Origin of the sequence: Dactylosporangium sp. NPDC051484 (assembly GCF_040689395.1) — a bacterium.
In the GTDB taxonomy this organism is placed as follows: Bacteria; Actinomycetota; Actinomycetes; order Mycobacteriales; family Micromonosporaceae; genus Dactylosporangium.
On the sequence record NZ_JBFAZX010000001.1, the window covers coordinates 649980 to 765322 of the forward strand.

Below are 115343 nucleotides of genomic sequence, written 5' to 3' on the forward strand. Positions count from 1 at the left end.
TCGTGGCGCTGCCCGGGTGACGTTGCGGCGCCGGCCGACCATGATGGGGACGGCCGGGCCGGCGAACCGCAGCTCGGTCGGCCCGGTGACGAGCCCGTTCCCGGCGACTACCCCCGGGCGCCGGACGCGCCGGGCCCGCGATCTGGCGCCCGTCCACCGGCCGGTGGGCGATCCGTGCGATCCGCGAGTGGGAGCCGGTCCCTGGTTCGGCTCGGCGCGCCGACGTGGCCGTCCACCACGATGGGTGGTTCGAGATCCGCGGCGTGGGCAGATGCGGTGGGCGAGATGAACCGAACACGTGAGTTGATTCAGGCTGAATCCTGGGTGGAACTCACGTCGCTAGTCGCGTCGTGGACATCGATCACCGGGGGATCGGGCGTAGGCTTGCCGAGACCGTCGCATCGAGCACAGAAGGAGTCGCCAAGTGACCCCCGGCCGTCCGCCACGCGTGCTTGTTGACGCCACGAGTGTCCCAGCCGACCGAGGCGGTGTGGGGCGCTATGTCGACGGTCTGCTGGGAGCACTGGGCGTGCTCGACGCCGATCTCGCCGTCGTCTGTCAACGCACGGATGCCGAGCGTTATGGCCGGCTCCTGCCGAACGCGCGCATCATGTCCGCCCCGGCCGCGGCGGCGCACCGTCCGGCCCGCCTCGCCTGGGAGCAGACCGGCCTGCCGATGCTCGCCCAGCAGGTCGGCGCGCAGGTGCTGCACTCGCCCTTCTACACCTGCCCGTTGCGCGCCGGCTGCCCGGTGACCGTGACCGTCCACGACGCGACGTTCTTCACCGAGCCGGAGCACTACGACAAGTCCCGCCGCACCTTCTTCCGCTCCGCGATCAAGACGTCGCTGCGCCGCGCGAGCCGGGTCATCGTGCCCAGCAAGGCGACCCGCGACGAGCTGATCCGCCTGCTCGACGCCGATCCGACGCGCATCGACGTGGCATACCACGGGGTGGAGCCGGAGGCGTTCCACGCGCCCAGCGAGGACGAGAAGGCCCGGGTGCGGGCGCGGCTCGGCCTCGGCTCGACGGAATACGTCGCCTTCCTCGGCGCCAAGGAGCCCCGCAAGAACGTGCCCAGCCTGATCCGCGGCTGGATCTCCGCCGTGCGCGACCGGGAGGATCCGCCCGCGCTGGTGGTGGCCGGTGGGCAGGGGCACGACGACGAGATCGACGGTGCGATCGCCGAGGTGCCGAGCAACCTCCGCCTGCTGCGGCCGGGTTACCTGCGCTACGCCGACCTCCCCGGCTTCCTGGGCGGCGCGGTCGTGGCGGCCTATCCGTCCTTCGGCGAGGGCTTCGGCCTGCCGATCCTGGAGGCCATGGCCTGTGGCGCGCCCGTGCTCACCACGCCCCGGCTGTCCCTGCCCGAGGTCGGCGGTGACGCGGTGGCCTACACCGGACCGAGCCCCGACGAGATCGCCCGCGACCTTGCGGCGCTGCTCGACGACACGGAGCGACGTAACGCTTTGGCAAAGGCCGGTGCCGCGCGCGCCAAGGAGTTCACCTGGGAGTCCAGCGCCGAGGTTCACCTCGCCGCGTGGGCCAGAGCCGCCGGGCCGCGCGGGTATTAGCCCGGGTGACCCCGAACGTCACCTTCCAAGACCGGTATAGGCGATTCTGGTAATGGTTGCGACACCTCCGAGTTGTGGAAGGGCGCCCTCTGCTGGGCATGATGTGGCCGTGTTCTACGCGGTGATTCCTGCAGGTGGCAGCGGCACGCGGCTCTGGCCGCTGTCGCGAGCCGGCCATCCGAAGTTTCTCCATGCCCTCACCGGCACCCCGCTGTCGCTGCTCCAGGCGACATACGGGCGGCTGGAGGGCCTGGCGACGCCCGGCTCCACGTTCGTGGTCACCGGAGTGGCGCACGCGGCCGCCGTCGCCCGGCAGCTGCCGGGTCTGCCGGAGGGCAACATCCTCGTCGAACCGACCCCGCGCGACTCGTGCGCGGCGATCGGGCTTGCCGCCGCGGTGATCGCCCGGCGCGACCCGGGCGCCATCATGGGCGCGTTCGCCGCCGACCAGCTGGTCCGCGACGTCCCGGCGTTCACGGACACGCTCCACCGGGCGATCCAGGGCGCCGAGGACGGCCTCCTGATGACCATCGGCATCACGCCGACCCACCCCGAGACTGGATACGGCTACCTCCACGTCGGCGAGCCCACGAACACCAGCGACGTGTGCAAGGTCGCCGAGTTCGCCGAGAAGCCGGCGCTGGAGGTGGCGCGGCGTTACGTCGACTCCGGCGAGTACCTGTGGAACGCCGGCATGTTCGTCTGGCGCGTCGAGGTCTTCCTGGACGAGCTCGCCCGCCAGCAGCCGACCCTCCACGACGGCCTGCGCCGCATCGCAGACGCCTGGGAGACGCGCGACCGCGAGGAGGTCCTGGCCGAGCTGTGGCCGGGCCTCACCAAGATCTCCGTAGACTTCGGCGTCATGGAGGGCGCGGGCCGCGCCGGCCTGGTCGGCACCGTCCCCGGCGATTTCGGCTGGAACGACGTCGGAGACTTCCACACGCTGGGCGAACTGCTGGAGACCGACACCGCCGGCAACGTGGTCGTCGACCTCGGTGCCGACGCCGAGCCCGACCCGGCCCGAGCGGGGAAGCCCACGGTCCTCATGCAGGACGCGGAGCGCGTGGTCGTGGTGCCGCATTCGGGCCGCCTGGTCGCCGCGGTTGGCGTCAGCGACCTCATCATCGTCGACACGCCGGACGCACTGCTGATCTGCCCGCGTGCCCGTGCTCAGGACGTCAAGAAGCTGGTCGACTCCCTGAAGGAGCGCGGCTCCATCGAGCTGCTGTAGTCGTCGTCCCGCCTCGCACGGCGCCCCGGTCAGGCGCGTGGTCAGACGCGCTTGGCTGGGTGCGCTCGGTCAGGCGCGCTTGGCCCAGGCCAGTGCCGGTGCCACCAGCACGTCCGTCGCGTCGGCCAGCGGGTCGGGCAGCGCGTCCGGGGCGAACCACCCCAGCGCGCTCGACTCCGCGCTGACCATCTCGACGGCGCCCGGCGGGGCGAGCGCCGCATACCGGACGTCGTAGTGCAGCGACGGCCCGCCCGAGCAGAACACGTGGTGCACGTCCAGGCCGATCGGGGCCTCGCTGATGCGCAGGCCAAGAATGCCGGACTCCTCGGTCGCCTCGCGCAGGGCCGCACCCGCGATCGTCGCGTCGGCCGGCTCGCAATGGCCGCCCATCTGGACCCAGCGCTTGATCCGGCCATGCAGGCAGAGCAGCACGCGCTCGGCGGAAGCGTCCACGACCAAGGCGCTCGCCGTCACGTGGCCCCCGGCGTGCTCGCGCCAGACGGTGGACGGATCCGGCCTTACGAAATCCAGGAACCGCTGGCGGGTCGCCTCGGCCTCCGCCGATGGGGCCGCCCATGCCGACAGTACCGCGAGTGCGTCCTCATGCAGCGTCATAGTGACGGTAGGCTACCGCGCCCGATCGCGAGCACGCCGAGGGGCACTCCGCCTTCCGGGACCTCCCCGGCGAGGCGGCCCGGATCGGCGATCTCCAGCCAGCCGGTCGCAAGCCCGTCGGCTGCGAGAATGCTTCGCATTCGCTCGACGCGGCGGCCGGCATCGATGGCGGCGCGCATGTCGCCGGCGGGCGCCCACACCAACACGGCCGCCACGGTGTTCTCCGGAACGGTCACGCTCCGTGTTGTCGGGAACGGCAGATCGGGGAGTTGGACGGCGTCGTCGGAGGGTGCGAAGCGGTCGGCGTCGCGCAGCTCACCGGCGGCGCGCAGGCCCCGGGCGACCGCCTCGGCGGTGCCGAGCGAGAACAGGTCGGCGTCGGCGCCCCGGACCAGCTCGGCGGCGCCGCGGCCGTGCCCGGCGCCGGGGGAGTGCGCCAGCCCGCGCACCACGGCGACCGGCACCTGGGCGACCTTGCCCTTCACCAGGTCCGCAGCCGCGGCGAGCTCGTCGACCACGGCCATCTGGGTCAGCTGCAGCTCATTGCCGTACGCGTCGCGCAGGCCCCGGTAGTCGGCCAGCGCGCCGACACCGGCGGCGCCGATCGCCACGTCGGTGAGGCCCAGCCGCCACGGCCGGCCCATGGTGTCGGTGATGACCACCGCGACGTCGAGGTCGAAGCGCTCCCGCAGCTCGTCGCGCAGCCAGCGGGCCGAGGCGTCCGGATCCTTGGGCAGGAGTACGAGGTGGGTGGGGTCGACGTTGGAGGCGTCGATGCCGGCCGCGGCGAGCACGAAGCCGTGGTGGGTCTGCACGATCCGGGTCGCGCCGCGCCGGGCGACCACACGGGCCGTCTCGGCGCGCAGCACGGCCTCGCGGGCGGCCTCCCGGGCCGGCTCGTCGAGCGGGATCTCGACCAGTTGCCCCTCGGACTTGCTCACGATCTTGCTGGTGACGACGAGCACGTCGCCGTCGGCGAGCCAGGGAGCAGCGGTCGTGATGAGCGCCGCCAGGTCGTCGCCGGGCCGCACGTCGCCGATGCCGGTGACCGGCAGGATCTCCAGCCGACCGGGCACGTGCGCGGGATCGGTCGTCATGCGACGCCGACCGTGGCGAGCGCGTCGCGGACCATCGTGGCGGTCGCGGCCTCGTCGGTCATCCACAGCGGTACGGCGCGCACGGTCAGCCCCGGCACCTCCACGCCGGCGTCGGTCTCGTCGACGAGCCACGCGTCGAGCACGCCTCCGGCGGCCCGCGCGCCGAGCAGCCCGCCGACGCCGGCCGGGCTGCACTCCACGCCCATCACCGCGAGGCACTTGTCGGCCATGCCGCGCACGGGCGCGCTGCCGATGATCGGGGACACGCCGACGACGGGAGCGCGGCCGGTCGTCACCGCGTCGCGCAATGCCGCGACGGCGAGGATCGGGGCGATGGACACGACCGGGTTGCTCGGCGCCACGAGTACGACATCGGCTGAGGAGATGGCTTCCAGCACCCCCGCGGCCGGCTTCGCCGTGTCCGCCCCCACGAAGACGAAGCGCTGGGTCGGCACCTCGGCGCGGTAGCGGATCCACCACTCCTGGAAGTGGATAGCCCGGGTCGCGCCGTCGAGCTCGACCACCGCGTGCGTCTCGACGCGGTCGTCACTGGCCGGCAGCATGTGGATGCCGGGCTTCCAGCGGTCGCAGAGCGCCTCGGTCACCGCGGAGAGCGGATACCCGGCCTCCAGCATCCGGGTGCGCACCAGGTGCGTGGCGATGTCCTTGTCGCCCAGCCCGAACCAGGTCGGCTCCGCGCCGTACGCGGCCAGCTCCTCCTTGACCACCCAGCTCTCGCCGACCCGGCCCCAGCCACGCTCCGGATCGGCCCCGCCGCCGAGCGTGTACATGACGCTGTCGAGGTCGGGGCAGATGCGCAATCCGTGCAGGGTCACGTCGTCGCCGACGTTGACCACCGCCGTGACGTCAGCGCCCAACTCCCGGCCCACCGCACGCACCCCGAGGAGGAAGCGCGCGCCGCCGATTCCACCAGCCAGCACCACGATCCGCATGCGTCCAATCCTGCCCCACCGCCGTCACGGCCGGCTGCGGGGTCGCTCGCACACGCGGGAAAGCCCTCCCGGGGGGCTACGGCCTGTTTCATGAGTCGGTTCGGGCTCGGTTGGAGCGTGGTGGTTGGCGCCGTTTGGTTGCCGTGGCGTCTGTGGTGTGGGTGGCTCGGCGGCCGCGAGGTGGTGATTGTGGCCATATAGCTGTATGGTCGGTGGCTGTGACGGGGGTGTCGGGTCCGCGGCGGCGGGGCCGGAACAAGACGGCGTTGTGGCGGTGGGATGGTCCGGTGTCGGTGTTCCGGCTGGCGTTGGATGTCCATGATCCGCGGGTGCGCCGGCATGTGGAGCGGGTGTTCGCGGCGGCGTTCGTGGTGCGCCGGGCGGTGCAGCTTGATGCCCGGGCCCGGGTGGATGCCTACTGGGCCGCCCACCGTGAACGCGACACTGTCGGGGCGGCCGCGGTCCGTGACCGGCTGGGGCTGTCCCGCACCGGGCTGGAACACGCCGCGTACCGGCATCTGGACGCCGCCCCGCACCTGCGGCGGTATGTGACCAAGGCCCTGGCCATGCATGTCGCGGATGGGGTGTGGACGGCGGTGGACCGGCACCTGTTCCCCGACGCGGCCGGCCGCCGGCACGGCCGGCCGAAGGCCGGCGACTGGTGGGGGTTCGGCCGGATCGCGGGCCGGGCCCGCTCCCACACCACCGCGCGGAAGTGGGAGACGTTCCGCCTGGTCGGCACCCTGGCCGGCCACGACACGACCTTCGGCCGTGGCGGGCGGTTGCGGCAGCCCCGGCGGATGCCCGCCGTGACCCCGGCGGCGGGTGGGCGGACGGTCCGGTCGTGGTGGGAGCACGACGGGGCGTTCGCGGTCGTGCTGACCGGCACCGGCCGGGGGATCTGGTGCTGCCGGTGCGGCTGCCGCAGGGCCCGGGCCGCCGTCCGGTGGTGGAGCACTACCTGACCGATCCGGGACGGTGGCACAAGGTCGATCTGGTCCGCCACCGCGATCCAGGCACGCCCGGGGGCTGGCGGTACGAGGCGCACCTGATGATCCTCGGCCCCGGCCACACCTCCCCACCGGTGGCGGCCCGCCGGGAGGCCGCCGCAACCCTGCACCGGCGCGGCGGGGTGGACGTCAACGTGTCCAACCTCGCCGTGGTGTCCGTCCCCGTCCCTGACCCAGGCCGGGTGGACGGTCTGCGGGCGACCCGGGTCGCCCGCACCGGCACGGATGATGCCCGGCTGGCCGCCGAACGACTGCGGCAGCGGCGGCGCAACCGCGCCCTGCAACGCTCCCGCCGCGCCACCAACCCCACCCAATACCGGCTCTCACCACGCCAGGCCCGCCGCGCCGAACGCCGGGCCGCGGCCGGGCTGGCGCCGGTGCAGGTCGTGGTGCCCGGCGGGCCGCGACAGGCCAATACCGCCGGCATCCCGGTTCAGGCGTACCGGCGCGACATGCTGTCCGGCACCTATCGCCGACTGCGCGGCCGGGCCGCGGCCGACGGCGCCGCCCGCACCCAGGCCGGCCGCACCCGCGCCCGCACCATCGCCGCGACGCTGGTCGCCACGCACGGCGCGAACCTGGTCGTGGAGGACTGTGACCTGCGATCGTGGGCACGGCGGTGGGGCCGCGGCATCCACGCGTTCACCCCCGGCATGCTCATCACCGCCCTGCAACACGAAACGCGCCAGGTCGCCGCGTTAGGGCACGGCAGCGGGCTGGTGCGGGCCGGGACCCGGTACACCGCCTGGACCCAGCACTGCCTGTGCGGCACCCGTGTCCCCAAACACCTACGCCAGCGCCGCCACCACTGCCCCGACTGCGGCCTGACCGGCGACCGTGACCTCGTCGCCGCCCTCCTCGGCGCGCACACCGTCTTGGCCGACCCCAATGTGCCGGGCACGGCCCGGATCGACTGGCCCGCCGCGCAAACCACCCTCGACACCGTAGGTGTCGAGGCCATCAACCAAGGGCTGCAAGGAGCCCTGTCCGAGTCAACCGGAAACCCCCGCCCCACCCGGCACCCGCACGGTGCCCGGCCGCGGCGGCCGCAGCGCAGCACCAGCCACCCCAGGCCCCACGGCCGGGGTGGCTGGTGCCGGCGTGCTCGGCGAACTACCGGTACGAGCCGACACCAAGCCACCCACGGCAACCGTCGGCCGGTGCCCCCGACAACCCCGGATGAGCCACGCACCACACCACCGTGCGCGACCACACCGGAACGACGAGGCGCACACCCCGGACTGCGACATGACCCGGGCACCACACCCGAGTCATGACGCAGGCCTTAGGCTGCTGGCGACCCGTTGCACGGACCTTCGACTCGGACAGCAAACTCGGACCGTTTCACCTCGGGAGAGCCAGTGAGCACCCAGCCACCCGATCCGACCCCTACCGGGGGCTTCGCGAGCCCGGCCGCGGCCCACTATCAGACCCCCGCCGCCGGCCCGGCGACCCAGGCAGTCCCCGGCGTGGGCCCCGCGCAGCAACACCAGGCGATGCCGGTCGCGCCGGTCGCGCCGCTGGACGCCAAGAAGGCCCGCGGGCTGCTGGAGCCCTACCGCGAGCTCGTCGCCTTCGCGCTGGTCGGCGCCGTCGCGATCTTCCTGCTGGCCGGCCTGATCGAGATGCTCACCGGCATGTTCAACGGGTTCCTCGCCACCGCGACAGGGTCATTCGGCAACATCGTGGGCTTCGAGACCATCCTGCTGCCGATCCTCGCCGTCGTGCTGGTGACGCAGGTCGCGCCGGTCACCGCCCGGGCGAGGCTCATCGTCATCGGCGCGCTGGTGGAATACGCGGTCGCCGCCGTCCTCGGCGTCGTGCTGCTGCTCGCCGGCCTCATCGGCGACGTCAAGAGGGAGACCGTCGCGGTCGGCTACGCGTTTTCGAGCTTCCTGGAGCACCTGGCCGGCCTCGGCCTCATCGGGCTCGGGCTGTTCCTCACCGCGCGGATCTTCCTGGGCGGCTACACCGTGCCGAAGCCGGTCGCGCTGCCGTACGGGCAGCCCGGCTACCCGTACCCGGCCGGCTACGGCTACCCGCAGCAGCAGTACGCCCAGCAGACCGGCTATGTCACCGGCGCGCAGCCCGCGGCGCAGGGATACGCGGCCTATGGACAGCAGCAGCCGGCCACGACCGGCTGGGCGCAGCCGACCGGCGCCACCCCCGCGGTCACGCCCGGCGTCATCGCCGGCGCGGCGGCCGGCTACCCGGCGCAGGCCGCCGCGACCGGTGCGTTCGCGGCCCCCGGCTACGCCACCCCGGCCTCCGGTGCCCCGGCTGGTGCCCCGGCTTCTGGCGTCCCGACGAGCGCCCCGGCTTCTGGCGCCCCGACCTCGGGCGGCTACGCCACTCCCGGCTATGCCACTCCTGGCACTGCGGCCCCTGGTTATAACGCTCCAGGTTATGCGGCCCAAGGCTATACGGCCCCGGCCGCCGCGGCGCCCAGCTTCGGTGCCCCGGCCATCCCGCCGGCCGACGCGCGGCCCGTCTCCGCGGCGCCCGCATCGGCGCAGCCGCTGAGCTCGCCGTTCGCCGCGTACACGGCGCCCGCCCCGACCCCGGTCTCGGACGAGCCGGTCTCCGCGTCTCCCGCGGACTCCGGGCCGTCGACGCCGCCCGGCGGTTTCGCCGCGGCCGGCTGGCCGGGCGGCAGCTCCACCCACCCGCCCGCCGAGATCACGCAGGACGCGACCGTCGGCCTGCCCCCGGCCCAGCCGCAAGCCACGGCCGGCCTCTCGCCGGCGCAGCCGGACGAGGAGGGCACGGCGGTGCTGGCCCAGGCCCAGCCGGTGGGCACGGCCGGCCTTGCGGCGGCGCAGCCGGACGAGGAGGGCACGGCGGTGCTGTCCCCGGCCGACCCGGACGCCACGACGGTGCTGCGGCCCGGTGCCAAGGCCGACGACGCCGACCAAACGCAGCGCACTCAGGCGATTCCGCCGAGCAACTGAGCCGGTGACCGCCTGCCCGTGGCCGTGGCTCGCCCACGGCCACGGGCAGGGTCACGGGCCCGGGCGACATGTCACACGCCGTGGGCACGTGGATCCGCCCGGCCGCGGCCTACGCTGCAATGCGTGACGTCTGAAGGCACTGAAGGCAGAGGTACCGAAGGCAACGCCATGCGCAGGGCGCTACGCCGGGCGGCCGACGGCCGGTCGCTCGACGCGACCGAGGCGGCCGTGCTCCTGACCGCCCGGGGATCGGCCCTCGACGACCTGCTGGCGACCGCGGGCGCGGTCCGCGACGCGGGGCTCGTCGACGCCGGTCGCCCGGGCGTCATCACCTTCTCGAAGAAGGTCTTCATCCCGCTGACCCGGCTGTGCCGGGATCGCTGCCACTACTGCACGTTTGCGACCGTCCCGCACCGCCTGCCCAGCGAGTACCTCGAGATCGACGAGGTGCTCGAGATCGCCCGCGAGGGGGCTCGGCAGGGGTGCAAGGAGGCGCTGTTCACCCTCGGTGACCGACCCGAGGAGCGCTGGCCCCAGGCGAAGCGCTGGCTGGACGAGCGCGGCTACGACTCGACCCTGTCCTACCTGCGCGCCTGCGCCATCGCCGTGCTCGAGGAGACCGGCCTCCTGCCGCACCTCAACCCGGGCGTGCTGTCCTGGGCCGAGCTGCAGCGGCTCAAGCCCGTCGCGCCCAGCATGGGCATGATGCTCGAGACCACCGCGACCCGCCTGTGGTCCGAGCCCGGCGGTCCGCACTACGGCTCGCCGGACAAGGAGCCGGCCGTGCGGCTGCGGGTGCTCGACGATGCCGGCCGGGTCGGCGTGCCGTTCACCACCGGCATCCTCATCGGCATCGGCGAGACGATCGAGGAGCGGGCCGAGTCGCTGTTCGCGATCCGCAAGACGATGCGGGAGTTCGGCCACATCCAGGAGATCATCGTCCAGAACTTCCGCGCCAAGCCGGACACGGCGATGCGCGGGATGCCCGACGCCGAACTGCACGACCTCGCGGCCACCATCGCCGTGGCCCGGCTGGTGCTCGGCCCGAAGGCCCGCATCCAGGCCCCGCCCAACCTCATCGACTCCGAATACGCGCTGCTCATCCGGGCCGGCATCGACGACTGGGGCGGCGTGTCGCCGGTGACGCCGGACCACGTGAACCCCGAACGGCCCTGGCCGGCCCTCGACGAGCTCGCGGAAAGGACAAGGGCCGCCGGTTTCGTACTGCGGGAGCGCCTGACCATCTACCCCGAGTACGCCCGCCGCGGCGTGCCCTGGCTCGACGCCCGGCTGATCGCGCACGTCGAGGCCCTGATGGACCGCGACACCGGCCTCGCCGACGAGGGTGCCCTCCCGGCGGGTCTGCCCTGGCAGGAGCCGGACGGCGGGCACGAGGACAGCGGCCGCACCGACCTGTTCGCCGCGATCGACTCGGAGGGTCGAAGCGCTGACCGGCGGGGCGACTTCGACACGGTGTACGGCGACTGGAACGAGGTGGCCACGCGCATCCCGCGGGCCGCGCCGCAGCGCCTGGACGGCGACGTCCACACCGGACTGTCGCTGGCCGCGAGCGACCCGGCGCGGCTGCTGCTGCCCGAGCACGAGGACGCCGCGCTCGCGCTGTTCAATGTGGACGGTCCCGGCCTGGAGGAGCTGGTCCGCATCGCCGACGACCTGCGCCGCGAGGCGGTCGGCGACGACATCACCTACGTGATCAACCGGAACATCAACTTCTCCAACGTCTGCTACGTCGGCTGCCGCTTCTGCGCGTTCGCCCAGCGCGAGCGCGACGCCGACGCGTATCGGCTCTCCTACGAGCAGGTCGCCGACCGCGCCGAGGAGGCGTGGCAGGCGGGCGCGACCGAGGTCTGCATGCAGGGCGGCATCGACCCCAAGCTGCCCGTGGGTGCGTACGCCGAGCTGGTCCGCGCGGTCAAGAATCGGGTGCCCGGCATGCACGTGCACGCCTTCAGCCCGATGGAGGTGGTGACCGCCGCCTCGAAGGCCGGCGTGTCGATCCGCGACTGGCTGACCCAGCTCAAGGAGGCGGGCCTGGACACGATCCCCGGCACCGCCGCCGAGATCCTCGACGACGAGGTGCGCTGGGTGCTCACCAAGGGCAAGCTGCCGACGTCGGCGTGGGTCGAGGTGATCACCACCGCGCACGAGCTCGGCATCCGGTCCAGCTCCACCATGATGTACGGCCACGTCGACCACCCCGGCCACTGGCTCGGCCACTTCCGCGTCCTTGCCGGCATCCAGGACCGCACCGGTGGCTTCACCGAGTTCGTGGCGCTGCCGTTCGTGCACCACAGCGCGCCCATCTACCTCGCCGGCATCGCCCGACCGGGCCCGACCTGGCGTGACAACCGTGCGGTCCACGCGATGGCGCGGGTCCTGCTGCACGGGCGGATCGACAACATCCAGTGCTCGTGGGTCAAGCTGGGCGACGAGGGCACGGTGGCGATGCTCCGCGGTGGCGCCAACGACCTCGGCGGCACGCTCATGGAGGAGACCATCTCCCGCATGGCCGGCTCCGAGCACGGTTCCGCGCGCACGAGGGAGGAGCTGGAGGCCATCGGCAAGGCGGCCGGCCGTCCGGTGCGTCGCCGGACCACCGTCTACGGCCGCGTGCCCGCGGACGTGTGAGGTGATCGGGCCGCGCCGATGGGCGGACGTCACGATCTCGTAACCGCCACCGTTCGCGTGCGGGGATCGACGAAGATGAGGTCGCCCGCGTGCATCGAGGGCGCCGCCGACGGTGAAGATGATCACGGACGCGGCGCCCTCGAGCATATGGCTGATCATGAGCGGATCGCGGCGTCGGATCTCAGTTCTTTGCCGCACATCGGCGAACTTCGGCCACGTCCCGGGCCGGTTGAGCAAACTTGCTGGGACTCTTCCGGCGTGTCCGGCGTGTCGCCCGTTACCTCCACCGGGGCTGCGTCGGTATGGGTACGGCACGGCTGTAGGCGATCGCCCGAGTGGGCCTATTTATCAGGTTCGGCTTGACGACGCACGCATTACACGCGTGTAATTTCACCGGGGATGTTCGCAAGGTTGGAAGCAAGTGGCCACCTTGCGGGCATAAGGAACACCGCGCCGAGGTACAGCACCTTGTAGGACATGCGCCTTCCGCGTGGGGGGGTTGCGTCGGCATTGACGCCGGTGCGCAAGAAGGAGGCACGCTGATGGATGGTCGACCAGTCGTGGCCGACCTGCTGGGTAACGCTCCGGAGTGGCAAGAGCGCGCTCTGTGTTCACAGACCGACCCGGAGGCATTCTTTCCGGAGAAGGGCGGGTCGACGCGCGAGGCCAAGCGCATCTGCTCGCGCTGTGAGGTGCGGGCGGACTGCCTGGAGTACGCGCTGGGGCACGATGAGCGCTTCGGGATTTGGGGGGGACTCTCGGAGCGCGAGCGCCGCAAGCTCAAACGACGGGCGGCTTAGCAGATCGGATTTTGAAATCGGGCGCCGACTTCCGAAATGGAGTCGGCGCCCTTTTCGTGGTAAATGCACCGGCGGTATTTATATTTATGCGTCGGGGGGAATAACTCGCAGATGGCCGCGGCGCCCGAGTGGATGCTGCTGGTCGGGCTCCTCGCGCCGCGGTGCGGGCCGAGCCGCCTCGCGCACGGCCTCGGCGAGCGCGACCAGATCGTCATTCGTCGGCGGGGGCGGGCCGTACTCGCCCTCATGCCGTACCAGGTCCCAACCCCGCGGCGCGGTGAGCCCACGGGCGTGCGATTCGCACAGGTCGTAGGAGTGCGGCTCGGCGAATGCCGCCAGCGGACCGACAACTGCGGTCGATTCGGCATAAACGTACGTCAACGTCGCAACGGGCGGGCGGGGGCAACCGTTGCGCGAGCATCGACGTGGGGTCCTCACGGCCGAACGGTATCTCCCCGAGGCCCGCGCGCCGTCCCGAAAGCGCCGCGACACGCCGGGGTGACCACGGCGACACGCTCACTCGGGCGATAGGGTGTGCTGGCGCTAGGCTGACATCGTGGCGAGCCCAGACCGACGACGCAGTGGACCGGGACGGCGCGGTCGTGATCGGCATGGCCGGGGTCTACGCGGCCGGCTGGTGCCCGCGTCGCTGCCGATGTCCCGCACCCGTGCCGAGATGTTCGACGATCTCGTCCTCGACTCCGTCGAGCAGCTCGAGCAGCGGTTCTCGAAGGAGCTCGCCGGCGTGGAGTTCGCGGTCGAGGACGTCCCGCCCGACCTCAACGTCTACGACTCCGACGTCCTCGAGGACGGCGAGGTGCCGCTGGCCCGCCTGCTGCCGGGGCGCCCGGGCCGCCACGGCGTGCCGCCGCGGATCGTGCTGTATCGCCGCCCCCTCGAGTTCCGCGCCGCCGACCACGAGGACCTGGCCGACCTCGTCCACGACGTGATCATCGAGCAGGTGGCCAACCTGCTGGGCGTGTCCCCGGACGACCTCGAGTCCTGAGACGTCCAGGCCGTCACAACGCCGGCTGATCCGCTCGCGTCACGCGGCCGCGCCGGCTGCGCTCTACAGACGCGCCCATGCCTCGGTCAGCACCGAACGCAGGATCTGCTCCATCTCGGCGAAGTGGCTCTCGTCGCAGATCAGCGGCGGGGCCAGCTGGATCACCGGGTCGCCGCGGTCGTCGGCGCGGCAGTAGAGCCCGGCGTCGAAGAGCGCCTTGGACAGGAAGCCGCGCAGCAGCGCCTCGGACTCGGCCTCGTTGAACGTCGCCTTCGTCGCCTTGTCCTTGACCAGCTCGATGCCGAAGAAGTATCCGTCGCCGCGCACGTCGCCGACGATCGGCAGGTCGTAGAGGCGTTCGAGGTACGACCGGAACAGCGGCGAGTTGTCGCGCACGTGCGCGTTGAGCCCCTCGCGCTCGAAGATGTCGAGGTTGGCCAGCGCCACCGCGGAGCCGACCGGGTGCCCGCCGTAGGTGACGCCGTGCGCGAACCAGCTCTTGCCGTCCAGGAACGGCTCGGCCAGCCGATCGGAGGCGAGCATCGCGCCCAGCGGCACGTAGCCGCTCGTGAGGCCCTTGGCGCAGGTGATGATGTCGGGCTGGTAGCCGTAGCGCTTGGCCCCGAAGTACTCGCCGAGCCGGCCGAACGCGCAGATCACCTCGTCGGACACCAGCAGCACGTCATAGCGGTCGCAGATCTCGCGGACGCGCTCGAAGTAACCGGGCGGGGGCGGGAAGCAGCCGCCGGCGTTCTGCACCGGCTCGAGGTACACCGCGGCCACCGTGGCCGGACCCTCGAACTCGATGGCCTCCGCGATGCGGTTCGCGGCCCAGACGCCGAACTGCTCGGGCGTCATCGACTCGTCCGGCCGGCGGTAGTAGTTGGTGTTGGGCACCCGGAACGCGCCCGGCACGAGCGGCTCGAAGTCCTGCTTGAGCAGGGGGATGCCGGTGATCGACAGGGCGCCCATCGACGTGCCGTGGTAGGCGATCGAGCGGGACAGCACCTTGGTCTTCATCGGCTTGCCGGTGCGCTTGAAGTAGGAGCGGGCGAGCTTCCATGCGCTCTCGACGGCCTCCGAGCCGCCGGTGGTGAAGAAGACCCGGTTGAGGTCGCCGGGGGAGATCTCGGCCAGCCGGTCGGCCAGCTCGATCGCCTTCGGGTGGGCGTAGGACCACAGCGGGAAGTAGGCGAGCTCGGCGGCCTGCTTGGCGGCCGCGTCGGCGAGCTCCTGCCGGCCGTGCCCGCTCTGCACGACGAACAGCCCGGACAGGCCGTCGAGGTAGCGCCGGCCGTTGCTGTCGTAGATATACGCTCCGTCGCCGCGCACGATCACGGGCACCGGCGCCTCGGCGTACGCCGACAGGCGCGTGAAGTGCATCCAGAGGTGCTCGCGCGCCGCCGAGTCCAGGGCGGCGGCGTCGGGTTGCTGGTCGGTGGTCATCGGGTCCCCCATGCATAGGTCTGCTTGGCGAGCTTGAGGTAGACGAAGGTCTCCGTCGCGGTCACGCCGGGGATGCTCCGTACCGTGTCGTTGATGAGATCGAGGAGGTGCTCGTCGTCGGTGCACACCAGCTCGACGAGCAGGTCGTATCCGCCGGCGCAGATGACCACGTAGTCGATCTCCGGCACCCCGGCGAGGGCCTTCGCGATCGGCCGGATGTCCCCCTCCACCTTGACCCCGATCATCACCTGCCGGGCGAAGCCCAGGGTGAGGGGATCGGTAACGGCCACGATCTGCATGACACCGGTGTCCAGCAGTCGCTGCACCCGCTGGCGGACGGCGGCCTCGGAGAGGCCGACGACCTTGGCGAGAGCGGCGTAGGACATGCGGCCATCGCGCTGCAGCTGTTCGATGATGCGCTTGTTGACGTCGTCGAGGACGGGCTCGGTCACGTGTGGATTCTTACTCAGGAACCGGCAGTTGGCAACTAATTCCACGGCTTCTGGGCGATGCATCTGCGGATTCGTGAGGGATGCCGTCCGTCGCGGGAACCATGACAGACTGACTCTCCCTGTTTCCGGGAGGTGGAGGCCATGACCTTGGCTTGATCGAATAACGCTTTTCGTTGTGCCGCTTGATCATAACAACGGAATCCCTTGTGAGTGATGGCACAGCGTGTCACGATCAGTCGTCGGTCACCATCCCCCTGGAAGTGTCGACAAGCACCAGATGTGTAGGAGCCCCAGTGCGAAACCCCCCTCGCCCGCCGCTCTCCCCAGAAGCGCGGGCGGTCATCAACGCCACCGGCCTGTCGCGCCGGACCGTCATGCGCGGCCTGCTGGCCGGTGGCGCCATCGTCGCGACCGGCGGCGCGCTGGCGGCCTGTGGCACGAAGCCCGCGAAGAAGCCGGCCTGTATCGGCACCGACGTCTCGGCTACCGAGAAGAAGATCAACTTCTCCAACTGGCCCCTGTACATCGACGTCGATGAGAAGGACGACAAGAAGCGCCCGTCGCTCGACGGGTTCACCACGAAGACCCAGATCGCGGTCACCTACACCGAGGACATCAACGACAACAACGAGTTCTTCGGCAAGGTCCGCAACCAGTTGCAGGGCTGCCAGTCCATCGACCGCGACCTCATGGTCTTGACCGACTGGATGGCCTCGCGCGTCGTCGCCCTGGGCTGGGCGCAGCCCTTTGACACCGCCAAGACTCCCAACTACACCAAGAACGTCCTGTCCACGCTGCGTAACCGGCCGTGGGACAAGGACATGAACCACGCCGTGCCGTGGCAGTCCGGCCTCACCGGCATCGCGTACAACGGCAAGGTCGCCAAGGAGATCCGCACGATCGACGAGCTGCTGACCCGCCCCGACCTCAAGGGCAAGGTCGCCGTCCTCGCGGAGATGCGCGACACCGTCGGCCTCGTGCTGCTGTCGATGGGCAAGGACCCGGCCGCGGTGAGCGACGCCGACTACGACGCGGCGCTGGAGAAGCTCAAGAAGGCCGTCGCCTCCGGGCAGATTCGCAAGTTCACCGGCAACGACTACAAGGAGGATCTGGCCAAGGGCGACCTGGCGGCCTGCATGGCGTGGTCCGGCGACATCATCCAGCTCGCCGCCGAAGAGGGCTCGCAGGTCAAGTTCGTCACGCCCGAAGAGGGCCTGATCATCTGGTCCGACAACATGCTGATCCCGGCGCCGGCGACGCACAAGGCCAACGCCGAGCAGCTCATCGACTACTACTACGACCCGGCCGTTGCCGCGCAGGTGGCCGCCTCGGTCAACTACATCTGCCCGGTCCAGGGCGCGCAGGACGCGATGCAGAAGATCGACCCGGACCTGGCCACCAATCCGCTGATCTTCCCGGATGCCGCGACGCTGGCGAAGGCGCACGACTTCAGGGCGCTGACCGAGGAAGAGGACAGGAAGTACGCCGCCAAGTTCGAGTCGGTTCGTGGAGCCTGATTGATGATTGAGCAGCAACACGGTGCCAGCGGCGCCGACCTCAGGTTGGACGGCGTGACGAAGCGGTTCGGGGCGTTCACGGCGGTCGACGACCTCACCCTCACGGTGCCCCGGGGGTCGTTCTTCGCCCTGCTCGGTGCGTCCGGGTGCGGCAAGACGACCACCCTGCGGATGATCGCCGGCCTCGAGGAGCCGACGGCTGGCCGGGTGTTGCTGGGCGACCGGGACGTGACGCCGCTGCGCCCTTACAAGCGCCCGGTGAACACGGTGTTCCAGAGCTACGCGCTCTTCCCGCACCTCACCGTCGCCGACAACGTCGCGTTCGGCCTGCGCCGGCGTGGCGTCAAGAAGTACGCCGACCAGGTGGAGCAGATGCTCCATCTGGTCGAGATGGACGGCTTCGGCAAGCGCAAGCCGTCGCAGCTGTCCGGCGGCCAGCAGCAGCGCGTCGCGCTCGCCCGGGCCCTGATCAACCAGCCGCAGGTGCTGCTGCTCGACGAGCCGCTCGGCGCCCTCGACCTCAAGCTACGCCGGCAGATGCAGGTCGAGCTCAAGCGGATCCAGACCGAGGTCGGCATCACGTTCGTCCACGTCACCCACGACCAGGAGGAGGCCATGACGATGGCCGACACGGTCGCGGTGATGAACGCGGGGCGCATCGAACAGCTGGGCGCGCCGGTCGAGATGTACGACTTTCCCGGCACCGCCTTCGTGGCCAACTTCCTCGGCCAGTCCAACCTGTTCGCCGGCGACGTGCGCGGCCGCTCCGGCGCCGACCTGCTCGTCGAGGCGTACGGCGGCCGCTACACCGTGCCCGCGGCGCGCGCCCGCGCCACCGGCGGCACGGTCTGGCTCGGCGTGCGGCCGGAGAAGATGCACCTCACGACCCAGGCCGTGCCCGATGGCCACCAGAGCGTGACCGGCATCATCACCGATTCCTCGTACACGGGCGTGAGCACGCAGTATCTGGTGCGCGCGCCGTGGGGCGACGAGCTGACCGTGTTCGTGCCCAACTCCGGCGTGGCGGCGCCGCTCGCCGTGGCCAGCGAGGTCACCGCCTACTGGCGCCCCGAGCACGCGTTCCTGCTGCCCCGTCCGGCCGGCGAGACGCACGCCCCGGTGGCGGCCCGGGAGGAGGTGACGGCATGAGTGCCCTGGGACATGTGGCGGCGGGCGGGGGGTCCGCGGCCCAGGTCAAGCTGGAGAAACCCCGGAAGAAATGGCTGCCGTACCTCCTGTTGCTCCCCGGCGGCCTGTGGTTGATCATCTTCTTCGCGGTGCCGTCCGTCCAACTGTTCGCGACCAGCCTCTACGACCCGAACGGGTCGCTCGAGGAGGGCTACGCGATGACCTGGCAGTTCGGCAACTACCCGGACGCCGTCTCCGCCTACCTGCCCCAGTTCGGCCGCTCGATCGGCTACGCCGCGCTGACCACGCTCTTCTCGCTGCTGCTGGGCTATCCGCTGGCCTACGCGATCGCGCTGAAGTCCGGCCGGTGGAAGAACATCCTGCTCATCTGCGTGATCGCGCCGTTCTTCACGACCTTCCTGATCCGCACCCTGGCCTGGAAGGTCATCCTGTCCGACAACGGCACGGTCGTGTCGGTGCTCAATGCGCTGCACGTGCCGCTGCCCGACGGCCGGCTGCTGGCCACCACCCCGGCGGTGATCGCCGGCCTGGTGTACAACTTCCTGCCCTTCATGGTCCTGCCGCTCTACGCCAGCCTGGAGAAGCTCGACCCGCGGCTGATCGAGGCCGCCGGGGACCTCTACGCCCGGCCGGTCGCGCGGTTCACCCGCGTCGTGCTGCCGTTGTCCATGCCCGGCGTGGTCGCTGGCACGCTGCTCACCTTCATCCCGGCCGCCGGCGACTACATCAACGCCGAACTGCTGGGCACGAGCCGGCAGTACATGATCGGCAACGTCATCCAGTCGAAGTTCCTGAAGGTCGGCGACTACCCCGCCGCGGCCGCGCTGTCGTTCACGCTGATGGCGGCGATCCTCGTGCTGGTCTTCGTCTACGTCAGGCGCGCCGGAACGGACGAGGTGCTCTGATGGTCCACCGCCTGCGCCGGTTCGCCGCGGACCACTGGGTCCTGGCGATCGCGCTGATCGTGCTGCTGTACCTCTTCGTGCCGATCGGCGTGGTGGCCGCCATGTCGTTCCGCGAAGCCCGGAACAACGCGCCCTACACGCTGGACAACTTCAAGTTCACGCTGGACAACTGGAAGCACCCGTTCGGCGTGCCCGGCATCCAGGAAGCCTTCCTGCTGAGCGTCACCATCGCGCTGGTCGCGACGGTGGGCGCGACGATCCTCGGCACGCTGATGTCCTTCGCGCTGGCCCGGCACTCCTTCCGCGGTCGCGGCGCCACCAACACGCTGATCTTCCTGCCGATGGCGACGCCGGAGATCGTGATGGGCTCGTCGCTGCTGGCGCTGTTCGTCGCGTCCGGGGTGCCGCTGGGCTTCTGGACGGTCGTCATCGCGCACATCATGTTCTGCCTGTCGTTCGTGGTGGTCACGGTCAAGGCCCGCCTGGCCGGCCTCGACCCGCGGCTGCGGGAGGCGGCGATGGACCTCTACGCCGACGAGCGGCAGACGTTCATGCGCGTCACGCTCCCGCTGGTGATGCCGGGGATCGTGGCCGCGGCGCTGCTGTCGTTCTCGCTGTCCTTCGACGACTTCATCGTCACCAACTTCAACTCCGGGACCTCGGTCACGTTCCCGATGTTCGTGTGGGGTGCCTCCCAGCGCGGCATCCCCGCCCAGATCAACGTGATCGGAACCGCGATGTTCCTCGTCTCGTTCTTGATCGTCCTCATCGGACAGCTGCCGCGCCTGCGCCGGAGGGCCAGGTAACGAAAGGCTGGGTCCAGCCATGCGACTTCTCATCGTCGGTGCCGGTGGCGTGGGCACCGCCGCCGTGCGCATCGCCGCCCGCCGCCGGTTCTTCGATCACTGCGTCGTCGCCGACTACGACTCGGCCCGCGCGCAGGCCGCTGTGTCCTCTGTGGACGACCCCCGTTTCACGGCGGCGTCCCTCGATGCCTCCGACGCGGCCGCGGTCGCCGGGATCTGCCGGAGCCTGCGGATCACGCACGTGCTCAACGCCGTCGACCCGCGCTTCGTCATGCCCGTCTTCGACGGCGCGTTCGCGGCCGGCGCGCACTACCTGGACATGGCGATGTCCCTGTCCCGTCCGGACCCCGAGCGGCCGTACGAGCGGACCGGCGTGAAGCTCGGCGACGAACAGTTCGCGGTCGACGACCGGTGGGCGGCGGCCGGCCGGCTGGCCCTCGTCGGCATGGGCGTAGAGCCCGGCCTGTCCGACGTGTTCGCCCGCTATGCGGCCGACAGCCTCTTCGCCGAGGTGCACGACGTGGGCATCCGCGACGGCTCCGACCTGGTGGTGGAGGGCTACGAGTTCGCGCCCTCCTTCTCGATCTGGACGACGATCGAGGAGTGCCTCAACCCGCCGGTCATCTATGAGAACAACCGGGGCTGGTACGTCACCAAGCCGTTCTCGGAGCCGGAGATCTTCGACTTCCCGGCCGGCATCGGCCCCGTCGAGTGCGTCAACGTGGAGCACGAGGAGGTGCTGCTCATCCCGCGCTGGATCGACGTGCGGCGGGTCACCTTCAAGTACGGCCTGGGCAACGAGTTCATCGAGGTCCTCAAGACCCTGCACAAGCTGGGCCTGGACTCGACGAGGAAGGTGCGCGCCGGGGGCATGGACGTCTCACCGCGCGACGTCGTGGCCGCCTGCCTGCCCGATCCGGCCACGCTCGGCGATCGCATGCACGGGCGTACGTGCGCCGGCACCTACGTCACGGGCCTCGGCCGCGACGGGCTCCCGCGGGCCACATACCTCTACCACGTCGTGGACAACGCGTGGACGATGCGCGAGTACGGCTCCCAGGCCGTCGTCTGGCAGACTGCGGTCAACCCGGTCGTGGCCCTCGAACTGCTGGCCGCCGGCACGTGGTCGGGCGCCGGCGTGCTCGGCCCGGAGGCGCTGCCGCCGCGGCCGTTCCTCGATCTGCTCACCGAGTACGGCTCGCCGTGGGGTGTGCAGGAGAAATGACGCGCTCAACGGTGATCTTGCACTTGTGGTGCCCGAACACGCCGCTGTTGTCCGTTTTATCGCCACCACAAGTGCAAGATCACTGGCGGCCCAAGGCGGCCTTCACCGACTCGATCACGCTTGAGGGAAACTGGTAGACGTCGGTTGCCGTGAAGTAGCGCATGGTCCAGCCGGACTGGGCCAGCCGGTTCATCCGCCGACGGTCCGCGGCCAGGCGAGAGCGATTCGTGTGTGACGCACCGTCGTATTCGATGCCGACCTTGCGCTCCTCGTAAGCGAGGTCCAGGCGGTAGCTGTATTCACCCGATGGGCCACTTGCCCATACCTGGGTCGCGGGCGCTGGTAGGCGGCCATCAATGATCAGCAGCCGAAGGTGGCTCTCCTGCCGGCATTCCGCGCCGGCGTCAGCCAGCGGCACGAGATCGCGGGTGTGCCGCACGCCGCGCAGCCCATGGTGCAGCAGTGCCTCGTCGGTCAGTTCGTCGGCAGTGCATAGTCGGGTCCGCAATGCGGCGTCCAGCGTCGCCAGGGCATCGGGTCGTCGGTAGGACCGCGCCAGATCGACGGCAACCCGTGCTGGCGGCGCGCACCTGACGCCGAATGGGTGCTGGACGGCGGTGACTGGTAACGCGGACTCGTGCGCGATCACGCCTCGGATCCGGGGTTTGGCCATGCCTGCGGGAAACGTGACGTGCACGCTCTCGGCGCTGACGACGGCGAAACCGTACAGCGTGGCGGCCGACTGGTGGCTGAGGACAACGTCGTCGGGCAGGCGGAGCAGGACCGCCTGAAGGTGATCTATGTGATCATTGACGGCAGGTCCGTAGACGCCGCGGCTGACGATCGCGACCCGGCCGGCTGTGACGCGATCCCGCAGCCGCTGTCGCGGCACGCCAAGCTCGAGCAGTTCCCGATACCCCCGCATCCGTTCCACCCGACCACCCTGCCCACCGTCGCCCGCAGGGAACAACACTTCGTCGTCCCCTGTGGACAACCCCGTTGATCTTGCAGTTGTGGTGGTGATAAGGCGGACAACAGCGGCGTGTCCAGGCACCACAACTGCAAGATCAACACGCTAGAGTGCGGACGCGAGCATTGTCAGCGCACGGTCCAGCGTCGCGTCGTCCATCACGAGCGGCGGCAGGAAGCGGATCACGTTGCCGTACGTGCCGCAGGTGAGCAGCAGCAGCCCCGCCTCGTGGGCGCGGCGCTGGATCTCCGCCGTCTTCACCGGATCCGGGGTAGCGCCCAGCGGGGCGCCCCGGGCGAAGCCGCGCTCGGCGGTCAGCGAGCCGGGCGCCGCGGAGTCCGGCACGACGATCTCCAGCGCCAGCATCGCGCCGCGGCCCCGGACGTCGCCGATGAACCGCTGCCTCTCCCGCAGGGCCCGCAGGCGGGGGAGCATCACCGACTCGATCCGGCGGGCCGCGGCGCACAGGTCGAGCTCCCGCATGGTCTCGATCGACGCGAGCGCCGCGGCGCAGGCCACCGGGTTGCCGCCGTACGTGCCGCCGAGGCCGCCGGCGTGCACGGCGTCCATGACGTCCGCGCGGCCGGTCACCGCGGCGAGCGGCAGGCCGCCGGCGATGCCCTTCGCCGTGGCGACGAGGTCGGGCTCAACGCCCTCGTGGGTCGAGGCGAACCAGTCGCCGGTACGGCAGAAGCCGGTCTGGATCTCGTCCGCCACGAACAGCGCCCCGCTGGCCTTCGCCCAGGCCGCCAGCGACGGCAGGAAGCCCGGCGCGGGCACCACGAAGCCGCCCTCGCCCTGGATGGGCTCGATGAGGACCGCCGCGACCTGGTCCGCGCCCACCTGCTTCTCGATCGTGTTGATCGCCAGCGCGGCGGCGTCGGGCCCGGCGAGGCCGTCGCGGAACGGGTACGACATCGGCACCCGGTAGATCTCGCCGGCGAACGGGCCGAAGCCGTGCTTGTACGGCATGTCCTTGGCCGTGAGCGCCATGGTGAGGTTGGTCCGGCCGTGGTAGGCGTGGTCGAACACGACGACCGCCCGCCGGCCGGTGGCGTGCCGGGCGATCTTCACCGCGTTCTCGACCGCCTCGGCGCCCGAGTTGAACAGGGCCGATCGCTTCTCGAACGAGCCCGGCGTGAGCGCGTTGAGCTGCTCGCAGACCGCGACGTAGCCCTCATATGGCGCGATCATGAAGCAGGTGTGGGTGAAGCGCTCCACCTGCCGCCGCACCGCCGCCACGACCCTCGGGTTCGAGTTGCCCACATTGGTGACGGCGATGCCGGCGGCCATGTCGATCCACTCGCGGCCGTCCACATCGAACAGCGTGCCGCCGGAGGCGTGGTCGACGTACGACGAGATCATGCTGCTGACACCCCGCGCGACGGCGGCCGCGCGGCGCTTGTGGATGTCGCTGGAGAGCGCCCCTGACGGTGACATCACAGCTCGATGTTGTGCATGACGTGCTTGATCCGCGTGTAGTCCTCCAGGCCGTACATGGACAGGTCCTTGCCGTAGCCGGACTGCTTAAACCCGCCGTGCGGCATCTCGGCGACGATCGGGATGTGCGCGTTGACCCAGACACAGCCGAAGTCCAGCCGGCGGGTCATGCGCATGGCGCGGCCGTGGTCGCGGGTCCAGACCGACGACGACAGGCCGTACTCCACGCCGTTGGCCCAGCGCACCGCCTCGTCCTCGGTGGAGAAGCGCTGCACGGTGATGACCGGGCCGAAGACCTCGTTCTGGATGATCTCGTCGTCCTGGCGCAGGCCCGACACGACGGTCGGGGCGTAGAAGAAGCCCTTGTCGCCGACCCGCGCGCCGCCGGTGTTGAGCTCGGCGTGCTCGGGCAGCCGGTCGATGAACCCGCCGACCCGGACCAGCTGGTCGGCGTTGTTCAGCGCTCCGTAGAGGATGTCCTCGTCGTCGGGGGCGCCGGTCTTCGTGGCGGCCGCCTGCTCGGCGAGGGCGGCCACGAAGTCGTCGTGGATGCCGGGGCCGGCCAGCACCCGGGTGGCCGCGGTGCAGTCCTGGCCGGCGTTGAAGTAGCCGGCGATGGCGATCGCCTCGGCCGCGGCGGCCAGGTCGGCGTCGTCGAACACCACGACCGGCGCCTTGCCGCCGAGTTCCAGGTGGGTGCGCTTGAGCGACGGCGCGGCCGCCCCGGCCACCTCGCGGCCGGCCCGCACCGAGCCGGTGATCGACACGAGCCGCGGCGTCGGGTGGGCGACCAGCGCGCGGCCGGTCTCCCGGTCGCCGGTGACCACGTTGAGCACGCCGGGCGGCAGGAACTCGGCGGCCAGCTCGGCGAGCAGCAGCGTGGAGGCGGGCGTGGTGTCGGACGGTTTGAGCACGACCGTGTTGCCCGCGGCGAGCGCCGGCGCGATCTTCCACACCGCCATCATCAGCGGGTAGTTCCACGGCGTGACCTGCGCGCAGACGCCGATCGGCTCGCGCCGCACGTAGCTGGTGTGGCCCTTCATGTACTCGCCGGCCGACTTGCCCTCGAGCACTCGGGCGGCGCCGGCGAAGAACCGGATCTGGTCCACCGACGGGGGCAGCTCTTCGCTCGCGGTCAGCGCCCGCGGCTTGCCCGTGTCGCGGACCTCCGCGTCGATGATCTCGGCGGCCCGGTCCTCCATCGCGTCGGCGAGCTTGAGCAGTGCCTTCTGCCGTTCCGCCGGTGTGGCGTCGCGCCAGGTCTCGAACGCCGTCGCCGCCGCCTTCATGGCACGGTCGACGTCCTGCGCGCTCGACACCGGCGCGGAGGCGTAGACCTCGCCGGTCGAGGGGTCGATGATGTCGCAGTAGCGGCCGTCGGCGGGATTCGTGTGAGCGCCGTCGATGAAGTTCTGCAGTTGCTTGGTCATGTCCACTCCTTTGAGTGCCAGCAGCCAAATCCTTCCATCGAATCCGCAGTACACAACCCATTGGGCAACTGTTTCCGCGTCGCGAGCGGGCATAAGATTGCCCTGTGACCCCCTTCTACATCGCCGGCCGTCCGGCGAGCAGCGACGATGTCGTCGAGATCCGGCATCCCTATGACGGGCGCCTGGTCGGCAGCACCTCGAACGCCACCCCGGCGCAGGTGGAGGAGGCCGTCGCCGCGGCCGCGGCCGTCGCCGCCGAGGCCGCCGCCCTGCCCGCGAGCGTCCGGGCGGCCGCGCTCGACCACGTCAGCGCCCGGCTGAGGGAGCGCGCCGAAGAGGTCGCCCAGCTGATCACCGCGGAGAACGGCAAGCCGCTGAAGTGGGCCCGCGGCGAGGTCGCCCGCGCCGTGTCGACGTTCCGCTGGGCGGCCGAGGAGGCCCGGCGGTTCTCCGGCGCCCTGCAGCGGCTCGACACCGACCCGGCCAGCACCGGCCGGGTCGCGCTGGTCAAGCGGGTGCCCAAGGGGCCGGTGCTGGGCATCGCGCCGTTCAACTTCCCGCTCAACCTGGTCGCGCACAAGGTCGCCCCGGCGCTGGCCGTCGGCGCGCCGATCGTGCTCAAGCCCGCCCCCGCGACCCCGCTCAGCGCGCTGTTGCTGGGCGAGATCCTGGCGGAGCTCTCAGGCGGGAGCGGGCTGCCGGCCGGCATGTGGTCGATCGTGCCGATCCCGAACGACCGCGCGCCCGCCCTGGTCGCCGACCCGCGCCTGCCGGTCGTCTCGTTCACTGGCTCCGGGCCGGTCGGCTGGCAGATCCGCGACGCCGTGCCGCGCAAGCACGTGACCCTCGAACTGGGCGGCAACGCCGCCGTGGTGGTCTGCGAGGACTGGGACGACCTGGACTGGGCTGCCGGCCGCATCGCCACCTTCGCCAACTATCAGGCCGGGCAGAGCTGCATCGCGGTGCAGCGGGTGTATGTCCACGACCGGCACTACGACGCCCTGGCCGACAAGCTCACGGCGGCCGTCGAGGCGCAGCGGACCGGCGACCCGAACGACGAGGCCACCGACGTCGGGCCGCTGATCAACGAGGACGCCGCGAAACGGGTCGAGGCGTGGGTCGGCGAGGCCGTCGCGGCCGGGGCCAAGCTGCTCGCCGGCGGCACCCGGGACGGCGCCTCCTACGCGCCGACCGTGCTCGCCGACGTGCCTGCGGACGCGAAGGTCGTCAGCGAGGAGATCTTCGGCCCGGTGCTGGTGCTGGCCCGCGTCGACTCCGACGCCGACGGCTTCGCGGCCGTCAACGCCTCGCAGTACGGGCTGCAGTCCGGCGTCTTCACCCGGCGGCTCGACCGCGCGTTCGAGGCGCACCGCGTGCTCGACGTGGGCGGCGTGATCGTTGGCGACGTGCCGAGCTACCGGGCCGACCAGATGCCGTACGGCGGGGCGAAGGCCAGCGGGATCGGCCGCGAGGGGCTCGCCAGCGCGATGGCCGACTACACCGAGGAACGGGTGATGGTCCTGACCGGCCTGCAGCTGTAGGGCGTCACCTTCCTCCGCGCTGCCTCATGAGCAACTCCCGACTGACACGTGCACGGAACGCGACCGCACTAGGCTCCCCGGTAGGAACAGCGACCACGACTAGGGGTGCGAGACTGTGATCGACCTGAGCCGGATCGTCAAGGCGTACGACGTGCGGGGAACGGTGCCGGACCAGTTCAACGAGCCGGTGGCGGAGGCGCTCGGGCGGGCGTTCGTGCAGACGCTGCGCTCACGCGGGGAGTTCGCCGAGAAGATCGTCACCGCGCACGACATGCGGGCCTCGGGCCCGGCGCTGGCCGCCGCCTTCGCAGCCGGGGCGCGCGCGGAGGGCGCCGACATCCTGGAGGCCGGGCTCGGCTCCACCGACCTGCTCTACTACGCCTCGGGCGCGCTCGACCTGCCTGGCGCGATGTTCACGGCGAGTCACAACCCCGCGCAGTACAACGGGATCAAGCTCTGCAAGCAGGGCGCCAAGCCCGTCGGGCAGGACACCGGCCTCGCCGAGATCCGTCAGCGCGCGCAGGAGATCCTCGACAGCGGGGCGCCGCGGGTCGCCGAGGCCGAGCTCAAGGGCGGCATCGAGCAGCACAGCCTGCTCGAGCGCTACGCGACCCACCTGCTCACCCTCGTCGACCTCTCCGACATCCGGCCGCTGACCGTGGTCGTCGACGCAGGCAACGGCATGGGCGGCTACACCGTGCCGGCCGTGCTCGGCTCGGGGCTGCCGCTGACGATCATCCCGCTGTACTTCGAGCTCGACGGCACGTTCCCCAACCACGAGGCCAACCCGCTCGAGCCGGCCAACCTGGTCGACCTGCAGGCCAAGGTCCGCGAGACCGGCGCCGACCTCGGGCTCGCCTTCGACGGCGACGCCGACCGCTGCTTCGTCGTCGACGAGCGCGGCGAGGCCGTGTCACCGTCGGTGATCACGGCAATGGTCGCGGTCCGGGAACTGGCCAAGGAGCCGGGCGCCACGGTCATCCACAATCTCATCACCTCGCACGTCGTGCCCGAGATCGTCCGGGAACATGGCGGTGTGCCCGTGCGCACGCGAGTCGGTCACTCGTTCATCAAGGCCGAGATGGCCCGCACCGGCGCGGTGTTCGGCGGCGAGCACTCCGCGCACTACTACTTCCGCGACTTCTGGGGCGCCGACACCGGCATGCTGGCCGCCTTGCACACCCTGGCGCTGCTCGGGGGGCAGGCCGCGCCGCTGTCGGCCCTGGCGAAGGACTACGAGCGGTACGCGGCCTCCGGCGAGATCAACTCGACCGTCACCGACCAGCCCGCGAAGATGGCGGAGATCGAGCAGGCCTTCGGCGTGCCGGTCGACCGCCTCGACGGCATCACCCTCAGCTTTCCCGACGGCAGTTGGGCGAACGTCCGCCCGTCCAACACCGAGCCGCTGCTGCGGCTTAACGTTGAGGCGCCGACCGCGGAGCGGATGGCCGCCCTGCGCGATGAGATGCTGACCGTCATACGCCGCTGACGATCAGCCGCACAAAAGGAGTTGGAACGCGTGTCCGTGGACCCAGCCCTGCTGTCGATCCTGCGCTGCCCCGACGAGCACCACGCCGAGCTCACCCTCGACGCGGAGGAGCAGACGCTGACCTGCACCGAATGCGGGCGGATCTTCGAGATCCGCGACGGTATCCCGGTGCTCCTGCTCGACGAGGCGCGCCCGCCGGCGCCGGGTCCCGCCTCGGCGGCTCCCGCGCCGGACGCCGACGCCGTGGGTGGCGAGGGCGGTGCCGAGTGAATCCGCTGGAGGGCACCGCGGGGGTCCGCGGGCATCGAGAGATCGACCTGGCGCTGCTGGACAACGCCGAGGCGCTGGAGCGCAACGACCCGGGCGGCATGCTGCGCGCGACCGCGTCGGCGGGCGCCCAGGTGCGGGAGGCGGCCGCCCTGGCCGCGGAGACCGACCTGAGCGCGCTGGCCGACGAGGGCCGCCCGCGCGCGATCGTCATCGCCGGGGTCGGCACCGCCGCGCGCACCGGTGACATCCTCGAGACCGTCGCCGGGCCGCGCTGCCCGGTGCCGGTCCTCGCGCACCGCAGCGCCGGCATCCCCGGCTGGGTCGGCGCCGCCGACGTCGTCATCGCCGTCTCGGCGTCCGGGCGCTCCCCGGAGGCGCTCGCCGCCGCCGAGGCCGCCGGTCGCCGCGGCGCCCGGCTCGTCGCGATCGGCGCGCCCGACACGCAGCTGCACGCCCTGGCCGACCGCTTCCGCGCGCCGTTCATCCCGGTGCCGCGGCGCGCGCCGGCCCGGGCCAGCCTCTGGGGCCTGGCCGTGCCGGTCCTGCTGGCCGGCCGCCAGCTCGGCCTGGTCAAGGTCAACGAGGCCGACTTCGCCGAGACGGCCTCCCGCCTCGACGCCGACGCCGAGCGCTGCCGCACGGCGCTCGAGTCGTTCGTCAACCCTGGCAAGAGCCTCGCGCTCGACCTCGCCCACTCGGTGCCGATCATCTGGGGCTCCTCGCCCCTGGCCACCGTCGCCGCCCGCCGTGTCGGCGACACGCTGGCCGCCAACGCCCGCTACCCCGCGGTCGTCGGCGCGCTCGGCGAGGCCGGCCGCGGCCGGGTCGGCCTCCTTGACGGGGTGTACGGCGGGCTGGCCGAAGCCGACCGCGACATCTTCGCCGACCCCGGGGAGGAGACGAGCGCGGTCACCCGGCTGCGCCTGGTGCTGCTGCGCGACGGCGGCCTGACCGGCGACGACGAGGAGGGCGACGAGCCGGTCGCGGTCGAGGAACGCCGCGCGGAGGCCGTGCAGGAGCTGGCCGAGCGCCGCGGAGTGCGGGTGAGCCTGATCACCGCGGAGGGTGGATCTCCTCTGGAACGATTGGCCTCGCTCGTGGCCGTGCCGGACTTCGCCTCGATCTACCTGGGGCTCGCGCACGGCTTCGACCCCATGGCCGTCCCGGCCGTCTCGGAGATGAAGGAGCTGGTCAGTCCGTGAGAGGTCAGGAGCGAAGCGGAGGCGCCTCGCAGAGCGAGGCAGAGCCTTGCTTACGTCGCCGTAGCGAAGCGGAGACGATGTGAGCACTGAAGGTGGGACAAAGGCGATCTTGGCGGCGCTGTCCGCCAACCTCGGTATCGCCGCCACCAAGTTCGTCGCGTTCGCGCTGACGGGCTCGTCGTCGATGCTGGCCGAGGCGATCCACTCGGTCGCGGACTCCGGCAACCAGGGGTTGCTGCTGCTCGGCGGCAAGCAGGCCGAGAGGCGGGCGACCGCCCGCCACCCGTTCGGCTACGGGCGGGAGCGCTACATCTACGCGTTCATCGTCGCCGTCGTGCTGTTCTTCGTCGGCGGCGTCTTCGCCATCTACGAGGCCTGGCACAAGATCGCCGAGCCCGAGCCGATCACATCCTGGCAGTGGGTACCGGTCGCCGTGCTCGTCGCGGCGATCGTCATGGAGGGGCTCTCCTTCCGTACCGCCATCGCCGAGACCCGCAAGATCAAGGGCAAGGCCGGCTGGGTGCAGTTCATCCGCCGGGCCAAGCAGCCGGAGCTCCCGGTCATCCTGCTGGAGGACTTCGCCGCCCTGATCGGCCTCGTGCTGGCCCTCTTCGGTGTCGGCCTGACCCTGATCACCGGCAACGGCATCTGGGACGGCATCGGCACCGCCGCGATCGGCGTGCTGCTGATCGCCGTGGCCATCGTCCTCGCGGTGGAGATGAAGAGCCTGCTCGTCGGCGAGTCGGCCACGCCGGAGCAGGTCGACGCCATCGAGAAGGCGATCGTGGACGGTCCCGAGGTCGAGCGCGTGATCCACATGCGTACCGTGCACCTCGGCCCCGAGGAGCTGCTGGTCGCGGCGAAGATCGCGGTGCGGCACAACGAGACGGCCGACGAGATCGCCAGCGGCATCGACGCCGCCGAGGCCCGCATCCGGGCCGCGGTGCCGATCGCCCGCGTGATCTACCTGGAGCCGGACATCTACCAGGCGAGCAAGGCCGGCAGCTCCGAAGCTGCGGCCGCCCCGACCAACGCGGAGGCACACTGACCGTGGAACTGCTAGAGAGCCCGATCCGCAAGTACGCCTGGGGGTCGCACAACGCGATCGCCACGCTGCAGGGCCGGTCGGCGCCGACCGCGGACCCGGAGGCGGAGCTGTGGATGGGCGCCCACCCGGCGAGCCCGTCCCGGCTCGCCGTGAGCGGCACCCCGCTCACGGACGCCATCGCCGCCGACCCGGTGACGCTGCTCGGCGCGGCGAACGTCGAGCGGTTCGGCCCTCGGCTGCCGTTCCTGCTCAAGGTGCTCGCCGCCGCCAAGCCGCTGTCCCTGCAGGCCCACCCGACGCTGGAGCAGGCCCGCGCCGCACACGCGGCCGGGCACCCCTCCTACGTCGACGCCTGGCACAAGCCGGAGATGCTGGTCGCGCTCACCGACTTCGACGCCCTGTGCGGCTTCCGCGACCCGGCCGCGGCCTCGCGCGACCTGGCCGCACTGGGCGTGGCCCGGCTCAAGCCGATTGTGGACACGCTGTCCCAGTCCGACCCCGCCGTCGCCCTGCACGACACGGTCCAGGGGCTGCTCGCCAACCCCGACGCCGAGCTCGTGGCCGACGTCGTGGCGGCCTGCCGCCCCCGCACGGCCGAGCGGCCGGCCTACGACCTCGTGGTGTCGCTCGCCGCGCAATACCCTGGCGACTCCGGCGTCATCGTCGCAACGCTGCTCAACCGCATCCGCCTGCGCCCCACCGAGGCGGTCTGGATGCCGGCCGGCAATCTGCACGCCTACCTGCGCGGCGTCGGCATCGAGATCATGGCCGCCTCGGACAACGTCCTGCGCGGCGGCCTGACCCCGAAGCACGTCGACGTCGAGGAGCTGCTGCGCGTGCTGCGGTTCGAGGTCCTCGACGAGCCCGTGACCAGGCCGAATGTTCTCGGCCCGGGCCTATTCGCCTATCCCGTCCCGATCGCCGACTTCACCCTGCACCGCGCGGTCGTCGATCCGGCCGTGCCGGCGGTACGCCTTCCCGGCGGCGGCCCGCGCATCGTCCTGTGCACGCGGGGCTCGATCCGCGTCGACGATGGCGCCGTCCCGGTGACCCTGAAGCAGGGGCAGGCGGCGTTCGCGCGGGCCGGGCGCCCGGAGCTGTCGCTGAGCGGCTCGGGCGAGGCCTTCCAGGCCGCCACGCCGTAGCAGCGCCGCGCGGCCAACGCCTCGGGCCGGGACGCGGGCAGACCCCGCGACCGGCCCGCGTCGTTCGTCGCGGCCGCCCCGGCACATCGCCGGGGCGATTGGAGTGGCGCGTGCCCGCCGGGTACCGTGAAGGGTTGCCGTTCGCCTATGCAGACCAGGAGACCGCATTGACCAGTACGCTGCCGCCGCGGACCGTCGCCGACGGTGACTTCAAGGTGGCCGATCTATCCCTCGCCGCGTTCGGGCGCAAGGAGATCCAGCTCGCTGAGCACGAGATGCCAGGCCTGATGGCCATCCGGCGGGAGTTCGCCGCCACGCAGCCGCTCAAGGGCGCGCGGGTCACCGGCTCCCTGCACATGACGATCCAGACCGCGGTGCTGATCGAGACGCTCGTCGCGCTCGGCGCGCAGGTCCGCTGGGCCAGCTGCAACATCTTCTCGACCCAGGACCACGCCGCCGCCGCGATCGCGGTGGGCCCCGAGGGCACCCCGGAGAAGCCGGCCGGTGTCCCGGTGTACGCCTGGAAGGGCGAGACCCTCGACGAGTACTGGTGGTGCACCGAGCAGGTGCTGCTCTGGCCCGACGGCCAGGGCCCGAACATGATCCTCGACGACGGCGGTGACGCCACCCTGCTGGTGCACAAGGGCGCCGAGTTCGAGGGCGCCGGCGCGGTCCCGTCGCCGGATACCGCCGACTCCGAGGAGTACGCGGTCATCCTCGGGGTTCTGCAGCGCTCGCTGCAGGAGGACAACGGCCGCTGGACCCGCATCGCGGCGGGTATCAAGGGCGTGACCGAGGAGACCACCACCGGCGTTCACCGGCTGTACGAGATGCAGCAGGCCGGCACGCTGCTCTTCCCGGCGATCAACGTCAACGACTCGGTCACCAAGTCGAAGTTCGACAACAAGTACGGCTGCCGTCACTCGCTCATCGACGGCATCAACCGCGCCACCGACGTGCTCATCGGCGGTAAGGTCGCGGTCGTCTTCGGCTACGGCGACGTGGGCAAGGGCTGTGCCGAGTCGCTGCGCGGCCAGGGTGCCCGGGTCATCGTGACCGAGGTCGACCCGATCTGCGCGCTGCAGGCGGCGATGGACGGCTACCAGGTGGCCACGGTCGAGGACGTCGTCGAGACCGCCGACATCTTCATCACCGCGACCGGCTGCCTCGACGTCATCACCGCCGAGCACATGGGCCGGATGAAGCACCAGGCGATCGTCGGCAACATCGGCCACTTCGACAACGAGATCGACATGGCCGGCCTGGCCCGCCGTTCGGACGTCACGCGGATCAACATCAAGCCGCAGGTCGACGAGTGGAAGTTCGACGACGGCCACTCGATCATCGTGCTGTCCGAGGGTCGCCTGCTGAACCTGGGCAACGCCACCGGTCACCCGTCGTTCGTGATGTCCAACAGCTTCGCCAACCAGTCGATCGCCCAGATCGAGCTGTTCACCAAGACCGATCAGTACCCGGTCGGTGTCTACACGCTGCCCAAGCACCTCGATGAGAAGGTTGCCAGGCTGCACCTGGACGCCCTGGGCGTCAAGCTCACCGAGCTGACCAAGAAGCAGGCCGAGTACCTCGGCGTGCCGGTCGAGGGTCCCTACAAGGCGGACCACTACCGCTACTGAGCGCGAAGAAGGGCCTCGCCGGGCGTGTACCGGCGGGGCCCTTTCGCGTTCACGGGCATGACCAGGCTCACTTGGCCCCCCGGCGCTTGAGGCCGTGGTCAATGAGGTCTAAGGTAAAGCTGACCTAAGTAAGGTGCAGCTAACTGCGGAGCCTGGTATGACCGCCATCTATCTGATCGGACTGCGCGAGGGACTCGAGATCACCCTGGTGGTGTCCATCCTCGTCGCGTTCCTGGTCAAGAGCAATCGCAGGCACCTGCTCAAGTTCGTCTGGACCGGCGTCGCCGCCGCTTCCGTGCTCGCGATCGGGTTCGCCGCGGTGCTGCAGGCCGGCACCGCGTATCTCTCCGGCCCGCACCAGGAGCTTTTCGACGCGATCACCTCGCTCGTCGCCGTCGCGTTCGTGACCTGGATGATCTTCTGGATGCGCCGGATGGCCCGCCAGATGGGCAAGGAGCTGCGCGGCAAGCTGGAGGACGCGATCCAGGTCGGCCCGTTCGCGGTCGCCGGCATGGCCTTCCTCGCGGTCATCCGGGAGGGCCTGGAGACCGCGATCCTGTTCTTCGCCGCGGCGCAGGGCTCCGAAACGCTCCAGCCGCTGATCGGCATCACGCTCGGCCTCGCCACCTCGATCGTGCTGGGCTACCTGATCTACGCCAGTGCCGTCCGGATCAACCTGACCAAGTTCTTCACCTGGACCGGCGCCCTGCTCGTGCTGGTGGCCGCCGGCATCTTCAAGTACGGCGTGCACGACCTGCAGGAGGCCAACGTCTTGCCCGGCCTCAACAACCATGCCTACGACCTCACCGGCGTCCTGCCGCCGACCGCGTGGTACTCCGAGCTGCTGCGCGGCATGTTCAACTTCACGCCCCAGCCGTCCGTACTGGAGACCGTCGCCTGGGTCGTCTACGGCGTGCCCGTCCTCGTCCTGTTCCTGCTGCCGCTGCTGCGCAGGCCGGCCGCGCCCAAGCCGGTGGCACCACAGCCGGCGAGCACCAGCGCCTGAATTCGCGACAAGCTCCCTCTCTTAGGAGAACCATGCCTAAAACACGCCTGCTCGCACTCGGCGCCGTCCCGGCCCTCGCCCTCGCCCTCGCCATGGCCGGCTGCGGCGACGGCAAGACCGGCGACAAGGCCGGCGCGAGCGGTAGCGGCAAGATCGCCGTGACCGCCACCGACACCGAGTGCAAGCTCGAGCGGACCGAGGTGGCCTCGGGCGCGATCACCTTCGCCGTCAGCAACAAGGGCACCAAGGTCACCGAGTTCTACGTGTTCGCGACCGGCGACCGGATCGTCGGCGAGGTGGAGAACGTCGCACCCGGCCTGACCCGCGACCTGATCGTCGAGCTGCCGGCCGGCACCTACGAGACTGCCTGCAAGCCAGGCATGATCGGCAACGGCATCCGCGGCGCGTTCAAGGCCACCGGCGAGAGCCGGCCGCTCACCGACAACGCCAAGCTCGACCAGGCCACCAAGGACTACCAGCGGTACGTGCAGAGCCAGGCCGCCGCGCTGATCGACAAGACGACCGAGTTCGTCAACGCGGTCAAGGCCGGCGACGTGGAGAAGGCCAAGGCGCTGTACCCGATCGCCCGCACCTACTGGGAGCGTATCGAACCGGTCGCGGAGAGCTTCGGCGACCTCGACCCGGCCATCGACGCCCGCGAGGCGGACCTGGAGGCGGGCCAGGAATGGACCGGCTTCCACAAGATCGAGAAGGACCTTTGGGTCACCAAGGACATCAGCAAGTCCGGCCCGATCGCCGACAAGCTGCTCGCCGACGTCAAGACCATCGTCGAGAAGGCCGCCACCGTCCAGCTGTCCCCGCTGGAGCTCGCCAACGGCGCCAAGGAACTGCTCGACGAGGTCGCCACCGGCAAGATCACCGGTGAGGAGGAGGCCTTCTCGCACACCGACCTGTGGGACTTCGCGGCCAACCTCGATGGCTCGCGGGCCGCGATCGCCGCGCTGCACCCGGTGATCGAGGAGAAGGACGCCGCGCTGGCCAAGACGCTCGACGAGAAGTTCGCCGCGGCGCAGGCCGAGCTCGACAAATACCGCAGCGGCGACGGCTGGAAGCTGCACAACGAGCTGACCGAGCCGCAGCTGAAGGCCCTGGGTGACGTGATCAACGCGCTCGCCGAGCCGATCAGCAAGGTCGCACCGCTCGTCGCCACGAAGTAGGTCCGCGGGCGCGTCCGGTTCGCCGGGCGCGCCTCCCGCCGTACCGGATCCGATTGAAGGGTTTTGATCATGGATCGCCGGAAGATGATCGGGCTTGCCGGTGCGGGCGCCTTCGGGGCCGCGGCGGCGGGCGTCGTCGGCTCGCAGGTCTTCGATCGCGCCGAGCCTGCCCGGGCGGCCGACGCCGGCGCGGCGGTGCCCTTCTACGGCCAGCACCAGGCCGGCATCGTCACGCCCGCGCAGGACCGGCTGCACTTCGTCGCCTTCGACGTCATCACCGACAAGAAGGCCGAGGTCGTCGAGCTGCTGCAGAAGTGGACCGCGGCGGCGGCGCGGATGACCGCGGGCAAGGACGCGGGCACGATCGGTGCGGTCAACGGCGCCCCGGAAGCCGCCCCCGACGACACCGGCGAGGCGCTCGGCCTGCCCCCGTCCGGGCTCACTCTCACGATCGGCTTCGGCCCGACGCTGTTTCGTGACGGGCAGGGCAAGGACCGCTTCGGCATCGCGGACCGGCGCCCGGCGGCGCTGGCCGACCTGCCGCGCTTCGCCAAGGACACGCTCCAGGCCGAGATCTCCGGTGGCGACCTGTGCGTGCAGGCCTGTGCGCACGACCCGCAGGTGGCCGTGCACGCGGTGCGCAACCTCGCCCGCATCGGCTTCGGCGTGGTCAGCGTGCGGTGGTCGCAGCTGGGCTTCGGGCGCACCTCCTCGACCTCGCGCAACCAGCAGACCGCGCGCAACCTGTTCGGTTTCAAGGACGGCACCGCCAACCTCAAGGCCGAGGACGCCAAGCTGCTCGACGAGCAGTTGTGGGTGCAGTCCGGCGACGGCGAGGCGTGGATGACCGGCGGCTCCTACATGGTCACCCGCAAGATCCGGATGCTGATCGAGACGTGGGACCGCACCTCGCTGGGCGAGCAGGAGGCGATCGTCGGGCGCGACAAGGGGGAGGGTGCCCCGCTCAGTGGCGCCAAGGAGTTCGACGAGCCGGTCTTCTCCGCCAACGGTACCGACGGGCGGCCGGCCATCGCCGCGAACTCGCACGTGCGCCTGGCCCACCCCGAGTTCAACGACGGCGCGCGGCTCTTGCGCCGCGGGTACAACTTCGTGGACGGCTCCGACGGCCTGGGCCGTCTCAACGCCGGACTGTTCTTCATCGCCTACCAGCGCGACCCGCGCAAGCAGTTCGTGCCGATCCAGACGCGGCTGTCGCGCCAGGACTCGCTCAACGAGTACATCCGGCACATGTCGAGCGGTTTGTTCGCGTGCCCGCCGGGCATTGCGTCAGATGGCGATTACTGGGGTCGTGCCCTGTTCGCCTAGGGTCGCCCCCTATGGTTGCCGGGTGGCTTTTGTAACTGGAAGGCAGATGCGGGCTTCTATCGCCGTCGCGGCGGCCGGGCTGCTGCTTGGCGCATGCACCGGCGGCAACGGGGCCAAGCCGTCGCCCACGGCCACGATCGGATTCGCCGACTGCGCGAAGAATCCGACAACCTGCAACGGCGGTGACATCAAGCTCGGCGGCTCGTACACGTACGGCCTGGACCAGCGGGTGACCAGCTGGAACGTCAACACGACGGCGGGAAGCACGCCCGCGACCAAGCAGGCGATCTCCGGACTGCTGCCGCAGGTGTTCAAGGTCGACCCGCAGGGCCGCCTGCAGCTCAACGCCGACCTGGTCAGCTCCGCCGACATCACCAACCAGAACCCCGAGACGATCGTCTACAAGATCCGTCCGGACGCGGTCTGGAACGACGGCATCCCGATCACCGCTGACGACTTCATCCTGACCTGGAAGCAGAACTCCGGTAACCCGGCGCACTGCTCGGCCTGCACCCCCGCCAGCACCGCGGGGTACGACGTGATCAAGAGCATCGTCGGCTCCGACGGCGGCAAGACCGTGACGCTGACCTTCACCGACGGCAAGACCTTCGGCGATTGGAAGGGCATCTTCTCCAACGACGGCCTCTACCCGTCGCACCTGGCCACCAAGCAGGGCTTCGACCTGGCCAAGCCGGAGGGCGTGGCCGGCGCCGCCGACTGGTTCAGCCGAACCGTGCCGACGTGGTCGGGCGGCCCGTACCAGATCGAGTCGTTCACCAAGGACCAGGCGCTGGTGCTGAAGAAGAACGACAAGTGGTACGGCAAGATCAAGCCGTCCCTGGACCGGATCACGTTCAAGTTCGTGCTCGACCCGGCCGCCATCGTCCCGGCGCTGCGCGCCAAGGAGCTCACCGGCATGTCGCCGCGGCCCAGCCAGGCGCTGGTCGCCGGAGTGGCCGGCACTCCCGGGGTGATCTACGAGGTCGGCGAGAGCTACGTGTGGGAGCACCTGACGCTCAACCTGAAGAACAAGTACCTCGCCGACCCGGTCCTGCGCCGGGCGATCTTCACCGCGGTGAACGTCAAGACCATCGTGGATAAGACGTACGGCACGTTCGACAAGAACCTCAAGCCGCTGGGCAGCCACAACTTCGTGCCGGGCGACACGGGGTACAAGGACGTCATCAGCGGCACCGGGCAGGGCTCCGGCAACGTGGACAAGGCGAAGAAGCTGCTCACCGACGCCGGTTACAAGATCGAGAACGGCCACCTCGTGACGAAGACCGGGGAGGCGGTGCCCGCCCTGCGCCTGCGCTACGACAACGACACGCGGGCCGTGGTCGCCGAGCACATCGCCGCCGCGCTGAAGGCGATCGGCGTCGAGGCCCGGGCCGAGACGACCGAGGGGCTCGCGCAGACACTCACCACCGGCGACTTCGACCTGGTCCTCGCCGAATGGGTGAACGGGCCGCTCTACCAGGGCGCGCCCGAGCGGCGCTGGTCGACGGGCGCGCCGGGCAACTACGGCGGGTACTCCAACCCGGAACTCGACCGGCTGGTGCACGCCGCGGCGGTGGACATCGATCCGAGGCGCGCCGTCGACCTGCTCAACCAGGCCGACGACCTGCTGACCAAGGATGCCTACGTGCTGCCGCTGATGCAGCGGCCGACGCTGACGTTCACCTACCAGGAGTACGCGAACATCCGCGACAACCCTTCGGTCTGGGGCCCGACGTACAACATCCAGGAATGGGGCCAGCGGGCCGCGTGAGCCCGGCTATCGCAGCGGGGGCGACGGCCGGACGGCCGGCAGCGTAGCGGCCGGCCGTGGCTGGGCGGCCGGCAGCGTCCACGGGACGGTCGGCGCCGGCGGACCGGCGGCGATCATCGGGACGGGCTGGCGCGGCGCCAGCACCGCGGCCAGGCCCGGCCAGACGCTGGCGGAGGCGGCGCGGGCCCGGGCCAGCCGGTGGCTCGCCCGGCGGTGCCGCTCGGCCAGGACGGCGGCGAGGTAGGCCCAGCCCGGGACGCCCGGCGGGGGCGGCGGCGTGGTGCAGCTCGCGACCTCGCGGGCCAGCGCCTGACCCAGCGCGGTGCGGGCCGGCTCGCCGATCTCGCGGTTGCGCGCCAGGAAGTGCCGCACCGCCAGTGCCAGGCTGTCGTCCAGCCCGGTCAGGTCCAGCAGGGCCGCCCACTGCCTCAGCGGCGGCGGCATCGCCGGCACCCAGCCCCAGCTCGCCGGGGTGCGCTCGTGGATCACGATCGTGCCGGCGACCAGGTCGCCGATGCGCTTGCCGCTCGGGTTGAGCATGAGCACGCCGAGGCCGGCCAGCCAGGACGCGACCGGGAACAGCAGGCCGGGCCACTCGATCGCGAGGCCCACCAGCGACCGAGCCAGCGCGTGGCGGAACCGGATCGGGCCGCCGTCGTCGCGCACGACGCGCAGGCCCATCGCGAGCTTGCCGGGGGTGCGCCCGCGCAGCAGGGTCTCCCAGAACACCGGGTAACCGACCACGACGACGGTCAGGTCGATCACCATCAGCGCCTGGAAGAGGCCACCGTCGAACACGCCGCCTTCGGCCGTCAGGTAGATCAGCAGGGCGGTCGCCATGAGCAGCGCGGCGAGCAGCACCAGCTGCAGGAGGATGTCGAGCATCAGCGCGAGGACCCGCGACCCGGCCCGGGCCACGCGCACCTCGAGCTCGACGGCCTCGCCGCTGACCAGCCGCGCGCCGGGTGCCGCCGGGGCCGAGGTGTCGTACATGCATGACAGTGTCCTACAGCGGGGCACCCTTCGCGTGCCTTGCCCGTTTACGCTGCCGGGGTGGATCTGGACGCGTACGTCGCCGAGCACGGCGCCGAGTGGCGGCGGCTGGACGAGCTCTCCCGGCGCCGGCGGCTCAATGCGGCCGAGACCGACGAGCTCGTGGCGCTCTACCAGCGCGCGGCCACCCATCTGTCGCTCATTCGCAGCCGCTCGCCCGACCCGATCCTGATCGCGCGGCTGTCCCGCCTGGTCCTGGCCGCCCGCAACGCGCTCACCGGCGCGCCCTCGTTCTCCCTCGCCGGGGTCGGCCGGTTCTTCACCCGAACCTTCCCGCTGGCCGTGTATCGCGCCTGGCCGTGGTGGTGCGGGGTGGCGACGGCGTTCTCGGCGCTCGCGTTCGGGCTGATGGCGTATGTCGCCGGCAACCCCGAGGTGGCCGGGTACTTCCTCAGCGACGCCGACATCAACGACCTCGTCAACAGCAGGTTCGAGGGGTATTACAGCGACTACCTGCCGCAGAACTCGTTCCTGCGCGTCTGGACCCACAACGCCCTGCTCACCGGCATGGCCCTGGCCTCCGGCGTGGCCTTCCTCCCGGTGGTGTACCTATTGTTCCAAAATGCCCTGAACGTCGGCCTGATCGGCGGCATCATGATCGCCTACGGCCGCGCCGACACGTTCTTTGGCCTGATCGTGCCGCACGGCCTGCTCGAGCTCACCGCCGTCTTCATCGGCGCCGGGGTGGGGCTGCGCATCGGCTGGGCCTGGGTCGCACCCGGGCCGCTGCGCACGCGCGGGCGTGCGCTGGCCGAGACCGCGATCGAGGGCATCCTGGTGGCGCTGGGGCTGGTCGCGGTGCTGCTCGTCAGCGGCCTGCTGGAGGGCTTCGTGACGCCGGCGCCGCTGCCGAACATCGTCAAGGACTTCATCGGGTTCGTGGTGTGGGTGGCGTTCCTGGCATACGTCTTCGTCCTGGGCCGTCAGGCCGACCGCGAGGGCGGGTCGACGGCGATCGAGGGCGAGGTGCCGGAGGCCGCGCTGCCGGCCGCCTGACCGCCGGTTGACCATCGGTTGACCACGGGCCCGGCGCTGCTCGTGCTCAGAGTCGCCCCGCGCTGCTCGTGCTCAGAGTCGCCCGGCGCCGTCCGCGCTCAGAGCCGCCCGGCGTGCTTCAGCGCGAGGTAGTGGTCGGTCAGGCGGGATGCGAAGTCGTCCGCCGGCGCGTCGACGACCTCCACGCCGTGGTGGCGCAGCGCGGCGGCGACCCGGTCGCGCTCGGTGAGCGCGCGCTGGGCGGCCGCGGCGGCGTACACCTCGGTGGGGGTCGCGTCGGGCCGCACGCGCGCCATCCGCGCCAGTTCCGGGTCGTGCACCGCGGCGACGACCACCTTGTGCCGGGCCGCGAGCTGCGGCAGAACGGGCAGCAGCCCCTCGCCGAGCGCGCCGGGCTCCAGGGCGGTGAAGAGCACGACGAGCGCTCGCTTGCGCTCCCGGCGCAGGACCTCGCCCGCGACCAGCCCGAAGTCGGTCTCGACCAGGGCCGGCTCCAGCGGCGCCATCGCGGTGACCAGCCGGAAGAGCAGGGTGTGCTTCTCGACGTTGGTGACCGAGGCGCGCACGGCGGTGTCGACGGCGAGCAGGTCGACCCGGTCGTCGGCGCGCGCCGCCACCGAGGCGAGCAGCAGCGCGGCGTCCATGGCCGCGTCGAGGCGGGGCTCGTCGCCGATGCGGGCGGCCGAGGTACGCCCCGTGTCCAGAACGCAGACGAGCCGCCGGTCGCGTTCGGGACGCCAGGTGCGCACCACGACGTCGGAGCGTCGGGCGCTGCCGCGCCAGTCGATCGACCGCACGTCGTCGCCGAGGACGTACTCGCGTAGCGTGTCGAACTCGGTGCCCTGGCCGCGGCCGCGGGTCACGACCGAGCCGTCGAGCACGCGCAGGCGGGAGAGCTTCTCGGGCAGAAGGCGGCGGGAGTTGAACCGCGGGTACACCCGCAGCCGCCACGCCGGGGTGAGCCGGTCGGCGGTGACCCGGCTCGTCTGCCGGTACGTCAGCCGGAACGGTCCGTAGCTGCGCACCAGCACCCGCACGGCCGGCCGGTCGCCGCGCCGCGTCGGGGTGAGCGTGGTGGTGACGGCGACCGCGCGACCGGGCTCGATCCGCACGTCATGCATCGTCGGGTCGGCGCCCGCGGACGGTACCCAGGCATCGCGGACGCGCCCGGTCAGCACCCGGTTGGACCGGTTCTGCAGCAGCAGCGTGACCTGCCCGGTCTCGCCGAGCCACAGCGACTGGTCGCCGCTGCGGCTCATGCGCAGCAGCTTCGGCGACGCGGCGCCGAGCAGGTCCACGACGCAAGCGGCGGCCACCACGAACACGATCGCCCCGGCCGCGATCCACAGCGCCGCGGCCGGGATGGCCGAGCCGGCGATGGAGCCGACGAGCGCCAGGAGCACGGTCCCGGCCCCCAGCAGCGCCGCCGCCCGCCATGTGATCATGTGTCGTCCCTCGCGGCCGGGCTCATCGGGGGGTCGGGACGGCGGCCAGCACCGAGTCGAGCACAGCGTCGGTGGTCACGCCCTCCAGCTCCGCCTCGGCCCGCAGCCGCACCCGGTGGCGCAGCGTCGGGCGGGCCAGCGCCTTGACGTCGTCGGGGGTGACGTATTCGCGGCCGGTGAGCCACGCCCACGCCTTCGAGGCGGCCAGCAGCGCGGTGGCGCCGCGCGGCGACGCGCCCAGCTCAAGCGACGGCGACACGCGGGTCGCGCGGCACAGATCGACGATGTACGCCAGCACGCCCTCGGCGACCGCGACCCGCTGCACCGCGGCACGCCCGGCGGCCAGGTCGGCGGCGGTCGCGACCGGCTGCACCCCGGCCTCGCGCAGTCGGCGCGGGTCGAAGCCCTGGTGGTGCGCGCGCAGCACGCCCAGCTCCTCGTCCCGGGTCGGCAGCGGCATGGTGAGCTTGAGCAGGAACCGGTCCAGCTGCGCCTCGGGCAGCGGATACGTGCCCTCGTACTCGATCGGGTTCTGCGTCGCGGCGACCAGGAACGGGTCGGGCAGCGGCCGCGCCTTGCCCTCGACCGACACCTGCCGCTCCTCCATGACCTCCAGCAGTGAGGCCTGGGTCTTCGGCGGCGTGCGGTTGATCTCGTCCGCGATCAGCAGGTTGGTGAAGACCGGCCCCTCCCGGAACTGGAACTCGGCGCTGCGGGCGTCGAAGATCAGCGACCCGGTGACGTCGCCCGGCATCAGGTCCGGGGTGAACTGGACGCGCTTTGCATCAAGATCGAGAGCCGCCGCGATGGTGCGGATGAGTAGCGTCTTGGCCACGCCGGGCACCCCCTCCAGCAGCACGTGGCCGCGCGCCAGCAGGGCGATGACCATGCCGGTCACGACGGCGTCCTGCCCGACGACGACCTTGGCCACCTCGGCGCGCAGGCGGCCGAGCGCGGCCCGGGCCACCTGCGTGGCGGCCTCCGGCGAGCCTTCGATCAGCGGGTCGGCGATGTCGGTCACCGTGGCTCTCCTTCGGATGCTGCTTCGGATGCGGCTTTGGATGTGCCGCCCGGCGTGGGGGGCCGCGTCGTGGCGGCGCCGGCGTCGGGCGCGGCGCCCGGCGCGGATGGTTGCGTCGTGGCGGCGTCGACCAGCTGCTCCAGGTGGGCGGCCGCGGCGACCAGCTCGGCATCGTTTGCGGGCGCCGGCCCGAACAGGACGTGCCCGACCGTCGCGGGCGGCCAGCCGCTGCTCGCCGCGACCGCCTCGATCAGGGCCGGGGGCTCCACGCCGGGGTCGAGTCGCAGCCGGCGGACCAGCCGGGCCAGCGCGGCGTCGCGCAGCACCTGCAGCGCCTCCGGGCGAGCGCGGGCGCGCTGGTACAGCCGTCCGCGACCCGACGCGGTCTCGCTCGAGCGCACGACGACGGGCAGCGGCTCGACCACGGGACCGCCGAGCCGCCGGGCCCTCGCCGCCGCGAGCAAGGCGACGCCGAGCACGAGCAGCGCGGTGGTGGGATACACCCACTTCGGGAACGCGACCAACAGCGGGTTGGGCGGGTCCTCCGAGAGCGGCGCATCCCCCGGGTCGCCACCGGCGGAGTCGGGTCGCTGCGGCCTCGGCCGGGTCTTGCCCTCCACTGGGAAGTCCACGTCGCCCGGCTCGCCGGACTGGACGGGGCGCAGCGAGGGCGGCGCGGCCGGCGCGCCCTTGAGGCCGGGGTCGTCGGTGACCAGCGGCGGAGGCTCGCGCCGGTGCAGGTCGAGCCAGATCAGCCGGGGCGCGCCGGTGAGCAGCGCGGTGGCGAGCTCGGCGTTGCCATGCTCGCCGATCCGATCGTTACGGAACGGGTCCGCGGAGCCGACGACGGTGACGGTCGCGGCCTCCCGCCGGTATGCCACCAGCGAGCCGTCGTAGCAGCGCGCGACCTCCTCGCCGAGGCTGGGCCGGATCGGCCCGTAGCGCGTGCGCACCACGGCTGCCCGCCCGGCCCGGGCGGCGGGCGCGTGGTCGCAGCCGGCCGCGGCGACCTTCGCGGAGTAGTCGCGCTGGGCGCCGAGGAACGGCAGTTGCCCGTCGACGATCGTCGAGGCGTCGGGCTCGACGATGACCACGCGCGTGGAGGCGGGCAGGAGCTTGAGCATGCGCAGGTAGTACTTGTGCATCAGCTGCGGGGTGGTGATCAGCAGCGTGGCGTCGCCACTGTACGCCGCGACCAGCGCGTCGGAGCTGCTGTGCTCCGGAATGATCGCGACGCCCGCCGCGCGCACCCGGCCCGCGAGGTCGGCGGCGCCGATCGCCGCGTGGCTGCCCGGGGACAGGTAGTCGGCGTCGGTGCGGCCGGGCTGCTCGAGCCGGTAAAGCATGGTGCCGAGCAGCAGAACGAGCAGCGCGGCGGCCGGCGGGACGACGAGCCGCAGCCATCGGCGGCCACGCGGTCGGCGCGGGGCCTTCGGGCGGAACACGCCCGGAACGTCCGGGCTGTCCGAGGTGCTCGGGGTGTCCGGCGCCCCGCCGGTGGCGCTCGTCGGCGTCGCGGTCGTCATCGGGCCACTTCCCCGCACTCCCCGGAGAGCTGGCGCATGCGATGGTCGTGCTCGGCGGTGGCGGGGCGTTCGGCATACCAGATTTCGGAGAAGATGCCCGTCGCGGCGCGCATCGGGGCCTCGACGGCCGGCTCCGCGGCGCCAGCCGCCCGCGCCAGCTCGGTGACCGTCATGCCCGGCTGGTGCTCCAGGACGCGGCGCTCGACGAGGCCGCGCACCATCGACCGCAGCCGCTCGCGCACGGCCTCGGCGTAGCGGCCCTCGGCGGCCAGGCGGTCGGCCAGCGACGCGAACACATGCGCCGGCAGCTCCGGCACCTGCTCGTCGTCGGACGGCACCTCGGGCGCCGGCTCCTCGTCCGGCCCGAGGTCGACGTCGAGCTGCTTGTTCTGCACCTTCTTCGGGCCGCGCTGTCGCCCGAACCGCAGCCTGGGCAGGTGCCTGGGCACCCAGCGCGGGTAGAAGTAGTGCAGCATGCCGAAGACCACCGCGGCCGCGATCAGGATGACGCCGGCCAGCGGCACGCCGACGAGATCGTCGACGGCCTGCAGGAACTCCGCCCATGCCCTGGTCATCGCACCGCCGCCCCGAGGATGACGGAGCTGGCCAGGTCGATCGGGCGGCCGAGGCGGCGCAGGCGGCCGATCGCCACGTCGAGGCCCTCGACGCGCATCCGGGTCTCCAGGTAGAGGACCGCGTCGATGCAGGCGAGCGTGGCGTAGGCGACGGCGTCGACCAGCGCCCAGATCGCGATCATGGCGAACGTGAAGGCCGTCTCGCCGTTGCGCACCCAGATCTGCAGCACCGCCGCGCCGCCGAGGCCGAGCGCGGTGCGGATGGCCACCCAGCTGACGTATCCACCCAGCCGGATGGCGGCGCCGCGCAGCCCCCGCCCCGCGAGCTTGAACGAGCGGCCCACCGCCCGCCACGGCCCGACCCGGTCCACGACGAGCGCGGGCGCGGCGAATCCGAGCAGGCCGAACATCAGCAGCCAGGGGAGCATCACGACCAGCGAGGTGATGAGCAGCAGGGCGGCGGTGACCGCGGCGACGACGAGCAGCGCCGGGCCGCGGCGCAGCACCTGGCCGAGCAGGCCCCGGGCGCGGGCCGGCCGGCCGAGCAGCCCGGGCCCGGCCGCGGCGCCCGCGAGGCCGCCCAGCAGCGCGAGGATCGTGCCCTCGATGGTCACCCCGATGCAGAAGACCAGCCAGGACTCGCCGATGTGTGACCGGCTGAGCCAGAAATACGGCAGCTGCATGTGGCTCCAGGAGCGCAGCGGGAAGAGCAGGGCCTGCTCGCAGGCGGCCAGGATCAGCGCCGCGCCGAGCAGCAGCGGCGCCTGGGCGCGCAGCAGCGACACCGCGGCATCCAGCAGCTCACCGAAGGTGAGCGGGCGCATCGGTATCACGGCCCGGGTCTCTTCCACGCCGACACCGTAGTAGGCCGCGGCGAGTCCCGGAGTCCTGGTCACGCAGAGTGGCAAGATCGATACGCTCGGACGCGGAATTTTCAAGATCGGCGGTCGGGTTCCCACGTGTTGGCGTCGAGGTGAAATATTGGACCGCATGAGAGCCCGTGTCCTGGTGGTCGACGACGACCCCGCCCTCGCTGAGATGCTCGGCATCGTCCTGCGCAGCGAGGGGTTTCTGCCGTCCTTCGTCGCGGACGGTGAGCGCGCTCTCGCCGCTTTCCGGGACACCCGCCCCGACATCGTCCTGCTCGACCTGATGCTGCCCGGCATGAGCGGGATCGACGTGTGCCGGTCCATCCGGGCCGAGTCGGGCGTGCCGATCGTGATGCTCACCGCCAAGAGCGACACGGTCGACGTGGTGCTGGGTCTGGAGTCGGGTGCCGACGACTATGTGATGAAGCCGTTCAAGCCCAAGGAGCTGGTCGCCCGGATGCGGGCCCGGCTGCGCCGCGGCGAGGACGTGGCACCAGAGCTGCTGACCATAGGGCCACCGGGCAATCAGATCACCATCGACGTGCCGGCGCACACTGTCATGCGCGACGGCGACGAGGTGAAGCTAACCCCACTGGAGTTCGACCTGCTGGTCGCCCTGGCCCGCAAGCCGCGCCAGGTGTTCACCCGCGAGGTGCTGCTCGAGCAGGTCTGGGGCTATCGCCATGCGGCCGACACCCGGCTGGTCAACGTCCACGTGCAGCGGTTGCGCGCCAAGATCGAGCCCGACCCCGAGAAGCCCGAGATCATCCTCACGGTCCGCGGCGTCGGCTACAAAGCCGGGACCGGATAAGCCTTGATGTCGCGCATTGACCCGATCATCCTGCGGGCCCGCCGGCTGCGGGCCCGCAGGCTCGTTCCGCAGGCCGTGAGCCGGCGGGTGCGCTGGCTCACGGCGGTCGTCCGCCGGCAGTGGCGCCGCTCGTTGCAGTTCCGGGTCGTCGGCATCACGCTGTTGCTGTCCGCCACCCTCGTGCTGGCCTTCAGCTACACGGTGGCATCGCTGATCAGCAACAGCGTCCTGCAGAACAAGATCGATCAGTCCAAGATCATGGTCGACAACGGCGCCGAATACGCCACGCGCGAGCTGACGGGCTTCACGCAGGCCGACGACCCCAGCCTGCCGCCCGCGCTGCGCAATGTGGTCACCCAGCTGTATGGGTCGACGAACAACCAGCAGGCCCAGGTCATCATGCTGCGGCGCAGCGGCGGCCTGAGCGCCGTCTGGCCGCCGCAGAAGAGCGCACAGGTGATGAACGATCCCCAGGTGAGCGGCATCCGCCCCCTGGTGGTTGGGGCCAGGGCCGGGACCTACCAGCAGATCGCGGCGCTGGACATCGGTGATGGACTGCAGAAGTACCTCGTGATGGGCACCCCGGTCTTGGTCGGCACCGAGCCGATCGAGCTGTATTACGTCATCCCCCTCAAGACCGAGGACGAGCTCGTCCGCTTCACCGGCGCGGTCGTCACCGGCACCGGCATCGCACTCGTCGCGCTGCTTGCCCTGATCGCGGCCATGATGACCCGGCTGGTGGTGACGCCGGTGCGGGTGGCGGCCCGCACGGCGCAGCGGCTCTCGGCCGGCCTGCTCGACCAGCGCATGGTGGTCCGCGGCGAGGACGACCTGGCGCGGCTCGCCGCCGCGTTCAACCAGATGGCCGCCAACCTGCAGCGCCAGATCGTGCGGCTGGAGGAGATGTCGCGCCTGCAACGGCGCTTCACCTCCGACGTCTCGCACGAGTTGCGCACCCCGCTGACGACGGTGCGGATGGCCGCCGACCTGCTGTTCGCCTCCCGCGACGACTTCGACCCCGCCGCCGCGCGCAGCGCGGAGCTGCTGCAGGCCGAGCTCGACCGGTTCGAGAGCCTGCTGACCGACCTGCTGGAGATCAGCCGGTTCGACGCCGGGTTCGCCGCGCTCGACGCCGAGCCCACCGATCTGATCGCGGTGGTGCGCCGGGTGACCGACCAGCTCGCCGCGCTCGCCGAGCGCTGCAAGGTCGAGCTGAGGGCCGTCGTGCCGGACACCGAGATCATCGCCGAGGTCGATCCCCGCCGGGTGGAGCGGGTCCTGCGCAACCTCGTCGGCAACGCCGTCGAGCACGGCGAGGGCCGGCCGGTGATCGTCATGCTGGCCGCCGACGCCTCAGCGGTCGCCGTCACGGTCCGCGACCACGGCGTCGGTCTCAAGCCGGGAGAGGAGAAGCTGGTGTTCAACCGGTTCTGGCGTGCCGACCCGTCCCGCGCCCGGCAGACCGGCGGCACCGGCCTCGGCCTGTCGATCAGCCTGGAGGACGCCCGCCTGCACGGCGGCTGGCTGGAGGCGTGGGGCGCGCCAGGCAAGGGCGCGCAGTTCCGCCTGACGCTGCCGACCCGCGGCGGCGATCGGCTCGTCTCCTCGCCCCTTCGGCTGGTGCCCGACGACGCCCGCGCCGACGAGACCGCCCTGATCGGAGAGGCCCCGTGATGCACCCGGATCGCCCATCCCCGGCCCGACCGTCGGCCGGAAGGGCCCGGCTGCGGGGCTCGACGCCGTCCGGCGGGCAAGGCCTGCGGGCCACGGCGGCAGGCCTGCCCCGCCGGGTGGCGGGCCGGACGGCACTCGCCGCGGTGCTGGGCCTGGCGCTCGGGCTCACCGGATGTGGGCTGCCCTCGCGCACCGCTCCGAAGTATGCCGGGCCGCCGAAGAGCGCCGCCACGGCCCACGACGAGGCCAAGGCACCGCCGAGGCCCACCGATACCACCACCGCGTCCGGGCTGCTCTCGCAGTTCTTGCAGTCGTCGGTCGGCGGCAACATGGGCGGCGACGGTGAGCAGAAGACCGCGAACAACGACACGCGGGACTGGCTTCGGCAGTTCATGACGGACGACCTGGCCGCCAGGTGGAACCCTCAGCCAGGGCTCACGATCGTGAAGGATCCGACGGAATTCGTGGAGACGGAGCTCGGAAACGGGCAATTCACCGTCAAGGTCACGTTGCAGCCGATCGGCAAGCTCACCGACAGCGGCGAGTTTCAGATCAACACGCAGACGGCCGACCCGATCACGCTCACGTCCACGGCGAGGACCGTCGTCGGCGGCCAACTGCGGCTCAGCGGCAATGTGCCCGACCAGCTTTATCTCACCGTGACCGGCCTGAAGGCCTGGTATGACTGGCAGCCGATCTACTTCTGGGAGCTTGGGGCGGGCCAAGGGAAACTGGTGCCAGACCTGCGGTACATGCCGCGGACGCTGTTGCAGACCAAGCGGGCGGGCCAGGTGCTGGACTGGCTCAGGCACGGTCCCAGCCAATGGCTGCAGGGCGTCGCGGCGCCCCTGTCGGAGGCGGTCGAGTTCAAGGGCACGCCCGTGATCGAGAACGGCGTCGTGAAGGTCAACCTCAGCGGCAAAGCGACCAAGATCCCTACCGAGGGGCCTGAGTTCACCCGGTTGGTACGGCAGATCCGTTGGTCGCTCTCGACGGGACCGGACCACCCGGCGGTGCGGCTGACGATCGAGAACCAGAGCAACGACGCCTCCTCGGACGGCTGGCTGGAGGACAACGTCGCCGCCGGGCTGCCCACCTCCACCCCCGACAAGTACTACGTCTCGGGCGGCACCGTCCGGGCCGTCGGCTCGGACACCGGGGCGGGGCTGTTCGCCCCCGGCGGCAGCAACACCCAGGTCGTCTCCGCGGCGATCAACCGCGAGGGTTCGAAGGCCGCCCTCGTGCGCCAGGTCAGCAAGAACCAGCAGCAGCTGTTCGTCAGCTCGGACGAGCAGGGCCCGCCGAAGTACGAGCCCGTCGACGTGTCCGTCGACGTGTCCGTCGGCCGGCTGAGCCGGCCCGCCTGGATGAACTATCCGGAGCGGCGCCTGCTGATCTCCGACGGCAAGCTGCTGTGGGTCAGCACCGATGCCAGCGCACGCAAGTTCCTCCCGGTCGAGCTGAGCAACGCGCTGCAGATCGGGTCGATCACCGCCTTCGCGGTCGCGCCCGAGGGGCACCGCATCGCGCTCATCGCGGATGCGAAGCTCATCGTGGCGGCGCTGCAGCTCGTGAACGGCAAGCTGACAATCGGCTCGCCCCAGCAGATCTACACCTCGCTTCGCAACAACCAGGGCGTCGGCTGGCTCACCGAGACGACGCTGGTGGTCGGCGGCGCACCGAGCCCAACGCCCCCCAACGGCGTGCTGGCCTACTCGCTGGTCGCGATCACGGTCGACGGCGCGGAGGAGGACGTGCTGCCGGCCGGCGCGACCAGGCCGGCCTCGCAGACGGATGTGAGCAAGGTCGTCGTGCGGACCAACAACCCGCGGGACTCGCTGTCGTTCGCGTGGCCGCGGATGCCGGTGACGGCCATGGTCGAGTCCAACGGGGTGGCTCGCGAGGTCTACCGGGACTCCTTCGGGCCGCTGAGTCTGGGCGAGTCGACGCCGACCACGACGCCATCGGGCGAGCAGCCGGCCAACCCGACCGCCCCGTTCTATCCGGACTACTGACGCCTCAACCTCCCGTTGGAGCCGCCGTGTCGTTCGCCGAACTCGTCGACGGCCTGATCGACCTCGTGCTGCCCGCGACGTGCGCGGGCTGCGACGAGCCGTCCGCGCGGGCGCTCTGCGTGCCGTGCCGGGCCGCGCTCGAGGCGGCGATCCCGCAGCGGACCCGGCCCGACCCGGAGCCGGCCGGGCTGCCGCCGACGTTCGCGCTGGCGGCGTATGCGGGGTCGGTGCGGCGGGCGGTCGTGCAGTACAAGGAGGAGAACCGGCACGAGCTGACTTCGGCGCTCGGCGGCCTGCTGGCCCGGGTGGTGCTCCGCTCACTGCCCGCCTCGGGTGGCGGCGCGATGCTCGGCCTGGCGCGCGGCCCGATGCCCGACTCGGGGCGTGGTCCGATGCTCGGCTCCGGGCGTCGCCCGATGCTCGGCCCGGGACTCGGGCCGATGGCCGGCCCGAACGCCGGCCCGGCGCGTGGTCCGATGCTCGGTCGGACTGCCAGAACGGCGCACGGCCCGGTGGTCAGCCCGGCGCGTGGCTGGACGGTTGGCCCGGATGTCCGCCCGGTGGCCGGCCCGGTCGTCGACCTGGCGGTGCGCCCGGTCGTGCTGGTGCCCGTGCCGGCGACCGCGGCGGCGGCCAGGCGGCGGCACGGCGATCACATGTTGCGGCTGGCGAAAGCGGCGGTCCGGTCCCTGCCCGGCGCGTCGATCGCCCGTCCCCTGCGCGCGCTGCCGAAGGCGGAAGACTCCGCGGAGCTCTCGGCCGCACAACGGGCTCTGGCGGCGCGGCGCGCCTTCGCGATCCGCCGCGCGCACGCCGCTGACCTTCGGACCCGGCTCGCCCGCACCGGCGCCACGGTCGTGCTGGTCGACGACATCGTCACCACTGGCGTCACCCTCGCGGCCGCAGCCGGGCGGCTCGCGGAGGCGGGCATCCGGGTCGACCGGACGGCCGTGCTGGCCGCCACGCAGCGCCGTGACGTATCCACCTCGCCGCGCCGCCCGGGGACCGCCCCGCAGCGGCGTGGCAAAACCATGTAGCAGCGCCTGACCGCCTGGTGGGACTTGGGGGCGGCGCCGTGGCGGGGACGTTGTGCGAGGCAGGCGTGAGGCCGTCAACCGCCCGCGACTCGGCCTCCCGCGTCTACGACGGCCTTTCCGGGGCGGGGGTTTCGGTGCCGGGAGGCCGGGAAGACCCCAACGCGGTGGCTTTCCGGCGAGGAATCGCCACGGCGGGTGAGGACGCTACGCAACGTCAGCGGTAGAACACACGATATACCCTATTTGTACTCAATGTAACTTCAAGCGCACTCTGGGATAATCTCCCGGAAGGGTTTCGGCGTGGGATTCGATCATTCTGGTGAACCAGGGGTGACTAGCGGCTGTCGGCGGTTTAACGTCGAGAGACGACCAATGCTCGTCACGGCGCCGATCCCGGGCCTGCCGCGGCGAGACGGCCGCGAAGGGAGGATCTGACACCCGCTGTTCGGTCGCGTGCCGCGTGGGCTCAGCCTCAGGGGAGGCGCGCTCCGGCCGAGTCTCAAAACCGAAACCCGAACCCGATTTGTATGGAAGAACCCGTGGGGGAGGTCAGGAGTGGACATCGTCGTCAAGGGCCGCAACGTCGAGGTGCCCGACCACTACCGGCAGCATGTAGCCGAGAAGCTGCAGAAGGTCGAGCGATACGACCACAAGCTCATCCGCGTCGACGTCGAGCTGTTTCACGAGCGCAATCCGCGCCAATCCGATCACTGTCAGCGTGTCGAGATCACGTGCTACTCGCGTGGTCCGGTGATCCGGGCGGAAGCCTGCGCCGCCGACTTCTACAGCGCCTTGGACAACGCGATCGGCAAGCTCGACAGCCGGCTCAGCCGCGCCGCCGATCGCAGACGGGTCCATCGAGGCCGGCGCTCGCCGGTCTCTGTCGCCGCGGCGACCGCGTCACTCGCATTCACGCCACCCGAGCGGAATACCGCCCCAGCACTCGCGTCGAGGTCCGACACCACTGAGGCCGAGCCCGCCGGGCACGCCGGCGTCGAGCGTTTCGACCTGATCGAGGAGGGCGACGAGCAGCCCTGGCACATCGTGCGGGAGAAGGAGCACCCCGGCGAGCCGATGACCGTGGACGACGCGCTGTTCCACATGGAGCTGCTCGGCCACGACTTCTACCTGTTCAACGACAAGGAGTCCGGGCGACCGAGCGTGGTCTACCGCCGCAGGGCGTATGACTACGGCGTCATGAGCCTGGGCATGTAGCAGCCGACGCGACGGGGTGGGCCCGGTGCCAGGGCCCACCCCGCGCGAGAATCCGGATGCGACCGCGCCGCCTGCACGAAGGTGTCGCGCAGGCGGCGCGCGGGTTCAGCGGCTCTGGGACCGCAGGAACAGATCCCGGGCCAGCACCGCTGTGTCCGCGTAGTCGGCGAAGAGGCCATCCAGGCCGGCGGCGAGGAAGGTCCGGACCTCCTCGATGATGTTGCCCCACGCGTTGGGATCGTTGCCCGTGCGCAGGTTGAGCGGCAGGAACTGGTTCTCGTTGCGGAACGTCCACGAGTGGACCTTCAGGCCGCGGGCATGGGCGTCGCGGATCAGCGTCGTCGGCTGCAGCAGGTTGCCGGCCGTGTCGCGCCCGATGACCAGGTTCTTCGTGGCGCCGACGCCGTCGGTGAAGGCCTTGAGGTAGTCCAGGCCCGCCGGGGTGGCGAGGTCGGCATAGGTGCGCGGGTCGCCGCTGGTCTTGAAGTCGACCGGCTGGCCCGCGGCGTCCAGCAGGACCACCGACGGCGTGTCGACCAGGCCGCGCAGCTTCCTGATGCTGGTCGGCTCGAACGACTGCAGGAACACCGCCGCGTTGCGCCCGGCCAGGCCGTTGCGCTTGAGCACCCGCGCGACCAGCGGCTCCAGCTCCAGGCCGATCGAGCGGAAGTACGTGGGGTGCTTGGTCTCGGGGTACACGCCGATCGTGCGGCCGACCCGCCGGCTCTGCTCGCGGGCGAGATCGATGACCTCCTGGAGGGTCGGGATCTCGAACAGGCCGTTGTAGATCGTGTTGTGCGGCCGCACGGCGGGCAGCCGCTCGACGGCGCGCAGCGTCTTGAGCTCGGCGAGCGTGAAGTCCTCGGTGAACCAGCCGGTGACCGTGAACCCGTCGATGGTCTTGGTGGTCTTGCGGGAGGCGAACTGCGGCTTCGTCGAGACGTCGGTGGTGCCGCCGATCTCGTTCTCGTGCCGGGCGACGAGCTGGCCGTCCTTGGTCGGCACCAGGTCGGGCTCGATGAAGTCGGCGCCGAGCTCGATCGCGAGGGTGTACGAGGCGAGCGTGTGCTCGGGGCGGTGACCGCTGGCGCCACGGTGGCCGATCACCAGCGGGCGGGCCGGGCGGTGACGGTCATGGTCACGGTCGCTGTCGTTGGCATAGGCGGCGGGGCTGACGAGGGCTGCGGGCAGGACGGCCGCACTCGCGGCCACGCCCATGCCGGAAATCACTGCACGACGACGCATGGGCCATACGTAAGATGGCCCATCGCAACGTCACGTGACGCTCAGGTGACCGCCGGGCGCAGTTTGGCGAACGCAACGTTGTCGATGCGCGTGCCGTTCGGACCGGGCAGCCGCTCCAGCTGGACGGACTCCCGCGAGTAGCCGACCGCCTCCAGCACGCGCTGGGAGGCGACGTTGTCGACGGCGGTGCCGGCGATCATCCGGTTCATGCCGATCTCGAAGCCCCAGTCGGTCACCAGCCGGGCGGCCCGGGCGGCGTAGCCGTGCCCGCGCGCTTCCGGGACCAGGCTGTAGCCGATCATGGCCTCCCGCAGCGCGGGCTCGGCGTAGTAGAGCGCGATCTCGCCGAGGTAGGCGTCGTCGCCGGCCCGCCGGATCGTCATCTCCGCCCGCTGCCCGGCCAGCCACTTCGCGCCGGACTCGGCACATTGGCGCGTGACGGCCGCCGGGTCCATGGGCGTGCCCACGACGGAGCGGCCGCTGACCTCCGGGAGGATCCGCATGTCGTACGTCACGAGGCCGTCATCCTCGGTCAACGGCCGGAGGACCACGACGCCGTCGGTGAGCCGGCCGCCCGGCAGGTCGGGCAGCAGCCGGGGGCTCGGGCCGGGCGGGTCGTCCACCAGCCGTGCCCACACCACCGTGTCGAACCGGCTCCCGTCCCGGTTTCGCGAGGCGCCGCGCGCGATGCCCTCGCGGACGAACCCGGCCGCGATCGCCACCCGCTGGCTGGCGATGTTGGACAGCGCCGTCTGGAGGTGCAACCGCCGGAAATCGCTTTCGAACAGCTGCGCGCTGAGCAGCTCCACCGCGGTCGTGGCCACCCGCCGGCCACGGGCCGCCGGCATGACCCAATAGCCGATCTCGGCGCCGCCGTCGCGACCCGGCGTGTAGCCGATCGCGGCGAGCACCTCGTCGGTGTCCGTGTCGACGACCGCGCGTGCGGTTTCGCCGTTGCCGATGTAGGCGAGCGCGTCCGAGCGGGTGTAGGGGTCCGGGAGCAGCGGGAGGTGCCGCCGCGTCAACGGGTCGTTGCATGCCTCGACGACGGCGTCGGCGTCGGCCTCGCGCCACGGGCGCAGGGTCACGTTCACCGCAGGCCACCCGGCAGCAGCGTGTCTCCCGGCAGCAGCGTGGCGACCCAGCCGTCGAGCCGCTGACCGCGCTGCACGCAGCTGTCGCGCTGCACGCCCTCCACCACGAAACCCACCTTCTCCGCCACCCGGCGGGACGCCTCATTGCCGACGTGGGCGCGCCACACGATACGGCCCAGCGCGAGGCGCTCGAAGCCGTAGGCGCATGCCGCGCGGACCGCCTCCGTGGTGTAGCCCTTCCCACGCGCCCAGGGCGCCGCGGAGTACCCGACCTCCGCGGTGGCCGGGTCGGTCGGGCTGATGCGCAGGTCGACGGTGCCGGAGAACCGGTCGTCGCCGTCGGCGAACGCGAAGCCGGCGCCGGCACCGCGCAGCCACATGGCCGGAAACGCGGAGCGGATGAAGTCCAGGCCCTGCGCCGGCCGGTAGGCCAGCGGGATCGAGGTCCATTCCACCGTGCCGGGGTCGCGGAAGGTGGTCACGAGGTCGTCGAGGTCGCTCACGCGCAGGGCGCGCAGTGTGCACGGACCGGCCGGAAGACGCTCTGGCGGACGGCCGAACGCCTGAGCGCGCAGCGCGCCCGGGGCGCCGGGCGCGACCCAGGCCGGCGGCGTGTCGCTGACCTCGCCGGGCAGCAGGACGCCGTGCCAGCTGTCGACGAAACCGCCGGACCTCGCGGGCAGGCCGGCACGGATCACGCCGTCGAACGTGAAGCCGATGCGCTCGGCGCTCAGCCGGGACGAGTGGTTGCCGACCTCGGCCCGCCAGATCAGCCGGCGCAGTCCGAGCACCTCGAAGGCCCAGTGCGCCACCGCCCGCCCGGCCCGCTCGGCGACCCGCCGGCCCCGGGCCCAGGGCGCCACCCAGGTGCCGAGCTCCGCGTTACGGTTGGGCAGATCGAGAGTGACCAGCCCGGCCGAGGCGAGCAGCTCACCCGTGCGGGCGTCGAAGACCCCGAGCGGCGCGGCCGTCCGGGCGGCCCACGCCGCGCGGGTGATCAGGCCCGTGTAATCCTCGGCGTGTTCGCGCAGGTAGGGGACTGGGACCATGGTCCAGCGCTGGATCAGCGGGTCCTGGCAGGCGCGGAACACGTCCTCGGCGTCGTCCGGCTGCCATGCACGCAGAACAAGACCATCACCGGTGGCGAGTTCGATCGGCTCCATGAACGCCGATCCTGCCGCAAAGGTCCGCGTCAGGAGGCGTCAGCAGACGGATATTTCCGCGGTACGTCGGGAGATATGTCCGATTTTTGCCCTTGCTGTCCGTAGAGTAGGCGGGCGGGGGCGGCGAGTTTGTCGGACAGCCGCCTACGATGGGTCGCAGACGTTTGAGGGAGCGCTGACCCGTGTCGATTTTCGAGAAGATCCTCCGCGCCGGCGAGGGCCGGATGGTGCGCAAGTTGAAGGCCGTCGCCGACGCCGTCAACTCGCTGGAGGCCGAGTATGCCGACCTGACCGACGAAGAGCTCGCCGGCATGACCGAGCAGTTCAAGGAGCGGATCGCCGACGGTCAGACCCTGGACGACATCTTGCCAGAGGCCTTCGCGGTGGCCCGGGAGGCTGCCTCGCGGGTGCTCGGGCAACGGCACTACGACGTGCAGATCATGGGCGGCGCGGCCCTGCACTACGGCAACATCGCCGAGATGAAGACCGGTGAGGGCAAGACCCTCACCTGCGTGCTCCCGGCATACCTCAACGCGCTGTCCGGCAAGGGCGTGCACGTTGTCACCACCAACGACTACCTCGCACAGCGCGACGCGGAGTGGATGGGGCGCGTCCACCGCTTCCTCGGCCTCACCGTCGGGACGGTGCTGCCCAACCAGCCCTCCAGCGCGCACAAGGCGGCGTATGACTGCGACATCACCTACGGCACGAACAACGAGTTCGGCTTCGACTACCTGCGCGACAACATGGCCTGGTCGCGCGACGAGCTCGTGCAGCGCGGCCACAACTTCGCGATCGTGGACGAGGTCGACTCGATCCTCATCGACGAGGCGCGGACCCCGCTGATCATCGCGGGCCCGGCCGAGCAGTCCGCCCGGTGGTATCAGGAGTTCGCCCGCGTGGTCAGCCGCCTCAAGCGCGGCAAGGAGGGCGAGGCCGACTACGACGTCGACGAGTCCAAGCGCACCATCTCGGTCACCGAGCGCGGCGTCGCGAAGGTCGAGGACCAGCTCGGCATCGAAAACCTGTACGAGTCGGTGAACACCCCGCTGGTCGGATACCTGAACAACGCGATCAAGGCCAAGGAGCTCTACAAGCGCGACAAGGACTACGTCGTCAACGAGGGCGAGGTCCTCATCGTCGACGAGTTCACCGGCCGCATCCTGCACGGCCGGCGGTACAACGAGGGTATGCACCAGGCCATCGAGGCCAAAGAGGGCGTGGAGATCAAGCAGGAGAACCAGACCCTCGCCTCGATCACGCTGCAGAACTTCTTCCGGCTGTACGGCAAGCTCTCCGGCATGACCGGCACGGCGCAGACCGAGGCGGCGGAGTTCAACAAGGTCTACAACGTCGGCGTGGTCTCGATCCCGACCCACCGCTCGATGATCCGCCTCGACCACCCCGACGTGATCTACAAGACCGAGAAGGCGAAGTACAACGCCGTCGTCGACGACATCGTCGAGCGGCACGCCCTCGGCCAGCCGATCCTCGTCGGCACCGTCTCCGTCGAGAAGTCGGAGCTGCTCTCCCAGCTGCTGCGCCGCCGCGGCGTCGCGCACGCCGTGCTCAACGCGAAGTTCCACGCCAGAGAGGCCGAGATCGTCGCGCAGGCCGGGCGCAGGGGAGCCGTGACGGTCGCCACCAACATGGCCGGCCGTGGCACCGACATCCTGCTCGGTGGCAACGCCGAATACCTGGCCAACGCCGAGCTGCGCCAGCGCGGGATCACCGAGGAGGAGAACCCGGAGGAATACGAGAAGGCTTTCGCGGAGCTCCTGCCCGAGTTCGAGAAGCTGTCCTCCGAGGAGTCGGAGGAGGTCACCGAGGCCGGCGGCCTCTACGTCCTGGGCACCGAGCGGCACGAGTCGCGCCGCATCGACAACCAGCTGCGCGGACGCTCCGGCCGGCAGGGCGACCCGGGCGAGTCCCGCTTCTACCTGTCGCTGCAGGACGAGCTCATGCGCCGCTTCCGGGCCAGTGCGGTCGAGGCCGTGATGGACCGGTTCAACATCCCCGAGGACGTGCCGATCGAGTCGAAGATGGTCACGCGCCAGATCAAGAGCGCGCAGACCCAGATCGAGGCGCAGAACGCGGAGATCCGCAAGAACGTTCTGAAGTACGACGAGGTCCTCAACAAGCAGCGCAAGGTCATCTACGCCGAGCGCAAGCGGGTGCTCGACGGCGAGGACCTCGGCGACCAGGTCCGCAACATGGTCGACAGCGTCGTCGGCGCCTACGTCGTCGGTGCCACCTCCCTCGGCGAGACGTCCGAGGACTGGGAGCTCGAGAAGCTGTGGACCAACCTCAAGCAGCTCTACCCCGTCGGCGTCACGATCGAGGACCTCGAGGAGGAGGGCGGCGGCCAGCTCGACCCCGAGTTCCTGCGTGTCCAGCTCATCGAGGACGCCCACGCCGCCTACGACCGCCGCGAGGAAGAACTCGGCGCCGAGGCTGTCCGCGAGCTCGAGCGGCAGGTCCTGCTCAACGTCATCGACCGCAAGTGGCGCGAGCACCTCTACGAGATGGACTACCTGCAGGAGGGCATCACCCTGCGGGCCTACGCGCAGCGCGACCCGGTGGTCGAGTATCAGCGCGAGGGCTTCGACATGTTCCAGCAGATGCAGGAGGGCATCAAGGAGGAGGCCGTCGGCTTCCTGTTCAACCTTGAGGTCCACGTCGAGGAGGCCGCCGCCGCCGAGGTCGAGGCCGACGACGAGGTGGACGGCGACGCAGCTCCGGCTGTCCCGCTGCCGGAGCCACACGTGGAGATCCGCGCCAAGGGCCTCGGCGGCAACCGGGCGCCTCGCGCACTGCAGTATTCTGCCCCCGCCATCGACGGCGCCGCAGGCGAGGCCGGCGTGGTGATCGAGCAGGAACAGGCGCCGGCTCTGGGCATCGGCGGCAGCGGCCCAAACGGCTCGAAGCCGTCCCCCGGCACCGCGCGCCGCTCGGGCCCCCCGGCCCCGGACACGGGCGCCCGCAAGCCGTCCCCGGGCCAGGCAGTGGCAAGCAACGGCCCGTCCCGTAACGCCCCGTGCCCGTGCGGCTCGGGCAAGAAGTACAAGCGCTGCCACGGCGCCCCGGGCGGTCCCGCCTGACGCCAGGCATAATGCGAAAGGGCGGGCAGCGCCGAAGGCGGCCCGCCCTTTCGCTTGCGCTGGGTCTGAAGGTTTGCGGCGATACGCACGTCTTTCCGCCCTGAGGAACGTCGACTGCGGCGCTCGTGGTCACCGCGCGTGACCGCCGCGCCGGCTGGGCGCCGGCTGGGCGCCGGACGTGCGCAGGATGCGCGGCGGATAGGCGCCGGAGGCGCGGCGGGCCGATGGGCGGTCCGGACGACTGCATCCGGACGCGGTGTTTGGGCGGCTGCCGCAATCCCCGTGCTCATAGCCGTGGCATCGGGCGATCTGGGGCCGGGGCGTGTCCGGCCGCGGGGTGCTGGAGAGACGAGGTGGGGGAGGGGCGGCCGTCGCGGTCCGGGCCCAAGCAGACCGCGACGGCCGCGCTGTGGCGGTGGGGTGGTGCCCAGTGCGCCCGCTGGCTTCGTCGCGACCGAGCGCACCGGGGGCAACGTGCGGTGGGTGGCGGCCATCGCGCCCCGGCACGTGAGGGCGCGATGGCCGCCGCGGAGGTGGTTCCCGGCCCACCGAATCCGGGACGCCGAACCTCCGGGGGACCGCCGCTCGCGCCGTCCCTCCCCGAGCGCGAGCGGCGGAAGCAGCCGCAGTGGTGAAGCCGTCCGCCCCGGGCTCTACGTCCGGGACCGGGCCGGTCGAGCGTCCTGCCCGCGTCCGGAACCGTCCCGTCCCGTGACTAAGGCGGAGCCTGCGCCGTGGCCAGGACCGGGCGGGTGGGCCGTCCCGCCCCGTGACCGGGACGGCCGCCGCCTTGCCGCGCGGGCTACAGGACCTGGACCACGGTGCACATCCAGCCGAGCACGCCGACGCCCGGGCGCGTGGTGCGTTCGAGGCGGATCGCCATTGCCCACGTGGCGTCGCCGTGCTCCAGGACGACCGCGGCCTCGGCGACGCCGGCGAGTGGCTCGGACAGGAGCAGGCGGCGGGCGCGGACCAAGTGGCCGTGGCGGGCGGCCTGGCCGGGGGTCATGCGGACGCGGACCGTGCGGCGCAGGATCTGGTCGCTGATGTCGGCGAAGCGCTGCGGGTGGCTCATCGGGCGGAGCTGGCTCGCCGGGCGGTAGCCGTTGAGGATCTCGACGCACAGGCCGACGAACCGCTGGGCCGCGGCGTAGGCGCTCGTGCGCGGGCCCGGCGGCGTGGGCGCCTGACGGGGACGGCGCGGCTGGGGTGCGCGGGACAGGGGTGGAGCGCCCGGCCACTCGAGCGGCAACTGGTCCATGTCGAGGGCCGGCTCGGCGGCCGGCTCGCCGGCCTGCTCCGGGGGCGGGTCCAGGGGCGGGGGCATGCGCAGCACGACCGCTGGGCCGGACGGGGCCCGGCGGGCGCGGGCCCGGGCGCCACGGCGTGGACGCTGCTCGACGGTCACCGTCATGGAATTGTCCCCCGATCCTTGCGTTTGCTTTCGATTGCCTCCTAATCCGTTGTATCGAGGGCGTGCGATGGCGTCAAGAACTCGCGTTTGCTTACGTTGGCCTATGTCCGGTTAGGACCATAGGTCGTTTCGTGCGGGTGGCACTCCGCAGTCGGCCCACACCGGAGAGGAGTCAGAGAACCGGAAAAATCAGGAGAAGTCCGTATCGTCCCGCTCGACCAGCGGGTTGCTGCGCACCCACTCCGCCGTCTCGGCGTACTTGCGCTCGATGTACTCCTCGAGCTTGCTCCGCTCGATACGCCACTGGCCGCGGCCGCCCACCTTGATCGCGGGCAGCTCCCCGCTGCGCACCATGTGGTACACCTGCGAGGTCGACACGTTCAACTGCTCGGCGACGTCCGCCATGAGCAGGAATCGCGGCTCCATCCCCTCAGTTTGCCATCGTTCGCTTCCTACCGGTTACGACGGCACCCGGGCGCGTCCAATGTCCTCGACACGCCCGGGCATGCGTGTCGAAAGCCGGGCAAGGGTGTAGTACAGGGAGCGTGACGACCGACCTCACCCGTGTGTACCTGCCCGCGACCCTGTCCCAGCTCGCCGTACTGCGGGAGAGCGGCGAGCTGCCGCCACCGGCCGAGGCGCACGCGGTCACGCCGGCACTACGCGAGTGGTACGCGGAGGGCGACGAGGAGGAGCTGGAGTACGTCGCCTTCACCCGGGCCGCGCAGAGCGCCCTGCGGCTGCTGCGCCACGACGCCAAGGCGCCCCGCCGCCGGGTGGTGCTCTCGGCCGATCTGCCGGAGACGGCCGTGAAGATGAACGGCCTGGAGCTCGGCGCGAGCCTGGTCGAGATCTCCGGCCGGATCGCGCTGCGGGTCGTCGCGGCGATCCACGTCGACGGACAGGAGGCCGAGGCGGACGTCACGGCGGCTGCGGACGTGGTCGAGGAGGCGGAGGCCGGCGACTCCGACGCCCAGTTCACGGTGGACGGGGCGGAGGACCACGAGCTGGAGTGGTATGACCCGTCCGAGCTCGATCAGCTCGTCAGCTAGCGCGCTTCAGCGTCCGGCCGACCAGGACCATCGCCAGAAACGCGCCCGCGAAGACCAAGATCAGTCCGTGGTTGACCTGCTCCGGCAACCGGCTGGCGATGATCGCGGCGTCGAACTCGCTCTCCTTCGCGACCGCGTGCGACAGCGGCAGCCCGCCGATCCACCCGACCAGCGCCGCGCCGAGCGTGAGCAGCCCAGGCAGCGCGCCGGCCAGCGGATACGCGGGCCACGGCAGCGCGAGGCCGGTGCGGCGCAGGTAGAGGAAGGCCGTGATGCCGGCGGCCACGCCGCTGACGATCGACGTGGTCATCTGGAGCCGGTAGGAGGCGTCGGCCATGCTGCCGACCGTTTCCTGGTTGCCGAACAGGTTGACGACGTCGTTCTGGAAGTACGCCACGAGCAGCCCGATGCCGGAGGCCGTCACGCCGGCCGCCGCGCCCGCCGCGACCGCGCTGATCGGGCGCACCGCGGCGACCAGGCCACCGAGCACGCCGGCGACCGCCACCGTGGCAGCGACGTAGGCGACCGACGGCCCCTTGTGGTAGGCCGCGATCATTCCGCCCATCGCGAGCAGCCCGACCGGCAGCCCGCCGAGGCCGCCGTGCAGCAGCCGCCCGCGCACCCCCGCCTCGGCGGCGAACCGGCCGACGGCCAGCACGCCGACCGCGCTCCCGGCGATCAGGGTCGGGGCCACCACGCCCGGCAGGACCAGCGCGGCGACCGCGGCGCCGGGCACGTGTCCCAGCGCCGAGAAGAGGGTCAGGAACAGCAGCACGAGCGCGAACCCGGCCACGAACACGGCGCGCCCCGGACGCCAGGTATTCACGGTCGGCTCAACCACCTCAGCACGCTTCGCACCCACGATGAGCAGCGTACGCGAGCCGCCGGGCCCGCCCGCCGCCCGTGCGAGTATGGAGAAGACCTCGCCAACGCTGCCGAGATGACATGGGAGACCCTCATGGATGCCTTGTTCGACGTGCCGGTGCCCAACAACGAGCCCGTGCACGGATACGCCCCCGGGACCCCCCAACGGGCAAGCCTGCAGCGCCGCCTCGCCGAGCTGGCGGCCGAGCGGCACGACCTGACCATGACGATCGACGGCGAGCGGCGCATGGCCGCCGGCGCGCCGATCGAGGTGGTCCAACCGCACCGCCACCGCCATGTGCTGGGCGTCACGCACAACGCCACCACCGACGACGCCGCCCTGGCGGTCGACGCGGCCAAGCAGGCCGCGCCCGCCTGGCGCGACCTGCCCTACACGGAGCGCGCCGCGGTGTTCCTGCGCGCCGCCGACCTGCTCAGCGGCCCCTGGCGGGACACCCTCAACGCCGCGACCATGCTGGGCCAGTCGAAGACCGCCATCCAGGCGGAGATCGATTCGGCCTGCGAGCTCATCGACTTCCTGCGTTTCAACGTGTACTTCGGGCAGAAGATCCTCGAGGATCAGCCGTTCTCGTCGCCAGGGGTGTGGAACCGCTTCGACCACCGCCCGCTAGAGGGCTTCGTCTACGCGATCACCCCGTTCAACTTCACCGCGATCGCCGGCAACCTGCCCGCGGCCCCGGCCCTGATGGGCAACACGGTGCTGTGGAAGCCCTCGCCGACGCAGCAGCTGGCGGCGCACTACACGATGCGGCTGTTCGAGGCCGCCGGGCTGCCACCCGGCGTGATCAACCTGGTCACCGGCGACGGGCTGGCCGTCTCCGAGGTCGCACTCGCCGACCCCGACCTGGCAGGCATCCACTTCACCGGCTCGACCGCGGTGTTCCGCACGCTCAACCGGGCCGTCGCCGAGAACGTGTATCGCTCCTACCCGCGGGTCGTGGGCGAGACCGGCGGCAAGGACTTCGTGATCGCGCACCCGTCGGCCGATCCAGCGGCGCTGAGCACGGCCCTGATCCGGGGCGCGTTCGAGTACCAGGGCCAGAAGTGCTCAGCCGCCTCACGGGCCTACGTGCCGGCGAGCCTCTGGGCGCGGATCAGGGACGAGCTCGCAGCCACCGCCGATTCGCTCGCGTACGGCGACGTCACCGACTTCACGAACTTCGGCGGCGCGGTCATCGACCGCCGCTCGTTCGACCGCAACGCCGCGGCGCTCGACCGGATCAAGAACTCGCCGGCCTGCACGGTCGTCGCCGGGGGCACCACCGACGACTCCGAAGGATTCTTCGTGCGCCCCACGATCGTGGAGTGCACCGACCCCGGCCACGAGGTGTTCACGACGGAGTACTTCGGGCCGATCCTCGCGGTCCACGTCTTCGCCGACGGCGACTTCGACGCGGTCGTCGAGCAGGCCGAGTCGGTCGCGCCCTATGCGCTGACCGGCTCGATCTTCGCCACCGACCGCGCGGCCATCGAGCGCGCCGCGCACGCGCTGCGCTTCGCGGCCGGCAACTTCTACATCAACGACAAACCGACCGGAGCCGTGGTCGGCCAGCAGCCCTTCGGTGGCGCCCGCGCGTCGGGCACCAACGACAAGGCCGGCTCCTGGCACAACCTGCTGCGCTGGACATCGCCGCGGACGATCAAGGAGACGTTCGTACCGCCGACCGACCACCGCTACCCGCACATGGGCTGAGCCTATTCCCGCGGCCGGGCGACCGCGACGATCTTGTCGAGCGTGAAGGCGCGATCGTCGCGGCGCAGCCGGCACCAGGCCTCGATCACCGACCCGGCGAGCTCGGCGTCCTCGATCACCCGCTCGGAGGCGCGCCCGTTCGCGTCGACGTATCGGATCCAGATCGGCGTACCGTGCTCGACCGCGTCGGCGAGCAACTGTGCCTGTTCGGGGCGCAGCTGGGGCGCCCGATGCCGGATCTGCTCCAGCGGTGAGGCATTTCGCTGCATCGGTACGGCGAGTCGCCGCGCCAGCTCGCCGGGGTCCACGGTCGGCTTGGGCCGGGCACGCTGGTCGGCCGGCCGCGCGCTGACCGGCGCGGGCGCGCGCCGCAGCGTCACCCGCGGCCCGTCGCTGACCGGCCGGTAGCCCGCCGCCCGCAGCGCGGCGAGCGCGTCCGCGGCCGACTCCCGGGAGCCGGCGACCGTCGGCGCGAAGCGCTCCAGCCCGAGCGCGGCAGCCACCTCGTCAAGCAGTTCCGGGTCGTCGCTGGTCACGACGCTGCCGACCGGGCGTACCCGGAGGGGGTCCGGGGGTGGCGGCTCCGGCAGCAGCGTCCTGGCGACCTCGGCGACCGGCCGCCCGTCGGCCAGCGCGCGTCCGAGCGGGCCGACGGCGAACGTGTCCGCGGCGCTCAGCGCGCACACGCCGAGCAGCGCCGCCTCGGCCAGCACCCCCTCGACCGCCGCCGGCAGGTCCGCGACCTCCCGCGCGGTCAGTGGGGCGGTCCAGCGCACCAGCGGCGCGAGCGAATCCGCGCCGGCCACGGCGGTGTCCGGCGGCAGGTCGTGCAGGACGCGTATGACCACGCGGCGCAGCGCCTTCGCCTGGTCCGGCTCGATGAGGTCTCGCGCTGATCGACCCGGCCCAGGCGACCCGCCCCACCAGCCCGACAGCAGGCGGGCGAGGCGCGCGGCGGGCGGGGCGTCGAGCCAGTCCGGGTACGCCGTCGTCGGCTGCAGGTGAGCGCCGTCCGGGCCGAGGAGTCCCGCATGCAGTACGACATCGGCAAAATGCGCGACGAGGGCCTCGTCCAGGCCGAGCGGGCCGGCCAGCCGGGCGTGCTCGCGGGCCGCGACCCCGCCGTCGCGTTGCCGCGCCAGCGGGCGCTCGGCCGCCTCCGCCAGCAGCCCGGCCGTGTACTCCAGCAGGGCGGCGGCGGATTCGGCCGTGGCGGCGCGGATCGCGGCCCGGTCGGCGGGGACGAGCGCGGGCGCCGGCGGCACGGGCTCGAACGGCTCCTCGGGCGGGTTGCGCGCGGCGGCGTCGAGCAGCAGGTACGACGAGGTCCACAGCTCGTCGCCGGCCGGCCAGACCAGCGCACGCTGGCTCAGCACCCGCAGCGTGGCGTCGAACTCGGGGTCGTCCGGCTCGCGCCCCAGCGTCTCGGCCAGCCGGGCGCGTGGGAAGGGCGGCTCGCCCAGCCGCGCCAGCGCCTCGATCACCTGCAGTGCGGGCAGCGGCAGCGTCGCCACCACCTCGGCCACCGCGGCGCGGGCGGACAGGCGCGCGGCGAGCTGGCTGAGATCACCGGGCGCGGGCGCGGTCAGCGCGTCGGGACGGCGGCGCAGCACCTCGCCGAGCTCGTGGGCCTCGAGACCCTGCAGCCAGCGAACCAGCGCGCCTCTCGTCACGACAGTTGACCTTATAGCTCGACTCCCGTCTTTGTGCCAACGGGCCGTACGGGGGTGGGCCGCCGTGACGGCGCTCGCCTACCGTCACGGGGGAGGGGGCAACGGGGATGGCGAGGGACGGGCGATGAAGACGGTCACCGGCGCGAAGACGGTTCTCGGCAAGCGCTACCGGCTCGAGTCGGAGGTGGCCCGCGGCGCCATCGGGGCGGTCTGGCGGGCGTACGACACACAGGCGAACGAGTGGGTCGCGGTCAAGGTGCTACGCCCGGAAGCGGCCGAGGTGCCCGAGCTCAAGGACGGTTTCCTCGGCGAGGCCGAGCTCCTGGCCGCACTCGAACACCCGTCCGTGATCCGGGTCAAGAACCTGGTCACCGACAAGAACGTGCTGGCGATCGCCATGGAGCTGATCGCCGGCCCCGACCTGCGCCGACGGCTGCGTGCCGACGGCCCGCTGCCGCCCGCGGTCGCCGCCGAGGTGGTCGCGCAGATCGCCGACGCGCTCGCGTACGTGCACGCCAACGGGATCGTCCACGGCGACGTCAAGCCGGGCAACCTGCTCGTGCCGACCGACGGCGGGCCTGTGCGGCTGGCCGACTTCGGCGTGGCGCGGCGCCTCGACCGGCCCGCCGGGCCGACGCACGCCACCCCGGAGTACGTCGCGCCGGAGGTCGTCTGCGGTGGCCCGCCGAGCCCGGCCGCCGACGTCTACGCCCTCGGCGTGGTGCTCTTCGAGCTCATCTGCGGCCGCAGCCCGTACCGCGGCGGCTCACCCAACGACGTCCTGCGCCGCCACGCCGACTGCGTGCCGGTGCCGCCGCCCGGTATGCCGGCCGCGCTGTGGCCGATGATCGAGGCGTGCATGGAGATCGACCCGCGGATGCGGCCGCCGGCGGCGTCGATCGTTGGCCGGCTCCGCGTCGCCGAGGGGGCGCTCGACGGCTTCGAGCCGCTGCCCCGGCTGCCGGCTGAGGCGGTCACGTTCTGGCAGCGCTCGGCCGAGCAGACCGCACCGGTGCAGGCGCCCGTCCGGCGGGTGGACTGGGTGCCACTGCCGACCGCGCCCACCTCGCCGGCCGCCGCGTCGGCGGCGCTGATGATGGCGGTGCCGATCGGAGAGCTACCCACGGAGCCGCACGGGGTCGCCGAGCAGCCCACGCAGGTGGTTCCCAATCCTTTCGATGATCCTGGCATCGCGGATGTTTCGGACTTGCCGCTCGCTTCGGAAACGCCCGTTGTTCCGGAACCATCCGTTGTTCCGGAATCGGCGGTTGCCTCGGAGCCTCCCGCCGTGCCGGAGACGGCTGCCGTCGCGGATCCGGCGGCCGAGGCGGTGGCGGCGGGCGAGCCGCTCTGGGCCGATCCGGCGCCCGGCGAGGAGCCCGCTGGCGGCATGATCATCCCACCGCAGTGGCAGGGCTCTGCGGACGAGCCGCCGACCGTGCTGGGCCTCGACACCCCGGCGCCGGTCGCCGACGAGCCGGTCACCCAGGTGCTGGCGGCCGCGGCGCCGCCGGAGCCCTCGGCCGCGCCGGTGGCCCCGATCGAGCCGATCCGGCCGGCCGCCGAGTTTCTGGGCGAGCTGTTCGCCGAGGACTACGACGCGCCGGCCGGGGGCCCGCCCTCCGACACGGCGCGCAGGCAGCGGCGCCTGCTGGTCGCGGCCGGTGGCGGCCTGCTGCTCATCCTGGTGCTCGCGGTGGGCGGCCTGCTGCTGCCCGGCGGCGGGAAGGCCGGCGGTGACCAGAAGGTCAACGCCACCACGCCTGCGGTCCCGGCCGCCTCGGTGTCCGCCGAGGCCGTCCCGGAGGCGAGCGTCACACCTGGGGCGAGCGCCACGCCGGGGGAGTCCGCCTCGGAGCCGGGGGAGCCCGCCACGCAGGGAGCGGGTGAGAAGCCGCCGACGAGGAAGCCGACCACGGTACCGACGCCGTCCAAGACCGGCCTGCCCGGCATCGGCGACGCGAGGCCGTCGTTCCCGTCGTTTCCGGCCTTCCCCACGTTTCCGGCGTTCCCGTGATACGGCCGGTGGTCCGGCCGTCCTAACTCGACAGTCGCAGCGCGACAGTTCACAGTGGATTTCGTGAAATCCTGGACTGCGTCGTCGAAAGATGACAGCGTAGGGTCATGGCGGATTCTGGAGTCAACGCGACGGCGGCGGCCCTGCTGGGGCTGCTGCACGAGGGGCCGATGACAGGCGGCCAGTTGATGGCGGCCGCGCAGCGGCGGCTCGGGCCGTATTGGTCGATGACGCGCAGCCAGGTCTACCGTGAGCTCCCCGCGCTGGCCGACACCGGTTACGTCAAGCTCGGCAAGCCCGGCGCGCGCTCCAGCCAGCCATATGCGATCACTCCGGCGGGCAAGCGCGCGTTCGCCAGGTGGCTTGCCGAGCCCGCCGGCCGCGAGTCGCTGCGCAATCCGGTGGCCCTGCGCGTCGCGTTCGGCGCACAGCAGTCGGCGGCCCAACTGCAAGAGGTCTATGCCCAGGCGGCCGAATACCACAGCGCGGCGCTCACCGAGGCGCGTGAGATGGCCAAAGAGGCCAAGAAGTCGGGCGACGACTTCTTCTCCGCATCGCTGGAGTTCGCGGTCGGATATCACAAGGCCGCGCTGACGTGGCTCAAGAGCGCGCCGGGCAAATAGCCGTCCGCGACCCGGCGTAGTCTTGAGGCGTGACTGCTCTGGACCACGCCGAAGCTCTCAAGGACCTCGACGGCACCCTGCGCAACATAGAGGCGGTGCTCGACCTCGATCGCCTGCGCAAGGAGAAGGCCGATCTTGAGGCGGAGGCATCGGTTCCCAATCTGTGGGACGATCAGGTCGCCGCGCAGACGGTGACCTCGCGCCTGTCCTACGTCCAGGGCGAGATCGCGAAGCTCGAGCGGCTGCGGCAGCGCCTCGACGACGCCCAGGTGCTGCTCGAGCTCGCCGAGGCGGAGAGTGACTCCGGCTCGCTGAGCGAGGTCGGCGAGGAGATCGCCGGCCTGAGCAAGGCGATCGAGGAGCTCGAGGTCCGCACGCTGCTGTCCGGGGAGTATGACGCCCGGGAGGCCCTGGTGACGATCCGCGCCGGCGCCGGCGGCGTCGACGCGGCCGACTTCGCCGACATGCTCCTGCGGATGTATCTGCGGTGGGCGGAGCGCCACGGCTACGCCACCGACGTCTACGACACCTCCTACGCCGAGGAAGCGGGCATCAAGTCCGCCACGTTCGCGGTGAAGGCGCCGTATGCCTACGGGACGCTGTCGGTCGAGTCCGGCACCCACCGGCTGGTGCGCATCAGCCCGTTCGACAACCAGGGCCGGCGCCAGACGTCGTTCGCCGCGCTGGAGGTCGTGCCCGTCGTCGAGCAGACCGACGACGTGGAGATCCCCGACGATGAGCTGCGGGTCGACGTCTACCGCTCCAGCGGCCCCGGCGGCCAGGGCGTCAACACGACCGACTCGGCGGTGCGGCTGACCCACATCCCGACCGGCATCGTGGTGTCCTGCCAGAACGAGCGCTCCCAGATCCAGAACAAGGCGACCGCCATGGGCGTGCTGAAGGCCAAGCTGCTGGCGGTGAAGCGGGCCGAGGAGGCGGCGAAGATGGACGCGCTGCGCGGCGACGTGGCGGGGTCCTGGGGCGACCAGATGCGCTCGTATGTGCTGCACCCCTACCAGATGGTCAAGGACCTGCGGACCGAGCACGAGACGGGCAATCCGGTCGCGGTCTTCGACGGCGACCTCGACGCGTTCATCGACGCCGGGATCCGGTGGCGCAAGCAGCGGGAGCTCGGCACCGCCGCGTGATGATCGCTTTGGAGTGCATCAATTACTTAACGTGACGGCGGTTTCGCGGCTCAAAAAATGAGATGTACGTCACATTGGGCCGCGAATTCAAGCGCTGCCCTGCGGTTCGCGTTCCCTTCTTCGGGTCCGCGTCGCCGGCAAATCGCGTGTGACGCACCGCGTGCACTTGGCCCACTTGTGACACCGCGTAGACTCACGTCCCGTGATTCGGCTTGACCACGTGACGAAGACGTATCCGAAGGCGTCTCGCCCCTCCCTTGACGATGTCTCCGTCAACATCGAGAAGGGCGAGTTCGTCTTCTTCATCGGTCCCTCCGGCTCAGGCAAGTCCACGATCATCAAGTTGCTGCTGCACGAGGTGACCCCTAACCGGGGCAAGGTCGTCGTGAACGAGCGCGATGTGACCTCGATGCGCTCGTGGCGCATTCCCGCGTTCCGCCGCCAGATCGGCTGCGTGTTCCAGGACTTCCGCCTGCTGCCGAACCGCACGGCCTACGAGAACGTCGCGTTCGCCCTCGAGGTGATCGGCAAGTCAAAGGGCGTCGCCCGCCGCGTCGTCCCCGAGGTGCTCGAGCTCGTCGGTCTCGGCGGCAAGGAGCACCGCTACCCCCACGAGCTCTCCGGCGGTGAGCAGCAGCGCGTCGCGGTGGCCCGGGCCTTCGTCAACCGTCCGCTGATCCTGCTGGCCGACGAGCCGACCGGAAACCTCGACCCGGACACGTCGATCGAGATCATGCGGCTGCTGGACCGGATCAACCGCACCGGCACCACCGTCGTCATGGTGACGCACGACTCCAACATCGTGAACCAGATGCGACGCCGGGTCGTCGAGATCGAAAGTGGCCGAATCGTGCGGGACCAGCCCCGCGGTGTTTACGGCTGACCTCCGGCCGTAGTCCGCACCGCCCCCTGTCCTCCTGCTGGGTCCGCTGGGAAGGAACCCCCACCCGATGCGCGTGAGATACGTCCTGTCCGAGGTCCTGACCGGACTTTGGCGCAACGTCACGATGACCATCGCGATGATCATCACGATGACGGTGTCGCTGACCATGCTGGGCGCGAGCCTGCTGCTCTTCCTCCAGGTCGGCAAGATGGAAGACTACTTCTACCAGCGCATTGAGGTGTCCGTCTTCCTCAAGGCCGACGTCACGGACGAGCAGCGCAACAACATCGACAGCGCTCTGAAGGCCGACGCCCTGGTCGACTCGTACAAGCACGAGACCAAGGATGAGGCCTGGGACCGCTTCAAGGTGCAGTTCAAGGACGCTCCCGACCTCGTCAGCGCGACCAAGCCGGAGTCGCTGCCCGAGTCGTTCCGGATCAAGCTCAAGGATCCGAACAAGGTCCTGGCTTTCAGCGACCAGTTCCGCACCCAGGATGGCGTCAGCGACATCGTCGACCAGAAGCAGCTGCTCAAACGCGTCTTCGACCTGTTGGGGGCGCTGCAGACGCTGGCTCTGACGGTCGCGGTGGTCCAGGGCGCGGCGGCGCTGCTCCTGGTGGCCAACACGATCCAGGTCGCCGCATACAGCAAACGGCGCGAGGTCTCCGTCATGAAGCTTGTCGGCGCCTCGAACTGGTTCATCCAGATGCCGTTCGTGCTGGAGGCGGTCTTCGCCGGCCTGATCGGCGCGATCCTGGCCTTCGGTGCCCTCGTGGCCGCGAAGATAGTCTTCATCGACGGCTCGTTGAAGGCTCTGACATTAGCCCTGCTGCCGGTCGACTGGAGCAACATCTGGCTGATGCTGCCCGTTCTGTGTGGCGCGGGCGGCCTGGTCAGCGCCGTCACGGCCTGGGTCACGCTGCGCTTCTACGTGCGCGTCTGACGTAGCGCCGTTCCCGGCCGCGAGGGCGGATCCCCGGACACGGGGGTCCGCCCTCCGCCGTTTCGGGCGCCCGCCGCGATGTCCGGCGGTGCCATAAATGCTCTTGCCCGGCGCGATAGTCTTCAGACCGGTCGAGAAAACTCTGGAGGGGTCGATGCCGCGCGAAAAGGGGCGCAAGCTGGTCGCGTCCAACCGGAAGGCGCGCCACGACTACGAGATTCTCGACACGTTCGAGGCCGGCATCGCGCTGACCGGAACAGAGGTCAAGTCGCTGCGGGCCGGACGGTGCTCGCTCGTGGACGCGTTCGGGCAGATCTCCGACGGCGAGGTCTTCCTCCATGCGATGCACATCCCTGAGTACACGATGGGCACCTGGACCAACCACCCGCCCCGGCGGATCCGGAAACTGCTGCTGAAGCGCCAGGAGATCGAACGCATCGGGGTGAAGGTGCGGGAGAGTGGCCTGACGCTGGTGCCGCTGTCGGTGTACTTCGCGGACGGGTGGGCGAAGGTCGAGCTCGCGCTGGCGCGGGGCAAGAAGGCGTACGACAAGCGTCAGACCCTGGCGAAGCGCGACGCCGACCGAGAGATCGCCCGCGTCATGGGCCGCCGTGGCAAGGGCAACGCTGAGTAGATGCGCATTCGCGCGTGAGTAGCGCGCGGCCATTCTGCAAGCAATGCGTTGAGGCCATATAGTCCCTCCGTGACCGAGTTTCGGGTCGATGTCGACCTCGAGCATCCACCGTCGCTGGTGTGGCGCGCATTCACCGAGGCCCGCCTGGTCACCGATTGGCTACCGACGACGCGGTTCACGGTGCGCGACGACGGCACCTTCACCTTCCGGGCCAGCGACCTGGCGGGGCTGGAGGACCCGATCGAGGGACAGCTCGTCACCGTCGAGGCCCCGCACCGGCTGGTGATGCGCTGGCAGTCCACCGACCTGCACACGGTCGTCGCGGTGACCCTCGCCGAGCGCGGCGAGGGCAGCCGCTTCACGCTCACGCAGAGCGGCTTCCTGGGTCGGCAGGGGACCATGCGGCGGGAGGCACTGCTCACGACGTACACCTCCCTGTTTGAAGGCCCGCTGGCGACCACCCTGGCGAAGATCGCCGCGCGAGCGGCCGAGCGGCCGCAGGACGTGACGCCGCCGCCCGAGCCGCCGGCCACGCCGTGGCGCAACCACGGCGGGCCGTTCAACCGGCTGCCCCGCCAGCCCAACGCGACGAGCCGCTCGGCCGCCGGCCCGCCCCTGGCCACACCGGTGCCCGGTTTCACCGCGGCCGACGTCACATCCACCGACGCCGAGCCGGCCGGCGTCCCCGCGCAGCGCGCCGCGTCCCACCCGGCCGCGGTACGCACCGCCAGGATGGGAACTCTCGCGGACCGGGGTGGCGCCGCGGTGCGCAACGGGTGGCGATGGCTGGCGGGGGCGCGGGACTGGTCAGCGGACCAGCGCAGCCAGGCGGTGGCCGCCGGGGCCGCCGTGCTGCTGCTGATGGCGATGGGCGGCATCTTGATCGGCAGGGCCACCGCGACGCACCCACCGGCGGCGCCGCAAACCGGCCGGGAGGGCCCCGGCCCGATTCATGCGACGATACCGGCCGCCACCGAGCAGCCCGCGCGCAGCGCGTCCCGCCCGGTCGCGCCCGCGACCTCGCGCTCGGCCACGCCGTCGTCCACACCTTCCTCCACACCTTCCTCCACGCCGCTCTCCGCCGCGTCCCCCGCTTCGTCGCTGGAGGACACCGCGGGGATCGCGCAGCTCGCCGCGGCGTACAAGACCGAGAATCTGACCCTGACCTCGTACCGCGTCACGGTCACGATCAGCAACCCGAGCCAGACCACGGCGAACGACTGGGCGGTCGGCATCGTCCTGCCCCTGCTCGACCTGACCGTCCGCAACGTCACCGGCGGCGTGATGACCCGCACGGGGCTACGGCTGACCTTCACCTCGGTGGACGCGACCCGAACCATCAAGCCGGGTGGCTCGGCGACCCTGCGCTTCGAGGTCGATGGCCTGGGCCTGCGCAACGAACCCTTCACCTGCACGATCGACGGCCAGAAGTGCTCCGGGATACCGGGATGAAACTCTGGCGGGGAGGCGTTACGCTTGATCAGTCGCACGAGGGGTGCGGCAGCCAACACCACCCGCGCGGGGGTGACTGGTTTCGACTTTGTTTGTGGCGATAGGGGAAGCGAGCCGAGGAAGCCGACGTTGTCTCGCGAATCAGTCGTCGGAAAGTTATAAGCGCCAACTACAAGCGCTCCGAACTCGCTCTCGCTGCCTAAGCTAGGGTGAAGTTCTGTCGGTCTGGGAGTGCCTTCGGCCCAGTAACCGGCATCAGCTAGAAGGCTGGCCAACCGAGTCCTGTCACGGGGCTCGCGCGGCGAGACTAATCGTGACTGGGCCCGTCATACCAACTCGCTCGCGTGATTGGTAGGGCCGAGTAGAGGCACAGCGAGCTGCGCTCGGAGAAGCCCTAACAAAGCGACGAAGGACCCGGGTTCGATTCCCGGCACCTCCACCATGGAGGGCGTAATCGAGCCCGCGCCAGCAAGAGCGGCGCGGAGGAGATCGCCATCAGAGGCGGGGTCACCGACATCGGTGGCCTCGCCTCTTGCTATCTCGGCCAAGGGCTTGACCTGGGCTTGGAGGTCGTCGGCCGCCACGAACGGCCCTTGGTCGTCGGCGTCGAGGTAGAGCCGGTGGAAGAACGTCCGGTTGAGCGCCTGGCGCGCCTTGGCCGTCGCCTGGCGGTACAGCTCGTGGGGGTCTCTGAGGAGTTCGAGAAGCTCGCGCATCCGATCCTGAGCACCTGCGGTGTCCGGGACGTGTTCGAGCTGTCTCGCGAGCCGGCCTCGCTCGTCACGGATGCCGCGGAGCCGCTGCGCGATTTTGTCCTGCGGCCAATCGGGATCGCGACCAGATCGAGGAAGCGGTCTTCCTGCGCGTTGAGCTTGGCGAGCTGCACCTTGATTCTGTCCTGGATTTCGGCTCGCGTGGCAATCGAGTGGCCGAGAACTTTTGCGACTCGCTGTCCGATTTTGCATCGTTAGCTCCACTGCTGAACGCCCCCTGCTCACGCAGGGGGCGTTCGCCGTTGGCGGCGGAGGATCCTTCGCGCTCGCTTTGCTAGCTCCCCGGTGAGTTTCGCCCACCACACCCGCTGAACACCGTGGTGGCGTCTACGGTGGGTTCGAGTAAGCAACGTATGCACGGTGCCCGCCGGACGGGGATCGTTCTACGGTGGGCCCTCGGCGCGGTGCCTCCGCATGATGCGGGTCTGCTGCTGTTTGCCGTCCGGATTGCGGGTTCGTCCCTCGCACCGGGCGCTTCGCGCCTTCCCCGGGGAGGTACCGGGCTCAGCCGTTGGTCAGTTTCGCCACGGCCCACTTGATGTCGGTGGAGATGTCGGCCTCCGACAGGCCCGTGAGGCGGGCGATCTCGGGCGGCGGAAACTGGTCGTAGTAGAAGAGAAAGAGCAGTTCCTGCTCCGATGGCGAGAGTCGGCGGAAGCGCGCGACCAGCACGTTGTCAGTGTCCGCCCATAGACGGGTGGCGACGCTCATCCCGACGACGTCTTGCAACAGCAGCTCGAAGTCGTCGGTGAGCAGGGTGTCGCTGGCCAGGAGCGCCTGGTTCACCTCGCGGACGACTTCGACCTTGACGTCGAGGTGCTGGGCGATTTCGGCGTCGGTCGGGTGCCGGCCGAAGTCATGCAACAAAAACTCCTCCGCCTCGCGGATCATGAGTCCGTAGTCGCGCAGGGCCCTCGTTACGCCAGTCTGCATCCCGGACCACAGGATTCCCCTGGCCACCGCCTTGATTCGCACCCAAAGGAAACCGGGCAGGTAGCCTCGTCGCGGATCGTGCTCCCGCACCGCCAGCACGAGGCCGAGGCCCAGAATCTCCTCGGCGAGGTCCGATCTGCGATAACGCCCGGCCACCGATTTCGCGATGCGCTGGGCCATCGGTACGCACTCTTCGATGATGGCGTTTTCCATCGCCCGTCTCACTGGATCGTCCTTCGGGAGATGCTGGAACTCGAGGCACCGGTCCCGCAACTGCCGGGCGACCTCGGTCGGCCGCAGCGGAGGAAACGCGTTGATCACGTGCTTGTAAGAGTGGTCGGGACGCAGGAATGTTCTGGTGAACCTTTTGATCAGGGTTTCGTCGGGCAGCACGCCGTGTTCCAAGTCGCGAACGTCGTCGATCGTGATACCAAGCTTGATCGCGAACTGGGCTCGGTTCCTGCGCTCTAGGACGCGGACGTCGGCGAAGTAGTCGGCGAATCGCTTGTAGCGGCTCGGGTCCTTAATGCCGCTCCATCCATGGCCGAGCCGCGACGCGATTTGGTCGAAGGTAAAGCCGGCGTTGGGCGCCTTGTCGAGCAGGTCAAGCAGGAACGCCTTGGTCGGCACGCCACGGCCGGCTCGGTACCGCGAGATCGTGGCCGGCGCGTGGCCGGTCAGCCGGGACAGCTCGACCGGGCGCATGCCTAGAGCCGCCAATGCGGCCTCGATGACATATTGCCCAGCCTGCCGACGTGACAGATTGGGCGGAATCACGCCGCTTTTTCGGTTTCGGGTCATGCCTGATAATTTATGCCAATAACCGAATATAGAAGATGAATCGTCCGATTTGTGACTCGCGCCTGAAATCGGGTAACCCGGCGAGCGTGGTTATCGTTGTGCCTATTCACCCTCGGGCTGTTCGGCCCTAATTAACACCAAACTTAACGACGCGACCCCCAGGCGGGAATGCGGTTGAACAGTCCGCTCGGCGCGCTGGCGTTAGGACTGCGCGCCGAGCGAGTTCGACATGATCAACAGAGCCGGGCCTCGGGTGGTGTCGGCTCGCTGCGTCGTCAGCTACTCGACCGCGACAAGGCCAGTCACCTGGCCAACCGTCGCATCGCCTGCTCGTGCATCGCTGGGAAAGGCCCCGGCGCGGCGAAGGGGGGCGAGCACTGCGATCCGCTCACCGGGGGCCTTCGGCGGGTGGACGAGATCTTGCGGCTGGGCATCGTGGGGGGCTTTCGCCTTCGTGGTTCCGCATTTCTCGCGCCGACCGGAAACGCGCCGAGGGTAAGAAACACAACGCCGCCCTCATCTGCCTCGCCCGACGACGCGTCGACGTCCTCTACGCCATGCTCCGCACCAAGCGCCCAGACCAGCACAGAACAGCGGACGAACCACGCCTCGCGGCTTGACAAACCCATAGGGACACCCCGATGACCGCGGCGGGAGGTGCCCGCTCGGTTCGAGCTGTTCGGCGGCAACGCCGCGATCGGGGTCAACGCCGTTGCCGCCGGCCCGGGCGGGTTCGTGCTGGCCGGCAACCGTCACGGCGCGAACGGCCGGGCCGGCGCGGTGGTGTGGCGGTCGTCGGACGGCAGCCAGTTCTCCCTCGTCGACGGCGACCCAGCGCTCTCCTCGGACGCCGCCGCGATGACCGAGGCGAGCGCGGCTGCCGCACTGGCCGACGGTACGTGGCTGCTCGCCGGTGCCCTGCAGCGCCGCAACTCGCCCGGCGCCGCCCGCGAACCCCTGGCGTGGCGGTCGACGGACGGCGTGGCCTGGCAGCGCGAGGTGCTCCCGGACGCGGCAGGGGACACGGCGGTCGAACGGATCGCGGGCTGGTCGGACGGGGCGCTCGCGGTGGGGGTACGCCAAGGACGCTTCGCCTCCTGGCTCCGGGGTCACGCGGGCGGCTGGCAGTCGGCGCGACCGTTCGGATCGACGAGCGGCACCGAGGTGCCCCGGGTTGCCGGCCTGGCGGTCAGCGACGGCCACGCGGTAGCGGTGGTCTGCGACGGCACCACCTATCGCCTCTGGCTGACCACCGACGGGATCGGCTGGCGGCCGGTACCCGCGCCCGGCCGAACTGTCCTGCGGCCGGCAGCACCATCTCACGGTCACGCTGCGCGGTGGTGAGCTGCTGGCCGGTGTCGACGACGGTACGCAGGCCCGGCTGCTGCACGCGGCAGTCGACTGATCGCTCGATGTGGAAGCGCCGGAGTCGCGGCAGTTGGAGCGCTCCGGCCGACAGACGGAGATTTGGCTGGCGACTCTTCCGACTCGACGGCTCCGGCTATGTCGAGCACGCTGTAGTCGAAGCGGGCGGGGTGTTGACGGCGCGCGAGCCGTTCGTGTTTGAAGTCGACACCGGTGCTTTGCTGCATCGGGCACCGCGAACGCGGAGATAGGCGATCATCAAGACGGGCGCTGCGGCCAGCGGCGCGCGGATCGTGATCGGGCCTCGGCAAGGACCCGGCCGGTCAGCTGCTGGACCGCACCTCGCATGCGATGGCGGCGCTGCTCGACGCCGAGCCGGTGCCGTTCCCGGGTGGGTGCATCGAATTTGTGCTCGACCCGCCCGGTTTCGCGCCGCGGCTGCGCGAGGTGCTGCGCGACGAGTGATGTAGATCACGGCTGAGGAGTCGCCGGGAATGCGCTGGTGAATGGCTACCAGTGCATTCTCACACGTACCTCATGTCTGCAGAAATCGGGCGACTTCCGATGCAACTTCCACCCTTTCCGCAACCGCAGCTGGAATGCTGTAGTGCATGGTCCGGAGGTGGCGGAGTCGTATTTTGATCATCGTTTCGATCACGCTCATCGGCTTTCTTGGATTTACCGCGAGGTATTTCGTGTGGCCACGCCTGCCCGCGCTCCCGGCGCACTTCGATGCGATCGTCGAGCTGGCCGGGCCGGGCAACGACGACCGGGACCGGCTCGCGATCGAGCTGGCCAAGGCGCACCGCGCCGACTATCTCGTGCAGTCCACGCTGGAGTCCGACGCCGAATCGGGCCACTGCCTGCCGGCGGAGCCCGGTGTGACGGTGCTGTGTTTCCACCCCGACCCGAACACGACCCGCGGCGAGGCGCGGGCGATCGGTCGGCTCGCGCAGCAGTACGGCTGGCATTCGGTCGTTCTCGTGACGACCGCCGATCACGCATGGCGCGCGCGGTTGCGCGTAACCCGCTGTTTCCCCGGCCAGGTGTACGTGGCCACCTCGCATCTACCACCGCTCTACTGGTTCCGGCAGATTCCGTATCAATGGGCCGCGTCCGGAAAGGCGGAGTTCGTGCAGACGAACTGCTGACCGCGATCGACCTGTTGACCTGGAGCGCGCTCCAGGTGGCAGCGTCGACCGCATGAAAACGCGATTTCTGGGACACAGCGGCATCGAGGTCAGCGCGCTGGGCATGGGCTGCTGGGCGATCGGCGGCCCGTTCTGGAGCGGCGAGCAGCCGTTCGGCTGGGGCGAGGTCGACGACGAGGAGTCGATCCGGGCCGTGCACCGCGCGCTCGACCTCGGCGTCACGTTCTTCGACACCGCCAACGTCTACGGCGCCGGGCACAGCGAGCGGGTCCTCGCCCGCGCCCTGGCCGGCCGCCGGGACGAGGTCGTGATCGCCACGAAGTTCGGCGGGACCTTCGACGAGCGCACCCGCCAGGCGGGCCCCCAGGACGGCTCGCCGGCCGCCGTCGGCCATTCGGTGCGCGAGTCGCTGCGCCGGCTGGGCACCGACCGCATCGACCTCTACCAGTTGCACATCAACGAGCTGCCGATCCCGGCCGCGCTCGAGCTGGTGCCGGTGCTGGAGGACCTGGTCGCGCAGGGGCTCATCCGGGCGTATGGCTGGAGCACCGACCACCCCGAGCGCGCCGACGCGTTCGCGGCCGCGGGCCGGCATTGCACCGCGATCCAGGCCGACCTCTCGGTGCTGCGGGGCTCGTTCGGGGTGCTGCCCGTCGCCGAGCGCCACGACCTCGGCGTGATCGTGCGTGGGCCGCTGGCGATGGGGCTGCTCGGCGGGCGGTACACGGCGGACTCGGTGCTGCCCCGCGACGACGTGCGCGGGCTGAGCCCGGAGTGGATGACGTACTTCACCGACGGCCGCCCCACACCTGAGTTCCTGACCCGTATCGAGGGCATCCGCGACGTGCTGACCTCGGGCGGGCGCACCCTGGCGCAGGGCGCGCTGGCGTGGGTGTGGGCATACGATCCGCGGACGGTTCCGATCCCGGGCTGCCGCACGGTCGCCCAGGTCGAGGAGAACGCCGGCGCGCTGGCCCACGGCCCGCTGACGCCGTCCGAACTGGGCGAGGTGGAGAGGTTGATGGGCCGGGGATGAAGCCTGCCGAGGTCGGCGGCCAGACCACGGACAATCCTGACCATTCCTTTACCAGGTGTGGTCACGGGCGGCCGGCGAGCGCCGGTTCGGGGCGCTGGGTGGCCGCCTGGGAACGGCGGGCGCGGAAGGCGAGCATCAGCAGTACCGCACCCAGGAATGCCACGACCGCCGCGGACGCCGCGGTCACGTGCATGGCCGCGATGAACGCATGGTTGGCCGCGTCGGCGAGGTCCGGGCGTTGCAGCGCCTCGGCGACCGCGCGGGTGTGTTCCGCGGACGGCGAGGCGGCGTCGCGGGCCTCGGCCGGCAGGCTCGCCAGCGACGGCTCGATCCGGTCCCGGTAGGTCGTGGTGAGGATCGTGCCGAGCAGCGCGATGCCGAGCACGCTGCCCACCTGCCGGACGGTGTTGTTCACCGCCGACCCGGCGCCCATCCGGTCCAGCGGCAGGGCCGCGATGACGGCGGCCACGGTGGGCGCGATCGCCAGGCCCATCGCGGTACCGCTGACGAACCCGACGGTGCAGAAGTAGACCAGCGGCGTGTCGACGTCGAAGGTCAGGTTGGTGAGGAACGCGCCCGCGACGACGAGCAGGCCCACGCCGCTGACCAGGCCGACGCCGAAGCGCCGGGCCAGTCGGGCGCCCAGCGGGGAGCCGGCGGCGACGCCGAGCGCGCCGGGCAGGAAGGCCAGGCCGGTGTCCAGCGCGCTCATGCCGCGGGCGCCCTGCAGGTAGAAGTTGCCGTAGAACATCTGGCCGGTGATGCCGAAGAAGAGCGCGGCCAGGGCGAGGTTGCCGGCGCTGAACCGGCCGTTGCGGAATAGCCGCGGGTCGAACGACGGCTCGGGGGAGCGCCACTGGAAGACGGTGAACAGCACGAGCAGCGCGAGGCCGAGCGCGACCGGGCCCCACACCCGCCAGCGGGCCCAGTCGGTGTCCTGGCCGGCCTCGATGAGCCCGTATGCGAGGAGTGCGAGCCCGGCCGTGGACAGTGCCAACCCGACCGGGTCAGGGCGTCGCCGCTGCGCCAGCTTCGGATTCGGTACGGCGACCGCGACCCCGATCAGCGCCAGCGCGACGACGGGCAGATTGACCAGGAAGACCGAGCCCCACCAGAAGTGGTCCACGAGCACGCCGCCGAGCAGCGGGCCGAGCGCCACGCCCACGCCGCTGGAGGCCGACCACGCGGCGATCGCCCCGGCCCGGCGCTCGGGTGGGAAGGTCGCGCCGATGATCGCCATCGAGGTCGGCATCATCATCGCGCCGCCCAGGCCCATCAGGCCGCGGGCCAGGATCAGGCCGGTCGCGCCGCCGGCCAGATGCTGGCTTTCGGCGGCCCAGACCGACGCGGCGCCGAAGCAGAGCAGGCCGAGCACGAGGATCGTGCGGTGGCCGTAGCGGTCGCCGAGCGCGCCGGCGGCGAAGAGCGCGGTGGCGAAGACCAGCGCGTACGAGCCGACGGCCCACTGCAGTTCGCCCGGCGTCGCGCCGAGGCCGGTGCGCGGGTCCGCGATGCGCTCCAGGGCGATGCCCAGGATGGTGGTGTCGATCCAGATGAGTACCGCGGCGATCACGAGGACCGACAGCACTCGGCGCTGCCGGGGTACGTTGATTGACAGGTCCCTGACGGTCACGTTTGCCACGTTCGCAGGAATGACAGGTACCTGTCAATAGCCCGGCGGCGCACAATGGTCGCGTGAACGCCGCCTCGGACGCCTGCTCGACCTTCCTCGTCCGGCACGCCTGGCTCGCCCTGCGCGGGGTCGTGGCCGAGGCGCTGGTCCAACACGATCTGTCGGTCGCGCAGTTCGCGTCGCTGCTGATGCTGGACGAGGCGCCCGGGCTCTCCGTGGCGGACGTGGCGCGCAAGGTCTCAACCGCCCGCCAGTCGGCCAACGAGATGCTCGGCGGGCTCGAGCGGGCCGGCCTGGTCGAGCGCCGCCCGCACCCCAGCGACCGGCGCTCGCAGCAGATCTTCCTGACCGAGGCGGGCCGCGCCCGGCTCGGCGAGGCGATGCCGACCGTCCGGGCCGTCGAGGCCCGGCTCGCGGCCGGCTTCACCCCGGAGGAGCTCGCCGTCGTCAACGCCTGGCTGGTCCGGATGACCGAGGCCGCTGCCGCGGATGGCGAGGAGATCCCCACGCTCTGATCTAGACAGGAGTGTGTTCCAAGTCACATCATGGATGGGGCGGGAGGTGCGGCATGGAACTGCTCGACGGCATTCAACTCATGCAACACGCCATCCAGACGCCGGTCGGCGACCCGGCGTGGCGGCCCGAGGTGAGCCGCGCGGTGGCACAGCTCAAAGCGGCCTTCGCCGAACACGTCGAGGTGACGGAGGGCCCGGCGGGCCTCTACGCGGGCGTGATCAACGATGCGCCGCGCCTGGCGTCGTATCTCGACGATCTCGTGGGCGAGCATCGCTCGGTCTGGACGGCGCTGGACGAGCTGGAGGGCCCTCTGGCGGACCCGCACTCGCACGAGTGGGTCCGCGAGCACGTGGACCTGCTCATCCGTGAGGTGTGGCAGCATCGCCAGCGCGGCGCCGACCTGCTGTACGAGGCCTATGTGACCGACCTCGGCGGCGAGACCTGACGGTCCGCTTACGGCCACCCGCGGCGCGGGGTCCGCCGCGGCGCGCGCTCTACGCTCGAACGATGGGGCAGCGCGTGCTCGTCGTGGACGACGATCCGACCGTCAGCGACGTCGTCCGGCGATACCTGGAGCGGGCGGACTTCAGCGTCCGGCTCGCCGGCGACGGCCAGGCGGCGCTGGACGCCTACCGCCTCGAACGCCCCGACCTGGTGGTGCTCGACCTCATGCTGCCCGGCATCGACGGGCTGGAGGCCTGCCGCCGGCTGCGCACTCAGGACCCCGGCCTGCCGATCATCATGCTCACCGCGCTCGGCGAGGAGTCCGACCGCGTGCTGGGCCTGGAGATCGGCGCCGACGACTACGTCACCAAGCCCTTCTCACCCCGCGAGCTGGTCCTGCGCGTGCAGTCCGTCCTGCGCCGCAGCGCGTTCCCGCAGGCGCAGGCCGGCGAGCTCGTCGACGCAGACCTGCGGGTCGACGTCGCGCGGCGCCTGGCGACCCTGCGCGGCCGGGAGCTGGCGCTCACCGTGCGCGAGTTCGACCTGCTCGTGTTCCTGATGCGCAACCCCGGGCGGGTGCTGCGCCGCGCCGAGCTGCTGGAGCAGGTGTGGGGCTGGACGTTCGGCGACCAGTCCACCGTAACCGTCCACATGCGACGGCTGCGGGAGAAGGTCGAGGACGACCCCGCCGATCCCCGGCGCATCCTGACCGTCTGGGGCGTCGGATACCGGTACGAATATGCGTGACGTCCTCTACACCTTCCTGATGGCGCTCGGCGGCTCGCTCGCCGTCGCCGTCGCCGGCCTCGGCGTGCTTCGGGCGCTGCGCGGCCGCTCCGTCACCGCGCACATCGGGGTGATCCTGCTCGTCACCGTGCTGAGCGTGCTGACCGGCATCCTCGGCGCGGCGATGCGGATGTTCATCTCCGACCACGACCTGCACGTGCTGCTCATCGTCGTGGGCACGGCGGCCACCGTCTCGCTCGCCGTCGGGCTGTGGTCCGGCCGGCGCCTCGCCCGGGCCAGCATGTGGGCCGCCGAGGCACGCGAGCGGGAGCGCGAGGCCGAGGCGCGCCGGCGCGAGCTCGTCGCCTGGGTCTCGCACGACCTGCGCACCCCGCTCGCCGGCCTGCGGGCCATGGCCGAGGCGCTCGACGACGGCGTCGTGTCCGACCCGCAGACCGTCGCCGACTATCACCGACGCATCAGCGCCGAGACCGACCGCATGGCCGCGCTCGTCGACGACCTGTTCGAGTTGTCCCGGATCAACGCCGGCGCCCTGCGGCTGTCGCTGTCCGACGTGCCGCTCGGCGACGTCATATCCGACGCCATCGCCTCGGCGACGCCGTTGGCCGCCGCCGGGAACATCCGGATCGTCGCGGAGCCTTCCGGGGGTACCGCCGGCTGGCCCGTCGTCCGCGGATCCGTCCCCGAGCTGTCCCGGGTCGTGAACAACCTCATCCGCAACGCCATCCGCTACACCCCGCCCGACGGCACCGTCACGGTCACCGGCGGACAGGACACCGGGGGCGGCTGGCTGGCCGTCAGTGACACGTGCGGCGGCATTGCGGAGGCCGACCTTCCGCGGGTGTTCGACGTGGCGTTTCGCGGGGCACCGGCGCGTACCCCCGCGAAGGACGCGGGCGGCGGACTCGGCCTCGCCATCGTGCGCGGCCTCGTCGAGGCCCACCACGGCGCCGTGGCCGTCGACAACGTCGGCGAGGGCTGCCGCTTCGTGGTGCGGCTACCTACCGCAGACCGTCCAGGGCGTGCCGGCACGGGTCATCAGGCCGCTCCGGCAACCGCGGGATGACGTCGAGCAGCACCCGCCGCAGCCGGTCGGTGTTCTCGGCGAAGACCCGGAAGACCTCCTCCTGGGTGACGCCGTGGTCCCCCTCCACGCCCGCGTCGAGGTCCGTGACCAGCGCGATCGACGTGTAGCACAACGCCAGCTCGCGGGCGAGCACTGCCTCTGGGTGGCCGGTCATGTTCACCACCGCGCCGCCCATGCTTGTGTACCAGCGCGACTCCGCCCGCGTGGAGAAGCGCGGCCCCTCGACCACCACCATCGTGCCGTCGCCGGCCTCGATGCCGTGCTCGGCGGCCACCTTCGCCACCACGGCCCGCCCGGTCGCGCAATACGGGTCGGCGAAGTTCACGTGCACGGCCCCGTCGTCGTAGAACGTCTGCACCCGCCCCGACGTTCGGTCGATCAGCTGGTCGGGCACCACGAACGTGCCCGGCCCGAGCTCCGGCCGCAGCCCGCCCACCGCGCACGGCGCCAGCACCTGCGCCACGCCCAGCTCCCTGAGCGCCCACAGGTTCGCCCGATAGGGGATCCGGTGCGGCGGGTACTGATGGTTCCGCCCGTGCCGCGGCAGAAACGCCGTGCGCCGCCCGCCAACCGAGGCGATCGTGATCGCGTCCGCCGGTGGGCCATACGGCGTGTCGACCACGTGTTCCTCGGCGTCGTCGAGCAGCGAGTAAAGCCCCGAGCCGCCGATCACGGCGACGTCCGCGAGTGAGGTCACGGAACAGACCCTAACCGGGACGCTCGGGTCAGGCTATGGTGCGAGACATGACCCTCGCACCCCGCTTCGCGAAGATCCACCCGGCGCGTCCGATCACCGGCCGCCCAGTCGGTGATGTTTGCTGGTGGGGCTGATGTCCATGCACGGGGATCTCGGTGGGATGGAGGGGCATTCGTCCGGCCAGCCCCCGACCGGCCGCGGCTCACCGCGGCCCGGATCAAGCAACGGCCGGGGCGCGTCCAGAAAGCGGCGAGGGAGGGCGATGGAGTCGTTGACCGGGCGATTGCTGGTGGCGACGCCCGCGCTCCGCGACCCGAACTTCGAGCGCACCGTGGTCCTGGTGGTGGCGCACGAGGAGGGCGGCGCGCTCGGCGTCGTGCTCAACCGCGCGACCGAGGTCCAGGTGGCCGACGTGCTCGGCGGCTGGGGCGCGCTCGCGGGTGAGCCGCCGGTAGTGTTCGAGGGCGGCCCGGTGCAGCCCGAGGCGGCCATCTGTCTGGCCCGCACCCGCCCCGGCGTGGAGGACTTGGCCGGCTTCAACCGCGTCTCCGGCGCCGTGGGCACCGTGGACCTCTCCGGCGACCCCGACCTCCTGGTGGCCGGCGTCCTGGGCGTCCGCGTCTTCGCCGGCTACGCCGGCTGGTCCCCCGGCCAGCTGGAACGCGAAATCGAGGGCGGCTCATGGTTCGTCTTCGACGCCCTCCCGAGCGACGCGTTCGCCCCCCGCCCCGACGACCTGTGGCACATGGTCCTGCGCCGCCAGGGTGGCCTCATGGCCGCCGTGGCCCACTACCCGGCCGACCCGACGCAGAACTAGACCACCCGATGTGACCCCCCTCCGCAAGGTGTGTACTATTCCGTGAGTGCCCGCGAGAGCGGCACAAACCAGATGGGGCCGTGGCGCAGCTGGTAGCGCACCACACTGGCAGTGTGGGGGTCAGGGGTTCGAGTCCCCTCGGCTCCACCCATCTGAAGACACGGCGAACGCCCTGGTCACCGCATCGCGCGGGGAACCAGGGCGTTGCTCGTTTCAGGGCCTAACCCTTCGCCGTGCTAGATCTGTGCCAGATCACGCCGCGAGACGCTCGGCGGCGTCCTCCAAAAGGGCGTCGAGGGCCGCTGCGATCTCGTGATCGCGGTCACGGGTGGCGTGCTGGTAGATCATGGCCGGCTCGCTCGGCCGCTCGCCGCGGACAGGCCCACGCCTGTCGGCTGGCGCGGATCGCGCTTCATCGGGCCGCCGACCACGACGCGGGCGGGCGGCGCGCGAGTACGCCGGGCCGCTCCTCCGAGGTCAAGGGCGCTTCGCGTCGCAAGCGACGGCTCTGCGGCCGCCCTTGACCTCGGAGCCTCTGCGCCCCTTCGGGCAGGTGGTCGCGGGCAGGCCGGTGGCCTGCCCGTCCAATGCCGCGCGCCACCACGCCCCGCGCCGTGGCGCCGCATAGCCCGCGCCGACGACGTCTCGGCGAGCGTCAAAGCTGAGTTGACAGCCAGTCCCACAGCGCACCATCCGTGACGTAGCACCGTCACCATGAAATTGGCTCTGTGCAGTCAGCGGAGCCAGCAGACGGGCCGAGCTACACAGCGGGTGAGATGTCGGGTATCCGAACGTTAGATCAAGCGGCCGATATGGGGTTGATTGGGTGATTAGTCCGAAAGCGGAACCTAGAAACTGTCGTACCCATGTGCGATCGTAGGGATCACCGGCCGAGGGAGGTACCCGTGACGCCTACCCAGCACCGAGTACGTCATGCCACGACGCCGCAGCCCAACGCATGCCGTTGGTGCGGTGTTCCTGAGCATGAACACGGACAGCGATGGGCGCCGTCCAAGCGGTGGCATGTGTGGGAAGTGCCTACGCCAGCACAGCGAAAAGCTCGAATGCTTTCGCGACGAGCACTAAGAGTCCAGGGCCGCTAACTTCTCCAGCTCCAAGAAGACGTTGCGCAATTCCGCAGGAACCTCATCGGCGCTCCTAAGGCTGCGAGCCATCTCGTACATCATCGATGCTTTCGACGTTGGTCCATTCTCACTGTTAGTCTTGAAGAGTTCGAGAAGTTGGGTGCTGAACTTGCCATTCCTGGGCGCCTCAATGTCGCTTGGGACCCAGGACCTTGAGTCAGTTCGAGGCCAAACGGAGTTCGCCACGCTGCACCATTGCGTGTCTGTAAACAGATACTCAAGTTCCTTGTCTGGGTCGCCAAGAGGTCGGACGTGGCTGATATTTAGCCCCTCTTTGGCGAGATTAGCCTTACTGAAGATCTTAAGCTTCTGGCTGTCAGCGTCGACGACCAGCAGAACCTGACGCTTCGACCTGGCCAAGTACCCGATGAACTTGAGGGCACCTTCGTTATTGTTGCAGCCGACAATGACAATTCCGGCGGAATGGATGGGCCGGCCCGTGCAGAGCCGGAACAACAGCGGAAAGCACTGCTGCTCTGTCACCCCTTCCACTCCGACAAAACAGCGCTCATGTAGGAGCACAGTGTTCCGTAGCCCCAGCGCGGCGGCTATATCGGACAAGTGCTGACCATTTGTGGCATCATCAAGGTCCGACAGCAGGGCGTCCATACGAGTCCGCTCGCGATCGAGACTAAGGTGAACAATGTCCTCGATCGCGGCACCGTCGACCAGGTTCATCGAGTGCGTAGCGATCATCATCGAAACGCCCGGAACCGCGCATTGTTCGCGAATTAGCTTCATAACACGCCGCTGCTGGAGATAGTCTAGATGCGTGTCCGGTTCGTCATACGCGAGGACGACGTGCTGCAGTTCTTCCGCCACCGTTTGATCTTCTGCATCCTTCCGAAGCAGATCACTCGTCCATTCCCAGATAGCTAGACTAATTCGACGAGCACGACCGGCACCAACCGCGCTAAGGCTCACGGCCTCGCCGTTCGTGCGAGCGAGTAGGAGCTTGGTGGACCGGAGTCCCGAGGTGAAGGATACGACCGGCTCGACGTCTACAAGCACAAGGTCGGAACACCGCTGCTTAATGTGATCGATCAGACCTTGAGCATCGTCGCGCACCCGCTTCGCGAGTTCGCTTTCCAAATTGTGAACCTGTTGCTTAAGGTCACCATCTTCAAGGTGAACTTTGTAGCGGCTATTCAAAGCCGCCTTCACCACCAATTCGGCCGACTCTGCGTCACCAAAACGCAGGAATCTGGGCAATGCGTACTTGATGCCGTTCGAGGCGACCGACCAGGCCTCAGTCTTTGGCTGGGTTTCAGCGAACTCTTCTAGCGCAGAAAGCCAACTGCTCTTTGTCCGCGCGTCGGAAGCAGCCACGACGCCGAGGTCTTCGGCGATCTCTTTAAGCTGTGACAATGATTTCGTACCGAGTTCTCGCAGGTTTTCGTTTTCCGGTACAATACTCAGAACTTCAAGCTTGACCCCGCCATCGACGACAGAAATGCGGCGAATCTTAACGCGACTTGGCAAACCTAGGTCGGCTTGCTCCTTTTCAGATACTGAGAACTCACCCTCAACGCATGTCGTGCCGACTCGTTTCTCGCCGTGCTCCGTGTTGGACTCAACCTCGGAATTGATCGTAGCAGTCGACGACTCAAACGTACGGTCTTCATCGCTGACCGAATAGACTCCGAGCAGAAATGCCAGTGCATCCAACGTCGCCGACTTACCGCTATCGTTGTGGCCAGTCAGGATCGTGGGACGCCGCACAGGAATTGGGCCGACCGCCTCTAGGCTGCGGAACCCGGCGATCGACATCGACATGAGTTGCATCAAGGTCCTCCCACGCCCCTTACGCCTGCCGCACGGAGCGAATGCCTGATCGAGCTTCCACGAGCCCTCGGGTCTAGCACAGTCGGCCAGCACCTACCGCGCAGGCGCGCCGAAGAGTTCAGAACCTGACCAAATGGGCGACGCCTATGTACCTAGGCGCGACCGGCATGCTAGCCGATCGGCCGCAAGGGTCACCTCCGATCCTCAAACTACCGTCCGTGAATGCTATGTAGCCCTACGTTACTGCGACATATGCCTATAAGAGCCCTCGTTGTGCAAATCACTCGCGCGTTCAAATGTGAGCCCGTATCGTCGATCGTCGGCGCTTTGCAGACCGGCCAAGACCTATGTTCCCGTTCATGGAGCAGACCTAATGGATCTTCACAATCTGGACGACGTAACGCGAGAGATCATGATCAGCGAGTTCCAGCAGGATCTTGATACAGGCAGACTTTATCTGGGTCGACGCCTGAACAGCAGGGGACACCAGCGGTGGCCCGAGATTCTTGCGGACGCTCTGAGATGCGGGGGTCCCGCATCTCTCGCTGATCTGATCCGCGCGGAGCGCCTGCTTCTCGCGCGTGAAACGTACCAGCGCAATGGCAAGCCTTACGAGAAGAAGGTTCCTGTCAACGCGGCAGACACCCTGGCGGAGGGTGAGTTTGTCCGTTTCTACATGAGAGCCGTATGCGTTCGTGCGATCAGTGCCATGATGAAGGTTCAGGTCTACCGAGCGAAGGCTGTCAACGACCCACGACTTGAGTCAGCTCTCAAGATCGGCCAGTTGATCGACCCTGCGGCGCTTCTTGACGATCTTCGAATGCACGTCGGTGTCGAGACAGCGCTTGGACTGCCGCCGGGTCCGAACTCGGGCCTCTGCGTCCGGCTGAGCTGAGTAGGAGCGCAGGTTCGACTCTGTCTCGGGCGTGCCAGATCCGTGCCAGATCGGTCAGTGGATTGAGGGGCGTGGCGGGGAAGAGCGGGGAAGTTCCAGCTAATCGGCGCCTTGAGTCGGTGGCAGGTCGGGCGGCGTTACGGGCACAGTCCTGGCAGTGTGGGGGTCAGGGGTTCGAGTCCCCTCGGCTCCACTCATCGATCGGCGCTCCCTGCTCAAAGGCGGGGGGCGCCTTTTTCGCCTTCGCGATTCGTGGATTCTTCGCGCTCGCTTCGCTCGCTCCGGGCGGGGGCTTCGCCACCCGCACCCCCGTGTCGGTGGTCTCCCTTATCGGTTCCGTTGCGCGCGTTCTTGCTTGGTGTTCGCCTTCGCTTCGCTCGGCTTTGCTTGGCCTTCGGCCTTTGCCTTTTTGCTCTTGTTCGTTGGGGTTTTGGCCGTTGCTCCCGTCAGGCACCGGTCGGCGCTGGGGCGCCTCCCTGCCGACTGCGTGGATAGTTGCGGTTTTTGCCTCCGGCGGGGCCTGCCGGCCGGGATCCCGGCGGGTGGACCGAGTGCGCCGGGTCGACGAAAAGTCGTCGCGCCGACTCCGATGAGGCCTACGGCAGAGGCCTCAGTTCGCAACGGTGGGCGGTGTTCGTCTGCATCTGTCCGGTGTTCAGTGTTTGATCAGCGGCGTAAGGTCGATCTCGACGTCGTGGCCGGCGGTGGTGACGACCACGCGCGGACGGTCGCCGGCCGCGGCGAGGTAGCTGGCGAGTGTGGACAGCAGCATGTCGGGGCGGCTCTCGATGCGGCTGATTTCCGACTGCGCGACGCCCATGGCCCTGGCGAGTTCGACCTGCGTGAGGTCTGCAGCTTTTCGTACCGCGGCCAGGTTTTCGGCATAGATGCGGTCGGCCTCGGCCATCTCGGCGCGGATGCCGTCGACACGGTCTGCGGCACTGTGCCGTGCCCGTAGGCGGGCAATGCGTGTCTGGGCGGCTTCTGCGCCGACGAATGTGGTGGACTCGGCGTGGTTCGGCTGGTTAGTCGTCGTCGCCTCCATCGGTCTGTCTGAGGTGGTCCTGGCCGGCGGTAGCGACCGGCTCGTGGCGCGGAAGCCGCCGACGGTCGCCGTCGGGGTTCTCGGCGCTCATACTGTCGGTTATGGATCTGCAAGTGCGCGCGGACGACGGTTGTCGCCTGTGGGCGAACAGCACCGGTGATGGTGACCCACTGGTTCTCTGTCACGGGGGTCCGGGCCTGTGGGACTACTTCGATGACGTTGCCGAGCTTTTGCGCGGTACGGCGCGGGTCGTCCGGTGGGACCAGCGCGGCTGTGGGCGTTCTGAGCTATGCGGCCCTTACTCGGTCGCCCGGTCGATCGCCGACCTCGACGCGGTGCGGGAGCAGTCGTCCGTAGCGCGAATGGCTTTGCTGGGGCATTCGTGGGGTGCGCACCTGGCGTTGCGGTACGCCATTGAACATCCCGACCGGGTCAGCCACCTCATCTACGTCTCCGGAACCGGCGTTGATCCCGAACGCGGTTGGCACCCGCACTACGAACGCAACCTGCGCCTGCGGCTCGGCAACCGTCTGGGCCGGTGGGAGGCACTCAGCGCCCGCACTCGCACGCCAGCAGAGGACCGCGAATGGGCTGTGCTGCAATGGTCGGCCGACTTCGCTGACGGCAGCGCGGCGCTGCGACACGCCGAGCGCATGGCCACGCCATGGCTGGGCATCAATTACGACGGGGCACTGACCGCCCGGCCGCTGGTGGCACAATCGCGCCGAGGAGGCAACGCATGAGCGCGTACCAGGCCCGAATTCCCGCCTGGGTGACCGGCGAGGCCGAGGAGCCGGAGAGCGTCTCCACGCTGCTGTACCTCGACGAGGTCGAGTCGATCGAGTCGGTGCGCGACGTCCTGCGGCTGTGGTACGGCACCGCTGGCGGCGCGCTGCTCGCAGCCGCCGTTCCCGAGGGCTGGGCCCCGCCGCGCCCGAGCGTCTCGGCCACGCAGTGGGTCTCCATCGCCGAGGACCGAGTCGCCGGGGCCCGGTTCACCCGCTGGGACCAGGGGCTCAACGAGCAGCTCTACCACCTGCAGGGCAACTGGTGCTTCGACAGCGAGGAACCCTACATCCCGTACGCGGTGAGCACGTTCGCCTCCCGCTCCCACCTCGACGGTCCGCGGCAGCTCGTGCTGCGGGCCGGGGCCAGCTTTCCACCGCTGCGGGAGGAGGGCGTGCTGGCCGCCGCCGTCGAGCTGGTCCGTGTCGTCGCCGACGCCGCAGATCTCGCCTACGGCCAGATCTCCTTCAGCGCCATGCCGGACCGGTTCGATCCCTACCAGCCCGGCCTCAACGCCGGAATCAACCGCGACCCACGCAAGGCGACGGAGCCGGCCCGGGCCGCGCTGCGCGGCTACGACTGGGTCACCGTCGTACCGCCGGAACTGGTCGAGCGGCTGGGCGGCGCCGACGCGCTGCGGGCCACCGGCGCCTTCCACCGGGTCGTCGGTCTCGCCCACGGCGGCGCGCTGGCGCAGGCCACCGAGTCGCCGCGGGCGTTCACCCGGGAGGCCGCCCGGGCTGTCGCCGACGCGCTGCGGCCGGTCTTCGCGTCTGTGCGCACCGCCGAGTCGTGGGGCGTCGAGGTAACCGATGACGTGGCCGGGATGGTGCGGCAGTGGCGCATCGAGGGCTACGGCTACACGGACCTGGCCCTGGTGGCCGACCGCATCCTGGGCTCCGACGCGGGAACGGACTGGCGGCTCGGCATGGCCCTGTGCCGGGAGAGCGCCGTAGTCCTCGGTGAGGACGCCGACGAGTGCCCGTGGAGCTGACTTGGGTTGAGGCCGGAGCGCGGATATACATAGATCCACGCGCATGGCCTTGCACTGCTGCGTGCCCAACTAGTTTGCCCTAGGGGGACTGCCGATGCCGGGACCACCGGTGCCATCACATCGACGATTATTGTCGCCACGGGTTGGGGCTCAACGGCGCACGTGGCACAAGTGAGGTATCGGCTGCTCGGTCGTGACGCTGTCAGCATCGACGACTGCATCGCGGATGTTCGGCGGGTGGTCGAGCAGTTCGGGCAACTGGCCGCGTTGCGCGGGCTCGAAGCACCGCATCTGGCCTCGGGCGGCAGTTCGGCCGGCGCTCATCTTGCGCTTGTCGCAGCGATGATCGCCCAGGATGGGCCCACTCCGGGACCGAAGTCCGGCATCGCGGCCGTCGTGGCCCTCAACCGTCAGGCAGCCTCGATCGCACGGTGGCCCCCGTCTACGCCACCGTGCGATCAGACGCGACAGTGCTTATGCCGCGCGGGCGGGTTCGCTCTTGAGCCGAACCCGCGTCTTCCAGGCTGTGTTGATCAGTTCCCGGCGACCTTCGCGTGCCGCTTCTCCACGGCCTCCTGCTGCTCGGCTGTGGGCAGCACGCCGGCTTCGCTCTCCGCGGTGGCCTTGGTGACCACCATGAACCGCATCGCTGTCTCCTTGTGTCAGGGTGCCTTCTCACCTATACGTCGAACGGGGGTCGGCCTACTCGACACCCTGCCAGAAGTTTTTTGCCGACCCGCTATGACGGGCTCGGCGGGTCGGCGTGCGGAAGCGTCGGGGGTCCTAGGCAGTTCATGCTGCGGGCCGGGGCCAGCTTCCCTCCGCCGCGGGAAGAAGGGCGTTTTGGCTGCCGCCGTCGCCCACGGCGGCGCGCTGGCGCAGGCCACCGAGTCGCCGCGGGCGTTCACCCGGGAGGCCGCCCGGGCTGTCGCCGACGTGCTGCGGCCGGTCTTCGCGCCTGTGCGTACCGCCGAGTCGTGGGGCGTCGAGGTAACCGAGGACGCGGCCGGGATGGTGCGGCAGTGGCGCATCGAGGGCTACGACTACATGGACCTGGCCCGAGTGGCCGACCGCATCCTGGGCTCCTACGCGGGAACGTACTGGTGGCTCGGCATGGCCCTGTGCCGGGAGAGCGCTGCGGTCCTCGGTGAAGTGCCCGTGGAGCTGACTTGGGGTTGAGGCCGGAGCGCGGATATACATAGATCCGCGCGCACTTCGTCCCCTCCTCAATCCGAGTAGACGTGGCGGCCCCGGGATCTGGTGCACGCGGCCTAGACCGCCGCGCGGACGGCGGTCGCCGTTCCGGAACTGCCCGGGCTGAAGGGCATGGACATGCCGCAGGTGCCGTGGTCGGGCTTATAGCCACGGGCCGGTCAGGACGGGCACCGGCATCACCCGCCGTCGACTCGGCCGTCTGAGCCTGCTCAGAGCGCGGCGCGCTCGTTCAGCGTCTGGCTGTCCAGTGGGAGCTCGAGCCGGGTCCGAGTGCCGCCGCCGGCCGGGCTGTCCAGCGTGAGCCGCCCACCCAGTGCCTCGACCCGGTCGACGAGGCCGATGAGGCCCGAGCCGCGCTCCAGCGCCGCTCCGCCGACGCCGTCGTCGGCGACGGTGACGCGCACGCCCGCGGCGTCCGAGGCCACGCTCACCGTCACCGCCTCGGCCTGGGAGTGCTTCGCGGCGTTGGCCAGGGCCTCGGAGACGGCGTAGTAGACGGCGATCTCGACCGGCTCGGGAAGACGAGCCACGCCGGCCACGTCGAGGCTGACCGGGATCGGTGAGCGGCAGGCCAGCGCCCCCAGGGACGGGCCGAGGCCGGATCGGGACAGCAACGCGGGGTGCAGGCCCTGCGAGAAGACCCTGATCTCCTCCAGCACGCCGTCAGGTCGCGGACCACCTCGTCGAGCCCCGCGCGGGCCTCGGGCGCGAGCGTGGAGCCGGCCTGCAGCGCGCGCAGCTCGAGGCCCACGGCGACGACCCGCTGCTGGATGCCCGCCGGGCCAGCGTCTCGATCGCCCACTCCTCGACCGGCTTCTCGCGCCGGGTCGGCCCATCGCCGAGCAGCCGGTGCAGGGCGGCGAGGTGCCGGTCCGCCTCAGCCGCCCGGCCCTGCACCGTCAGGACCCGCATCCCGGCGCCGGCGGCCGGCCCGGCGAGGCCCGCCAGCAGCGCCGACTTGCCGGTGCCCAGGTCGCCCAAGACGAGCGGCGCCCGCTCCTCGGGCCCGCCCGGGTCCAGCAGGGCCAGTAGCCGGGAAAGCTCCTCGTCGCGACCCTCCAGAACGATCGTCGGCAGCGGCGGAACGTGCGGACATGTCTGGTCCTCCCGTGGTGCCGCACGGTTCGTGCGGCCACTCCATTGGACCGTCCGGCCGCGGCCGGGACATCGTCAGAACTGGTGACCCGGTCTCAGGCCGCCGCGCTGCGCGAGGTGCTCAAGATCAGAAATGGTGAACGTGGGGGCTGTGTCGCTGATCCTAGCCGGCTTCCCAGCTGAGTCGAGCGGGTATTGCGCTTGGTCGGGATTGAGCAGCGACGCGGGGACGTCGGGATAGACGCTCAGAAACAGGATGTACCGGCCGCCCTCACGCAGCGGCTTGGCGCCTGCCTCACGGAACGTCTGTCCGTCGAGCGTTCCGCCAAGCTGCTTGATCGCAACCGTGCTGCCGACCTTGACATCGCCCTTGTACACCTTGTGCGCATCTGCTTGAAACACCGTCACGACCATCGGTGTGGCGGTGGCGTCTTGCCCCTTGTCCGCACCGGCGTTCGGGTTCAATTGCGGGTCGTTCGCCGGTGGGGTCGAAGAGCGCAGATATTGCGTTTTCGTTCCCTGGTTGACGGTAGCCTCAATTACGAGGTCGGCTTTGTTGAACAATGCCGGCAAGTCGGAGTATGCGGGGTAGTCGGCGTTGTATTCGACGACCTGCTGCTGGGCCGTCACCGCGGACGGCGTGTCGTTGTGACCGCAGCCGGCCAGCGCCATAAGAAGCACGCCAGTTGCAGCGATCGAGCGAAACGTCCCGGTGGACAATTGACTTCCTCGTCTCACGAGTAGAGGTTGCCGACACCACGTCAGACGTTGCCGAACGCGCATCGGTTCCCCAGCCGCCCGGGGTTGATCCGGCGCCGGCGACCGGTGCCGGCAGACGGCGGGGGACTCACCCGTCGTGGCATCAGCCGACAGACGACGTGTTCGCTGCGATCACGCGAGGTCGTACACGGTCACGGGGATGTCCCGGGCGCACGGCCGGGCGGTGATCAGCGGTTCGACGCGCTCCCAGCGGCCGCCGGCCAGGCCGGTGCCGATGCGGGGCATGTGCACCGACGCGGCGAGGCGCTCGGCGTGGTCGGCGAGGGTGGCCAGGCAGCGGTCGAGCGCGTCATACCGGATCGGCGGTCCCTGCGAACCCGTCCGCATACCGTGCTGGCCGATCATGTTGGCGGCCCAGAGGTAGTCGCGGACCTGGATCAGCCGGACCGCGCCGAGGCCGAAATGGTTGTGGGCGCGGTTGCGGTGCCAGGCCCGGTAGTCGCGTTCCGGATCGGGCCAGCGGCGGGACACGGCCACCACGAAACCCTTGCCCCAGCCGCCCAGGTCGTTGCACACGTGCGCGATCACCTTCGGACCGGCCGCCTGCGGACTGGTCGCGTCGCCCTGGCGGATCGTCAGCGGTAGCACCTGGGACTCAGTTCAGCGTCTGGCCGGGGAGGACCACGGCGAAGGCGCGCGGGAAGCCCAACGTGTCCAGGTGGCGGGTCTGCGCGTCGGCGACCGTGACCGTGGTGGTCCCGCCGCGGGAGGGGTTGAAGCACCGCAGCGCGCCGTCCTCGTGGCCGACGATGAGGACCCAGTGGCGCGGGATCGTGGCGCCGATGAGCATGGCCACCGGCCAGCCGGATTCCACCGCGGCCAGCACGGCGCCCAGGTCCTTGCGGAACAGCCGCCAGGTGTACCGCACGCCGAGCGCCTCCGTGTGCGCGGAGATCGAGGCCGCCACGCCCCACGGGGTGGTGCCCAGCTTGCGTGGCCACAGCCGGTTGGCGGCGGCGTGGATGCGGTGCTGCTCGGCGGCCGAGTCGGTGACCGTCGCGCCGTAGGCGGGGTCCAGCGCCGCCGACGCCACCAGCGCCACGGTCGGGCCGCACGTGTAGCCGTCGGTCTGCCGGACGAACAGGTAGTCAGCCACGGCGCAGGAGCCGGCCGACCGCGGCCATCATCTCTGTCGCCATCTCCTCGCCCCGGCCCTCCTCGGCGCCGTGGTGCATGCAGTGGCGGGCGTGGTCGTCGAGCAGGCCGAGCGCGACCTTGTCCAGGGCGGCCTGGATCGCGCTGATCTGGGTCAGCACGTCGATGCAGTACCGATCCTCGTCGACCATCTTCTCCACGCCGCGGACCTGGCCCTCGATGCGGCGCAGGCGGCTCTGGAGCTGGTCCTTGGTCGCGGTGTACCCGCGCGGCGTCGCGGTAGTCATGCCTGCCAGCATACCCGTTTCACATGGAACCCCCTGGGGGTATAAAATCCGGCACCGTGCCCTTTCCGGCCGCCTAGGCGATCCGCTGCGTGGGCAGGCGCTGCGGCAGGACGACGCAGGTGCGGCAGCGGGCCTCGTACGTGTATGTCCCGTCGTCGGGCAGCGCGGTCGAGGGCGCGAGCTCGCGGATCATCGGCTCGCCGTGCTCGAGCACCTGCGTGTACACCGCGGAGAAGGAACGGCACCGGTCGCACACCGCGCGCCGGTAGGTCACGCTCGCCGGTCCGAGCTCCAGCAGCGCGCGCACCGGCGCGAACAGCTCGCCCCGATGGTCGAGATCGATCCCGGCGGCCACGACCCGCGTGCCGCGATCCAGCAGCCGTCGCACCACGGCCACGTCCGACAGCGCGAACATGTGCACCTCGTCGATGCCGACGACGTCGAGGTCCTCGTCGAGCGCCGCGGTCAGCGACGTGGCCTTCACGGTGGCGAGCGCCGCTCCACTGCGTGACACCACGCCGGCGTCGCGCACGTGCCGGGCGCTCTGAAACACGCGGTGCCGCGCGTCGGTGTACTGCAACGGCGACAGCAGGCTCACGAGCTCGAGCGACTTGCCGCTCTTCATCGGCCCGAGGATGACGGTCAGATCCACGGCGCAAAAGGGTACCCGGGCTTGCGGCCGCGGCCCGGAGCGGGCATGTTTGATTCATGGACCCCGCCACGCCACTGAGCCGCCTGCGGCGTGGCGTGCGACGACTCGCGCTGACCATCTGCGCGCTCATCCTCGGCGCCGGCTTCACGCCCGCCCTGCCGTCCACGGTGGAGCCGCCCCAGCCCGCGCCTATCTCCTTCACCGCCGCCGGCGCCTCGTCCCAGCGGTCCACTGTGGACGAGCCGGCCGCCGAGCCGGCCCCGCCCGTCGCCGACCACGCGGAGCCCGCGATCTCCGGCGCGTTTTCCCTGCTCATAGGCCGGCACGTCGGGGCCGTGGCGAGCCGGGCCCCTCCCGCGCACCAGGCGTGAGACGATCCCCCCGATCCGGTTTCGCTCCTTCGAGGTGCCCTCCTCATGCTGAACTTCTCCCACGACGTCCAATACGCCCTGGCGATCTGGCTGGGCCTGCTCGCCGCCATCATCATCACGTTCCTGGTCGTGACCGCACTCTCCCGCCGCGGCTACGTCGGCCCGTCCTGGTGGAGCCGCCTGCGCAAGGCGATCCGCGATCCCGAGGCCGCCCGCGAGCGGCAGGCCAAGGTGGAGCGCAGCGCGCGGGAGATCGAAGAGCTGCAGCGGTACGGGGCGGAGATCACTGTCGTCGCCGAGCGCGCGACGGTCATGGCCGAGCGCCGGCGCGCGGAGTGGGAGGCCGCCCAGCACACCCAGGAGGCGGCCTGGCGCGCCTACGAGGAGGCCGAGCAGTCAGTCGACCGCCTGCGCCGCGCCAACGCGTTCCCGATCCCCGAGGACGACCCGCAGTTCCGCCGCCGCCACCTGGTGCGCATCGCCAACGACGCCCACGGCCGCGGCGAGATCTCGGCCGCCGACCTCGCCGACGCGCTGATGCACCGCAACGGCTGGGATCCGCAGGCGCACCCGTTCGTCCAGGAGCTGACGCTGCGGCGGGTCATCCGGGACCGGAGGTTCCAGGCATACCAGGAGGCGTCGGAGATCGAGCGCCAGGCCGCGAACGCCGCGGACATGGCGGCCGGCGCGAAGCGAAGCCTGGACGACGAAGCCTTCGACGCGGCGCTTCGGCTGCGCAAGGCCACGGCGGTGGCCCCGGAGCGGTCGGCACCGTCGTTTCTGACCGCACCGGCGCGTTCCTGACCCGCGCCCGACCTGCGCCTTGGTCGCAGCTGAACGTGCGGCCTGCCCGCAGGCGTGGTGGCGCTCCGGCTGGCTGGGGGAGCGTCGCGGGATCAAGCGGTGCACCGACCGGGCCGAGCCAGGCGCGTCCCCGCGGGTCGTGCGGCCCGGGCGGGTGAGCGCCGGTGACGAGGTGCGCATGGTGTTCACGCCGGTGCACGGCTGCTGACCTTCCGCGGGCTGGCGGTGAGCCGGACCTGCTGCCCGGGCCGCCGGCGGCCGAGGCGCCGCACGGCCGCATCCGGGAGCGCGTCCTAAGCCGTCTGCAGTGAGCGCTTCGACAGGCCCATGAAGTAGCCGTCGATCACCGAGCGCACCGGCGCGTCGGGCCGGTCGGCGGCGCCGAGCGTGACGAACAGTGGCGTGTAGTGCTCGGCGGTCGGGTGCGCGAACGGCATGCCCGGCGCCTGGCTGGCGAACCGGCTCAGCGTGTCGACGTCGCCGCGGGCCAGCGCGTCGGCGGCCCAGGCGTCGAAGTCGGCGGACCAGCCGGGCGGCTTGGCCGCGCCCGCCCAGTGCTCGCGGGTGAGGAACGGCAGCCCGTGGGTCATGAACCCGGACCCGATGACGAGCACGCCCTCGGAGCGCAGCGGACGGAGCCGGCGGCCCAGCTCGAGCAGGCGGTCGGGGTCGTGCGTGGGCAGGCTCAGCTGGAGCACCGGGACGTCGGCCAGCGGATACATCACCATGAGCGGCACCCACGCGCCGTGGTCGAGCCCACGGCCGCGGTGCTCGTGCAGCGGCTCCGAGTCGGGCATCGCGGCGGCGACCCGCCGGGCGAGCTCGGAGGCGTCCGGGGTGGCGTACTGCAGCGTGTAGAACACGGGCTTGAAGCCGCCGAAGTCGTACACCAGGGGGGTGGCCGCCGGCGTGGCCGACACGCTGAGCGGCGCCGACTCCCAGTGTGCGCTGACGATGAGGATCGCCTTCGGCTTGGGCAGCTCCAGCGCCCAGTCGTGCAGCTGCCGCATCCACTCGTCGTCCTCCAGCAGCGGCGGGGCGCCGTGGCTGAGGTACAGGCTGGGTAGCGCCCCGTCCTCGGGCGTCCAGGAACGCTGCTCGCGGCTGGCCGGCACGGCGGCGGCGAGGTGTCGATCGAGAAGGGGCAGTGTGCTCATGTACTCAACGGTAACGCTTTAGTTGAGCGCTCAACAAGGGCTTGCGAAGAAATCCGATATGCCCGGCAGCGGAGTTGACCGGACATATCGGATGAGGAGGTGAGGAGGGGATGGAGCCTCAGTTGGGGTCGGTCATCGCGAGATCCGCGGCGTGCCGCAGTGCCTCGGCGACGGCGTGGGTCTCGGCGGCGCCGTACACGAGGAGGAGCTCGCGGTCGGGCCCGCCGCGGCGGTCGGTGGCGGTCGCGCGCTCCACGACGACGCGCGTGGTGGTGAGCTGGTCGTCTACGGAGATGTCCATGTCGGCCACGCCGATGTCCACCTGACGGACGAAGAGTTCTTCCATGAGCAAAAGCGTGGCGCCGCCTACCCCGGGTCACGCCGCCCCGTGCGGGTTATTCACCCGTCGCCGGAGCGGACCGCCGGCTCCCGGCGTGCGGGGGCGGCGCCGAGGCGCACGAGCGGTGGGTCAGAAATGGGCGCGGGCGGCGGTGGTGACGAGGAGCTTGGCCTCCTGCAGGTGGGCCTTCTCCTCTGCGGTCACGTTCGGGTCGGCCGTGCGGCGGCGCGCGGCCGCCTCGAGCTGGGACAGCGGGTTGTCGCGGGTGCAGCTCAGCAGCGTGTCCAGGAACGGCTCGGCCTGATCGGCGAACGGGCCGGGCAGCACCGCCACGCTGGCGATGATCAGGGCCGTCATCGCCACATCGAGCTCCGGCGGGCCCTCCGTGCTGTTGCGCCAGTCGATGACCACCGGGCCGCCCTCGGTCATGACGACGTTCTCCGGGTGCAGGTCCAGGTGCAGGATGCGGGTGCCCGGGTCGGTCGCCGCGCGGACGCGGACCTTGTGCAGCCGCTCCAGCAGGTCGGCCAGCACGGTGGCGCCGGAGTGCAGGTCGATCGTGCCGTCGTGGAGGGCCTGCAGCATGGTCGGGCCCTCGAGGCGCTCCAGGATCAGGTCGGCGCCGTCGGCCGCATAAACGCGCGGCGCCGGGTAGCCGTGGTCGGAGACGTATCGCATGATGGCCGCCTCGGCCGTCACGTCGCCGCCCCGGCGGTATCGCCGCAGAACCCGCCGCTCGTCGAGCGCATATACATCAGCGTCCCGGCCGCTGGCGAGAAGTGCGGGCATGCCGCGACTCTACGTCCCCGGGCGAAATCCTTCAGCCCTCGGGACCGCGGCCGGCCGCTCTCGTCGGTGTCGGAAAGCCGTGTGTATCTCAGAGCCAGCCGTTCTCCTCGGCGAGGCGGACGGCCTCGGCACGGGTGCGGGCGCCGGTCTTGCCGATCGCGGCGGACAGGTGGTTGCGTACGGTGCCCTCGGACAGGCCGAGCTGACCGGCCACGTCGGCGACCGTGCCGCCCTCGCGCGCGGCGCGCAGCACGTCGGCCTCGCGGGGTGTCAGCGGGCTGTCACCGCTGGCCAGGGTCTCCGCGGCCAGCGTCGGGTCGACGACGCGCAGGCCGGCTGCGATCCGGCGCACCGCGTCGGCGAGCTGCCGGGCCGGTGTGTCCTTGACCACGAAGCCGGAGGCGCCCGCAGCCATCGCCCGGCGGAGATACCCCGGCCGTCCGAACGTGGTCACCATCAGCACTTTGCAGGACGGCAGCGCCTTGCGCAGCGCGGCGGCGGCGGCGATGCCGTCCAGGCCCGGCATCTCCACGTCGAGCAGCGCCACGTCCGGGCGGTGCTCGCGGGCGGCCGCGACGACCTCGTCCCCGCGGCCGACCTCCGCCACGACCGTCAGGTCGGTCTCGAGGTCGAGCAGCGCGGCGAGCGCGCCCCGCACGAGCGCCTGGTCGTCGGCGATCAGCAGTCGGATGGCCACCCCAGCATCGTGTCACGTCACCGGGGGCGTGGCCCGCATCACTGGGCGAGTTCGGCGACCGTGCGCACGGCCGCGGCGACGACGCCGGCGGCGAAGGAGTAGTCCAGCGTGTCCGCGGTGTCGCCGGGGCGGTGGTAGTGCGGGTTGCGGTAGTCCGCGGTGTCGGTGACCAGGAGTGCCCGCCGCCCGGTGTTCCAGTACGGCACGTGGTCGCTGCGCATCGCGACCTCGCGGGCGAAGCCGGGCAGCACCAGCGGGAGGCCCGGGACCTCGAGGTGCCCGGCGAAGCGGGCCAGCAGGCCCTGTGAGGCCTCGTCCGCGACCAGCGCGATGAAGTCGCCACGCTCCGGCGGGTCGACGACCCCGGCCAGCTCGCCGGGGAAGCGCTGCCGGGCCGCCGTGAAGCCGATCATCTCGAACACGATGGACTCGGTGCGTGGCGTGATGTGCGCCATGTGCGCCTTGCTGCCGAGGAAGCTCTCCTCCTCGCCGCCGAAGAAACAGAACCGGATCGTGCGGGCCGGCAGTTCGGCGTCGCGCAGCGCACGAGCGGCCTCGAGCACGCCGGCCACCCCGCTCGCGTTGTCGTCCGCGCCGGGGCTCTCCTCGACCGAGTCCCAGTGGGCGCACAGCTCCACGGCGTCGTCGGAGGTGCCGCCCTGGATCTCGGCGACCAGGTTGACCTGGTGCAGCTCACCGCCGTAGCGCTCGACGCGCACCGCCAGGCCCATGGCGCTGAGCTCCTCGGTGATGTACCGCAGGCAGGCCGGCACCCCGGCCAAGTCCTCGAATCGCGGCCCGTGCGCGGTGAGCGCCTCGACGTGGGTGCGCAGCCGTTCCGGTGAGATCACCGTCACAGCGTACGGGCGGTCTGGACATGGAACAGCCCCCGAGGTTCCAGCGCTGCATGCGCGTGGACCGGTCGGACTACACCGGGAACCCTCGGGGGCTGGGTAACTGTCTCGTATTCGCCGGCCGCCATCCGGGCGGACGCACGAAATGCGAGTCCAGAGGACGGCGACTAGCGGACAGTCACCTCACGAGTCCCATTGCTACACAATTTTGGACCACCTCCTTTCCCGTGTACGCCTAACCTAGCCAGCGCTGTGGATCGGCGGCAACGCTTTTTCGGCAGTCACCCGGTCAGCGCCGGGTGAGCCGGCGACACGGCCGGGTGCGGGTGCGCCGGCAGCTACGCTGCGCGGTGTGAGTGAACCGACCGGCGAGGAGCCCGGCCAGGACGTGCTGGACCTCGCGCACCGCATCTTCGACCTGGCCCGCTCGGGCGCGACCGAGGAACTGGCCGGCTACGTCGACGCCGGCGTGCCCGTGAACCTGACCAACGACAAGGGCGACTCGCTGCTGATCCTGGCGGCGTACCACGACCACCCGGCGACCGTCGCCGCGCTGCTCGCCCGCGGAGCCGAGGCCGACCGGGCCAACGACCGGGGCCAGACGGCGCTGGCCGCCGCGGTCTTCCGGCAAAACCCGCGGACCGTCGGCACGCTGCTCGAGGCCGGCGCCGACCCGGATGCCGGCGGCCCGTCCGCGCTCGACACGGCCCGCTTCTTCGACCTGCCCGCGATGCTGACCCTGCTGGAGGCGGGGCGATGAGGGACGTCGAGATTCGCGGCGACATGATCCGGCTGGGTCAGTTCCTCAAGCTCGCCGACGTCATGGAGTCCGGGGGCGAGAGCAAGGAGCTGATCCTCGACGGCGAGGTCACCGTCAACGGCGAGGTCGACACGCGCCGCGGCCGCCAGCTGCACCGGGGCGACGTCGTGCGGGTGCTCGGCGAGACCCTGCGGGTCGCCTGAAGATCACCGTACCCAGCAACTTCACAGCGCCGTTTGCGCCGCTGCCCAGGTCGGCGGCTCATGCTTTGCGTGTGACCGGCGCCGGAAAGCCGGAAGCCTCCCTGGATGGTCCACCGGCGCACGGTCACGCCAAGCGTTGCTCACGAACGTTGCTGTGCTGGGGTGGTCAGCGGAGGCAACGGTGATGCGGTCGAGGTCGGGGCACCACCTGCCGGGGGTGTTCCCGGCCTCGACTGTGTTCCGGCCCGCCTGCGGGCCGCACGGTCACCGTCGCCGTCGCGACCGAGCCCAAGCCGCCGCCCGCCGGGAACGGAACCCGGGTCCCGCGATACCCCGCGCCGACGGAGCAGCGCCGGTCGTCGGCGGACAGATATGCGATCACGCTGGAACGGGCGCGCGGACGGCGGCCTGCCGGATCTTGGCAGCGCGGACCTGGCAGGGCCGGGGCCGCCCTTGAGGCAGGCCCCGGCCCGGTGTCTCGCGGGAGGAGCGATCCGCAGGTGAGGCGGCCCGAGTCGGGAAATCTCGGGCTATGGGGTCAAGACCACCTTGCCGCGGACGTGGCCGGCGCCGAGCAGGCGGTGGGCGTCCGCGGCCTCGGCCAGCGGCAGTTCGCGGTGCAGGGCCACCCGCAGCAGGCCGCGGTCGGCCAGGTCGGCCAGCCAGCGCAGGTCCGCGGCGGCGGGCTCCGGAGTGATGTACCGGCCGCCGGCCGGGGCGATGGCCGGGTTGACCGTCGAGACCGCGCGGGCCGGGTCGCGCACCTCGCGCAGGGCGGCCGCGGTCGTGTCGCCGCCGGCCAGGTCCAGCGACACGTCGACCGGCTCGGTGAGCTCGGTGACCGGCTCAGCGCCAAGCTCGCGCAGGAAGTCATGGTCGGCGGGGTCGGCGGTGCCCAGCACGCGCTCCGCGCCCAGCGCGCGGGCGATCTGCACCGCGAAGTGGCCGGCGCCGCTCGCGGCGGCGTGGATCAGGACCACGTCGCCCTCGCCGGTGCCGGCCGCCCGCAGCGCCTGCAGGGCGGTCGCCGCACCCTGGGGAACCGCGGCGGCCTCAACGAACGTCAGGCCGGCAGGCTTGTGCGCGGTGTCGCGCTCCGCGACGGCGACGCGCTCGGCGTAGGCGCCCTCGGCGTAGGCGTACACCTCGTCGCCGACCACGAAGGCGGTCACCTCCGGGCCGCGGCTCACCACGACACCGGCGAGCTCGTGGCCGGCGACGGGCGAGCCGGTGAGGGACAGGTCGGCCGGGTTCACGCCGGCGGCGCGGACCTCGATCAGAACCTCGTCCGCGGCCGGCTGTGGGTCGGGCACGTCCTGCAGGGACAGGACTCCGGCGTCGTCCTGGGCGGTCAGCGTGATGGCCTTCACGCCTCCATGTCTAGCGGCTCCAAGACCCGCATGCGGGCGGATATGGCCAGGTCGAGGGAGGTGAGATGGTCTACCCCGGCGATGGTGAGCCGCGACGCCACCCCGGCCGGGGCCCTTCCGTGACCGACGGCGTCCTATGCGCTGCACCGCTTGACCAGCGTGGTAAGGAGCACCGGCGGCTCATCCGGCGCGATGAGTTTCGGGCTCGGTGCCAGGGGTGGTAGCGCAACCCCAGCGATTTCGTGCTGACGGGGGAGACTATTCTGCCTGCGGGGTGACGTGTTGATCGCACTGCCGATCGCCCGGCGCCTCGAGGAGCTGGCTCGCCAGCTGGTTCAACAGCCCCAGGAGGCCTTTCGTGACCACCGTCGCACCGAAGCCGATCGTCACCAGGCCCTGGCCGGTGCACAAGCCGGTCAAGGGCTCGGCGTTCGCTCGGCTGCTGCGCACCACGGACGCGAAGCAGATCGGCCTGATGTATCTCGTCACGTCGTTCGTGTTCTTCATGATCGGCGGGTTCATGGCGCTGCTCATGCGCGCCGAGCTGGCCCGGCCGGGTCTGCAGTTTCTCTCGCCCGAGCAGTACAACCAGCTGTTCACCATGCATGGCACGATCATGCTGCTGTTCTTCGCGACGCCGGTCGTGTTCGCCTTCGCGAACTACATCACGCCGATCCAGATCGGCGCCCCTGACGTCTCGTTCCCCCGTCTCAACGCGTTCGCCTACTGGCTGTACGTGTTCGGTGGGTCGATGACGCTGATCGGCTTCCTCACGCCGGGTGGCGCCGCCGACTTCGGCTGGTTCGCCTACGCGCCGCTCAACAGCATCATCCACTCGCCCGGCGTCGGCGCCGACCTGTGGATCGTCGGCCTGGTGCTCTCCGGCCTCGGCACGATCCTCGGCGCGGTCAACATGATCACCACGATCCTCACGCTGCGCGCGCCCGGCATGACCATGTTCCGCATGCCGATGTTCACGTGGAACATCCTGGTCACCAGCGTCCTGGTCATCATGGTCTTCCCGATCCTGGCCGCCGCGGCGCTGGCCCTGGAGGCCGACCGTCGCCTCGGTGCGCACGTGTATGCCGCCGAGACCGGCGGAGCGATGCTCTGGCAGCACCTGTTCTGGTTCTTCGGCCACCCCGAGGTGTACATCGTGGCGCTGCCGTTCTTCGGCATCATCACGGAGGTCATCCCGGTCTTCAGCCGCAAGCCGGTCTTCGGCTACAAGGGCCTCGTCGGCGCGACGATCGCGATCGGCGCGCTGTCGATGAGCGTGTGGGCGCACCACATGTTCGCCACGGGCCAGGTCCTGATGCCGTTCTTCTCGTTCCTGAGCTTCGTCATCGCGGTGCCGACCGGCATGAAGTTCTTCAACTGGATCGGCACGATGTGGCGCGGCCAGATCACCTTCGAGACACCGATGCTCTTCGCGATCGGCTTCCTGGTGACCTTCCTCTTCGGTGGCCTCTCGGGCGTGCTGCTGGCGAGCCCGCCGATCGACTTCCACGTCTCCGACACGTACTTCGTGGTGGCCCACTTCCACTACGTGCTCTTCGGCACGATCGTGTTCGCGGTGTACGCCGGCATCTACTTCTGGTTCCCGAAGATGACCGGCCGCATGCTCGACGAGCGCCTGGGCAAGATCCACTTCTGGCTCACCACGATCGGCTTCCACGCCACGTTCCTGGTGCAGCACTGGCTCGGCACGCAGGGCATGCCCCGGCGGTATGCCGACTACCTGGCGACCGACGGCTTCACCACGTTGAACACGATCTCCACGATCGGCTCGTTCATCACCGGCCTGTCGACGCTGCCGTTCATTTGGAACGTCTGGAAGTCGTACAAGACCGGCCGGGTCGTCGAGGTCAACGACCCGTGGGGCCACGGCATGTCGCTTGAGTGGGCGACGTCCTGCCCGCCGCCGCTGCGCAACTTCGACAGCATGCCGCGCATCCGCTCGGAGCGCCCGGCGTTCGACGCGAAGTTCCCGGCGCACGCCCCCGGCCACTCGCTGGAGGCCCCGCCGCCCGGTGGTGCCAGGCCGCTGAGCCACGAGGCCGACGGCGGCGCGACGTACGAAGAACAGCGCTGACGCACCGCTTCTCCAGGACCGCCCCCGAGGCCATCAGGCCGCCGGGGGCGGTCCCGTTTGTGGCCGCTGCCGATCTGAGCCGGGAGCGGCCTCATGCGCCCCGTTTGCGGCGGCTTCGTCGCGCCGTCCCTGGGCGCCCGCGGGCCTTGGAATGCCGCGGCGTTGGCGGCCGCTGGGTCGCTGGGCCGCGTCGCCGGAGACTGTTGCTGGGAACGCGGGTCGGCCAGAGAGGAGGCCGAGCCGGGTCGGGCGGCGCCGGGCGGCCGTGCGCCGGCCAGGCCGCGGCCGTGCGGCTGTGTGTCAGGGCGGCCGTGTCGCCCGTGCTGGGCCGAGCCGCCTTAGGCCACCGTGATCTCGGAGGTGGGAGCACGGCCGCCTCGGTCGCGTCGAGCGACCGGCCGTCGGCCCGACCGGCCGTCGGTCCCGGCAAAGGTCGGATGGCAGGGCCTCGCGGCGTGGGTGACTTTTCCGATAAATCCGGCAACGTGGCTCAAGCGGGCGAGCCTCGGGCGGGTGACGCTTCGTATACGACACCCCGATGGAGCGCCGCCGTCGGGGTGAGGGGCGGGGCGCTCCACGGAGCGTTGTCAAGGAGTCCGGCCGTGGCCGGGGAGAGAAATGCGTTGCGTGATCGGTCAGGCGGGCTGGGTGACGCCGCGCTCGCGCGCGGCGGGGACCCTGCCGGACACGGTGCCGGGCGGGATCGGCACGCCGAGGATGTCGCTCACGCCCACCACGGCGAACAGGCGCGCGATGAACGGGTTGGGACGGCGAATGTCGAGCTTGACGCCCATGCTGTGGCAGATGCGCTTGGCAACGACGAGCGTGCCGATGCCGGTGGAGTCGAGGAACGTGACCCCCGCGAGGTCGATGACGAGGAGGTCGATGCTTCCGTCGAGCACTGAGCTCACCGCGGTGCGGAGCTCCTGAGCGGTCTCATAGTCGATTTCGCCACTCAGTGTCAGCACTGACTCTCGCTGATCCGAAGGGCGAGTCTCGATCGACAACTTCACGTGACCCTCCTGGTGCTGAGCCGTCCACCATGGACGACCCTTCGAGGTCCCGCAAGCGTAGCGAAGTCTGGCCATTTTCGCCACGCTCCGTGTAGGTGCTCCTTACGGTGCGACGTGAGAAGTCCTCACATCAGGTGCGGAACCATTTGCCCGGATGACGGTACACGTCGGTTGTTACACGGCAAGTCTATCCATGTGCCATCGGCCGTACGGTCAGCTCCTGGCCACGACCGGTTCACCGAGCAGAGTCGCGCCGGCCTCCCGCAGCTCAACCAGGGCGGATGCGGTCGTGGCCGGCTGAACACCGGCGGTGAGGTCCAGGAGCACAGTTGTAACAAAGCCCTCACGCACCGCATCGAGGGCGGTGGCCCGCACGCAGTGATCGGTCGCGATGCCGACCACGTCGACCTCGGTGACGTCCCGCTCGCGCAGCCATTCGGCGAGCCCGCGGCCCTCGGCGGTGCCCTCGAAGCCCGAGTACGCCGCCGCGTACGACCCCTTCTCGAAGACGGCCTCCACGCGCGCGGTGTCGAACGACGGGTGGAATCCGACCCCGGCCGTGCCGACGACGCAGTGGGCCGGCCAGGTGCTGAGGTAGTCGGGGTGCGCGGCGAAGTGCGCGCCGGGATCGATGTGGTGATCCTGCGTGGCCACGACGTGGTCCCAGTGCCTGCCGGTCAGTTGCCCGCCGGAGAGCGCGGCGGAGATCGACGCGGCCACGGCCGCCCCGCCGGCGACCGCGAGGGAGCCGCCCTCGCAGAAGTCGTTCTGCACGTCGACGACGATCAACGCACGCGTCATGCGGAGCCTCCAGACACGATGACCGGGACCGCCGGGTCGCCGGCGGAGAGCTTGAGCCCCTCCCAGGGGATGGAGATGAGGCACTGGCGGAGGTGCTCGCGCGAGTCGGTGAGCGTCGGCAGGCCCTCGACCGGCTCGCCGCCGCGCAGCAGGGGCCGCTGCAGCGGCCGGTCGTGCGGCTGTGGCTGCGGTGCGCCGAGCGAGACGACGATCTCCTCAGTCGCGGTGCCGGTGGGTTTGTGCCGGCGTACGGCCGTCTTGCGCCCGCCGACCGTGCCCTTGTTCTCCGAGCGCTTCACCACCGCACGCCCGTCGACCTCGACGAGCTTGTACACCAGCCCCGCGGTCGGCGCGCCCGAGCCGACGACCACCGCGGTGCCCGCGCCGTAGGCGTCGACCGGCTCGGCGGCGAGCGCCGCGATCGCGTACTCGTCGAGGTCGCCCGACACGACGATCTGGGTGTCCGTCGCGCCGAGCGAGTCGAGCAGGGCCCGGGACTCGGAGGCGAGCACGGACAGGTCGCCGGAGTCGATGCGCACGGCCCGTAGGTCGGGGCCGGCCACCGCGATCGCGTTGCGGATGCCCTGCGCGATGTCGTAGGTGTCCACCAGCAGCGTGGTCTGCTTGCCCAGCGTCGCCACCTGCGAGGCGAAGGCGGCCGGCTCCGAGTCGTGCAGCAGCGTGAAGGCGTGCGCGGCCGTACCCGTGGTCGGGATGCCGTAGCGCCGGCCCGCCTCAAGGTTGGACGTGAACGCGAAGCCGGCCAGGTAGGCGGCCCGGGCGGCGGCGACCGCGGACTCTTCCTGGGTGCGGCGCGAACCCATCTCGATCACGGGGCGCCCGCGGGCGGCGGTGACCATCCGGGCCGCGGCGGCCGCGATCGCGCAGTCGTGGTTGAGCACGGAGAGCACCAGCGTCTCCAGCACCACACACTCGGCGAACGTGCCGCTGACCGTCAGGATCGGGGAGCCGGGGAAGAACAGCTCGCCTTCGGTGTAGCCGTCGATGTCGCCGCTGAAGCGGTACTTCCCGAGCCACTCGGCCGTCTTCGCGTCCACGATGCCGCTGGCGGTGAGGAACTCGATCTCCTCCGGCCCGAAGCGGAACCTCCCGATGAGGTCCACCAGGCGGGCGTTGCCGGCCACCACGCCGTAGCGGCGCCCGGTCGGCAGCCGGCGCGCGAACACCTCGAACACGCAATGCCGGTCGGCGGTGCCGTCGTGCAGGGCCGCGGACAGCATCGTCAGCTCATAGTGGTCGGTCAGCAGCGCGCTACTCGTCACACGACCAACATATGCCACCCGTTATAGGACGCCGATCACTCCTCCGGCGGCAGGGAACGCAGCGCCGCGGCGAGCTCCGCCCGGCCGGTCACGCCGAGCTTCGCGTACACGCGCATGAGGTGGTTGTCGACCGTGCGGGAGGAGAGGTACAGCTGATCGGCGATCTCCTTGGACGGCACCCCGGCGGCGGCCAGCCGCGCGATCTGCCGCTCCCGGCCGGTCAGCATCGGCTGCGGCACCACCAGCGCCGGCGTGACGGCGTGCGGGCACTCCAGGCGCAGTTCGGCGAGGCGCTGCGCGGCCCGCGGGGTCTGCGGCGAGCGGATGCCGCGCAGCAGGGTCACCGCGCCGGCGGCGGCCTCGGCGGCGAAGAGGTACATCTCCATCTCGGCGAGTTCCTCGGCGACCGACAGCAGCGACCCGCCGTCCTCCTCGGCCATCGCCCGCACGTGCCAGGCCATGGCGGGGGCGAGCCGGCCCTCGACCGTCTGCGCGAGCTGTGAGATGCGCTCGTTGACCTCGGCCGCGAGGCCGAGCCGGGCGAGGTCGTAGAGGGCGAACATCTCGTGCGCGGCGAAGCCGTCGTTGCGGTTGCGCGCGGCGAGCAGGCGCAGCACCTCGACAGCCGTGGGGATGTCCCCGGACGCGACGGCGACCCATGCGCGGGCCTCCTCGATCCACGGGTAGAGCACCTCCATGGAGCGGTAGTGCGCCTGCTCGGCGAGGGTGAACGCGCTCGCCGCGGCGGTCGCGTCACCCAGCAGCGCGGCGATGTGCGCCCGCTCGGCGTGGGCCAGGGCCACGAAGATCCGCCCGGTGGCGAGCATGGCGCTGGCCTGGCTCGCCGCGCGGCCGGCCTCCTGCAGGTGGCCACGCAGCCGGGCCGCCTGCGCGCGGACGATCTGCAGGTAGCCGGAGCCGAGCAGGAAGTTGCCCGCGTCGGCCATGCCGGCGAACTCGGTGGCCACGATCGCGTCGACGGCCGCCATGTCACCGGCGAGGATCATGGCGGTGCCGCGGGCCAGCTCGATGCCCAGCTGGATGTACGGCACCTCGGCCCGCCACTGGGCGGCGTCGGCGTCCAGCGACGCCATCGCCTTGACCGTCTGCACCGGGATGCCACGCATCGCCTGCAGGTGGCCCATGATGCTGCGGGCCAGCGCGCGGGGCCCGGGTGCGCTCGCCGGGCTGTCGAGCACGGTGCGGGCGAGGGTCAGCGCCTGGGCGTGGTCGCCGCGGTGCAGGCGCATGGTCGACTCCACCGCCAGGGCGAGGGAGCGCTCCCGCAGGTCGCTGAGCTTGTGGGCCTGGTGGTTCATCTCGTCGGCGGTCGACGAGTCGCCCAGGCCCCACTGCGAGGTGATGTGGCGGATCGCGAGCCACCGGCTGCGCTGCGCCTCGTCGACGATCTGGTCCTCGTTCTGGTCGAGGATGAGTGCACCCTCGTCGGGGCAGCTGGCGAACATCAGGATCGTGGCGAGCGTCTCGGCGGCGTCGAACCCGCCGCCGGCGGCGACGGCGGCCTTGCCCAGCCGCATCGCCAGGGCCATGTCGTAGGTGGCGAAGGCGAGGCGGCAGGCGTTGAGCAGCAGGACCGGGTCGCGGGCGGTGTCGCTGTCCAACCGCCAGACGGCGACCCGTAGCAGGTCGTCGCGGCGGCGGGCGCCGGTCTGCTCCACCAGCGTGGCCAGTTCGGCGAGCAGGCGCCGGAACCGGGTGACCGGGCAACGGCGGCGCACGACCTCCCCGTACAGCGGATGGGCCAGCCGGACGGTGGTGCGCCGGTCCTCCACGACGACCCGCACCAGCTGCCGCTCCTCGGCGATCTCGACGGTGGCCAGGTCGGTGGCCTTGACCAGCAGCGGCAGGCCGATCGGCTCGCCGAACGCGACCAGTTCCAGCACCCCCCGCTCCTGCGGGGTGAGCTTGCCGATGCGGGCGTCGACCACCTCCGTGAGGGTCGGCGCCAGGTCGACCTTGCCGGTCCAGCGCTGCATGCCGTAGCTCTCGGTGATCTCACCGGCGGCGTGCGCGGCGATCACCAGCTCGCGCAGCAGCAGCGCGTTGCCCTGGGAGAGCTGCCAGAGCCGGTCCACGGAGGCCGAGTCGACAGGGCCGCCGAGCACCTGCTGCAGCAGGTCGGAGGTCTCCCGCAGGGTGAGCGGCCCGAGCTCGATCCGCTCGGCCAGGTCGTCCTTCCACAGCGCGCTGATCGGGTCGTGCACAGGCTCGCCGGTGCGCACGGTGCCGATGACCGTCGCGTTCTCCGAGCGGGCGACGTAGTACACCAGGGCGGCCGACAGCGGGTCGAGCAGATGAGCGTCGTCGATCGCGACCACGATCGGCCGCCCGGCCGCCTGGCGGTGCAGCGCGTCGACGGCCCAGCGCAGCAGCCCGGCCGGCGAGCCGCCCGCCGGCTGGTCCGGCGGGAGCACCTGCGCCAGGCCGCCGAGCGGCAGGCCGGCCGTCGCGGCGTTGGCCGTCGCCGTCCAGACCGCGAGTCTGTCCTGGTCAAGTGAGTTGACGCCCTCGCGCAGCAATCGGCTCTTGCCGATTCCTGGCGGGCCGCCGAGAATCAGTCCGCGACCGGTCGAACCGCAGGCGGCTTCGCCGACTCGGACCAGTTCTGCGCTTCTGCCGACAAAACTCCAGGGGGGCACTGTCGCAGCATATCGATATGTTGATTACTCGGCGTACCCACGGGAGCACGAACTTTGAGTAGTGCGTCCGGCTCCAGTTGAGTAGCCCTGACCCTGCTGCCGTAAGTGTCCGTTCACGTAGCGTTCCGGTGCCTGCCGCGCATGCCCTTGAGCTGCGCGCGGGCGGGCCTTCCCGGGCGTGCACAAGGAGGTCGCACATGGGTTTCGGGGTCCTGCAGGCGCCGCTGATCGATATGACTGTCACGTCTTCGCCGGGCCACGGCGTCACGACGAGCGGGAGTCCAGTGTCCGCCATGCCGGTTCGCGGCAGCCGGAAGCATCGGCAGCCGAGCGCCCCGCTCCAGCCGCCCCAGCATTCCTACGCGGTTGTCGCCGGCACTCCGCTCGGCGGGAAGACGGCCCTGGTCGACGCGCTGATCCGGCGTACCGCCGAGGAACCGATCGACGCCGGGGACACCTGGCTGGTGTTCCGCCACGGCGAGCGCGCCGACGCGTGGGCCTTCGTGCCCGGGCACCGCGAGCCGCGCCCCTTCCCGGACGGTAGCCGCGTCAAGGGCCCGGCCCGCCCGGCCCGGCGGATCGAGATCACGCACCCCTGTGACCTGCTGGAACGGGTCGCCCTCATCGACACGCCCGGCCGCGGGGGCCCGGACGCGGCCACCGCCGAGATCGTCGTGGACGCCGCCGCCGGCGGCCTGGGCCTGCTCTTCGTGGTCGACGCCGCGGCCCCGCTCGCCCGCGCCGACCTCGACCTGCTGGGCGCCGCCGACGGCCGGGTGGAGCGGATCGCGTTCGTGCTCACCGGCATCGACCAGCACGACGCGTGGCCGCAGATGCTGGCCGCCAACCGGGCGCTACTCGCCTCGCGCGGCCCCCGGCTGGCCGCCGCGCCCTGGTTCCCGGTCTCGCTCGACCCGGCGAACGTGTTCGGCGTCGCCGAGCTGCGCCACCTGCTCGAGACGTGGGCCGGCGAGCAGGCCAGGTTCGAAGCGCAGGCATCCGAGGCGCAGGCGGATGGACGGGCCGGCGCCCGCACCGGCGGCGTCGCCGCCACCGTCTCGGCGACGGGTGATTCTTGGGAGGAAAAGCTCCACCGGGAGATCCGCGCCCGCCGGTTGGCCGCCATGGAGCGCGTCTCGATCGACCTGGCCACCATCCACGTGCGCTGCGTGCAGGAGCTCGGCTCCGGCAAGGGCTGCCCGGAGCTGCCCCGCGTGCTCGACCGGGAGCTGCACGCGCTGTCCGTGCGCAGCACCCGCGTGCTGCAGACGGACACCCGCGAGGTGATCGGCGCCGTCTTCGGCTCGCTGCTGGACAGCCCGCCGGACGAGGTCGTGCTCGCCCGGGTCGCCGCGGCCGCCCGGCAGGCCGTGGACGCCGCGCACGACGACGGGCGCGAGCGGGACCGGGCGCTGCTGGTGACCACCACCTCCGGCGTCGCGGCGCTCACCGGCGCCGGGGCGTTGGACAGCCTCTCCGCGGTCGGCGTCTGGTCCGGGTCGATCAGCGCGGAGGACGCCTGGCAGGTGCTCCCGCCGCTGGGCATCGGGCTCAACGCCGGGTCATATGCCATGTGGCAGCCTCGGCGCGCGCCGGGTGGGCCGCCGAAGCTGCCGGACAAGAAGGACTGCCGGCGCTGGCTGCAGCAGGCGCTGCGGGAGGTCGAGGTCGAACTCGGTCACGAGCTCAGCGAGCGGTACGCGCAGCTGCGCCAAGCGCTCACGATCATCGCGGGGGACGCGGTCGACCATGGCGTGTTGCTCGCTTGATGGCACCATGATGGTATGGCGGCGCCGCAGGTCCTACCGATCGAAGAGACCCACGTCGAGGTTGACGAGGTGCCCCAGACCGACCGTCCGTGGGTGACCGTCGTCTGGAATGATCCCGTCAACCTCATGAGCTACGTGACCTGGGTCCTGCAGAAGCTGTTCGGGTACAACAAGGAGAAGGCCGAACGCCTGATGCTCGACGTGCATCACAAGGGCAAGGCCATCGTGACGAGCGGTGTGCGCGAGCGCATGGAGTATGACGCGTCACGGTTGCAGGCGCACGGCCTCTGGGCGACGGTGGAGCAGTCGTGACCATGTTCGTGCGCGAAGGAAAGGTGTGCGTCGCCCGGTTCGGTCCGGGCGAGGCCGCCGTGCTCAACGAGGTCATGCTCGAGGTGATCACCCTGCTGTCGGAGCGGTTCGACCGCGCCGACCCGGTGATCGAGCGGTTGTTTCCCGATGTGTACCGCGACGATCCCGCCCTGTCGGCCGAGCTGCGTCGCTACACGGA

At 70.8% G+C, this 115343-nt stretch carries 107 protein-coding genes, 1 tRNA gene, 1 other RNA gene and 1 pseudogene (1 of these 110 only partly in view); 65 read left to right on the forward strand and 45 right to left on the reverse strand.

The window, feature by feature from the left end; all coding sequences use genetic code 11:
* The first annotated feature begins 424 nt into the window (after positions 1–424).
* Both AB0367_RS03195 and AB0367_RS03200 read left to right on the forward strand, forming a co-directional pair.
* Positions 425–1573 (forward strand): glycosyltransferase family 1 protein, encoded by a 1149-nt coding sequence (locus AB0367_RS03195; protein WP_366224487.1) that lies wholly within the window; start codon positions 425–427, stop codon positions 1571–1573.
* Between the two features lie 109 nt (positions 1574–1682).
* Positions 1683–2804 carry a sugar phosphate nucleotidyltransferase gene (locus tag AB0367_RS03200; protein WP_366224488.1) on the forward strand — a complete coding sequence of 374 codons (1122 nt, stop codon included), beginning with the start codon at positions 1683–1685 and terminating at the stop codon, positions 2802–2804.
* 69 nt (positions 2805–2873) lie between these two features.
* Here AB0367_RS03200 and AB0367_RS03205 read toward each other — a convergent pair whose 3' ends face one another.
* From AB0367_RS03205 to cofD, 3 genes are read right to left on the reverse strand one after another with little or no spacing between them, the layout of a single operon-like run.
* A complete protein-coding gene (locus AB0367_RS03205) occupies positions 2874–3419 on the reverse strand; it encodes an NUDIX domain-containing protein (RefSeq protein ID WP_366224490.1) in 546 nt (181 codons plus the stop codon).
* Positions 3416–4516 (reverse strand): coenzyme F420-0:L-glutamate ligase, encoded by a 1101-nt coding sequence (locus AB0367_RS03210; protein ID WP_366224492.1) that lies wholly within the window; start codon positions 4514–4516, stop codon positions 3416–3418. The genes AB0367_RS03205 and AB0367_RS03210 overlap by 4 nt, the downstream gene beginning before the upstream one ends.
* The gene (cofD, locus tag AB0367_RS03215; protein ID WP_366224493.1) at positions 4513–5469 is read right to left on the reverse strand and encodes a 2-phospho-L-lactate transferase; all 957 of its coding nucleotides are present in this window, start codon (positions 5467–5469) and stop codon (positions 4513–4515) included. The genes AB0367_RS03210 and cofD overlap by 4 nt, the downstream gene beginning before the upstream one ends.
* 329 nt (positions 5470–5798) lie before the next feature.
* Here cofD and AB0367_RS03220 point away from each other — a divergent pair, with 329 nt between their 5' ends.
* The 5 genes from AB0367_RS03220 (at position 5799) to AB0367_RS03240 (ending at position 12879) form a co-directional block, all read left to right on the forward strand.
* Positions 5799–6434 carry a hypothetical protein gene (locus AB0367_RS03220; RefSeq protein WP_366224494.1) on the forward strand — a complete coding sequence of 212 codons (636 nt, stop codon included), beginning with the start codon at positions 5799–5801 and terminating at the stop codon, positions 6432–6434.
* Entirely contained in the window at positions 6383–7756 is a 1374-nt protein-coding gene (locus tag AB0367_RS03225; protein WP_366224495.1) for a hypothetical protein, read from the forward strand. The genes AB0367_RS03220 and AB0367_RS03225 overlap by 52 nt, the downstream gene beginning before the upstream one ends.
* A gap of 84 nt (positions 7757–7840) precedes the next feature.
* Complete coding sequence (locus tag AB0367_RS03230; RefSeq protein ID WP_366224497.1) at positions 7841–9430, forward strand: hypothetical protein; 1590 nt, start codon at positions 7841–7843, stop codon at positions 9428–9430.
* Between the two features lie 123 nt (positions 9431–9553).
* Positions 9554–12079: a bifunctional FO biosynthesis protein CofGH gene (locus AB0367_RS03235; RefSeq protein ID WP_366224498.1), complete on the forward strand. Its 2526-nt coding sequence runs from the start codon at positions 9554–9556 to the stop codon at positions 12077–12079.
* Between the two features lie 542 nt (positions 12080–12621).
* A complete protein-coding gene (locus tag AB0367_RS03240) occupies positions 12622–12879 on the forward strand; it encodes a WhiB family transcriptional regulator (protein ID WP_033364663.1) in 258 nt (85 codons plus the stop codon).
* An 84-nt stretch (positions 12880–12963) separates the two neighbouring features.
* On the opposite strand, the gene AB0367_RS03245 is transcribed toward AB0367_RS03240, so the two are convergent.
* Positions 12964–13317: a DUF3499 domain-containing protein gene (locus AB0367_RS03245; protein ID WP_345134832.1), complete on the reverse strand. Its 354-nt coding sequence runs from the start codon at positions 13315–13317 to the stop codon at positions 12964–12966.
* A 118-nt stretch (positions 13318–13435) separates the two neighbouring features.
* On the opposite strand from AB0367_RS03245, the gene AB0367_RS03250 reads away from it, so the two are divergent.
* Positions 13436–13885, forward strand: coding sequence for a metallopeptidase family protein (locus AB0367_RS03250; protein WP_366224499.1), 450 nt, complete (start codon positions 13436–13438; stop codon positions 13883–13885).
* A 63-nt stretch (positions 13886–13948) separates the two neighbouring features.
* Here the strand turns inward: AB0367_RS03250 and AB0367_RS03255 are convergent, their stop codons facing one another.
* Positions 13949–15343, reverse strand: coding sequence for an aspartate aminotransferase family protein (locus AB0367_RS03255; RefSeq protein ID WP_366224500.1), 1395 nt, complete (start codon positions 15341–15343; stop codon positions 13949–13951).
* On the reverse strand, positions 15328–15783 hold the full coding sequence (locus AB0367_RS03260) for an Lrp/AsnC family transcriptional regulator (protein ID WP_366224501.1): 456 nt from the start codon (positions 15781–15783) through the stop codon (positions 15328–15330). Before AB0367_RS03260 ends, AB0367_RS03255 begins: the two co-directional genes overlap by 16 nt.
* 293 nt (positions 15784–16076) lie before the next feature.
* On the opposite strand from AB0367_RS03260, the gene AB0367_RS03265 reads away from it, so the two are divergent.
* The 5 genes from AB0367_RS03265 to AB0367_RS03285 are packed head-to-tail and all read left to right on the forward strand — an operon-like array spanning position 16077 to position 21385.
* Positions 16077–17300, forward strand: a complete 1224-nt coding sequence (locus AB0367_RS03265; RefSeq protein WP_366224502.1) for a spermidine/putrescine ABC transporter substrate-binding protein — start codon at positions 16077–16079, stop codon at positions 17298–17300.
* A 54-nt stretch (positions 17301–17354) separates the two neighbouring features.
* Positions 17355–18449 carry an ABC transporter ATP-binding protein gene (locus tag AB0367_RS03270; RefSeq protein WP_366224503.1) on the forward strand — a complete coding sequence of 365 codons (1095 nt, stop codon included), beginning with the start codon at positions 17355–17357 and terminating at the stop codon, positions 18447–18449.
* Complete coding sequence (locus AB0367_RS03275; protein ID WP_366224504.1) at positions 18446–19354, forward strand: ABC transporter permease; 909 nt, start codon at positions 18446–18448, stop codon at positions 19352–19354. Before AB0367_RS03270 ends, AB0367_RS03275 begins: the two co-directional genes overlap by 4 nt.
* Positions 19354–20160, forward strand: coding sequence for an ABC transporter permease (locus AB0367_RS03280; RefSeq protein ID WP_366224505.1), 807 nt, complete (start codon positions 19354–19356; stop codon positions 20158–20160). The genes AB0367_RS03275 and AB0367_RS03280 overlap by 1 nt, the downstream gene beginning before the upstream one ends.
* A gap of 19 nt (positions 20161–20179) precedes the next feature.
* The gene (locus tag AB0367_RS03285) at positions 20180–21385 is read left to right on the forward strand and encodes a saccharopine dehydrogenase C-terminal domain-containing protein (RefSeq protein WP_366224506.1); all 1206 of its coding nucleotides are present in this window, start codon (positions 20180–20182) and stop codon (positions 21383–21385) included.
* 79 nt (positions 21386–21464) lie between these two features.
* Here AB0367_RS03285 and AB0367_RS03290 read toward each other — a convergent pair whose 3' ends face one another.
* The 3 genes from AB0367_RS03290 to AB0367_RS03300 all read right to left on the reverse strand — a co-directional run bounded on the left by AB0367_RS03290 (position 21465) and on the right by AB0367_RS03300 (position 25231).
* Complete coding sequence (locus AB0367_RS03290; RefSeq protein ID WP_366224655.1) at positions 21465–22310, reverse strand: DUF559 domain-containing protein; 846 nt, start codon at positions 22308–22310, stop codon at positions 21465–21467.
* A gap of 150 nt (positions 22311–22460) precedes the next feature.
* The gene (gene gabT, locus AB0367_RS03295) at positions 22461–23795 is read right to left on the reverse strand and encodes a 4-aminobutyrate--2-oxoglutarate transaminase (RefSeq protein WP_366224507.1); all 1335 of its coding nucleotides are present in this window, start codon (positions 23793–23795) and stop codon (positions 22461–22463) included.
* Positions 23795–25231 carry a gamma-aminobutyraldehyde dehydrogenase gene (locus AB0367_RS03300; RefSeq protein WP_366224508.1) on the reverse strand — a complete coding sequence of 479 codons (1437 nt, stop codon included), beginning with the start codon at positions 25229–25231 and terminating at the stop codon, positions 23795–23797. Before AB0367_RS03300 ends, gabT begins: the two co-directional genes overlap by 1 nt.
* Positions 25232–25329: 98 nt before the next feature.
* Here AB0367_RS03300 and AB0367_RS03305 point away from each other — a divergent pair, with 98 nt between their 5' ends.
* From AB0367_RS03305 to AB0367_RS03355, 11 genes are all read left to right on the forward strand, one after another.
* Positions 25330–26766 carry an aldehyde dehydrogenase family protein gene (locus AB0367_RS03305; protein ID WP_366224509.1) on the forward strand — a complete coding sequence of 479 codons (1437 nt, stop codon included), beginning with the start codon at positions 25330–25332 and terminating at the stop codon, positions 26764–26766.
* A 115-nt stretch (positions 26767–26881) separates the two neighbouring features.
* On the forward strand, positions 26882–28255 hold the full coding sequence (locus AB0367_RS03310) for a phosphomannomutase/phosphoglucomutase (protein ID WP_366224510.1): 1374 nt from the start codon (positions 26882–26884) through the stop codon (positions 28253–28255).
* Between the two features lie 30 nt (positions 28256–28285).
* Complete coding sequence (locus tag AB0367_RS03315) at positions 28286–28525, forward strand: Trm112 family protein (protein ID WP_366224511.1); 240 nt, start codon at positions 28286–28288, stop codon at positions 28523–28525.
* Between the two features lie 5 nt (positions 28526–28530).
* Positions 28531–29727 carry an SIS domain-containing protein gene (locus tag AB0367_RS03320; protein ID WP_366224656.1) on the forward strand — a complete coding sequence of 399 codons (1197 nt, stop codon included), beginning with the start codon at positions 28531–28533 and terminating at the stop codon, positions 29725–29727.
* Positions 29728–29806: 79 nt separating this feature from the next.
* Positions 29807–30775 (forward strand): cation diffusion facilitator family transporter, encoded by a 969-nt coding sequence (locus AB0367_RS03325; protein WP_366224512.1) that lies wholly within the window; start codon positions 29807–29809, stop codon positions 30773–30775.
* A 2-nt stretch (positions 30776–30777) separates the two neighbouring features.
* The gene (manA, locus tag AB0367_RS03330) at positions 30778–31920 is read left to right on the forward strand and encodes a mannose-6-phosphate isomerase, class I (protein WP_366224513.1); all 1143 of its coding nucleotides are present in this window, start codon (positions 30778–30780) and stop codon (positions 31918–31920) included.
* A gap of 167 nt (positions 31921–32087) precedes the next feature.
* A complete protein-coding gene (gene ahcY / locus AB0367_RS03335; RefSeq protein WP_366224514.1) occupies positions 32088–33554 on the forward strand; it encodes an adenosylhomocysteinase in 1467 nt (488 codons plus the stop codon).
* Between the two features lie 157 nt (positions 33555–33711).
* Positions 33712–34560, forward strand: a complete 849-nt coding sequence (gene efeU, locus AB0367_RS03340) for an iron uptake transporter permease EfeU (RefSeq protein ID WP_366224515.1) — start codon at positions 33712–33714, stop codon at positions 34558–34560.
* A 32-nt stretch (positions 34561–34592) separates the two neighbouring features.
* Positions 34593–35738, forward strand: coding sequence for an iron uptake system protein EfeO (gene efeO / locus AB0367_RS03345; protein WP_366224516.1), 1146 nt, complete (start codon positions 34593–34595; stop codon positions 35736–35738).
* Between the two features lie 69 nt (positions 35739–35807).
* Positions 35808–37064: an iron uptake transporter deferrochelatase/peroxidase subunit gene (gene efeB, locus AB0367_RS03350; protein WP_366224517.1), complete on the forward strand. Its 1257-nt coding sequence runs from the start codon at positions 35808–35810 to the stop codon at positions 37062–37064.
* A 46-nt stretch (positions 37065–37110) separates the two neighbouring features.
* Entirely contained in the window at positions 37111–38835 is a 1725-nt protein-coding gene (locus AB0367_RS03355) for an ABC transporter family substrate-binding protein (RefSeq protein ID WP_366224518.1), read from the forward strand.
* Between the two features lie 6 nt (positions 38836–38841).
* Here AB0367_RS03355 and AB0367_RS03360 read toward each other — a convergent pair whose 3' ends face one another.
* The gene (locus AB0367_RS03360) at positions 38842–39828 is read right to left on the reverse strand and encodes an RDD family protein (RefSeq protein WP_366224519.1); all 987 of its coding nucleotides are present in this window, start codon (positions 39826–39828) and stop codon (positions 38842–38844) included.
* Between the two features lie 60 nt (positions 39829–39888).
* Between AB0367_RS03360 and AB0367_RS03365 the strand changes: the two genes are divergently transcribed.
* Positions 39889–40884 (forward strand): stage II sporulation protein M, encoded by a 996-nt coding sequence (locus tag AB0367_RS03365; RefSeq protein ID WP_366224520.1) that lies wholly within the window; start codon positions 39889–39891, stop codon positions 40882–40884.
* 98 nt (positions 40885–40982) lie between these two features.
* On the opposite strand, the gene AB0367_RS03370 is transcribed toward AB0367_RS03365, so the two are convergent.
* From AB0367_RS03370 to AB0367_RS03390, 5 genes are read right to left on the reverse strand one after another with little or no spacing between them, the layout of a single operon-like run.
* Positions 40983–42329 (reverse strand): DUF58 domain-containing protein, encoded by a 1347-nt coding sequence (locus AB0367_RS03370; protein WP_366224521.1) that lies wholly within the window; start codon positions 42327–42329, stop codon positions 40983–40985.
* A gap of 22 nt (positions 42330–42351) precedes the next feature.
* Positions 42352–43341 (reverse strand): MoxR family ATPase, encoded by a 990-nt coding sequence (locus tag AB0367_RS03375; protein WP_366224657.1) that lies wholly within the window; start codon positions 43339–43341, stop codon positions 42352–42354.
* A 5-nt stretch (positions 43342–43346) separates the two neighbouring features.
* The gene (locus AB0367_RS03380) at positions 43347–44876 is read right to left on the reverse strand and encodes a DUF4350 domain-containing protein (RefSeq protein ID WP_366224522.1); all 1530 of its coding nucleotides are present in this window, start codon (positions 44874–44876) and stop codon (positions 43347–43349) included.
* On the reverse strand, positions 44873–45451 hold the full coding sequence (locus AB0367_RS03385; protein ID WP_366224523.1) for a DUF4129 domain-containing protein: 579 nt from the start codon (positions 45449–45451) through the stop codon (positions 44873–44875). Before AB0367_RS03385 ends, AB0367_RS03380 begins: the two co-directional genes overlap by 4 nt.
* On the reverse strand, positions 45448–46302 hold the full coding sequence (locus tag AB0367_RS03390; protein ID WP_366224524.1) for a hypothetical protein: 855 nt from the start codon (positions 46300–46302) through the stop codon (positions 45448–45450). The genes AB0367_RS03385 and AB0367_RS03390 overlap by 4 nt, the downstream gene beginning before the upstream one ends.
* A 139-nt stretch (positions 46303–46441) precedes the next feature.
* Here AB0367_RS03390 and mtrA point away from each other — a divergent pair, with 139 nt between their 5' ends.
* The 5 genes from mtrA to raiA all read left to right on the forward strand — a co-directional run bounded on the left by mtrA (position 46442) and on the right by raiA (position 53072).
* Entirely contained in the window at positions 46442–47131 is a 690-nt protein-coding gene (gene mtrA, locus AB0367_RS03395; RefSeq protein ID WP_190251405.1) for an MtrAB system response regulator MtrA, read from the forward strand.
* Positions 47132–47137: 6 nt separating this feature from the next.
* Entirely contained in the window at positions 47138–48805 is a 1668-nt protein-coding gene (mtrB, locus tag AB0367_RS03400) for an MtrAB system histidine kinase MtrB (RefSeq protein ID WP_366224525.1), read from the forward strand.
* Positions 48805–50820 (forward strand): LpqB family beta-propeller domain-containing protein, encoded by a 2016-nt coding sequence (locus tag AB0367_RS03405; RefSeq protein WP_366224658.1) that lies wholly within the window; start codon positions 48805–48807, stop codon positions 50818–50820. The genes mtrB and AB0367_RS03405 overlap by 1 nt, the downstream gene beginning before the upstream one ends.
* Before the next feature lie 26 nt (positions 50821–50846).
* Complete coding sequence (locus tag AB0367_RS03410; protein WP_366224526.1) at positions 50847–51857, forward strand: phosphoribosyltransferase family protein; 1011 nt, start codon at positions 50847–50849, stop codon at positions 51855–51857.
* A 555-nt stretch (positions 51858–52412) separates the two neighbouring features.
* Positions 52413–53072: a ribosome-associated translation inhibitor RaiA gene (gene raiA, locus AB0367_RS03415; protein ID WP_366224527.1), complete on the forward strand. Its 660-nt coding sequence runs from the start codon at positions 52413–52415 to the stop codon at positions 53070–53072.
* 105 nt (positions 53073–53177) lie between these two features.
* On the opposite strand, the gene AB0367_RS03420 is transcribed toward raiA, so the two are convergent.
* Genes AB0367_RS03420 through AB0367_RS03430 form a run of 3 tightly spaced genes read right to left on the reverse strand, consistent with a single transcriptional unit; the run spans position 53178 to position 56574 of the window.
* On the reverse strand, positions 53178–54317 hold the full coding sequence (locus AB0367_RS03420; RefSeq protein WP_366224528.1) for a glycerophosphodiester phosphodiesterase: 1140 nt from the start codon (positions 54315–54317) through the stop codon (positions 53178–53180).
* Positions 54318–54358: 41 nt separating this feature from the next.
* Positions 54359–55411 (reverse strand): GNAT family N-acetyltransferase, encoded by a 1053-nt coding sequence (locus AB0367_RS03425; RefSeq protein WP_366224529.1) that lies wholly within the window; start codon positions 55409–55411, stop codon positions 54359–54361.
* Complete coding sequence (locus tag AB0367_RS03430; RefSeq protein ID WP_366224530.1) at positions 55408–56574, reverse strand: GNAT family N-acetyltransferase; 1167 nt, start codon at positions 56572–56574, stop codon at positions 55408–55410. The genes AB0367_RS03425 and AB0367_RS03430 overlap by 4 nt, the downstream gene beginning before the upstream one ends.
* Positions 56575–56756: 182 nt before the next feature.
* Between AB0367_RS03430 and secA the strand changes: the two genes are divergently transcribed.
* A complete protein-coding gene (gene secA / locus AB0367_RS03435; protein ID WP_366224531.1) occupies positions 56757–59675 on the forward strand; it encodes a preprotein translocase subunit SecA in 2919 nt (972 codons plus the stop codon).
* Positions 59676–60477: 802 nt separating this feature from the next.
* Here the strand turns inward: secA and AB0367_RS03440 are convergent.
* Both AB0367_RS03440 and AB0367_RS03445 read right to left on the reverse strand, forming a co-directional pair.
* Positions 60478–61089, reverse strand: coding sequence for an Rv3235 family protein (locus tag AB0367_RS03440; RefSeq protein WP_366224532.1), 612 nt, complete (start codon positions 61087–61089; stop codon positions 60478–60480).
* Positions 61090–61278: 189 nt separating this feature from the next.
* On the reverse strand, positions 61279–61515 hold the full coding sequence (locus AB0367_RS03445) for a helix-turn-helix domain-containing protein (RefSeq protein WP_366224533.1): 237 nt from the start codon (positions 61513–61515) through the stop codon (positions 61279–61281).
* A gap of 119 nt (positions 61516–61634) precedes the next feature.
* On the opposite strand from AB0367_RS03445, the gene AB0367_RS03450 reads away from it, so the two are divergent.
* The gene (locus tag AB0367_RS03450; protein ID WP_366224534.1) at positions 61635–62141 is read left to right on the forward strand and encodes a hypothetical protein; all 507 of its coding nucleotides are present in this window, start codon (positions 61635–61637) and stop codon (positions 62139–62141) included.
* On the opposite strand, the gene AB0367_RS03455 is transcribed toward AB0367_RS03450, so the two are convergent.
* On the reverse strand, positions 62134–63003 hold the full coding sequence (locus AB0367_RS03455) for a hypothetical protein (protein WP_366224535.1): 870 nt from the start codon (positions 63001–63003) through the stop codon (positions 62134–62136). The two genes, AB0367_RS03450 and AB0367_RS03455, sit on opposite strands and share 8 nt — an antisense overlap.
* Positions 63004–63099: 96 nt before the next feature.
* Between AB0367_RS03455 and pruA the strand changes: the two genes are divergently transcribed.
* Positions 63100–64719 (forward strand): L-glutamate gamma-semialdehyde dehydrogenase, encoded by a 1620-nt coding sequence (gene pruA, locus AB0367_RS03460; protein ID WP_366224659.1) that lies wholly within the window; start codon positions 63100–63102, stop codon positions 64717–64719.
* Between the two features lie 2 nt (positions 64720–64721).
* Here the strand turns inward: pruA and AB0367_RS03465 are convergent, their stop codons facing one another.
* Positions 64722–66392: a hypothetical protein gene (locus AB0367_RS03465; RefSeq protein ID WP_366224536.1), complete on the reverse strand. Its 1671-nt coding sequence runs from the start codon at positions 66390–66392 to the stop codon at positions 64722–64724.
* A gap of 124 nt (positions 66393–66516) precedes the next feature.
* Here AB0367_RS03465 and AB0367_RS03470 point away from each other — a divergent pair, with 124 nt between their 5' ends.
* From AB0367_RS03470 to AB0367_RS03510, 9 genes are all read left to right on the forward strand, one after another.
* The gene (locus AB0367_RS03470; protein ID WP_366224537.1) at positions 66517–68409 is read left to right on the forward strand and encodes a serine/threonine-protein kinase; all 1893 of its coding nucleotides are present in this window, start codon (positions 66517–66519) and stop codon (positions 68407–68409) included.
* 107 nt (positions 68410–68516) lie between these two features.
* Positions 68517–69032, forward strand: a complete 516-nt coding sequence (locus AB0367_RS03475) for a PadR family transcriptional regulator (RefSeq protein ID WP_366224538.1) — start codon at positions 68517–68519, stop codon at positions 69030–69032.
* 29 nt (positions 69033–69061) lie between these two features.
* The gene (gene prfB, locus AB0367_RS03480) at positions 69062–70180 is read left to right on the forward strand and encodes a peptide chain release factor 2 (protein ID WP_366224539.1); all 1119 of its coding nucleotides are present in this window, start codon (positions 69062–69064) and stop codon (positions 70178–70180) included.
* A gap of 202 nt (positions 70181–70382) precedes the next feature.
* The gene (gene ftsE, locus AB0367_RS03485; protein ID WP_190251422.1) at positions 70383–71063 is read left to right on the forward strand and encodes a cell division ATP-binding protein FtsE; all 681 of its coding nucleotides are present in this window, start codon (positions 70383–70385) and stop codon (positions 71061–71063) included.
* 67 nt (positions 71064–71130) lie between these two features.
* Entirely contained in the window at positions 71131–72006 is an 876-nt protein-coding gene (gene ftsX / locus AB0367_RS03490; RefSeq protein ID WP_366224540.1) for a permease-like cell division protein FtsX, read from the forward strand.
* 154 nt (positions 72007–72160) lie between these two features.
* On the forward strand, positions 72161–72640 hold the full coding sequence (gene smpB, locus AB0367_RS03495; RefSeq protein ID WP_366224541.1) for an SsrA-binding protein SmpB: 480 nt from the start codon (positions 72161–72163) through the stop codon (positions 72638–72640).
* 69 nt (positions 72641–72709) lie between these two features.
* The gene (locus AB0367_RS03500) at positions 72710–74092 is read left to right on the forward strand and encodes an SRPBCC domain-containing protein (RefSeq protein WP_366224542.1); all 1383 of its coding nucleotides are present in this window, start codon (positions 72710–72712) and stop codon (positions 74090–74092) included.
* 68 nt (positions 74093–74160) lie between these two features.
* Positions 74161–74534: a transfer-messenger RNA gene (gene ssrA, locus AB0367_RS03505) on the forward strand.
* Between the two features lie 121 nt (positions 74535–74655).
* Complete coding sequence (locus tag AB0367_RS03510; protein WP_366224543.1) at positions 74656–75063, forward strand: hypothetical protein; 408 nt, start codon at positions 74656–74658, stop codon at positions 75061–75063.
* A gap of 306 nt (positions 75064–75369) precedes the next feature.
* On the opposite strand, the gene AB0367_RS03515 is transcribed toward AB0367_RS03510, so the two are convergent.
* The gene (locus AB0367_RS03515; RefSeq protein ID WP_366224544.1) at positions 75370–76599 is read right to left on the reverse strand and encodes a sigma-70 domain-containing protein; all 1230 of its coding nucleotides are present in this window, start codon (positions 76597–76599) and stop codon (positions 75370–75372) included.
* Between the two features lie 467 nt (positions 76600–77066).
* Between AB0367_RS03515 and AB0367_RS03520 the strand changes: the two are divergent.
* From AB0367_RS03520 to AB0367_RS03535, 4 genes and pseudogenes are all read left to right on the forward strand, one after another.
* Positions 77067–77219: pseudogene (locus AB0367_RS03520) on the forward strand (IS110 family transposase); the annotation flags it as partial.
* Positions 77220–77256: 37 nt separating this feature from the next.
* Positions 77257–77943, forward strand: coding sequence for a hypothetical protein (locus AB0367_RS03525; RefSeq protein ID WP_366224545.1), 687 nt, complete (start codon positions 77257–77259; stop codon positions 77941–77943).
* Positions 77944–78575: 632 nt separating this feature from the next.
* Positions 78576–79115, forward strand: a complete 540-nt coding sequence (locus tag AB0367_RS03530) for a YdcF family protein (RefSeq protein ID WP_366224546.1) — start codon at positions 78576–78578, stop codon at positions 79113–79115.
* A 52-nt stretch (positions 79116–79167) separates the two neighbouring features.
* Positions 79168–80151 (forward strand): aldo/keto reductase, encoded by a 984-nt coding sequence (locus tag AB0367_RS03535; protein ID WP_366224547.1) that lies wholly within the window; start codon positions 79168–79170, stop codon positions 80149–80151.
* Between the two features lie 61 nt (positions 80152–80212).
* Here the strand turns inward: AB0367_RS03535 and AB0367_RS03540 are convergent, their stop codons facing one another.
* Positions 80213–81784, reverse strand: coding sequence for an MFS transporter (locus AB0367_RS03540; RefSeq protein ID WP_366224548.1), 1572 nt, complete (start codon positions 81782–81784; stop codon positions 80213–80215).
* A 62-nt stretch (positions 81785–81846) separates the two neighbouring features.
* Here AB0367_RS03540 and AB0367_RS03545 point away from each other — a divergent pair, with 62 nt between their 5' ends.
* The 4 genes from AB0367_RS03545 (at position 81847) to AB0367_RS03560 (ending at position 84557) form a co-directional block, all read left to right on the forward strand.
* Entirely contained in the window at positions 81847–82299 is a 453-nt protein-coding gene (locus tag AB0367_RS03545; protein WP_366224549.1) for a MarR family transcriptional regulator, read from the forward strand.
* Between the two features lie 53 nt (positions 82300–82352).
* On the forward strand, positions 82353–82745 hold the full coding sequence (locus AB0367_RS03550) for a hypothetical protein (RefSeq protein WP_366224550.1): 393 nt from the start codon (positions 82353–82355) through the stop codon (positions 82743–82745).
* Between the two features lie 62 nt (positions 82746–82807).
* Positions 82808–83491 carry a response regulator transcription factor gene (locus tag AB0367_RS03555; RefSeq protein WP_366224551.1) on the forward strand — a complete coding sequence of 228 codons (684 nt, stop codon included), beginning with the start codon at positions 82808–82810 and terminating at the stop codon, positions 83489–83491.
* Positions 83484–84557 (forward strand): HAMP domain-containing sensor histidine kinase, encoded by a 1074-nt coding sequence (locus AB0367_RS03560; protein ID WP_366224552.1) that lies wholly within the window; start codon positions 83484–83486, stop codon positions 84555–84557. The genes AB0367_RS03555 and AB0367_RS03560 overlap by 8 nt, the downstream gene beginning before the upstream one ends.
* Here the strand turns inward: AB0367_RS03560 and AB0367_RS03565 are convergent.
* Positions 84493–85275 (reverse strand): S-methyl-5'-thioadenosine phosphorylase, encoded by a 783-nt coding sequence (locus tag AB0367_RS03565; RefSeq protein ID WP_366224553.1) that lies wholly within the window; start codon positions 85273–85275, stop codon positions 84493–84495. The two genes, AB0367_RS03560 and AB0367_RS03565, sit on opposite strands and share 65 nt — an antisense overlap.
* A 262-nt stretch (positions 85276–85537) precedes the next feature.
* Here AB0367_RS03565 and AB0367_RS03570 point away from each other — a divergent pair, with 262 nt between their 5' ends.
* Positions 85538–86092, forward strand: a complete 555-nt coding sequence (locus AB0367_RS03570; RefSeq protein ID WP_366224554.1) for a YqgE/AlgH family protein — start codon at positions 85538–85540, stop codon at positions 86090–86092.
* 74 nt (positions 86093–86166) lie between these two features.
* Positions 86167–86239 (forward strand) — tRNA-Ala (locus AB0367_RS03575).
* Positions 86240–86344: 105 nt separating this feature from the next.
* Here the strand turns inward: AB0367_RS03575 and AB0367_RS03580 are convergent.
* Together AB0367_RS03580 and AB0367_RS03585 are read right to left on the reverse strand one after the other, a co-directional pair.
* Positions 86345–86440 (reverse strand): integrase, encoded by a 96-nt coding sequence (locus AB0367_RS03580; protein WP_366224555.1) that lies wholly within the window; start codon positions 86438–86440, stop codon positions 86345–86347.
* A 734-nt stretch (positions 86441–87174) separates the two neighbouring features.
* Complete coding sequence (locus AB0367_RS03585; protein WP_366224556.1) at positions 87175–89022, reverse strand: TOPRIM nucleotidyl transferase/hydrolase domain-containing protein; 1848 nt, start codon at positions 89020–89022, stop codon at positions 87175–87177.
* Between the two features lie 373 nt (positions 89023–89395).
* Between AB0367_RS03585 and AB0367_RS03590 the strand changes: the two genes are divergently transcribed.
* Positions 89396–89917: a hypothetical protein gene (locus AB0367_RS03590; RefSeq protein ID WP_366224557.1), complete on the forward strand. Its 522-nt coding sequence runs from the start codon at positions 89396–89398 to the stop codon at positions 89915–89917.
* A gap of 655 nt (positions 89918–90572) precedes the next feature.
* On the opposite strand, the gene AB0367_RS03595 is transcribed toward AB0367_RS03590, so the two are convergent.
* On the reverse strand, positions 90573–90962 hold the full coding sequence (locus tag AB0367_RS03595; RefSeq protein ID WP_366224558.1) for a helix-turn-helix transcriptional regulator: 390 nt from the start codon (positions 90960–90962) through the stop codon (positions 90573–90575).
* Positions 90963–91063: 101 nt separating this feature from the next.
* Between AB0367_RS03595 and AB0367_RS03600 the strand changes: the two genes are divergently transcribed.
* The 3 genes from AB0367_RS03600 to AB0367_RS03610 all read left to right on the forward strand — a co-directional run bounded on the left by AB0367_RS03600 (position 91064) and on the right by AB0367_RS03610 (position 93921).
* Complete coding sequence (locus tag AB0367_RS03600; protein WP_366224559.1) at positions 91064–91705, forward strand: alpha/beta fold hydrolase; 642 nt, start codon at positions 91064–91066, stop codon at positions 91703–91705.
* The gene (locus tag AB0367_RS03605) at positions 91702–92742 is read left to right on the forward strand and encodes a type VI immunity family protein (protein WP_366224560.1); all 1041 of its coding nucleotides are present in this window, start codon (positions 91702–91704) and stop codon (positions 92740–92742) included. Before AB0367_RS03600 ends, AB0367_RS03605 begins: the two co-directional genes overlap by 4 nt.
* An 843-nt stretch (positions 92743–93585) precedes the next feature.
* Complete coding sequence (locus tag AB0367_RS03610; protein ID WP_366224561.1) at positions 93586–93921, forward strand: hypothetical protein; 336 nt, start codon at positions 93586–93588, stop codon at positions 93919–93921.
* Positions 93922–94166: 245 nt separating this feature from the next.
* On the opposite strand, the gene AB0367_RS03615 is transcribed toward AB0367_RS03610, so the two are convergent.
* The 7 genes from AB0367_RS03615 to AB0367_RS03645 form a co-directional block, all read right to left on the reverse strand.
* Positions 94167–94616 carry an ATP-binding protein gene (locus AB0367_RS03615; protein WP_366224562.1) on the reverse strand — a complete coding sequence of 150 codons (450 nt, stop codon included), beginning with the start codon at positions 94614–94616 and terminating at the stop codon, positions 94167–94169.
* 4 nt (positions 94617–94620) lie between these two features.
* On the reverse strand, positions 94621–95034 hold the full coding sequence (locus AB0367_RS03620; RefSeq protein WP_366224660.1) for an AAA family ATPase: 414 nt from the start codon (positions 95032–95034) through the stop codon (positions 94621–94623).
* Positions 95035–95127: 93 nt separating this feature from the next.
* The gene (locus AB0367_RS03625; protein ID WP_366224563.1) at positions 95128–95772 is read right to left on the reverse strand and encodes a hypothetical protein; all 645 of its coding nucleotides are present in this window, start codon (positions 95770–95772) and stop codon (positions 95128–95130) included.
* A gap of 171 nt (positions 95773–95943) precedes the next feature.
* Positions 95944–96420 carry a macro domain-containing protein gene (locus AB0367_RS03630; protein ID WP_366224564.1) on the reverse strand — a complete coding sequence of 159 codons (477 nt, stop codon included), beginning with the start codon at positions 96418–96420 and terminating at the stop codon, positions 95944–95946.
* Positions 96421–96427: 7 nt separating this feature from the next.
* The gene (locus AB0367_RS03635; protein WP_366224565.1) at positions 96428–96928 is read right to left on the reverse strand and encodes a hypothetical protein; all 501 of its coding nucleotides are present in this window, start codon (positions 96926–96928) and stop codon (positions 96428–96430) included.
* On the reverse strand, positions 96921–97214 hold the full coding sequence (locus AB0367_RS03640) for a metal-sensitive transcriptional regulator (protein WP_350544782.1): 294 nt from the start codon (positions 97212–97214) through the stop codon (positions 96921–96923). Before AB0367_RS03640 ends, AB0367_RS03635 begins: the two co-directional genes overlap by 8 nt.
* Before the next feature lie 73 nt (positions 97215–97287).
* Positions 97288–97866 carry a thymidine kinase gene (locus tag AB0367_RS03645; RefSeq protein WP_366224566.1) on the reverse strand — a complete coding sequence of 193 codons (579 nt, stop codon included), beginning with the start codon at positions 97864–97866 and terminating at the stop codon, positions 97288–97290.
* A 56-nt stretch (positions 97867–97922) separates the two neighbouring features.
* On the opposite strand from AB0367_RS03645, the gene AB0367_RS03650 reads away from it, so the two are divergent.
* The 3 genes from AB0367_RS03650 to AB0367_RS03660 are packed head-to-tail and all read left to right on the forward strand — an operon-like array spanning position 97923 to position 99249.
* Positions 97923–98237: a hypothetical protein gene (locus tag AB0367_RS03650; RefSeq protein ID WP_366224567.1), complete on the forward strand. Its 315-nt coding sequence runs from the start codon at positions 97923–97925 to the stop codon at positions 98235–98237.
* Between the two features lie 45 nt (positions 98238–98282).
* A complete protein-coding gene (locus AB0367_RS03655; RefSeq protein WP_366224568.1) occupies positions 98283–99041 on the forward strand; it encodes a hypothetical protein in 759 nt (252 codons plus the stop codon).
* A gap of 19 nt (positions 99042–99060) precedes the next feature.
* Positions 99061–99249 (forward strand): hypothetical protein, encoded by a 189-nt coding sequence (locus tag AB0367_RS03660; RefSeq protein ID WP_366224569.1) that lies wholly within the window; start codon positions 99061–99063, stop codon positions 99247–99249.
* An 85-nt stretch (positions 99250–99334) separates the two neighbouring features.
* Here AB0367_RS03660 and AB0367_RS03665 read toward each other — a convergent pair whose 3' ends face one another.
* The 5 genes from AB0367_RS03665 to AB0367_RS03685 form a co-directional block, all read right to left on the reverse strand.
* Positions 99335–100198: a class III extradiol ring-cleavage dioxygenase gene (locus tag AB0367_RS03665; RefSeq protein WP_366224570.1), complete on the reverse strand. Its 864-nt coding sequence runs from the start codon at positions 100196–100198 to the stop codon at positions 99335–99337.
* A gap of 118 nt (positions 100199–100316) precedes the next feature.
* The gene (locus tag AB0367_RS03670) at positions 100317–100544 is read right to left on the reverse strand and encodes a hypothetical protein (protein ID WP_350544768.1); all 228 of its coding nucleotides are present in this window, start codon (positions 100542–100544) and stop codon (positions 100317–100319) included.
* 123 nt (positions 100545–100667) lie between these two features.
* On the reverse strand, positions 100668–101327 hold the full coding sequence (locus AB0367_RS03675; protein WP_366224571.1) for a phosphotransferase: 660 nt from the start codon (positions 101325–101327) through the stop codon (positions 100668–100670).
* Between the two features lie 88 nt (positions 101328–101415).
* The gene (locus tag AB0367_RS03680; protein WP_366224572.1) at positions 101416–102024 is read right to left on the reverse strand and encodes a response regulator transcription factor; all 609 of its coding nucleotides are present in this window, start codon (positions 102022–102024) and stop codon (positions 101416–101418) included.
* A 38-nt stretch (positions 102025–102062) separates the two neighbouring features.
* The gene (locus tag AB0367_RS03685) at positions 102063–102875 is read right to left on the reverse strand and encodes a M20/M25/M40 family metallo-hydrolase (protein WP_366224573.1); all 813 of its coding nucleotides are present in this window, start codon (positions 102873–102875) and stop codon (positions 102063–102065) included.
* Positions 102876–103230: 355 nt separating this feature from the next.
* Here AB0367_RS03685 and AB0367_RS03690 point away from each other — a divergent pair, with 355 nt between their 5' ends.
* Positions 103231–103638 (forward strand): ankyrin repeat domain-containing protein, encoded by a 408-nt coding sequence (locus AB0367_RS03690; protein WP_366224574.1) that lies wholly within the window; start codon positions 103231–103233, stop codon positions 103636–103638.
* The gene (locus AB0367_RS03695) at positions 103635–103841 is read left to right on the forward strand and encodes an RNA-binding S4 domain-containing protein (RefSeq protein ID WP_366224575.1); all 207 of its coding nucleotides are present in this window, start codon (positions 103635–103637) and stop codon (positions 103839–103841) included. The genes AB0367_RS03690 and AB0367_RS03695 overlap by 4 nt, the downstream gene beginning before the upstream one ends.
* A 530-nt stretch (positions 103842–104371) precedes the next feature.
* Here AB0367_RS03695 and AB0367_RS03700 read toward each other — a convergent pair.
* On the reverse strand, positions 104372–105211 hold the full coding sequence (locus AB0367_RS03700) for an NADP-dependent oxidoreductase (protein ID WP_366224576.1): 840 nt from the start codon (positions 105209–105211) through the stop codon (positions 104372–104374).
* A 358-nt stretch (positions 105212–105569) separates the two neighbouring features.
* Here AB0367_RS03700 and ctaD point away from each other — a divergent pair, with 358 nt between their 5' ends.
* Positions 105570–107306, forward strand: coding sequence for a cytochrome c oxidase subunit I (gene ctaD / locus AB0367_RS03705; protein ID WP_366224577.1), 1737 nt, complete (start codon positions 105570–105572; stop codon positions 107304–107306).
* A 635-nt stretch (positions 107307–107941) separates the two neighbouring features.
* On the opposite strand, the gene AB0367_RS03710 is transcribed toward ctaD, so the two are convergent.
* The 4 genes from AB0367_RS03710 to AB0367_RS03725 all read right to left on the reverse strand — a co-directional run bounded on the left by AB0367_RS03710 (position 107942) and on the right by AB0367_RS03725 (position 113063).
* Entirely contained in the window at positions 107942–108319 is a 378-nt protein-coding gene (locus tag AB0367_RS03710) for an STAS domain-containing protein (protein ID WP_366224578.1), read from the reverse strand.
* 213 nt (positions 108320–108532) lie between these two features.
* The gene (locus AB0367_RS03715; protein ID WP_366224579.1) at positions 108533–109120 is read right to left on the reverse strand and encodes an isochorismatase family protein; all 588 of its coding nucleotides are present in this window, start codon (positions 109118–109120) and stop codon (positions 108533–108535) included.
* Positions 109117–110403, reverse strand: a complete 1287-nt coding sequence (locus tag AB0367_RS03720) for a nicotinate phosphoribosyltransferase (protein ID WP_366224580.1) — start codon at positions 110401–110403, stop codon at positions 109117–109119. The genes AB0367_RS03715 and AB0367_RS03720 overlap by 4 nt, the downstream gene beginning before the upstream one ends.
* Before the next feature lie 35 nt (positions 110404–110438).
* Positions 110439–113063, reverse strand: a complete 2625-nt coding sequence (locus tag AB0367_RS03725; protein ID WP_366224581.1) for a LuxR C-terminal-related transcriptional regulator — start codon at positions 113061–113063, stop codon at positions 110439–110441.
* A gap of 197 nt (positions 113064–113260) precedes the next feature.
* On the opposite strand from AB0367_RS03725, the gene AB0367_RS03730 reads away from it, so the two are divergent.
* The 3 genes in view from AB0367_RS03730 to AB0367_RS03740 are tightly spaced (at most 15 nt apart) and all read left to right on the forward strand, a layout consistent with a single transcriptional unit that may run on beyond the window.
* On the forward strand, positions 113261–114832 hold the full coding sequence (locus AB0367_RS03730; protein WP_366224582.1) for a hypothetical protein: 1572 nt from the start codon (positions 113261–113263) through the stop codon (positions 114830–114832).
* Between the two features lie 15 nt (positions 114833–114847).
* Positions 114848–115144 (forward strand): ATP-dependent Clp protease adapter ClpS, encoded by a 297-nt coding sequence (gene clpS / locus AB0367_RS03735; protein ID WP_344620051.1) that lies wholly within the window; start codon positions 114848–114850, stop codon positions 115142–115144.
* A gap of 2 nt (positions 115145–115146) precedes the next feature.
* Positions 115147–115343, forward strand: partial view of a DUF2017 domain-containing protein gene (locus AB0367_RS03740; RefSeq protein WP_366224661.1) — the 5' portion only. Its footprint extends 298 nt past the window's final position; only the first 197 of its 495 coding nucleotides appear in the window; its start codon is at positions 115147–115149; its stop codon lies off the right edge, out of view.

Coding starts and splice junctions, on each gene's coding strand:
- AB0367_RS03205 (WP_366224490.1), bottom strand. CDS start 3,419: ATGACGCTGCATGAGGACGCACTCGCGGTACTGTCGGCATGGGCGGCC.
- AB0367_RS03210 (WP_366224492.1), bottom strand. CDS start 4,516: ATGACGACCGATCCCGCGCACGTGCCCGGTCGGCTGGAGATCCTGCCG.
- cofD (WP_366224493.1), bottom strand. CDS start 5,469: ATGCGGATCGTGGTGCTGGCTGGTGGAATCGGCGGCGCGCGCTTCCTC.
- AB0367_RS03240 (WP_033364663.1), top strand. CDS start 12,622: ATGGATGGTCGACCAGTCGTGGCCGACCTGCTGGGTAACGCTCCGGAG.
- AB0367_RS03255 (WP_366224500.1), bottom strand. CDS start 15,343: ATGGGGGACCCGATGACCACCGACCAGCAACCCGACGCCGCCGCCCTG.
- AB0367_RS03275 (WP_366224504.1), top strand. CDS start 18,446: ATGAGTGCCCTGGGACATGTGGCGGCGGGCGGGGGGTCCGCGGCCCAG.
- AB0367_RS03280 (WP_366224505.1), top strand. CDS start 19,354: ATGGTCCACCGCCTGCGCCGGTTCGCCGCGGACCACTGGGTCCTGGCG.
- AB0367_RS03285 (WP_366224506.1), top strand. CDS start 20,180: ATGCGACTTCTCATCGTCGGTGCCGGTGGCGTGGGCACCGCCGCCGTG.
- AB0367_RS03290 (WP_366224655.1), bottom strand. CDS start 22,310: ATGCGGGGGTATCGGGAACTGCTCGAGCTTGGCGTGCCGCGACAGCGG.
- gabT (WP_366224507.1), bottom strand. CDS start 23,795: ATGTCACCGTCAGGGGCGCTCTCCAGCGACATCCACAAGCGCCGCGCG.
- efeU (WP_366224515.1), top strand. CDS start 33,712: ATGACCGCCATCTATCTGATCGGACTGCGCGAGGGACTCGAGATCACC.
- efeO (WP_366224516.1), top strand. CDS start 34,593: ATGCCTAAAACACGCCTGCTCGCACTCGGCGCCGTCCCGGCCCTCGCC.
- efeB (WP_366224517.1), top strand. CDS start 35,808: ATGGATCGCCGGAAGATGATCGGGCTTGCCGGTGCGGGCGCCTTCGGG.
- AB0367_RS03355 (WP_366224518.1), top strand. CDS start 37,111: ATGCGGGCTTCTATCGCCGTCGCGGCGGCCGGGCTGCTGCTTGGCGCA.
- AB0367_RS03360 (WP_366224519.1), bottom strand. CDS start 39,828: ATGTACGACACCTCGGCCCCGGCGGCACCCGGCGCGCGGCTGGTCAGC.
- AB0367_RS03370 (WP_366224521.1), bottom strand. CDS start 42,329: ATGATCACATGGCGGGCGGCGGCGCTGCTGGGGGCCGGGACCGTGCTC.
- AB0367_RS03380 (WP_366224522.1), bottom strand. CDS start 44,876: ATGACGACCGCGACGCCGACGAGCGCCACCGGCGGGGCGCCGGACACC.
- AB0367_RS03385 (WP_366224523.1), bottom strand. CDS start 45,451: ATGACCAGGGCATGGGCGGAGTTCCTGCAGGCCGTCGACGATCTCGTC.
- mtrA (WP_190251405.1), top strand. CDS start 46,442: ATGAGAGCCCGTGTCCTGGTGGTCGACGACGACCCCGCCCTCGCTGAG.
- mtrB (WP_366224525.1), top strand. CDS start 47,138: ATGTCGCGCATTGACCCGATCATCCTGCGGGCCCGCCGGCTGCGGGCC.
- AB0367_RS03405 (WP_366224658.1), top strand. CDS start 48,805: ATGCACCCGGATCGCCCATCCCCGGCCCGACCGTCGGCCGGAAGGGCC.
- AB0367_RS03420 (WP_366224528.1), bottom strand. CDS start 54,317: ATGCGTCGTCGTGCAGTGATTTCCGGCATGGGCGTGGCCGCGAGTGCG.
- AB0367_RS03430 (WP_366224530.1), bottom strand. CDS start 56,574: ATGGAGCCGATCGAACTCGCCACCGGTGATGGTCTTGTTCTGCGTGCA.
- AB0367_RS03440 (WP_366224532.1), bottom strand. CDS start 61,089: ATGACGGTGACCGTCGAGCAGCGTCCACGCCGTGGCGCCCGGGCCCGC.
- AB0367_RS03445 (WP_366224533.1), bottom strand. CDS start 61,515: ATGGAGCCGCGATTCCTGCTCATGGCGGACGTCGCCGAGCAGTTGAAC.
- pruA (WP_366224659.1), top strand. CDS start 63,100: ATGGATGCCTTGTTCGACGTGCCGGTGCCCAACAACGAGCCCGTGCAC.
- AB0367_RS03470 (WP_366224537.1), top strand. CDS start 66,517: ATGAAGACGGTCACCGGCGCGAAGACGGTTCTCGGCAAGCGCTACCGG.
- AB0367_RS03475 (WP_366224538.1), top strand. CDS start 68,517: ATGGCGGATTCTGGAGTCAACGCGACGGCGGCGGCCCTGCTGGGGCTG.
- ftsX (WP_366224540.1), top strand. CDS start 71,131: ATGCGCGTGAGATACGTCCTGTCCGAGGTCCTGACCGGACTTTGGCGC.
- smpB (WP_366224541.1), top strand. CDS start 72,161: ATGCCGCGCGAAAAGGGGCGCAAGCTGGTCGCGTCCAACCGGAAGGCG.
- AB0367_RS03515 (WP_366224544.1), bottom strand. CDS start 76,599: ATGACCCGAAACCGAAAAAGCGGCGTGATTCCGCCCAATCTGTCACGT.
- AB0367_RS03530 (WP_366224546.1), top strand. CDS start 78,576: ATGGTCCGGAGGTGGCGGAGTCGTATTTTGATCATCGTTTCGATCACG.
- AB0367_RS03535 (WP_366224547.1), top strand. CDS start 79,168: ATGAAAACGCGATTTCTGGGACACAGCGGCATCGAGGTCAGCGCGCTG.
- AB0367_RS03550 (WP_366224550.1), top strand. CDS start 82,353: ATGGAACTGCTCGACGGCATTCAACTCATGCAACACGCCATCCAGACG.
- AB0367_RS03555 (WP_366224551.1), top strand. CDS start 82,808: ATGGGGCAGCGCGTGCTCGTCGTGGACGACGATCCGACCGTCAGCGAC.
- AB0367_RS03560 (WP_366224552.1), top strand. CDS start 83,484: ATGCGTGACGTCCTCTACACCTTCCTGATGGCGCTCGGCGGCTCGCTC.
- AB0367_RS03570 (WP_366224554.1), top strand. CDS start 85,538: ATGGAGTCGTTGACCGGGCGATTGCTGGTGGCGACGCCCGCGCTCCGC.
- AB0367_RS03580 (WP_366224555.1), bottom strand. CDS start 86,440: ATGATCTACCAGCACGCCACCCGTGACCGCGATCACGAGATCGCAGCG.
- AB0367_RS03585 (WP_366224556.1), bottom strand. CDS start 89,022: ATGCAACTCATGTCGATGTCGATCGCCGGGTTCCGCAGCCTAGAGGCG.
- AB0367_RS03590 (WP_366224557.1), top strand. CDS start 89,396: ATGGATCTTCACAATCTGGACGACGTAACGCGAGAGATCATGATCAGC.
- AB0367_RS03595 (WP_366224558.1), bottom strand. CDS start 90,962: ATGGAGGCGACGACGACTAACCAGCCGAACCACGCCGAGTCCACCACA.
- AB0367_RS03600 (WP_366224559.1), top strand. CDS start 91,064: ATGGATCTGCAAGTGCGCGCGGACGACGGTTGTCGCCTGTGGGCGAAC.
- AB0367_RS03605 (WP_366224560.1), top strand. CDS start 91,702: ATGAGCGCGTACCAGGCCCGAATTCCCGCCTGGGTGACCGGCGAGGCC.
- AB0367_RS03640 (WP_350544782.1), bottom strand. CDS start 97,214: ATGACTACCGCGACGCCGCGCGGGTACACCGCGACCAAGGACCAGCTC.
- AB0367_RS03650 (WP_366224567.1), top strand. CDS start 97,923: ATGGACCCCGCCACGCCACTGAGCCGCCTGCGGCGTGGCGTGCGACGA.
- AB0367_RS03655 (WP_366224568.1), top strand. CDS start 98,283: ATGCTGAACTTCTCCCACGACGTCCAATACGCCCTGGCGATCTGGCTG.
- AB0367_RS03665 (WP_366224570.1), bottom strand. CDS start 100,198: ATGAGCACACTGCCCCTTCTCGATCGACACCTCGCCGCCGCCGTGCCG.
- AB0367_RS03670 (WP_350544768.1), bottom strand. CDS start 100,544: ATGGAAGAACTCTTCGTCCGTCAGGTGGACATCGGCGTGGCCGACATG.
- AB0367_RS03675 (WP_366224571.1), bottom strand. CDS start 101,327: ATGCCCGCACTTCTCGCCAGCGGCCGGGACGCTGATGTATATGCGCTC.
- AB0367_RS03695 (WP_366224575.1), top strand. CDS start 103,635: ATGAGGGACGTCGAGATTCGCGGCGACATGATCCGGCTGGGTCAGTTC.
- AB0367_RS03715 (WP_366224579.1), bottom strand. CDS start 109,120: ATGACGCGTGCGTTGATCGTCGTCGACGTGCAGAACGACTTCTGCGAG.
- AB0367_RS03730 (WP_366224582.1), top strand. CDS start 113,261: ATGGGTTTCGGGGTCCTGCAGGCGCCGCTGATCGATATGACTGTCACG.
- clpS (WP_344620051.1), top strand. CDS start 114,848: ATGGCGGCGCCGCAGGTCCTACCGATCGAAGAGACCCACGTCGAGGTT.